The 111177-nt window shown below is 67.4% G+C and carries 113 protein-coding genes and 1 tRNA gene (3 of these 114 cut by a window edge); 61 read left to right on the top strand and 53 right to left on the bottom strand.

From position 1 onward, the window contains the following. On the top strand, positions 1–6 hold the final stretch of the coding sequence (locus tag ABD768_RS08635) for a DUF1932 domain-containing protein (protein WP_344839207.1). Its footprint begins 759 nt before the window's first position; 6 of the gene's 765 nt are visible here — the last part of the coding sequence; the start codon falls outside the window, past its left edge; it ends in the stop codon at positions 4–6. Then, on the top strand, positions 1–760 hold the 3' portion of the coding sequence (locus tag ABD768_RS08630; protein WP_344839205.1) for a class I SAM-dependent methyltransferase. 2 nt of this gene lie to the left of the window's left edge; 760 of the gene's 762 nt are visible here — the last part of the coding sequence; the start codon is cut by the window's left edge — 1 of its three bases falls inside, at position 1; it ends in the stop codon at positions 758–760. Before ABD768_RS08635 ends, ABD768_RS08630 begins: the two co-directional genes overlap by 8 nt. Here ABD768_RS08630 and ABD768_RS08625 read toward each other — a convergent pair. Genes ABD768_RS08625 through ABD768_RS08585 form a run of 9 tightly spaced genes read right to left on the bottom strand, consistent with a single transcriptional unit; the run spans position 750 to position 10133 of the window. Next, positions 750–1412: a PhzF family phenazine biosynthesis protein gene (locus tag ABD768_RS08625; protein ID WP_344839203.1), complete on the bottom strand. Its 663-nt coding sequence runs from the start codon at positions 1410–1412 to the stop codon at positions 750–752. The genes ABD768_RS08630 and ABD768_RS08625 overlap by 11 nt on opposite strands. Positions 1413–1422: 10 nt before the next feature. Next, the gene (locus ABD768_RS08620) at positions 1423–2286 is read right to left on the bottom strand and encodes a cobalamin-binding protein (RefSeq protein WP_344839201.1); all 864 of its coding nucleotides are present in this window, start codon (positions 2284–2286) and stop codon (positions 1423–1425) included. Between the two features lie 54 nt (positions 2287–2340). Continuing rightward, on the bottom strand, positions 2341–2979 hold the full coding sequence (locus ABD768_RS08615; protein WP_343973414.1) for a choice-of-anchor M domain-containing protein: 639 nt from the start codon (positions 2977–2979) through the stop codon (positions 2341–2343). After that, the gene (locus tag ABD768_RS08610) at positions 2976–3617 is read right to left on the bottom strand and encodes a choice-of-anchor M domain-containing protein (RefSeq protein ID WP_344839199.1); all 642 of its coding nucleotides are present in this window, start codon (positions 3615–3617) and stop codon (positions 2976–2978) included. The genes ABD768_RS08615 and ABD768_RS08610 overlap by 4 nt, the downstream gene beginning before the upstream one ends. Further along, positions 3604–4464 carry an anchored repeat-type ABC transporter permease subunit gene (locus ABD768_RS08605; protein WP_344839196.1) on the bottom strand — a complete coding sequence of 287 codons (861 nt, stop codon included), beginning with the start codon at positions 4462–4464 and terminating at the stop codon, positions 3604–3606. Before ABD768_RS08605 ends, ABD768_RS08610 begins: the two co-directional genes overlap by 14 nt. After that, the gene (locus ABD768_RS08600; protein ID WP_344839194.1) at positions 4461–5264 is read right to left on the bottom strand and encodes an anchored repeat-type ABC transporter ATP-binding subunit; all 804 of its coding nucleotides are present in this window, start codon (positions 5262–5264) and stop codon (positions 4461–4463) included. The genes ABD768_RS08605 and ABD768_RS08600 overlap by 4 nt, the downstream gene beginning before the upstream one ends. Continuing rightward, positions 5261–6067, bottom strand: a complete 807-nt coding sequence (locus ABD768_RS08595; RefSeq protein WP_344839192.1) for a TIGR03773 family transporter-associated surface protein — start codon at positions 6065–6067, stop codon at positions 5261–5263. Before ABD768_RS08595 ends, ABD768_RS08600 begins: the two co-directional genes overlap by 4 nt. Continuing rightward, positions 6064–7596, bottom strand: a complete 1533-nt coding sequence (locus tag ABD768_RS08590; protein WP_425558412.1) for an anchored repeat ABC transporter, substrate-binding protein — start codon at positions 7594–7596, stop codon at positions 6064–6066. The genes ABD768_RS08595 and ABD768_RS08590 overlap by 4 nt, the downstream gene beginning before the upstream one ends. After that, complete coding sequence (locus ABD768_RS08585; RefSeq protein ID WP_344839190.1) at positions 7593–10133, bottom strand: choice-of-anchor M domain-containing protein; 2541 nt, start codon at positions 10131–10133, stop codon at positions 7593–7595. Before ABD768_RS08585 ends, ABD768_RS08590 begins: the two co-directional genes overlap by 4 nt. Before the next feature lie 343 nt (positions 10134–10476). Here ABD768_RS08585 and ABD768_RS08580 point away from each other — a divergent pair, with 343 nt between their 5' ends. The 11 genes from ABD768_RS08580 to ABD768_RS08530 all read left to right on the top strand — a co-directional run bounded on the left by ABD768_RS08580 (position 10477) and on the right by ABD768_RS08530 (position 22615). Beyond that, the gene (locus ABD768_RS08580) at positions 10477–11100 is read left to right on the top strand and encodes a 50S ribosomal protein L25/general stress protein Ctc (RefSeq protein ID WP_343973397.1); all 624 of its coding nucleotides are present in this window, start codon (positions 10477–10479) and stop codon (positions 11098–11100) included. Between the two features lie 43 nt (positions 11101–11143). Then, positions 11144–11719: an aminoacyl-tRNA hydrolase gene (gene pth / locus ABD768_RS08575; RefSeq protein ID WP_343973394.1), complete on the top strand. Its 576-nt coding sequence runs from the start codon at positions 11144–11146 to the stop codon at positions 11717–11719. 13 nt (positions 11720–11732) lie between these two features. Further along, the gene (gene mfd, locus ABD768_RS08570; RefSeq protein ID WP_344839187.1) at positions 11733–15356 is read left to right on the top strand and encodes a transcription-repair coupling factor; all 3624 of its coding nucleotides are present in this window, start codon (positions 11733–11735) and stop codon (positions 15354–15356) included. Positions 15357–15385: 29 nt separating this feature from the next. Continuing rightward, on the top strand, positions 15386–16027 hold the full coding sequence (locus tag ABD768_RS08565) for a hypothetical protein (protein ID WP_343973388.1): 642 nt from the start codon (positions 15386–15388) through the stop codon (positions 16025–16027). Between the two features lie 4 nt (positions 16028–16031). Beyond that, positions 16032–17024, top strand: a complete 993-nt coding sequence (locus tag ABD768_RS08560) for a nucleoside triphosphate pyrophosphohydrolase (protein ID WP_344839185.1) — start codon at positions 16032–16034, stop codon at positions 17022–17024. A gap of 707 nt (positions 17025–17731) precedes the next feature. Next, positions 17732–18604: a LysR family transcriptional regulator gene (locus ABD768_RS08555; RefSeq protein WP_344839183.1), complete on the top strand. Its 873-nt coding sequence runs from the start codon at positions 17732–17734 to the stop codon at positions 18602–18604. Positions 18605–18611: 7 nt separating this feature from the next. Continuing rightward, positions 18612–19172: an RNA 2'-phosphotransferase gene (locus tag ABD768_RS08550; protein WP_343973377.1), complete on the top strand. Its 561-nt coding sequence runs from the start codon at positions 18612–18614 to the stop codon at positions 19170–19172. 38 nt (positions 19173–19210) lie between these two features. Then, positions 19211–20491, top strand: a complete 1281-nt coding sequence (gene eno / locus ABD768_RS08545) for a phosphopyruvate hydratase (RefSeq protein ID WP_328328397.1) — start codon at positions 19211–19213, stop codon at positions 20489–20491. Between the two features lie 195 nt (positions 20492–20686). Continuing rightward, positions 20687–21121: an FtsB family cell division protein gene (locus ABD768_RS08540; RefSeq protein ID WP_343973374.1), complete on the top strand. Its 435-nt coding sequence runs from the start codon at positions 20687–20689 to the stop codon at positions 21119–21121. Next, positions 21118–21618 carry a DUF501 domain-containing protein gene (locus ABD768_RS08535; RefSeq protein WP_344839178.1) on the top strand — a complete coding sequence of 167 codons (501 nt, stop codon included), beginning with the start codon at positions 21118–21120 and terminating at the stop codon, positions 21616–21618. Before ABD768_RS08540 ends, ABD768_RS08535 begins: the two co-directional genes overlap by 4 nt. 22 nt (positions 21619–21640) lie before the next feature. Then, entirely contained in the window at positions 21641–22615 is a 975-nt protein-coding gene (locus ABD768_RS08530) for a Ppx/GppA phosphatase family protein (protein ID WP_344840715.1), read from the top strand. Here the strand turns inward: ABD768_RS08530 and ABD768_RS08525 are convergent. Further along, complete coding sequence (locus tag ABD768_RS08525; protein WP_343973368.1) at positions 22592–23170, bottom strand: TetR/AcrR family transcriptional regulator; 579 nt, start codon at positions 23168–23170, stop codon at positions 22592–22594. The genes ABD768_RS08530 and ABD768_RS08525 overlap by 24 nt on opposite strands. Before the next feature lie 108 nt (positions 23171–23278). On the opposite strand from ABD768_RS08525, the gene ABD768_RS08520 reads away from it, so the two are divergent. The 3 genes from ABD768_RS08520 to ABD768_RS08510 all read left to right on the top strand — a co-directional run bounded on the left by ABD768_RS08520 (position 23279) and on the right by ABD768_RS08510 (position 27050). Further along, complete coding sequence (locus ABD768_RS08520; RefSeq protein WP_344839175.1) at positions 23279–24697, top strand: MFS transporter; 1419 nt, start codon at positions 23279–23281, stop codon at positions 24695–24697. A 19-nt stretch (positions 24698–24716) separates the two neighbouring features. Further along, positions 24717–25547, top strand: coding sequence for a uracil-DNA glycosylase (locus tag ABD768_RS08515; protein WP_343973364.1), 831 nt, complete (start codon positions 24717–24719; stop codon positions 25545–25547). 195 nt (positions 25548–25742) lie between these two features. Continuing rightward, positions 25743–27050 carry an NAD(P)/FAD-dependent oxidoreductase gene (locus tag ABD768_RS08510; RefSeq protein ID WP_343973362.1) on the top strand — a complete coding sequence of 436 codons (1308 nt, stop codon included), beginning with the start codon at positions 25743–25745 and terminating at the stop codon, positions 27048–27050. A gap of 27 nt (positions 27051–27077) precedes the next feature. On the opposite strand, the gene ABD768_RS08505 is transcribed toward ABD768_RS08510, so the two are convergent. The 3 genes from ABD768_RS08505 to ABD768_RS08495 all read right to left on the bottom strand — a co-directional run bounded on the left by ABD768_RS08505 (position 27078) and on the right by ABD768_RS08495 (position 31306). After that, positions 27078–29432: a GH92 family glycosyl hydrolase gene (locus tag ABD768_RS08505; protein ID WP_344839172.1), complete on the bottom strand. Its 2355-nt coding sequence runs from the start codon at positions 29430–29432 to the stop codon at positions 27078–27080. A gap of 87 nt (positions 29433–29519) precedes the next feature. Then, complete coding sequence (locus ABD768_RS08500; protein ID WP_343973357.1) at positions 29520–30185, bottom strand: response regulator transcription factor; 666 nt, start codon at positions 30183–30185, stop codon at positions 29520–29522. Continuing rightward, on the bottom strand, positions 30182–31306 hold the full coding sequence (locus ABD768_RS08495; protein WP_344839169.1) for a sensor histidine kinase: 1125 nt from the start codon (positions 31304–31306) through the stop codon (positions 30182–30184). The genes ABD768_RS08500 and ABD768_RS08495 overlap by 4 nt, the downstream gene beginning before the upstream one ends. Before the next feature lie 103 nt (positions 31307–31409). Here ABD768_RS08495 and ABD768_RS08490 point away from each other — a divergent pair, with 103 nt between their 5' ends. From ABD768_RS08490 to ABD768_RS08480, 3 genes are all read left to right on the top strand, one after another. Continuing rightward, the gene (locus tag ABD768_RS08490) at positions 31410–31916 is read left to right on the top strand and encodes a glycine cleavage system transcriptional repressor (protein WP_343973353.1); all 507 of its coding nucleotides are present in this window, start codon (positions 31410–31412) and stop codon (positions 31914–31916) included. Between the two features lie 8 nt (positions 31917–31924). Beyond that, on the top strand, positions 31925–32488 hold the full coding sequence (locus tag ABD768_RS08485; protein ID WP_344839166.1) for a peptide deformylase: 564 nt from the start codon (positions 31925–31927) through the stop codon (positions 32486–32488). A 177-nt stretch (positions 32489–32665) separates the two neighbouring features. Continuing rightward, positions 32666–32746: transfer RNA gene (locus ABD768_RS08480), tRNA-Leu, on the top strand. Between the two features lie 51 nt (positions 32747–32797). Here the strand turns inward: ABD768_RS08480 and ABD768_RS08475 are convergent. From ABD768_RS08475 to ABD768_RS08440, 8 genes are all read right to left on the bottom strand, one after another. Then, complete coding sequence (locus ABD768_RS08475; protein ID WP_343973347.1) at positions 32798–33244, bottom strand: Imm1 family immunity protein; 447 nt, start codon at positions 33242–33244, stop codon at positions 32798–32800. Between the two features lie 4 nt (positions 33245–33248). After that, entirely contained in the window at positions 33249–34025 is a 777-nt protein-coding gene (locus ABD768_RS08470) for a DddA-like double-stranded DNA deaminase toxin (protein ID WP_344839163.1), read from the bottom strand. 17 nt (positions 34026–34042) lie between these two features. Continuing rightward, a complete protein-coding gene (locus ABD768_RS08465) occupies positions 34043–34303 on the bottom strand; it encodes a hypothetical protein (protein WP_343973344.1) in 261 nt (86 codons plus the stop codon). Between the two features lie 85 nt (positions 34304–34388). Further along, positions 34389–34730, bottom strand: coding sequence for a hypothetical protein (locus tag ABD768_RS08460; RefSeq protein ID WP_344839159.1), 342 nt, complete (start codon positions 34728–34730; stop codon positions 34389–34391). A gap of 105 nt (positions 34731–34835) precedes the next feature. Further along, positions 34836–35579 carry a GntR family transcriptional regulator gene (locus tag ABD768_RS08455; RefSeq protein ID WP_344839156.1) on the bottom strand — a complete coding sequence of 248 codons (744 nt, stop codon included), beginning with the start codon at positions 35577–35579 and terminating at the stop codon, positions 34836–34838. Positions 35580–35843: 264 nt separating this feature from the next. Next, positions 35844–36686 carry a phosphoribosylaminoimidazolesuccinocarboxamide synthase gene (locus ABD768_RS08450; RefSeq protein WP_344839154.1) on the bottom strand — a complete coding sequence of 281 codons (843 nt, stop codon included), beginning with the start codon at positions 36684–36686 and terminating at the stop codon, positions 35844–35846. A 49-nt stretch (positions 36687–36735) separates the two neighbouring features. Continuing rightward, on the bottom strand, positions 36736–37809 hold the full coding sequence (locus tag ABD768_RS08445) for a hypothetical protein (protein ID WP_344839152.1): 1074 nt from the start codon (positions 37807–37809) through the stop codon (positions 36736–36738). Between the two features lie 576 nt (positions 37810–38385). Further along, positions 38386–39786 carry an ATP synthase subunit B family protein gene (locus ABD768_RS08440; protein WP_344839149.1) on the bottom strand — a complete coding sequence of 467 codons (1401 nt, stop codon included), beginning with the start codon at positions 39784–39786 and terminating at the stop codon, positions 38386–38388. 428 nt (positions 39787–40214) lie between these two features. On the opposite strand from ABD768_RS08440, the gene ABD768_RS08435 reads away from it, so the two are divergent. From ABD768_RS08435 to ABD768_RS08425, 3 genes are all read left to right on the top strand, one after another. Then, positions 40215–40397: a hypothetical protein gene (locus ABD768_RS08435; protein ID WP_344839147.1), complete on the top strand. Its 183-nt coding sequence runs from the start codon at positions 40215–40217 to the stop codon at positions 40395–40397. Positions 40398–40992: 595 nt separating this feature from the next. Next, on the top strand, positions 40993–41730 hold the full coding sequence (locus ABD768_RS08430) for a VOC family protein (RefSeq protein ID WP_344839144.1): 738 nt from the start codon (positions 40993–40995) through the stop codon (positions 41728–41730). Positions 41731–41839: 109 nt separating this feature from the next. Continuing rightward, positions 41840–42163 carry a hypothetical protein gene (locus ABD768_RS08425; protein ID WP_344839141.1) on the top strand — a complete coding sequence of 108 codons (324 nt, stop codon included), beginning with the start codon at positions 41840–41842 and terminating at the stop codon, positions 42161–42163. On the opposite strand, the gene ABD768_RS08420 is transcribed toward ABD768_RS08425, so the two are convergent. Then, the gene (locus ABD768_RS08420; protein WP_344839139.1) at positions 42160–42603 is read right to left on the bottom strand and encodes a GNAT family N-acetyltransferase; all 444 of its coding nucleotides are present in this window, start codon (positions 42601–42603) and stop codon (positions 42160–42162) included. The two genes, ABD768_RS08425 and ABD768_RS08420, sit on opposite strands and share 4 nt — an antisense overlap. Before the next feature lie 62 nt (positions 42604–42665). Between ABD768_RS08420 and ABD768_RS08415 the strand changes: the two genes are divergently transcribed. Further along, complete coding sequence (locus ABD768_RS08415) at positions 42666–42959, top strand: putative quinol monooxygenase (protein WP_344839137.1); 294 nt, start codon at positions 42666–42668, stop codon at positions 42957–42959. Here the strand turns inward: ABD768_RS08415 and ABD768_RS08410 are convergent. The 3 genes from ABD768_RS08410 to ABD768_RS08400 all read right to left on the bottom strand — a co-directional run bounded on the left by ABD768_RS08410 (position 42956) and on the right by ABD768_RS08400 (position 44392). Then, complete coding sequence (locus ABD768_RS08410; RefSeq protein ID WP_344839134.1) at positions 42956–43390, bottom strand: DUF4440 domain-containing protein; 435 nt, start codon at positions 43388–43390, stop codon at positions 42956–42958. The genes ABD768_RS08415 and ABD768_RS08410 overlap by 4 nt on opposite strands. A 20-nt stretch (positions 43391–43410) precedes the next feature. Further along, positions 43411–43698: a hypothetical protein gene (locus tag ABD768_RS08405; protein WP_344839131.1), complete on the bottom strand. Its 288-nt coding sequence runs from the start codon at positions 43696–43698 to the stop codon at positions 43411–43413. Positions 43699–43873: 175 nt separating this feature from the next. Further along, positions 43874–44392: a DinB family protein gene (locus tag ABD768_RS08400; protein WP_344839129.1), complete on the bottom strand. Its 519-nt coding sequence runs from the start codon at positions 44390–44392 to the stop codon at positions 43874–43876. Between the two features lie 78 nt (positions 44393–44470). On the opposite strand from ABD768_RS08400, the gene ABD768_RS08395 reads away from it, so the two are divergent. From ABD768_RS08395 to ABD768_RS08380, 4 genes are all read left to right on the top strand, one after another. Continuing rightward, a complete protein-coding gene (locus tag ABD768_RS08395) occupies positions 44471–45220 on the top strand; it encodes a DUF4118 domain-containing protein (protein ID WP_343973291.1) in 750 nt (249 codons plus the stop codon). A 41-nt stretch (positions 45221–45261) separates the two neighbouring features. Then, positions 45262–45393, top strand: coding sequence for a hypothetical protein (locus ABD768_RS08390; RefSeq protein WP_344839127.1), 132 nt, complete (start codon positions 45262–45264; stop codon positions 45391–45393). Continuing rightward, positions 45390–45998, top strand: coding sequence for a hypothetical protein (locus ABD768_RS08385; protein ID WP_344839125.1), 609 nt, complete (start codon positions 45390–45392; stop codon positions 45996–45998). The genes ABD768_RS08390 and ABD768_RS08385 overlap by 4 nt, the downstream gene beginning before the upstream one ends. 96 nt (positions 45999–46094) lie before the next feature. Next, positions 46095–46931 carry a Bax inhibitor-1/YccA family protein gene (locus ABD768_RS08380; protein ID WP_343973284.1) on the top strand — a complete coding sequence of 279 codons (837 nt, stop codon included), beginning with the start codon at positions 46095–46097 and terminating at the stop codon, positions 46929–46931. Between the two features lie 70 nt (positions 46932–47001). On the opposite strand, the gene ABD768_RS08375 is transcribed toward ABD768_RS08380, so the two are convergent. The 3 genes from ABD768_RS08375 to ABD768_RS08365 form a co-directional block, all read right to left on the bottom strand. Next, a complete protein-coding gene (locus ABD768_RS08375; RefSeq protein WP_344839122.1) occupies positions 47002–47454 on the bottom strand; it encodes a hypothetical protein in 453 nt (150 codons plus the stop codon). A 144-nt stretch (positions 47455–47598) separates the two neighbouring features. Continuing rightward, positions 47599–47847 carry a DUF4287 domain-containing protein gene (locus tag ABD768_RS08370; RefSeq protein WP_328328336.1) on the bottom strand — a complete coding sequence of 83 codons (249 nt, stop codon included), beginning with the start codon at positions 47845–47847 and terminating at the stop codon, positions 47599–47601. A gap of 88 nt (positions 47848–47935) precedes the next feature. Next, complete coding sequence (locus tag ABD768_RS08365; RefSeq protein ID WP_343973270.1) at positions 47936–48964, bottom strand: SGNH/GDSL hydrolase family protein; 1029 nt, start codon at positions 48962–48964, stop codon at positions 47936–47938. 76 nt (positions 48965–49040) lie between these two features. Between ABD768_RS08365 and ABD768_RS08360 the strand changes: the two genes are divergently transcribed. Next, the gene (locus ABD768_RS08360) at positions 49041–50414 is read left to right on the top strand and encodes a cystathionine beta-synthase (protein ID WP_343973267.1); all 1374 of its coding nucleotides are present in this window, start codon (positions 49041–49043) and stop codon (positions 50412–50414) included. Positions 50415–51472: 1058 nt separating this feature from the next. On the opposite strand, the gene ABD768_RS08355 is transcribed toward ABD768_RS08360, so the two are convergent. Together ABD768_RS08355 and ABD768_RS08350 are read right to left on the bottom strand one after the other, a co-directional pair. Further along, the gene (locus ABD768_RS08355; RefSeq protein WP_344839118.1) at positions 51473–52930 is read right to left on the bottom strand and encodes a flavin-containing monooxygenase; all 1458 of its coding nucleotides are present in this window, start codon (positions 52928–52930) and stop codon (positions 51473–51475) included. Positions 52931–52963: 33 nt separating this feature from the next. Then, positions 52964–54205, bottom strand: coding sequence for a lactate racemase domain-containing protein (locus ABD768_RS08350; protein ID WP_343973261.1), 1242 nt, complete (start codon positions 54203–54205; stop codon positions 52964–52966). A gap of 276 nt (positions 54206–54481) precedes the next feature. Here ABD768_RS08350 and ABD768_RS08345 point away from each other — a divergent pair, with 276 nt between their 5' ends. Further along, positions 54482–55870: an FAD-binding oxidoreductase gene (locus ABD768_RS08345; RefSeq protein WP_343973258.1), complete on the top strand. Its 1389-nt coding sequence runs from the start codon at positions 54482–54484 to the stop codon at positions 55868–55870. A 4-nt stretch (positions 55871–55874) separates the two neighbouring features. Here the strand turns inward: ABD768_RS08345 and ABD768_RS08340 are convergent, their stop codons facing one another. Then, the gene (locus tag ABD768_RS08340) at positions 55875–56879 is read right to left on the bottom strand and encodes a glycoside hydrolase family protein (protein ID WP_344839114.1); all 1005 of its coding nucleotides are present in this window, start codon (positions 56877–56879) and stop codon (positions 55875–55877) included. 102 nt (positions 56880–56981) lie between these two features. Between ABD768_RS08340 and ABD768_RS08335 the strand changes: the two genes are divergently transcribed. From ABD768_RS08335 to ABD768_RS08320, 4 genes are all read left to right on the top strand, one after another. Continuing rightward, on the top strand, positions 56982–58025 hold the full coding sequence (locus tag ABD768_RS08335; RefSeq protein WP_344839111.1) for a LacI family DNA-binding transcriptional regulator: 1044 nt from the start codon (positions 56982–56984) through the stop codon (positions 58023–58025). An 85-nt stretch (positions 58026–58110) separates the two neighbouring features. Continuing rightward, a complete protein-coding gene (locus tag ABD768_RS08330) occupies positions 58111–58881 on the top strand; it encodes a hypothetical protein (RefSeq protein WP_344839110.1) in 771 nt (256 codons plus the stop codon). Then, on the top strand, positions 58874–60385 hold the full coding sequence (locus ABD768_RS08325; RefSeq protein ID WP_344839107.1) for a phospholipase D family protein: 1512 nt from the start codon (positions 58874–58876) through the stop codon (positions 60383–60385). The genes ABD768_RS08330 and ABD768_RS08325 overlap by 8 nt, the downstream gene beginning before the upstream one ends. Positions 60386–60415: 30 nt before the next feature. Continuing rightward, positions 60416–61393 carry an aminoglycoside phosphotransferase family protein gene (locus ABD768_RS08320; protein ID WP_344839104.1) on the top strand — a complete coding sequence of 326 codons (978 nt, stop codon included), beginning with the start codon at positions 60416–60418 and terminating at the stop codon, positions 61391–61393. A 19-nt stretch (positions 61394–61412) separates the two neighbouring features. Here ABD768_RS08320 and ABD768_RS08315 read toward each other — a convergent pair whose 3' ends face one another. Further along, complete coding sequence (locus tag ABD768_RS08315; RefSeq protein ID WP_344839102.1) at positions 61413–62126, bottom strand: nucleotidyltransferase domain-containing protein; 714 nt, start codon at positions 62124–62126, stop codon at positions 61413–61415. Positions 62127–62264: 138 nt separating this feature from the next. Here ABD768_RS08315 and ABD768_RS08310 point away from each other — a divergent pair, with 138 nt between their 5' ends. Next, complete coding sequence (locus tag ABD768_RS08310; protein WP_344839100.1) at positions 62265–64385, top strand: copper-translocating P-type ATPase; 2121 nt, start codon at positions 62265–62267, stop codon at positions 64383–64385. Here the strand turns inward: ABD768_RS08310 and ABD768_RS08305 are convergent. After that, positions 64380–64871: a DinB family protein gene (locus tag ABD768_RS08305; protein WP_344839098.1), complete on the bottom strand. Its 492-nt coding sequence runs from the start codon at positions 64869–64871 to the stop codon at positions 64380–64382. The two genes, ABD768_RS08310 and ABD768_RS08305, sit on opposite strands and share 6 nt — an antisense overlap. A 39-nt stretch (positions 64872–64910) precedes the next feature. Continuing rightward, the gene (locus ABD768_RS08300) at positions 64911–65621 is read right to left on the bottom strand and encodes a DinB family protein (RefSeq protein ID WP_344839096.1); all 711 of its coding nucleotides are present in this window, start codon (positions 65619–65621) and stop codon (positions 64911–64913) included. Positions 65622–65761: 140 nt separating this feature from the next. On the opposite strand from ABD768_RS08300, the gene ABD768_RS08295 reads away from it, so the two are divergent. After that, on the top strand, positions 65762–66136 hold the full coding sequence (locus ABD768_RS08295; RefSeq protein ID WP_343973228.1) for a PH domain-containing protein: 375 nt from the start codon (positions 65762–65764) through the stop codon (positions 66134–66136). Positions 66137–66182: 46 nt separating this feature from the next. Here the strand turns inward: ABD768_RS08295 and ABD768_RS08290 are convergent, their stop codons facing one another. Continuing rightward, complete coding sequence (locus tag ABD768_RS08290) at positions 66183–67247, bottom strand: zinc-dependent alcohol dehydrogenase family protein (protein ID WP_344839092.1); 1065 nt, start codon at positions 67245–67247, stop codon at positions 66183–66185. Positions 67248–67328: 81 nt separating this feature from the next. Between ABD768_RS08290 and ABD768_RS08285 the strand changes: the two genes are divergently transcribed. After that, positions 67329–67631, top strand: a complete 303-nt coding sequence (locus ABD768_RS08285) for an ArsR/SmtB family transcription factor (RefSeq protein WP_343973222.1) — start codon at positions 67329–67331, stop codon at positions 67629–67631. Here ABD768_RS08285 and ABD768_RS08280 read toward each other — a convergent pair. Both ABD768_RS08280 and ABD768_RS08275 read right to left on the bottom strand, forming a co-directional pair. Then, entirely contained in the window at positions 67628–68602 is a 975-nt protein-coding gene (locus ABD768_RS08280) for an alpha/beta fold hydrolase (protein WP_344839089.1), read from the bottom strand. The genes ABD768_RS08285 and ABD768_RS08280 overlap by 4 nt on opposite strands. Before the next feature lie 89 nt (positions 68603–68691). Continuing rightward, on the bottom strand, positions 68692–68850 hold the full coding sequence (locus ABD768_RS08275) for a hypothetical protein (protein WP_344839086.1): 159 nt from the start codon (positions 68848–68850) through the stop codon (positions 68692–68694). A 91-nt stretch (positions 68851–68941) separates the two neighbouring features. Here ABD768_RS08275 and ABD768_RS08270 point away from each other — a divergent pair, with 91 nt between their 5' ends. The 3 genes from ABD768_RS08270 (at position 68942) to ABD768_RS08260 (ending at position 70561) form a co-directional block, all read left to right on the top strand. Next, positions 68942–69565 (top strand): histidine phosphatase family protein, encoded by a 624-nt coding sequence (locus ABD768_RS08270; protein WP_344839084.1) that lies wholly within the window; start codon positions 68942–68944, stop codon positions 69563–69565. Further along, the gene (locus ABD768_RS08265) at positions 69562–69876 is read left to right on the top strand and encodes a nucleoside triphosphate pyrophosphohydrolase (protein WP_344839082.1); all 315 of its coding nucleotides are present in this window, start codon (positions 69562–69564) and stop codon (positions 69874–69876) included. Before ABD768_RS08270 ends, ABD768_RS08265 begins: the two co-directional genes overlap by 4 nt. A 154-nt stretch (positions 69877–70030) precedes the next feature. Beyond that, on the top strand, positions 70031–70561 hold the full coding sequence (locus tag ABD768_RS08260) for a DinB family protein (protein ID WP_344839080.1): 531 nt from the start codon (positions 70031–70033) through the stop codon (positions 70559–70561). 4 nt (positions 70562–70565) lie between these two features. Here the strand turns inward: ABD768_RS08260 and ABD768_RS08255 are convergent, their stop codons facing one another. The 3 genes from ABD768_RS08255 to ABD768_RS08245 all read right to left on the bottom strand — a co-directional run bounded on the left by ABD768_RS08255 (position 70566) and on the right by ABD768_RS08245 (position 72178). Beyond that, positions 70566–70871, bottom strand: coding sequence for a hypothetical protein (locus ABD768_RS08255; RefSeq protein ID WP_344839078.1), 306 nt, complete (start codon positions 70869–70871; stop codon positions 70566–70568). Further along, positions 70849–71577 carry a hypothetical protein gene (locus ABD768_RS08250; protein WP_344839075.1) on the bottom strand — a complete coding sequence of 243 codons (729 nt, stop codon included), beginning with the start codon at positions 71575–71577 and terminating at the stop codon, positions 70849–70851. Before ABD768_RS08250 ends, ABD768_RS08255 begins: the two co-directional genes overlap by 23 nt. Before the next feature lie 223 nt (positions 71578–71800). After that, the gene (locus ABD768_RS08245) at positions 71801–72178 is read right to left on the bottom strand and encodes a YciI family protein (protein ID WP_343973203.1); all 378 of its coding nucleotides are present in this window, start codon (positions 72176–72178) and stop codon (positions 71801–71803) included. A gap of 578 nt (positions 72179–72756) precedes the next feature. Between ABD768_RS08245 and ABD768_RS08240 the strand changes: the two genes are divergently transcribed. Beyond that, positions 72757–73572, top strand: coding sequence for a hypothetical protein (locus ABD768_RS08240; RefSeq protein ID WP_344839071.1), 816 nt, complete (start codon positions 72757–72759; stop codon positions 73570–73572). 427 nt (positions 73573–73999) lie between these two features. On the opposite strand, the gene msrA is transcribed toward ABD768_RS08240, so the two are convergent. Together msrA and yczR are read right to left on the bottom strand one after the other, a co-directional pair. After that, complete coding sequence (msrA, locus tag ABD768_RS08235) at positions 74000–74644, bottom strand: peptide-methionine (S)-S-oxide reductase MsrA (RefSeq protein WP_344839069.1); 645 nt, start codon at positions 74642–74644, stop codon at positions 74000–74002. An 87-nt stretch (positions 74645–74731) separates the two neighbouring features. After that, entirely contained in the window at positions 74732–76171 is a 1440-nt protein-coding gene (yczR, locus tag ABD768_RS08230; protein ID WP_344839067.1) for a MocR-like transcription factor YczR, read from the bottom strand. A 62-nt stretch (positions 76172–76233) separates the two neighbouring features. Here yczR and yczE point away from each other — a divergent pair, with 62 nt between their 5' ends. After that, positions 76234–76923, top strand: coding sequence for a membrane protein YczE (gene yczE / locus ABD768_RS08225; RefSeq protein WP_343973194.1), 690 nt, complete (start codon positions 76234–76236; stop codon positions 76921–76923). A 75-nt stretch (positions 76924–76998) separates the two neighbouring features. On the opposite strand, the gene ABD768_RS08220 is transcribed toward yczE, so the two are convergent. After that, on the bottom strand, positions 76999–79161 hold the full coding sequence (locus ABD768_RS08220; protein ID WP_344839065.1) for an MMPL family transporter: 2163 nt from the start codon (positions 79159–79161) through the stop codon (positions 76999–77001). 90 nt (positions 79162–79251) lie between these two features. On the opposite strand from ABD768_RS08220, the gene ABD768_RS08215 reads away from it, so the two are divergent. Further along, positions 79252–79836: a TetR/AcrR family transcriptional regulator gene (locus ABD768_RS08215; RefSeq protein WP_344839063.1), complete on the top strand. Its 585-nt coding sequence runs from the start codon at positions 79252–79254 to the stop codon at positions 79834–79836. 11 nt (positions 79837–79847) lie between these two features. Here ABD768_RS08215 and ABD768_RS08210 read toward each other — a convergent pair whose 3' ends face one another. Together ABD768_RS08210 and ABD768_RS08205 are read right to left on the bottom strand one after the other, a co-directional pair. Continuing rightward, on the bottom strand, positions 79848–80888 hold the full coding sequence (locus ABD768_RS08210; RefSeq protein ID WP_344839061.1) for a hypothetical protein: 1041 nt from the start codon (positions 80886–80888) through the stop codon (positions 79848–79850). Positions 80889–80896: 8 nt separating this feature from the next. Continuing rightward, complete coding sequence (locus ABD768_RS08205) at positions 80897–81478, bottom strand: hypothetical protein (RefSeq protein WP_344839057.1); 582 nt, start codon at positions 81476–81478, stop codon at positions 80897–80899. A 141-nt stretch (positions 81479–81619) separates the two neighbouring features. Here ABD768_RS08205 and ABD768_RS08200 point away from each other — a divergent pair, with 141 nt between their 5' ends. From ABD768_RS08200 to ABD768_RS08190, 3 genes are read left to right on the top strand one after another with little or no spacing between them, the layout of a single operon-like run. Beyond that, entirely contained in the window at positions 81620–82774 is a 1155-nt protein-coding gene (locus ABD768_RS08200) for a cystathionine gamma-synthase (RefSeq protein ID WP_343973180.1), read from the top strand. Then, on the top strand, positions 82771–84141 hold the full coding sequence (locus ABD768_RS08195; protein WP_344839054.1) for a glutamate mutase L: 1371 nt from the start codon (positions 82771–82773) through the stop codon (positions 84139–84141). The genes ABD768_RS08200 and ABD768_RS08195 overlap by 4 nt, the downstream gene beginning before the upstream one ends. A gap of 30 nt (positions 84142–84171) precedes the next feature. Beyond that, positions 84172–85500 (top strand): AI-2E family transporter, encoded by a 1329-nt coding sequence (locus tag ABD768_RS08190; RefSeq protein WP_344839052.1) that lies wholly within the window; start codon positions 84172–84174, stop codon positions 85498–85500. Positions 85501–85870: 370 nt separating this feature from the next. Here ABD768_RS08190 and ABD768_RS08185 read toward each other — a convergent pair whose 3' ends face one another. From ABD768_RS08185 to ABD768_RS08175, 3 genes are all read right to left on the bottom strand, one after another. Beyond that, positions 85871–86338, bottom strand: coding sequence for a hemerythrin domain-containing protein (locus ABD768_RS08185; protein ID WP_344839049.1), 468 nt, complete (start codon positions 86336–86338; stop codon positions 85871–85873). A gap of 139 nt (positions 86339–86477) precedes the next feature. Further along, the gene (locus ABD768_RS08180) at positions 86478–88076 is read right to left on the bottom strand and encodes an MDR family MFS transporter (RefSeq protein ID WP_344839047.1); all 1599 of its coding nucleotides are present in this window, start codon (positions 88074–88076) and stop codon (positions 86478–86480) included. Beyond that, positions 88073–88612 carry a MarR family winged helix-turn-helix transcriptional regulator gene (locus ABD768_RS08175; RefSeq protein WP_344839045.1) on the bottom strand — a complete coding sequence of 180 codons (540 nt, stop codon included), beginning with the start codon at positions 88610–88612 and terminating at the stop codon, positions 88073–88075. Before ABD768_RS08175 ends, ABD768_RS08180 begins: the two co-directional genes overlap by 4 nt. Positions 88613–88760: 148 nt before the next feature. Here ABD768_RS08175 and ABD768_RS08170 point away from each other — a divergent pair, with 148 nt between their 5' ends. Next, positions 88761–89513 carry an SDR family oxidoreductase gene (locus ABD768_RS08170; protein ID WP_344839043.1) on the top strand — a complete coding sequence of 251 codons (753 nt, stop codon included), beginning with the start codon at positions 88761–88763 and terminating at the stop codon, positions 89511–89513. A gap of 6 nt (positions 89514–89519) precedes the next feature. On the opposite strand, the gene ABD768_RS08165 is transcribed toward ABD768_RS08170, so the two are convergent. Further along, complete coding sequence (locus tag ABD768_RS08165) at positions 89520–91433, bottom strand: alpha/beta fold hydrolase (protein ID WP_344839041.1); 1914 nt, start codon at positions 91431–91433, stop codon at positions 89520–89522. Between the two features lie 130 nt (positions 91434–91563). Between ABD768_RS08165 and ABD768_RS08160 the strand changes: the two genes are divergently transcribed. The 6 genes from ABD768_RS08160 to ABD768_RS08135 are packed head-to-tail and all read left to right on the top strand — an operon-like array spanning position 91564 to position 96870. Further along, positions 91564–91926: a response regulator gene (locus ABD768_RS08160; protein WP_343973116.1), complete on the top strand. Its 363-nt coding sequence runs from the start codon at positions 91564–91566 to the stop codon at positions 91924–91926. After that, entirely contained in the window at positions 91923–93635 is a 1713-nt protein-coding gene (locus tag ABD768_RS08155; RefSeq protein ID WP_344839038.1) for a sensor histidine kinase, read from the top strand. Before ABD768_RS08160 ends, ABD768_RS08155 begins: the two co-directional genes overlap by 4 nt. Continuing rightward, a complete protein-coding gene (locus tag ABD768_RS08150; RefSeq protein WP_344839035.1) occupies positions 93626–94282 on the top strand; it encodes a response regulator transcription factor in 657 nt (218 codons plus the stop codon). Before ABD768_RS08155 ends, ABD768_RS08150 begins: the two co-directional genes overlap by 10 nt. 50 nt (positions 94283–94332) lie before the next feature. Continuing rightward, positions 94333–95280, top strand: a complete 948-nt coding sequence (locus ABD768_RS08145; RefSeq protein ID WP_344839033.1) for an ABC transporter ATP-binding protein — start codon at positions 94333–94335, stop codon at positions 95278–95280. A gap of 1 nt (position 95281) precedes the next feature. Continuing rightward, positions 95282–96067: an ABC transporter permease gene (locus ABD768_RS08140; RefSeq protein ID WP_343973128.1), complete on the top strand. Its 786-nt coding sequence runs from the start codon at positions 95282–95284 to the stop codon at positions 96065–96067. Next, the gene (locus ABD768_RS08135) at positions 96067–96870 is read left to right on the top strand and encodes an ABC transporter permease (protein ID WP_344839031.1); all 804 of its coding nucleotides are present in this window, start codon (positions 96067–96069) and stop codon (positions 96868–96870) included. The genes ABD768_RS08140 and ABD768_RS08135 overlap by 1 nt, the downstream gene beginning before the upstream one ends. Here the strand turns inward: ABD768_RS08135 and dhaL (ABD768_RS08130) are convergent. Both dhaL (ABD768_RS08130) and ABD768_RS08125 read right to left on the bottom strand, forming a co-directional pair. Beyond that, positions 96863–97495, bottom strand: coding sequence for a dihydroxyacetone kinase subunit DhaL (gene dhaL, locus ABD768_RS08130; protein WP_344839029.1), 633 nt, complete (start codon positions 97493–97495; stop codon positions 96863–96865). The two genes, ABD768_RS08135 and dhaL (ABD768_RS08130), sit on opposite strands and share 8 nt — an antisense overlap. Further along, on the bottom strand, positions 97492–98226 hold the full coding sequence (locus ABD768_RS08125) for an MIP/aquaporin family protein (protein WP_344839026.1): 735 nt from the start codon (positions 98224–98226) through the stop codon (positions 97492–97494). Before ABD768_RS08125 ends, dhaL (ABD768_RS08130) begins: the two co-directional genes overlap by 4 nt. Positions 98227–98361: 135 nt before the next feature. Here ABD768_RS08125 and ABD768_RS08120 point away from each other — a divergent pair, with 135 nt between their 5' ends. Both ABD768_RS08120 and dhaL (ABD768_RS08115) read left to right on the top strand, forming a co-directional pair. Then, a complete protein-coding gene (locus ABD768_RS08120) occupies positions 98362–99114 on the top strand; it encodes an IclR family transcriptional regulator (RefSeq protein ID WP_343973139.1) in 753 nt (250 codons plus the stop codon). A gap of 96 nt (positions 99115–99210) precedes the next feature. After that, positions 99211–100875, top strand: coding sequence for a dihydroxyacetone kinase subunit DhaL (gene dhaL / locus ABD768_RS08115; protein WP_344839023.1), 1665 nt, complete (start codon positions 99211–99213; stop codon positions 100873–100875). Here dhaL (ABD768_RS08115) and ABD768_RS08110 read toward each other — a convergent pair. Then, the gene (locus ABD768_RS08110; RefSeq protein WP_344839020.1) at positions 100868–102145 is read right to left on the bottom strand and encodes a phosphotransferase; all 1278 of its coding nucleotides are present in this window, start codon (positions 102143–102145) and stop codon (positions 100868–100870) included. The two genes, dhaL (ABD768_RS08115) and ABD768_RS08110, sit on opposite strands and share 8 nt — an antisense overlap. 149 nt (positions 102146–102294) lie before the next feature. On the opposite strand from ABD768_RS08110, the gene ABD768_RS08105 reads away from it, so the two are divergent. The 5 genes from ABD768_RS08105 to ABD768_RS08085 all read left to right on the top strand — a co-directional run bounded on the left by ABD768_RS08105 (position 102295) and on the right by ABD768_RS08085 (position 107500). Next, positions 102295–103065: a hypothetical protein gene (locus ABD768_RS08105; protein ID WP_344839018.1), complete on the top strand. Its 771-nt coding sequence runs from the start codon at positions 102295–102297 to the stop codon at positions 103063–103065. Positions 103066–103266: 201 nt separating this feature from the next. Then, positions 103267–104472, top strand: a complete 1206-nt coding sequence (ilvA, locus tag ABD768_RS08100) for a threonine ammonia-lyase (protein ID WP_343973151.1) — start codon at positions 103267–103269, stop codon at positions 104470–104472. A gap of 12 nt (positions 104473–104484) precedes the next feature. Further along, positions 104485–105822, top strand: a complete 1338-nt coding sequence (locus ABD768_RS08095) for an extracellular solute-binding protein (protein WP_344839015.1) — start codon at positions 104485–104487, stop codon at positions 105820–105822. After that, positions 105819–106697: a carbohydrate ABC transporter permease gene (locus tag ABD768_RS08090; RefSeq protein WP_344839012.1), complete on the top strand. Its 879-nt coding sequence runs from the start codon at positions 105819–105821 to the stop codon at positions 106695–106697. The genes ABD768_RS08095 and ABD768_RS08090 overlap by 4 nt, the downstream gene beginning before the upstream one ends. After that, positions 106694–107500, top strand: coding sequence for a carbohydrate ABC transporter permease (locus tag ABD768_RS08085; RefSeq protein ID WP_343973160.1), 807 nt, complete (start codon positions 106694–106696; stop codon positions 107498–107500). The genes ABD768_RS08090 and ABD768_RS08085 overlap by 4 nt, the downstream gene beginning before the upstream one ends. Here ABD768_RS08085 and ABD768_RS08080 read toward each other — a convergent pair whose 3' ends face one another. Next, positions 107501–107926, bottom strand: a complete 426-nt coding sequence (locus ABD768_RS08080; protein WP_343973163.1) for a MarR family winged helix-turn-helix transcriptional regulator — start codon at positions 107924–107926, stop codon at positions 107501–107503. It abuts the gene before it with no gap. Positions 107927–108014: 88 nt separating this feature from the next. Here ABD768_RS08080 and ABD768_RS08075 point away from each other — a divergent pair, with 88 nt between their 5' ends. Continuing rightward, positions 108015–109517, top strand: coding sequence for an MFS transporter (locus tag ABD768_RS08075; protein ID WP_343973166.1), 1503 nt, complete (start codon positions 108015–108017; stop codon positions 109515–109517). A gap of 111 nt (positions 109518–109628) precedes the next feature. Beyond that, positions 109629–111177: the 5' portion of a serine/threonine-protein kinase gene (locus ABD768_RS08070; RefSeq protein WP_344839007.1), read on the top strand. 521 nt of this gene lie beyond the right edge of the window; only the first 1549 of its 2070 coding nucleotides appear in the window; it begins with the start codon at positions 109629–109631; its stop codon lies off the right edge, out of view.

The following is a 111177-nucleotide window of genomic DNA, read 5'->3' as shown; positions in this document are numbered from 1 at the left end:
GAGTGATGAGTTCTACTCGCACGCGAGGCTGTACGACCTGATGTTCCCGGGCGGCGGGCCGGCCGTCGACTTCTACCGGGCCGAGGCCGACCGGCAAGGCGGGAGCGTACTGGAACTCGGCTGCGGTACCGGACAGAAGCTGATCCCGATCGCAGCCGATGGGCATCCGTGCGTCGGCCTGGACTTCTCCTCGGACATGCTGGCCGAGGCTCAGCGGAAGGCGGACGGGCGCGGTGTAGCGGTCGAATGGATCCAGGGCGACATGCGGTCCTTCGACCTGGGCCGCACCTTCGACTTCGTCTACATCACCGCCAATTCCCTGCTGCACCTGCAGGAGGCCGACGATCTGGTGAGCTGCTTCCAGTCGGTACGCCGACACTTGGCGCCCGGAGCACGGCTGGTCTTCGATGTCTTCAACCCGAGCGTGCAATTGCTGGCCGAGGCCGACGGCGTACGGCGTACCCGGGAGTCGTTGTCGTTCGAGGATCCGGACCGCGGCAAGGTGACCGTCGATGTCGCGGAGATCTACGACGCGCCCGCGCAGGTCACCCGCGGAACGTGGTACCTCTCAACCGGCTCCGAACCCGACTTCGTCGTCGCACCGCTCGAGATCAGAAGCATCTTCCCGCAAGAGCTACCGCTGCTGGTCTCCCTCGGCGGCCTCCGCCTCACCGAACGCTTCGGCGACTGGTCCGGCCGGCCGTTCGCCACCGATGCGCAGCTTCAACTCTGCATCTGCGAGCCCGCGGTCAGTCCGTGACTACGCGACCGCCGACTTCCGCGTACGACGGCGGACCGGGCTGAGCGAGGACGAGCGAGCCGTTGCCGTGGTGGATGGTGAGGCGGCGGCCGAGGGCGGCGGCGAGGCGCATCGAGGCTGAACCGCAGGCCTCGTCTTCGGGGATGCCGAAGCGGCGGCCGAAGACGCGGACCCGGACGGTGCCCGCCTGCTCGTCCTCCCAGGCCCAGAGCTGAGTCGCGTCCTGCTCCGGGGCGAGTGGGCCGGTGAGCTGGTCGACGGCCTCGGGGGAGTCGAGGCGCTCGTGCCACCACGGCGGTGCTGAGGCGAGAGGGCCGCGGACCCAGACGTCGTCGCCTTCCTGCCAGGTGGGTACTTCGCCGGCCGGAGGCCGCAGTACGGCGGGCGCCTTGCCCAGCTCGCGAGTGAGCACCCACGCCGCGCCAACCGACGGATGACCGGCGAACGGCAGTTCGACCGCCGGGGTGTAGATCTTGAAGTCGGCCCGCTCGAGATCGTCGAAGAAGATCGTCTCGGGGTAGCCCAGCTCAGCCGCAAGCTTCTGCCGGTCGCCTGGGTCAGCGATCGAGGCGCCGTCGAGCACCACCCCGAGCTTGTTCCCGAAATTGCCGGCCGGATCCGCGAACACCCGCACCACCTGCACATCAGTCATACAGCTGACGTTATCTGAGGCGGCGTGCGACGGTCGGGTCTACTGGGCCGTTGTGGAGGAGGGTGGCCAGGGCTTCTACGCCGTCGACCAGGCGGGGGCCGGGGCGGGCGAAGCAGCCGTTGGCGTCTACGGCCCAGACTGGTACTCCGGTCGGCAGGTGGCCTTGGTCGAGTAGCTCTTGGGTGAGGGCGCTTGCGGCGTCGAGGTCGAAGCCGCAGGGGGCCGAGACGATCACCTCCGGGTGAGCCGCCTCGATGGCGGGCCAGGTGGTGCGTACGGAGCGGAGGCCGGCCGTGCCGAGGACGCTGACGCCACCGGCGTACTCGATCATCTCGGGGACCCAGTGGCCGGGCGCGAACGGTGGGTCGGTCCACTCGAGCAGCATCACCCGCGTGCTGCCCTGGATGCGGACCTTCGCCAGGCGCTTGCGCAGGTCCTCGACGAAGCGGCCGGCCGGGCGGCCGATGGCGTTGCCGATCAGCTCGATCGAGTCGAACACCTCGTCGAGGTCGTGTGGGTCGGTGGTCACCACCTCGGCCTGGCAGCCGAGGTAGGACAGTGCCTCCTCGACGTCGTCGACGTCGATCGCGCAGACCTGGCAGAGATCCTGGGTGATGACGAGATCGGGGTCGAGGGCGCGCAGCGCGTCGCGGTCGAGCTTGTAGAGGTCCTCGCCGGCGGCGACGCGTTCGCGGACGGCGGTGTCGATCTGGAGCGGGGTGAGACCTTCGGGGAGATCGGTGGTGGAGACGATCCGCCGGGTGCGTGCCTCGGCCGGGTAGTCGCATTCGAAGGTCACGCCGAGAACGTCGTCGCCGCCCCCGAGAGCGAAACAGATCTCGGTGGCCGAAGGCAGCAAAGAGACAATCCTCATTTTCACAACCCTAGGTCGTGGAGGTGCGGCGCCGCACCTCCACGACGGATCGGGTTAGGGCTGGACGGTGAAGGTGTAGGTCTTCTGGCCGGTGGTGACCGCGGCGCCGGCCGCCGTGGTACCGGTGGCTTCGAAGACGACGGTGTAGGTGCCGGCCGCCTCGAACGCCCAGTTGGCGTGGGCGTGCGTGTTGATGGCGATCGCCCGGGTGTCCGGGAGACCGTTGCCGCTGTCGAACCAGATGGTCGGGCTGCCGAGTGAGCTGGTGGTGTAGACGCTCACGTCCGCCGGTCCGCTGACCGAGATCAGCTTCACGTTGAGCGTGTTGCCCTGCAGCGCGCCACTGGGCACGCCCTCGGTGTTGAAGCCCGGCCAGACGATGTTGCTCACCTGGGTCTGCGGCAGGATCCAGACGGCGCTCCCCGGCGTACCGAGGAAGCTGTACGCCGATCCGGACGGCACTGTCGTCTTACTGGCCGACACTGCATTCAGTACTACGTCAGCCGGGTTGCGGTCGACGTTGGGGGTGACTGTGCCGTCGCGCAGGTCGAGCGTGAGGGCAGAGCCGGTCCAGTCGACGTCTACTGCGTCCACGTGCCCGGCGGAGATGGTGGTGAGGGCATGTGCGGGCAGTACCTGGAGCATGGCGACCAGCGCGGCGGTACCGGCGCCTGCGAGCACCCGGGCCTTCACTGGTTCACCTTGAAGATGTAGGTCGCGACAGCGGAGACGGTCTTGCCGGTGGCGGCGAGCGTGCCACAGACCTTGACCTTCACCTTGTACGTGCCAGCCGCCTCGAACGCCCAGTTGGCGTGCAGGTGGCCGCCGGCGGCCGTGTTGATCCGGTCCGGGAGTCCGTTGCCGCTGTCGACCAGTACGGTCGGCGAACCGAAGGCGTCGGTGGTGAAGACGCTCAGGTCGGCCGGGCCGGTGACGTCGATGACGTCGACCTTCAGCGCATCGTCCTTGAAGACACCGGGCTCGATCTCCTCGGCGCCGATGCCGGGCCAGAGCAGGTCGGGGTCCTGTACTTGCGGCAGGACCCAGGCGCGGCTGCCCGGCGTACCGAGGAATCCGTACTGCGGGTTGTCGGGGACTGCGATCTCCGAGCCGGGCTTGGCGACCAGGTCGACCTCGGAGGGCGCGTACTCGACGCCGTGCTCCTCGTCGTGGATGTGCAGGTTGAAGGCGCCGTCCTCGAAGGCGATGCCGATCACGTCGACGTGACCCTGGTCGAGGGTGACATTCGGGCTGGCATCGGCCGGCAGGGACAGGCCGGTCAGCGCGAGCACCGCCACAGCGGGCAGCGCAACGCGGTTAATTGTGCGCATGACTTTCCTTTCTTACTTGGGCAAATTTGAGGAGGCCGTGCCGGGGCGCGAACACCCAGCAGGCGATGAAGACGGCGGTGGCCGTCAGCACGATCAACCCGCCGGCGGCGAGGTTGAACGCGTAGGAGAGGTAGAGCCCGACCAGGCCTGAGAACGCGCCGATCAGTGGCGCGATCAGCATCATGCGGCCGATCCGGTCGGTCAGGAGCCGGGCGCAGGCAGCCGGGGTGATCAGTAGGGCGAGGACCAGAATGTTGCCGACCGCCTGGATGGAGATGACGATCGCGATCGTCACCATGGCGTAGAGGGCCATGTCGAGCCAGAAGATGGGCAGGCCGACCGAGTGAGCCGTCTCGCGGTCGAGGCCCACGGTGACGAATTCCTTGTGGAGTGCGCCGGTGATCAGGAGCAGGACGGCGCCGGCGATCGCGACCGTGACGACATCGCCGTTGCCGATTCCCAGGACCGAGCCGAAGAGGAACGACTCGAGCGATCCGCCGTACCCGGGCGCGGTGCTCATCACCACGATGCCGAGCCCGAACGCGGCGGCGAAGAAGACGCCGATCACCGTGTCTTCCTTGAGCCGCCGATTCTGGGAGAAGACAGCGACGGAGAGTGCGGTGATCAGGCCGGCGACGATGCCGCCGACGACCAGGCTGGTGTGCAGGACGAAGGCGATCGCGATGCCGGGGAAGACCGCGTGCGCGACCGCGTCACCGATGAAGGCCATTCCGCGGAGTGCGACGTGGCTGCCGATGACGCCGCAGACGACGCCTGACATCAGTACGACGAGAAACGCGCGCTGCATGAACACGTGGTCCCACGGCTCGGTGAAGAACTCGATCATCGGGCCACCCCGAGCGTGTGCAGCAACTGCTCGGAACGCGCGACTCCGAAGGCTCTTAGCCACACGGCTGGGTCGCGCAGCTCTTCTGGCGAACCGTCGGCGATCACTGTCTCGTTGAGCAGGCACAGCCGGCTGCAGGTATCTGCTGCTGCCGGCAGATCGTGTGTCGTCATCAGAATGGCGGTGCCTTCACTGGTCAACGTCCGGAACAACCGGGTGAGAATCTCCTGCGTCGGTACGTCGAGCCCGGTGAACGGCTCGTCCAGCAACAGCAGCTTCGGCCGGAGAGCGAGTGCCCTGGCAACCAGCACCCGCTGCCGCTGCCCACCGGACAGCTCCCCGATAGGCCTGCGTCGCAGATCGACCAGGTCAACCCGCTCCAGCGCCTCGTCCACAGCTGCTTTGTCTGCTCGGCCGGGTCGTCTCAGCCAGCCGATGCGGTGGGTACGGCCGGTCATCGCGGCGGTACGGACGTCGACGGGGTAGTCCCAGACGAACTCGTGCCGCTGCGGGACGTACCCGATGCTGCCCCGCGCTTCCCGCGGCGTACGACCATCGATCGCGATGCTGCCCCGCGTGGTCGGCACCAGCCCAAGCAGCGCCCGCAGCAACGTCGTCTTCCCGGCCCCGTTGGGCCCGATCAGCCCAACTTGCTCGCCCCGCCCAACCAGTAGATCCACGTCATGCAGCACCTGCCGCCCTGCAAGCTCAACAGCAACCCCACCAAGGCGCAGCACGCCCTGGCTCGCCTGCTGGTCGGCGTCGGCCTTCGGTCGCGCTGGGTCACGCCGGCTGTTCATGCGGCCGCTCGCTTCCGGCGTACAAGCAGACGTACGGCGAAGGCGGCGCCGACCGCCAGCAGCACGGCAAGCCCAGCCACAGCAACGTCTAGCGTGCGTCCTCCGCCGGCTGAACTCGATGGGGCTGGGTCGACGATTGCTTGCTGTGTTGTTGTCTTGAAGGCGTCGCGCGGATTGCCGGGGCCGGCGTGCAGGCGGAGAGGTCGGCGGTCGGTGACTGTGGTGCCGTCGGTGAGGTTGGCTGTCATGGTGATGTCGAGGAGGTAGGTGCCGGGGGCGGAGAAGGTCCAGTTGCCGTGGACGTGGGTGTTGACGTCGATACCGGTCTCCTGCGGGAACGGCTTGCGGCTGTCGAAGACCGGGTCGGGCTTGCCGAAGTCCGAGTTGAGGAAGAGCGTGAACGTGCCCGGACCGTCGACACCGTTGAGCTTCCAGGTGACCTCACGGTCGACGCGCTTGGCGACCTCGGGATCCTGCGTGTTCCAGCCCGGCCAGACGACGCCCGGCTGCTGCACCTGCGGGATCACCCAGATCTTCTGACCTGTCTTGCCCAGAAACGCATAGGCCGGATCTGCGGGCACCGACAGCTCAGCCTTGCCGGTCGCCTGGACGACGACGTTCTCCAGCGGCCGCCAGACGACCGGATCCGCGGTGTCGTCGCGCAACTGGATCGTCCACTTGCCGTCCACGAACCGCGGTCCGAGATCGACGTGCCCGTCCGCGATCACCACCTGCGCGTCAGGGGGCGCCGGCGCGGCCGCCATCGAGGTGATTGCTAGCGGCAACAAAAACAACGGTGTCATCGAGATTCCCCCAGGCAGAGCAGCAGCTCGTCGGCGTTGTGCCGCATCATCGCGACGTAGGACCGGGCGTGTTCGTCGAACGAATCCCCGTAGATCGAGCACACCCGGACGCCGTTGTCGCGGGCGACCTGGGTCAGCACGGACGCGCGCTGCGCCAGGTTCGGCTCGGTGAAGACGGCCGGCACCTTCAGGTTGCGGATCGTCTCGGACAGCCTGCGCACCTGATCGACGCTCGGCTCCTGCGCCGGATTCGGTACGACGAACCCGGCGACCTTCAGCTGGTACGCCGAAGCCAGGTACCCGAACGCGTCATGCGTGGTGATCAGCTGCCGCCGGTCGGCCGGAATCTTCGCCAGCTGCGACCGGACGTACTCGTCCAATTCGTCGAGCTCACGCAGGTACGCGTCGGTGTCGGTCTTGTAGGCGGGTGCCGATTGCGGATCGACCTCGATCAACGTGTCGCGAATCAACTGCACGTAGGCCTTCGCGTTGGCCACGTCCTCCCACAGATGCGGGTCGATCTCGCCGTGCACGTGCTTGCCGAGCACCGCCTGCGGGAGCTGATGGATCTGCGCCCCCGCCTTGCCGAGGAACGCGAACCGCGGATCGTCCGGCACGGTCTCGAGCGCCTTGCCCGGCACATCGATGACGACCCGGCCGGCCGGTACTACGGATTGCGCCGCGCCGACGCGCTGCGCATCGGAGTACGCGTAGACCTGGCCGCTGTCGAGGTCGACGGTGAGGTCGGTGTGCCCGTCGTCGAGCACTGTCGCTTTGCCGCCGTCGGCCGGTTCGACCTGGTGCGGTTCGACGCCGACCGCGAAGGTGAAGGTGCCCTTGCCGAGTGGTCGGCCGTTGTCGAGCTTGCCTTCGAGGGTGAGGTGGTAGACGCCGGGTTTGGTGAACGCCCAGTTGAGATGGGTATGGGCGGCGGGCGGGAGCGTCGTACTGTCGGCTGGGTTGCTCGAATCGAAGTACAGGTCAGGCTGGCCGAGGGACTCGGTGAGGTAGGCGACGAGCTTGCCCGGTCCGTCGATCTTGGTGGCGGTGAGCTGGATCGATGAGGTGCGGGTGGCGCCGCGCGCTTTGCCGGTACCGCGTACGCGCAGGCCGAGCCAGAGCACGTCGAGCCCGATGTCCTCGACGAGCGGGATCACGTGCGCGCCGTACGACTCAGCTGCCTCCGCGAGCGAGACGTTGGGTGCGTCCTTCGGGGCGTTCGCGTCGATCGTCTTGATGAGCGACTGCGGTTCCAGCAACAGGTGATTGGTGAAGGTGACGTCGGCTCTGGCGACCCGCTTGGCATCCGCGGGCGTCGGCTCGTACGAATGCGGATCCCCACCGGCCGGCACCAGTGAGGTGGCGGACACCCGATCCCCACCAACCCGCTGCACCAGATCAGCCAAAATCTCAGTCGTCGTCACCACGTCGACCTTGCCGCCGGCCCCAGGCGCGCTTCCCGCGCACCCAGCAGCCGCCAGTACTACGAACGCAACCACCGCGGCGCTGACCTGCCTGCCGCGCCTCACGCGTCACCCCGACGGCGACGAGTAGCAACCAGAGTCACAACCCCGATCACCAACAAGGTCACGCCCCCACCAATCCACGCAGGCCCAACCTCAGCCCCCGTAGAAGCCAACCGGCACCCCTCCACAACACCCCGAGAAGGCGAAACCCCAGCAACCCCGGTGCGACTCCCCGCCGGCCCCGCCGCATCAAGCCCCGCCCGATCCGGCGACGTCGCCTCAGTCAGCACGCTCGCTCGTAGCTGCGACCCCGCAGCAAGCACCGCCCGATCCGGCGACGTCGCACCAACCAGCACGTTCGCCCGCGCCGGCGATGCTGGATCAACCAGCCCGCCCGCTCGCACGGGCACCGCGCTCGCAGCCTGCACCGAACCCTGGCTACCTGGCTCCGCCGCATCAAATGCGGTATGGGGGCTGCTCATGCCGGCCGCGAAGTTTCCGCCGCCTACGCGGTGCGTTGCATCCGCTGCAGCTACGCCGCCCGCGGACGCGGCGGTGCTTGTCGTACTCGCGCCATCCGTGCCGCCGACGGTAGCTGCGCCGCTCGCGCTGGTGGTGTGGGCGACTGCGGGGTGGGCGCCGTTGGAGGCGTTGGAGGGGACGGCGGGGACTACGAAGGTGAGGGTGGAGGTGGCAGTGGAGTGGGTGCCGGTGGTGAGGGTGGCTGAGTGGGTGAAGGTTGCTTGGTAGGTGCCTGGTTTGGTGAAGGACCAGTTGCCGTGGGCGTGGGTGCCGAGGGGGATTTTGTAGATGTCGGGGAGGCCGTCCCGGCTGTTGAAGATGATTTTGGGTTGGCCGAAGGAGTCGAACTCGAAGACGGCGATGGTGCCGGGGCCGGTGACCTTGGTCAGGCGCCAGTCGACTGGGGTGGAGAGCTGGGAGCTGGTGAGCTCTTCGGTGTTCCAGCCGAGCCAGATGACGCCGTCCTTCTGGGTTTGGGGGATCTGCCAGAGGGGCGAGCCGGCCGGGCCGAGGAAGTTGAAGGCGCCGCCGGGGGCGTGGGTGGCTGAGGCTGGGGTGAGCTTGATGGTGACGGATGAGGGGTCGCGCCAGATGGGGGTGCCGGGTTTGGTGCCGTCCTTTATGCGGGAGTTCAGATGGCCGTTTTCGAGGCGTACTGCGTAGTCGGCGTGGCCGTTGTCGAGGGTGGTTCTGGTGGGGTTGGCAGGGTTTGTCGGGCCGGTGGTTGAGGGGTTTGTGGGGCTGGGTGAGTTGGTTGTGCCGGGTGGGTTGGTTTGTGCGGTTGTCGGGTTGCTCTGGGTGGTCGGGTTGGTTGGTGGGGTGCTGGTGGTTGGGCAGGGCGGGAGGGAGCCGGGTGGCGGGTTGCTGTTGTTGAGGTTCGGCGGGGAATCGCTTGTCGCGTGCTCCTCATCGCCGCCGGAAGAAGCAGAAGAGCGCGGAGGCTGCGAGAGGGGAGTGGTTGGGGTCGAGGTCGAGGTCGGGGGCGTGCTGGGCGGGCGCGTGCTGGCCGGGGCCGACGGGGGTGTGGTGGGCGCCGGAGTGGGTGTGGCGGTGCGGGCCGAGGTGGTCGCCGGAGTCGGTGTGGTGGTGCGGGTTGAGGTGGGCGTCGGAGCGGTCGGTCCAGTCGGTCCCGTCGGTCCGGTCGGGGTGGTTCGGCCGGGGGCGGTTGGGGTGGGGTGTTCTGGTCCGGTGGGGGTCGGGTGGCCTGGGCCGGTTGGTGTGGCGGTGGGGGTGTTGGAAGGGGTCGAGGTGGTCGGCGGGGTGCCCGGTGGGGTGGTGGGCGTGCTGGGAGTGCCGGGTGGGGTGTAGGGGCCTATTACGAAGGTGTAGGTGGTGGGGGTGGAGGCGATTGGGGTGCCGGTTGTGGTGGTGGCGGTGGCTTGGAAAGCTAGGTGGTAGGTGCCTAGGGCGGTGAAGGACCAGTTGGCGTGGACGTGGCGGCCTACTGGTTGGTGGAGGGTTCGGAGGGTGGGGTCGGCGGCGGAGAAGAGGCGTTGGGCGGTGCCGGTGAAGTCGTCGTAGTTGAAGAAGATCTCTACGTTTCCTGGGCCGGATGCCGACAGGAGGGTTAGGTCCACGGCATCGCCGGCGAGGGTGCCGGGGGTGATGGTTTCGGTGTCCCAGCCGGGCCAGATCAGGTCGGGGTCCTGGGATTCGGGGGCGATCCAGACCGGGTCGCCGGGTTTGCCGAGGAAGGCGAAGGCGGGGAGGTCGGGGAGTTCGACCCGGGCGGATGCCTTGTCCTCGAGGTTGAAGATCAGATTCGCGGGATCCGCCTCGCGGTACTCGCCCAGGCCGATCCGGGTGCTCAGCCGCAGTACCGATCCGTCGTACGTCGTGTGCAGAGCATCCGTATGGACCGCCCGCAACACCTCCGGCGCCCCGCCCGCATAGGAACGCAACGGCTGCAGCGCCATGCCCAGCGCGAGAGCGAGGACCAGGAGCGCCGCGCCAGTTGCCAGCAAGCCTGCGCGGAGACCGGCTGAGAGCGGGCCGGGGCGACGGCAGGCGCGCAGGAGGGTGCTGAGTTGGGCTCGGAGGCGGGTGGGCAGGGGGGAGCGAGGGTGAGTGGCGGTCACGGGAGGAACTTAACTGATCTGACAATCATTTTCAGTAAGCGATGCCGAAACTGCCCCGGACGGCGCCCGAAAGTCGTCACGATCCAGAGGGAACAAAGTCACCCCCAGAACGGATTTCCTGTCTGGGCTGAGTCGTGGGTAAACTGTTTTGGTTGCCTCGGCGAGGGACGCCCCCCGGACACAGTCGCGCTCACCCGCGAACTGTCGGGAGCGGCTCCGTGATCGACGCGGTGGTTCGTTGCCTGACGCCTGTACGGGAGTCAAGACGTGCCCGCTGAGGCTCTAGCAACTTTGTAACACCACCGACGATTAATCACCGCAACGCACTTGAGGAGTTCATCTCGTGGCCGAGGTCAAGATCCAAGCCGAGTCGCGCACGGAGTTCGGCAAGGGTGCTGCCCGCCGTATCCGCCGGGACCACAAGGTGCCCGCCGTTCTGTACGGCCACGGCACGGACCCGGTGCACATCACGCTGCCCGGTCACGACACCATGCTGGCGCTGAAGACCGCGAACGCCCTGCTGCTGATCGAGGTCGAGGGCTCGGAGAGCCTGCTCGCGCTGCCGAAGCAGGTCCAGCGCGACCCGATCAAGAACACCATCGAGCACGTCGACCTGGTCATCGTGAAGCGCGGTGAGAAGGTCCAGGTCGAGATCTCGGTCCACCTCGAGGGTGACGCCGTCAGCGAGACCCTGGTCGTGCTCGAGAACGCGACCGTTCTGGTCGAGGCCGAGGCCACCCACATCCCCGATGGCGTCACCGTCTCCATCGAGGGCCTGGACGCCGGCGCCCAGATCCACGCGTCCGACCTGAAGCTCCCGGCCGGGACCACGCTGGCCGTCGAGCCGGAGACCCTGATCGTCAACATCACCGCCGCGCAGACCGCGGCCCAGGCCGACGCCGAGATGGCCGAGGCCGAGGCCGAGGCCGGCATCGAGCGCGACGAGCCGGTCGCCGCCGAGGCGTAAGCAGTACGCAGTACAACAGCTTCAACAGGAAGGGCCGGGATTCGTGGCGGACGACGTGTGGTTGGTCGTCGGGCTGGGGAATCCCGGCCCTTCCTATGCCAAGACCCGGCACAACGTCGGCCAGATGGTCGCCGACGAGCTGGTCTCCCGGGTCGGCGGCAACTGGAAACAGCACAAGCAGGCCAAGGCCGAGGTGGTGGAGGCCAGGATCAGCGGCATCCGGACGATCCTGGCCAAGCCCCGGTCCTACATGAACGAGTCCGGCGGACCGGTCTCCGGCCTGCTGAAGTTCTTCAAGGTCGAGCCGAAGTCCATGATCGTGCTGCATGACGAGCTGGACATCGACTTCGGCGTCCTCCGGGCCAAGTTCGGCGGCGGCGACAACGGGCACAACGGGCTCAAGTCGATCCGCAAGTCGGTTGGCACCGGCGACTACTATCGAGTCCGGTTCGGCGTCGGGCGCCCGCCCGGCCGGCAGAACCCCGCAGACTTCGTCCTCAACGAGTTCTCCTCAGCCGAACGCAAGGACCTCCCGTTCGCTGTCGACCGGACAGCCGACGCGGTCGAGTCCCTGATGACGGATGGCCTGGAAGTAACCCAAGGACGGTTCAACTCTTAGTGAGGGACAACTCGTGAAACTGGCCGGCCTGGTCGACACCCTGATCACCGATCCGGTGGTAGCCGAGGCCGTTCGTGACGCCAAGAACGACGGCATCACGACCCTCGACCTGAGCGCACCCGGGCCGATCCGCCCGGTGCTGATGGCTGCCCTCGCGGCCGCCCAGGGCGCGGATCGTCCCGTCCTGGCAGTCACCGCCACCTTCCGCGAGGCCGAGGAGCTCTCCGAGGCGCTGCAGTGCCTGGTCGAGCCCGGCACCGTCGCCTATTACCCCGCCTGGGAGACGCTCCCGCACGAGCGCCTGTCACCGCGTTCCGACACGGTCGGCCGCCGTCTCGCCGTACTCCGCAGGCTCGCGCACCCGGACCCGTCGGACGAGACCACCGGCCCGATCAAGATCCTCGTCGCGCCCGTACGGTCCGTATTGCAGCCCCAGGTCGCCGGGCTCGCCGATCTCCGCCCGGTCCAGCTGCACGTCGGCGACTCGGTCGAGCTCGAGGACGTCACCGAGCGGCTGGCGGCAGCAGCGTACAACCGTGTCGACCTGGTCGAGCGCCGGGGCGAGTTCGCCGTCCGCGGCGGCATCATCGACGTCTTCCCGCCGACCGAGGAGCACCCGCTGCGGGTCGACTTCTTCGGCGACGACGTCGAAGAGATCCGGTACTTCGCAGTCGCCGACCAGCGGTCCCTGGAGATCGCCCAGCACGGCCTGTGGGCGCCCCCGTGCCGTGAGTTGCTACTGACCGACGAGGTGCGCGCGCGGGCCGCAGTACTGGCCAAGGAGCACCCGGAGCTGTCCGAGCTGTTCGAGAAGCTCGCCGAAGGACACGCGGTCGAGGGGATGGAGTCGCTCGCGCCCGTCCTCGTCGACGACATGGAGCTGCTCGTCGACCTGATGCCGGCCGGCACGCACGTCGTCGTCAGCGACCCTGAGCGGGTCCGGGCGCGGGCGCACGACCTGGTCGCGACCAGTCAGGAGTTCCTGGAGGCATCCTGGGCCGCGGCCGTCGGTGGTGGCGACGCTCCGATCGACCTTGGCGCAGCGGCGTACATGTCGCTGGCCGATGTCCGGTCCCACGCGCTGGCCAAAGGCCTGGCCTGGTGGAGCATGTCGCCGTTCGCGATCGCGCCGACCGATGCGCCGGAGCTGCGTGACTCGATGGGTGAGCGCGTCTCCTTCGACATCGACCCGGACGCCGGCGCGGTCCGCAGCCGGATCGTCGCGGCCCATGAGGTCGACCCGTATCGCGGCGAAACCGCTGCTGCCGTTGAGGATGTGCGCGGCTGGCTGCGGGACGGCTGGCGCGTCGTCTGCGTCACCGAAGGACACGGTCCGGCCCAGCGGCTGGCCGAGGTGTTCTCCGAGGCGGAGCTGCCCGCGCGGACCGTCGACAGCATCGACGGCATCCCGCCGACGGGTGTCGTGCAGATCTCGCAGGGCGCCCTCGATCGCGGGTTCATTGCCGAGGGCATCAAGTTCGCGGTGCTCACCGAGAACGACCTGGCCGGCCAGCGCTCGGCGGCCGAACGGCGTTCCCAGCAACGGATGCCGAGCCGCCGCAAGAAGACGGTCGACCCGCTGGAGCTGGCGCCGGGCGACTACGTGGTGCACGAACAGCACGGCGTCGGCCGGTACGCCGAAATGCTCCAGCGCACCGTTGGTACCGGCGCACAGAAGGCCACCCGCGAGTACATCGTCATCGAGTTCGCGCCGAGCAAGCGCGGCCAGCCCGGCGACCGGCTGTACGTGCCGACCGACCAGCTCGACCAGGTCACCCGGTACGTCGGCGGCGAGCAGCCCACGCTCGACAAGATGGGCGGCGGCGACTGGGCCAAGCGCAAGGGCCGGGCACGCAAGGCGGTCCGCCAGATCGCCGGCGAGCTGATCAAGCTGTACGCCGCGCGCCAGGCGACCAAGGGGCACGCGTTCGCCAAGGACACTCCGTGGCAGCGCGAACTGGAGGACGCGTTCCCGTTCGTGGAGACGCCGGACCAGCTGGCCACCATCGACGACGTCAAGCACGACATGGAACGCGTCACGCCGATGGACCGGATCGTCTGTGGCGACGTCGGTTACGGCAAGACCGAGATCGCAGTACGGGCTGCCTTCAAGGCGGTGCAGGACGGTAAGCAGGTCGCGGTACTGGTGCCGACCACGCTGCTCGTCCAGCAGCACTACGCGACCTTCGCCGAGCGGTATGCGGCCTTCCCGGTCAACGTGGCGCCGCTGTCGCGGTTCCAGACCGACAAGGAGTCCAAGGCGACCCTGGACGGGCTGGCCGACGGCTCGGTCGACGTGGTGATCGGTACGCACCGGCTGCTCGGCGGCGAGGTCGCGTTCAAGGATCTCGGGCTGGTCGTGGTCGACGAGGAGCAGCGCTTCGGGGTCGAGCACAAGGAGCAGCTGAAGCAGTTGCGGACGGCTGTCGACGTACTGACCATGTCGGCGACGCCGATCCCGCGGACGCTGGAGATGTCGATCACCGGCATCCGCGAGATGTCGACGATCGCCACCCCGCCGGAGGAGCGGCACCCGGTGCTGACGTTTGTCGGCGCGTACGAAGAGGGCCAGGTGACAGCCGCGATCCGGCGCGAACTGCTCCGAGAGGGCCAGGTCTTCTTCGTCCACAACCGGGTCAACACGATCGAGAAGGCGGCCGCCCGGATCCGCCAGCTGGTCCCCGAGGCTCGCGTCACGGTCGCCCATGGCCAGATGCCCGAGCACCAGCTCGAGCAGGTCATCCAGGGGTTCTGGGAGAAGGAGTCCGACGTGATCGTCTGTACGACGATCGTCGAGTCGGGCATCGACATCTCCAACGCGAACACGCTGATCGTCGAGCGCTCCGACCTGCTCGGGCTGTCCCAGCTGCACCAGCTGCGCGGCCGGGTCGGGCGTGGCCGCGAGCGGGCGTACGCGTACTTCTTCTTCCCGCCGGAGAAGCCGCTCACCGAGACGGCTCACGACCGGCTGGCGACGATCGCGCAGCACGCCGACCTCGGCGCCGGCATGCAGGTCGCGATGAAGGACCTCGAGATCCGCGGCGCCGGCAACCTGCTCGGCGGCGAACAGTCGGGGCACATCGCCGATGTCGGGTTCGACCTGTACGTCCGGCTGGTGGGCGAGGCGGTCGCGGAGTACCGGGGTGACACCCAGGCCGACGAGCCCGAGGTCAAGATCGAGCTGCCGATCGACGCGCACCTGCCGCACGACTACGTGCCGTCGCAGCGGCTGCGGCTGGAGATGTACCAGCGGCTGGCCGCCGTACGGGACGAGGACGGCATCGCGGAGCTGGTCGAGGAGCTGCACGACCGGTACGGCGACATCCCGCAGCCGGTGCTGAACCTGATCGAGGTGGCGAAGTTCCGCAACCACGCCCGCCGGGCGGGGCTGCACGACGTCACCCTGCAGGGCAATCTGATCCGGTTCGGACCGGTCGAGCTGCCCGATTCGAAGGTGCTCCGGCTGAACAGGCTGTACCCGAAGAGTCTGGTCAAGCCGCAACTGCGTACGATCCTGGTGCCGAGACCTGCCACCCGGCCGGTCGCCGGTCAGCCGCTTCGCGACCAGGAGCTGCTGCAATGGTGCGCGAGACTGATCGACGACGTGATCGCCGAACCGGTCGGCGCGACAGTATGACCACGAACTGGAAGATTCGAGGAGATTCGGTGAGCACTTCGCGACGGCTTCGGGCGACGCAGGTAGTCGGCGCGGGCCTGGCCTCGGTCCTGCTGCTCGGCGGTTGCGCCGCGGGCACCCACCCGGGCGCGGCGGCGACGATCGGCGACAACGAGATCAGCGTCTCCGATCTGGACAAGAGCACCGCCGCGATCCAGAGCGCGGTCGGCGGGCAGCAGCAGATCGCCCCGGCCGCCGTGCTGAAGATCCTGGTGAACAACGAGGTCGCCGCGCAGGTCCTCGACCAGCGCTCGATCAAGGTCAGCGACGCCGAGATCGAACCGGCCATGAAGGTCGTCGTCGACCAGTCGCTGTACCCGAAGTTCGCGGCGAACCCGGTCACCAACGACTTCCTGCGGGCCGCGGCGCGCGCGGTGGTCGGTCAGATCAAGCTGGCCGGCGGCACCGGATCGGTCACCGAGCCGAACGCGCAGCAGCAGAGCACCGAGGGCGCCAAGCTGATCGAGGAGGCGTCGAAGAACATCACCGTCGACATCGCCCCCCGCTACGGCACCTGGGACGGCACCCAGCTCAAGGAAGGCTCGGGATCGCTGTCGAAGCTCTCCCCGCAGAGCTCGCCGACGCCGACCGCGCCCCAGGGCGAGCAGCCGCCGGCCGAGCCGCAGGGCTGAGCCTTTGACGGGTTCGATCAAGGTCGTCCTGACCAGTCCACGGGTCGCGCCCGGGTTGCTCACCCGGGCCGCCTGGCAGGTCTTCACCGACGCTTCTGCGATCGGCGCCTCCGCCGGACCCTCACGGCCTGACGTCCAGGCGCTGATCGGGTCCGGACTCGTCGTCCAGCACATCGATGGCGACGTCGCCGAGCAGTGGGCCTGGCTGACGACTGCTGCCCAGTCGGGGGCCCGCGTCGCCTGGCTGGTCGGCGAGGACGGCGAGCCCGCGCTGCTGCGGATCATCGCGGATTCGTTGAGTCGCGAGCCGCGCCCGGAGTACGAGGTCGAGATCGTCCACGGCTCGTACGACGTACCGGGCGCCCGCCTGATCGACCTCGTCCGCGTGATGGACCGCCTGCGCCGCAACTGCCCCTGGGACCAGGAGCAGACGCACGAAAGCCTCGCCCGCTACCTCCTCGAGGAAACCTACGAAACCCTCGAAGCGATCGACTCCGGCGACTACATCCACCTCCGCGAAGAACTGGGCGACCTCCTGCTCCAGGTAGCCTTCCACGCCCGCATCGCCGAAGAGGTCGCCGAGGAAGACGACGGCTTCTCCATCGACGACGTAGCCGGCGGCCTGGTGGAAAAACTCGTCCGCCGCCACCCCCACGTCTTCGCCGACGTCACCGCGGCCGACTCCGCCGCCGTCGAAGCCAACTGGGAATCCATCAAGGCGGCCGAAAAACAACGCACCTCGGTCCTGGAAGGCATCCCCCTGGCCCTCCCCGCCCTGGCCCTGGCCGACAAAGTCCTAGGCCGAGCCGCAAAGGTCCTCCCCGCTGACGCCCCACTCGCGGCCGCCCCCTCGACGGCACCCGACGACGCCCGCATCGGAGCCGAGCTCCTGAACCTGGTCCGCCAGGCCCGGTCCCTAGGCGTAGACCCAGAACAAGCCCTCCGCACAGCAACCCACCACCTAGCCAACCAGGTACGAACCGCCGAAGCCGGCTAATTCCTCCGACGCAGGCCCGACGGCCGTCTTGTGGAGCGTTGGGTTGACCGGCAACCCGCGGCCGCTGGCGGGTTATTCGGCCGCTGGTGCTGCACAGGGCGCTAGCGGTCGAATAACCTGCCAGTCGCCCCTGAGCGGCCCGCCCGATCGCCGAGCTGGGGGCGAGGTCAGTGCGGATTGCGGCCTCGGCTGTGGGCCAGGTGGGGGTGTGGGTGAGGTCGGCTGGGACGGACCTTTGGGGGCCGAAGAGGTAGCGGTGGGGGACTAAGCCGCGGAGGGCTGCGTGGACGTCGGCCTTGTCGTCGATGAAGTGGGTGATGCCTAGGTCGGCGCAGTGGATGGCTTTGTCGGGGCGGCGTAGGCAGAAGCGGATGTTTTCGGCGGGGATGCCGGTGTGGGGGAAGAAGTCGTGGTGGCGGAGCCAGGCTAGGGAGCGTTGCTGGATTCGGGGGCCGCACTTGGAGATGAGCCAGGCTTGGCCGTTGAAGAGGTCTACCAAGCGGGGGATGGTGTCGAAGGCGCCGGGGACGGCGGGGGTGTGGAGGGCGGCTTCGGGGGTGCCGCCGAAGAAGGCGGTGTCCTGGCCGGGAGGGCTGTTGATGATGACGCGGCCGATGTCGATTCCCAATCTGTTCATGGGGTGATCGTGCGCTGGGGCACTATGTCGACAGAACTATTAACAGACGCCGGAGCTATAGTTTGAGGTGATGATTCTGGATCGGTTGGTGGCTGAGGACCTGGAAGCCTTCGCTGTTTTCGCCAAGCATCGGAACTTCACGCACGCGGCCGGCGAGTTGCATGTGAGCCAGCCCGCGCTGCATGCGAGGGTCCGCAAACTCGAGCAGACGTTGGGGAAACAGCTGTACGAGCGCCAAGGGCGCAAGCTGTTGCTGACGGCGACGGGTGATCAGCTGGCCGCCTTCGCCAACGACAGCCGTGCTCGGGCCGCAGCGTTCCTCGACGAGCTCGACGTCTTGCCGCCGCGACCGCTTGTCCTCGCGGCCGGTTCGGGGGCATACCTGTATGTCATCGGCGAGGTCCTCCGCCGCTACCTCGCCCGTGAGCCCGGTCTTCGGCTGATGACGACGGACTCCGACGCCACCGTCACCGCCATCCGCGACGGCAGCGCCGACTTCGGGGTCACGGCGCTGACCATCCCGCCGGACGACCTCGACTGCGAGCCGCTCGCGCAGTACCCGCAAGTGCTCGCGGTTCGACCCGGCCACCGCCTGGCGGACCGGCGTACGGTCCGGCTGAAGGATCTCCATGGCGAGGCGCTCGTCGTACCGCCGAAGACCCGCCCCCATCGGCAGCAGCTCGAACGCAGCCTGCTCGACGCCGGTGTTGACTGGACCGTCGCGGTGGAGGCCGAAGGCTGGAATCTCCTGGTCCACTTCGTCCGGCTCGGCGTCGGCCCGGCCGTCGTCAACGGCTTCGTCCGTACGCCGGCCGCCGTGCGAACCATCCCTGTCAAGGACCTCCCACCGATTCGCTACTACCTCGTCACCCGCCGCAACCGCCCGGCTGACCAGCGCCTCGACCTGCTGCGCGAGCTACTCCAGCGCCACGTCCTGAAATGATGAGTCGGTGAGCAAGGACAGCCGGGCGATTTCGAGGTTGCTCAGGCATACAGGCGGTGAGCGGGGGCTCGCGATGAGTGCTGACGGCTGGGCGCTGATCGAAGACGTCTGCAAACTCCTCGAGATGGACCGTACTGCGCTCGCAGCGGCCGTCGAGCAGAACGACAAGGCGCGCCTGCAGGTCGATGGAGAGCGAATTCGGGCGTGTCAGGGGCACTCCGCGGCGGGAATGCCGGTCACCCGTGAAGCTTTGGAGAACAGTTGGCGACGGGTTCGGCCTGTCGAAGAGCTCTGGCATGGGACGAATCAAGCAGTCCTCGAGGCGATTCTGCGCGAAGGGTTACAGCCCGGGCGGCGTACCCACGTCCACCTCGCGCCGAGCCGGAACAGCCATGTGGGCAGGCGATCCAGGGTCGACGTGCTGCTCGGGATCGATCCGGCGAAGCTCGATCAGCCGGTTTTCCAAGCTCCCAACGGGGTTCTGCTGGTCCGGTCGGTGCCTCCTGGAGCGATCTCCCAAGTGCTGAAGACCGACGCGGTCCACGGGGCCGACTGGTCTGGCCGCTAGGCTCGGGGCTGACATCAGGTGTGAACAAGGGAGTAGATGTGGCCACCATCGAGGCCGTCGGCGCCCGCGAGATTCTTGACTCGCGCGGTAACCCCACTGTCGAGGTCGAGGTTCTCCTCGACGACGACACCGTCTCCCGGGCGGCAGTGCCGTCGGGAGCTTCCACCGGCCAGTTCGAGGCCGTCGAGCTGCGTGACGGGGACAAGTCCCGTTACGGCGGCAAGGGTGTCCAGAAGGCCATCACGGCCATCCTGGAGGACATCGACAAGGAGATCGTCGGCTACGACGTCCACGAGCAGCGGCTGATCGACCAGGCCCTGATCGACCTGGACGGTACGCCGAACAAGTCCAAGCTGGGCGCGAACGCCATCCTCGGCGTCAGCCTCGCCGTCGCCAAGGCGGCCGCGGAGAGCGCCGGCCTGGACCTCTACCGCTACGTCGGCGGCCCGAACGCGCACGTGCTCCCGGTGCCGATGATGAACATCCTCAACGGCGGCTCGCACGCGGACAGCAATGTCGACGTGCAGGAGTTCATGATCGCCCCGATCGGCGCGTCGACGTACTCCGACGCCCTGATGCAGGGTGCGACCGTCTACCACGCGCTGAAGGCCGTGCTGAAGGAGAAGGGCCTGTCCACCGGCCTCGGCGACGAGGGCGGCTTCGCCCCGAACCTGCCGAGCAACCGGGACGCGCTGGACCTGATCCTGGTCGCGATCGAGCGAGCCGGCTTCAAGCCGGGCGAGGACATCGCGCTGGCCATGGACGTGGCCGCGAGCGAGTTCTACACCGACGGTGTGTACGCGTTCGAGGGCGGCAAGAAGTCGGCCGACGAGATGATCGCGTACTACGCGGACCTGGTGGCGGCGTACCCGATCGTGTCGATCGAGGACCCGCTGAACGAGGAGGACTGGGACGGCTGGAAGAACCTCAGCGCCCAGCTCGGCGACAAGATCCAGGTGGTCGGCGACGACCTGTTCGTCACCCAGGTCGAGCGGCTGCAGCGCGGCATCGACGAGAAGGCCGCCAACGCCCTGCTGGTCAAGGTGAACCAGATCGGCTCGCTGACCGAGACGCTGGACGCCGTCGACCTGGCCCACCGCAACGGGTTCGCCTGCATGATGAGCCACCGGTCCGGCGAGACCGAGGACACCACGATCGCCGACCTCGCGGTGGCGACCAACTGCGGCCAGATCAAGTCCGGCGCGCCGGCCCGGTCCGACCGTACGGCGAAGTACAACCAGCTGCTCCGGATCGAGGAAGAGCTCGACGACGCGGCCCGGTACGCCGGTCGCTCGGCCTTCCCGCGATTCAAGGGCTGACCGACGTAGGCTTTGGAGATGTCCTCCCGCCGGGATCCAGGTGCGCGCCCAGGCTCGCGACCGACGAGTCGTAGCCAGTCGCGCCCGCCTGCCCGCAGGGACGGCAACCAGCCCAAACGTCGTACGACGGGAACCCCTGGTCCGGGCACGCCCCGGACCAGGGGTTCGCGCAACCTCACCGGCCGGGCAGCCGTCGTGCTGCTCGTGCTCGGGGCGCTGATCGTTTCGTACGCGCAGAGCCTGCGGGTCTGGTTCGACCAGCATCAGCAGATCAGCGCGTTGCAGCAGGAGATCCGCGATCGCGAGACGCGGGTCGACCAGTTGGGCGAAGAGGTCGAGCGCTGGAACGATGACGCCTACGTCAAGGCGCAGGCCCGGCAGCGGCTCGGCTGGGTGATGCCGGGCGAGGTCGGGTACCGGGTGATCGGCGCGGACGGCAAGCCTGTCGGGGCGCCGCCCGAGCCCGCGGGGCCGGCTGATCCGCATGCCGATCCGCAGAAGCCGACCTGGTACACGAAGCTGTGGGGGAGCGTCGAGGGCGCCGGCAATCCGCCCGCGCCGGCCAAACCGGCCACCCCGAAGCCGACCCCCAAACCGGTACTGACCGCACCACCGAAGGGCAGCAGGTGAGCGTTACACCCGAGACGGGGTCATCTAAAGACGCCACGGCCGTCAGCGAGCAACTCGGCCGCCCCGCCCGCGGGATCCGTTCGATCGCTCATCGCTGTGTGTGCGGGCTGCCCGATGTGGTCGAGACCGAGCCGCGGCTTCCCGACGGCACGCCGTTCCCGACCACGTACTACGTGACCTGTCCCCGGCTGGCGTCGGCGATCGGCACACTGGAGGCGGACGGCGTGATGAAGGAGATGACGGACCGGCTGGCGGAGGACGAGGAGCTGGCTGCTCGGTATCGGTCGGCGCATGAGGACTACCTGCGTCGGCGCGAGGCGCTCGGTGACGACGTGCCCGAGATCAAGGGGATCAGCGCGGGTGGGATGCCTACCCGGGTGAAGTGCTTGCATGTGCTGGTCGGGCACTCGCTGGCGGCCGGGCCTGGGGTGAATCCGCTGGGCGATGAGGCCCTGGCGATGCTCCCCGACTGGGGCCGACGGGGGCCTTGTGTCTGACGCCGCGCCGGGCGAGGGGTATGTGCTTGGCGGCTCGGCCGATTCGGACGCCGCTCGTGAGGCGGAGTCGGTACGGGTCGCTGCGATCGACTGTGGGACGAACTCGATCCGGTTGCTGATCGCGGACTATGCCGATGGCGAGTTGACCGAGGTCGATCGGCAGATGCGGGTGGTTCGGCTGGGGCAGGGCGTCGATGCTTCGGGCGCCTTTGCAGCCGATGCGTTGGTACGGACCTTCGCCGCTTGCGCGGAGTACGCCGAAATCGTGCGTGCTGCCGGTGTGGACCGACTGCGGTTCGTCGCGACGTCGGCGGCGCGGGATGTGAGCAACCGGGACGAGTTCTTCGCCGGGGTGTCCGAGCGGCTCGGAGTCATGCCGGACATCATCTCGGGCGCCGAAGAGGCCGCGCTCAGCTTCCAGGGAGCGACGAGCGGGCTGGCCGCGCTGGAGGTACCGGGTCCGTATCTGGTGGCCGACATCGGCGGCGGCTCGACCGAACTGGTCCTGGGCGACGCCGACGGCGTCATCGCGTCGGAGTCCCTCGACATGGGCTCGGTCCGAATGACCGAACGGCATCTCCACTCCGACCCCGCAACGGTCGAGGAGATGGCCGCCGCGACCAAGGACGTCGACGCACTACTCGACTCGACCGTGGTGCCGTTGTCGAAGGCGCGCTGCCTGATCGGCGTCGCGGGCACGGTCACCACGGTGGCCGCCGTCGCGCTCAAGCTCACCGAGTACGACCCCGGCGTGATCCACCACGCCAAGATCCCCGCCGACCTGCTCCTCGACACCACCTCCTGGCTGATGGGCTCGACGAGAATGGCGCGCGCCGAAGTACCGGCCATCCATCCCGGCCGCGTCGACGTCATCGGCGCCGGCGCCCTGATCCTCCAACGCCTGCACGACCGCCTCGACTACGACGGCGTCCTGGTCTCCGAACACGACATCCTCGACGGCGTGGCCCTGGCGCTAGCGCGGGTGGAGACCGTCTAGCGCGAGGTTGAGGACGCGGGTGCGCTGGGCGTCGTCGACGAAGCCGGCGGCGGTCAGGCCGCTGACCATGCGGAGGACGTCGTCGAAGTTGGTGTCGGGGCGGATCGCGCCGGACTGCTGGGCGTGGTCGAAGAGGGGCTGGCCGGCGTCGTACATCGCCTCGCGGGCGGTACGGAACAGGTCCGAGTCGCGGTTCAGTTCCTCGTAGATGGCTCGTTTCGTGGCGGCGTACCCGACGAAGCGCTGCAGCCAGGTCTCGAAGGCCTCCCACGGTGGCAGATCGGCGACCTCGTCCGCGGCCTGGCAGAGCTCCTCGATCTCGCCGAAGTAGACGGCGTCGAACAGGTCCTGCCGGGTCGGGAAGTTCCGGTAGAGCGTCCCGATGCCGACCCCGGCGCGGCGCGCGATGTCTTCCAGCGACGCCCCGGAGCCGTGCTCGGCGAAGGCGTCCCGGGCGGCGGCCAGCAGGGCGTCGAAGTTGCGGCGGGCGTCCGCGCGGTGCGGGCGCTTGATCGCGACGCCCAGACTTCCGCGGGCACTTGTGGTCTCGGTCACCCCAGCAACCCTATCTACTAGAACCGGAGGCATTCCTCCGCTATAGTGGAGGCATACCTCGACTTTAGCAGATCGGGGTACACCCACACTCTCCTGAAGGACTTCTGCATGCCCAGAATCAGGCATAACTCACCACGTACGACGCTGGCTGTGCTCGCGTCCGTCGTGGCTGCTTTCTCCATGCTGCAGTCGCTGGTAACCCCAGCCCTGCCGCTGATCCAGCACGACCTCCACACCACCCCGGCGCTGGTCACCTGGGTATTCACCGCACTGCTCCTGTCGGTCTCGGTGTCGACCCCGCTGCTCGGCCGGGTCGGCGACATGGTCGGCAAGGAGCGCACGCTGCTCATTGCTCTGGTCGCCCTCGCGGTCGGTTGTCTGCTCGCGGCGATCGCGCCGAACATCGGCGTACTGATCGCAGCTCGTGTTGTCCAAGGCCTTGGCGGCGCGGTCTTCCCGCTGTCGTTCGGCATCATCCGCGACGAGTTCCCGACCGAGCGAGTCCCGTCCGTGGTCGGCCTGGTGTCGGCCGTGATCGCGGCCGGCGGTGGGCTCGGCATCGTACTGGCCGGCCCGATCGTCCAGGCGCTCGGCTGGCGCTGGCTGTTCTGGATCCCGCTCGTCGTCGTCACGACCGCCGCAGTGCTGGTACGCCGGTACGTCCCCGAGTCGCCGAATCGCGTCCCCGGCCGGATCGACTGGCTCGCCGCCCTGTTGCTGTCCGGCTGGCTGATTGCCCTGCTGCTCCCGCTGAGCACCGGCCGCTCGTGGGGCTGGGGATCGGCCCGTACGGTCGGCCTCTTCGCCGCGGCCGCGGTGCTGCTGATCGGCTGGATCACCGTCGAACTCCGCTCGAAGAACCCGCTGATCGACATGCGGATGATGCGGTTGCCGGCCGTCTGGACGACCAACCTGGTGGCGTTGCTCTTCGGCGCCGCGATGTTCGCCGTCTACGCGTTCGTGCCGCAGTTCGTGCAGATCCCCAAGGCCGCGGGCTTCGGATTCGGCTCGAGCGTGACGCAGGCCGGACTCCTGATGCTGCCGATGCTGGTCACCATGGCCGTCGCCGGTTCGCTCAGTGGACCGTTGGCGCCGCGCTTCGGGCCGAAGGCTCAGGTGGTCACGGGATCGTCGCTGAGTCTGGTCGCGGCGCTGCTGTTCGCGCGGCTCCACGACTCACCCTGGCAGCTCGCGCTCTCGACGGCGCTCTTCGGGATCGGGCTAGGCCTGGCGTACGCATCCATGACCAGCCTGATCGTGCAGAACGTGCCGCGGGAGCAGACCGGCGCGGCCACCGGGATGAACGCCAACATCCGCACCATCGGCGGATCCATCGGTACTGCGGTCGCCAGCTCCGTCATCACCGGCCACCTCCAGCCGTCGGGTCTGCCCGCCGAATCCGGCTTCACCGACACCTTCTACCTGCTCGCAGCCTTCTCGGCGGCCGCGGTCCTGCTGGCGCTGGCCATCCCGACCGCTCGCCGGATCGCTGCGCCGGCTCCGGTCCTCGAAGAGTTGGTCAGCTGATCGGCTCTACGCTGAGGGCATGAAGCTGCCGCACCCGTTGACCGGGGAGCTGTTCGACAGTCCGGTACCACCGGGAACCGGCTGGCCCGAAGATCCAGCGGCAGTTGGTACTCCGGCCGCACGCGACGCGGCCGAGGTCCTCAAACTCGCGCAGACGGACGACCTGGCAGAACTCGACGCCAGGGTGTCCGTCTGCCGTGCGTGTACCCGGCTGGTCGAGTGGCGCGAAGATGTTGCTCTCGGCAAGCGAAAGTCCTTCGCCGACCAGCCGTACTGGGGTCGGCCCATCGCTGGCTGGGGAGACCCATCGCCGCGAGTGCTGATAGCCGGCCTGGCTCCCGCGGCTCATGGCGGCAACCGCACAGGCCGGGTCTTCACCGGCGATCGCTCGGGCGACTGGCTGTTCGCGTCGCTCTACCGCGTTGGTCTCGCCAATCAGCCGACGAGCGAGCACGCCGGCGACGGGCTGCGGCTCATCGGCGCGCGGATGATGGCGGCCGTCCGGTGCGCGCCACCGGCCAACAAGCCGACGCCGGAGGAGCGCGACAACTGCGCGCCTTGGTTCCACGCGGAGTTGGAGCTGGTGCTGCCGTCGACTCGGGCGATCGTCTGCCTCGGGAAGTTCGGGTTCGACGTGCTGCTCAACGCGCTGCAAGCCGTCGGCGGGGTGGTGCCCAGCCCTCGTCCGAAATTCGGGCACGCGGTGGAGTACGTAGTACCGGGCCCGTACGGCGAAGTCACCGTCCTCGGCTGCTTCCACCCCAGCCAGCAAAACACCTTCACCGGCAAACTCACCGAACCCATGACCGACGCGGTCCTCACCCGAGCCAAAACGATCGCCGGACTGTGACTTGCGGTTGTGTTACCGGTGGGGTCAGCGCTAGGTGTGGGCGGGGGCAGGACGCAGGATAGGGGACGAAGGTCCCCCTGATGGGGGACTTCCGGTGGTTGAGATCACCCGGAAGATGGTTTGTGAAAGTTTTCACGAGCCGGGTATCCTGAAGTGGACATGAAGTTCGAACAGCACTCAGGGAGAGTGAAGGCAATGGCAGCCCAGGTACCGCACATCCTCGTCGTCGGAGGCGGTTACGTCGGGATGTACACGGCGTACGGCCTGCGCAAGGCCGCCCGCCGGGGCAAGATCCGGGTCACCGTGGTCGACCCCCGTTCGGTGATGACGTACCAGCCGTTCCTGCCCGAGGCCGCGGCCGGCTCGGTGGAGCCGCGGCACGTGGTGGTGCCGCTGCGCAAGACGCTGAAGGGCTGCCGGGTGGTCACCGGCCGCGTGGTCGGCGTCGACCACGAGCGCAAGGTCGCCCAGGTGATGCCCGAGGAGGGCCCCGACTACGAGCTCGCCTACGACCAGATCGTGATCGCGATCGGCTCGATCGCGCGCACGCTGCCGATCCCGGGGCTGGCCGAGGAGGCCACCGGGTTCAAGAACGTCGAAGAGGCGATCGCGCTCCGCAACAAGGTGCTCGACCGGCTCGACGTCGCGTCCTCGCAGCCCGACCCCGCGCTGCGCAAGTCCGCGCTCACCTTTGTCTTCGTCGGCGGCGGGTACGCCGGGATCGAGGCGTTCGCCGAGCTCGAGGACATGGCCCGCTACGCCACCCGGTACTACGACAACATCACGCCCGACGACATGCGCTGGGTGCTCGTCGAGGCCACCAACCGGATCCTGCCCGAGGTCGGCCCCGAGCTGGGGCAGTACACCGTCGAGCAGCTGCGCAAGCGGAACATGGACATCAAGCTCGAGACCCGGCTGGAGTCCTGCGAGAAGGGCCATGTCGTACTGAGCGACGGCGAGGAGTTCGACTCCGACACCATCGTCTGGACGGCCGGCGTGAAGGCCAACCCGGCGCTCGCCCAGACCGGCTTCCCGCTGGACGAGCGCGGCCGGGTCAAGTGCCTGGCCAACCTGCGGATCGAAGGGGTCAGCGACGCCTGGTCCGCCGGCGACAACGCCGCAGTACCGGACCTGACGTCCGAGACCGGCGCGTACTGCGCACCTAACGCGCAGCACGCCGTACGGCAGGCCAACCGTCTCGCGGCGAACATCCTCCGCGTGGTCGACGGTCAGCCGCCGCAGGACTACAAGCACAAGTACGTCGGCTCGGTGGCGAGCCTCGGCCTGCACAAGGGCGTTGCCCAGCTGTACGGCGTGAAGGTGAAGGGCTGGCCGGCCTGGTTCCTGCACCGGACGTACCACGTGTCCCGCGTGCCCACCTTCAACCGCAAGGCCCGGGTCATCCTGGACTGGACCCTCGCCCTGTTCTTCCGGCGTGAGGTCACCAGCCTCGGTAGCCTGCAGACTCCCCGCGAGGAGTTCCGCAGGGCTACCGACAGCTGATTCCCCCGCCCTCCTTGCTTTTGCTTTTCAGTGGTCGATGGGAGCGGTGCCCCAGCTCGTGGGTGCCGCTCCCATCTGTACGTTGATCCGGCCGCCGCTGGTGATGAACGACTCCGGCAGCCAGGACTCGGTGCGCGGCTTGCCGTTGAGGGCGAGCGATTCGACGTACTGGTTGGCGTCTGACGTCTGCGGCGCCTCAATGGTCAGCCGTACGCCGTTGCTGCGCTTCAACTCGACCTTCGGGAAGAGCGGACTGCCGACCAGCAACTCGGCCCTCCCAGACGTCTGCGGGAAGAGGCCGATCGCCGCGAACACGTACCAGGCCGAGAGCGTCCCCAGATCGTCGTTGCCCGGCAGGCCTGACGGCCCGGTGCCGTAGACGGTGTCGACGATCTCGCGCGTCGTCGCTTGCGTCTTCCAGGCGACGCCGAGCCCGTTGTAGAGCCACGGCGTGTGCAGACCCGGCTCATTGGTTGGGTCATAGCGGAGCGCGCTGCCACCCTTGACCGCCCAGTTGCCGGCTGCATCGTGGAAGAAGCTGTCGAGCCTGGTGACCGCATCGCCGCCCATCACCGCGCCGAGGCCGGAGACATCCTGCGGCACCATCCACGTGTACGTCGCACTGGAACCCTGCGCGAATCCCACGTCGGTGGACGGCGTGAACCCAGGCTGCCACGTCCCATCCGCCTTGCGAGCACGCTGGTAGCCGACTGCCGGGTCGTACGTGTTCTTCCACCACGTGCCGCGATCGGCGAGGTCCTGGGTGTCTTTGCCGAGCCGGGATCCCCACTGGGCAAGGGAGAAGTCCGCGAGCGAGTTCTCCAGCGTCTCCGCCGCTCCACCCCAGCAGTGGCAGGCGTCCTGCGGCGCATAGTGCTTTGCCAAGTAGGTGTTGAGCGCCGGCCGCTGCCCGGTGCACTGTCCTGGGCAGCCGCCATCGTTCTCGGCATCGGCGTTCTGCATCGTCGCCTGGTGGACGAGCGAGTCGTAAGCGCCCTCGGCATCGAAGTTCGTGACCCCCATCGCCGCGAAGGTCGCCAGGGTCGGCGCGGCCGGGTCGCCCGTCATCACGTGCGTCGGGCCGTTGTTGTGCAGCCAGCGATCCCAGATCCCCTTGTTCTGCTGGGCGAACTGGTACATCGACTGCGCGAAGTCACCCGCGATCTCCGGCTTCAGCAACGCGAGCAGCTGGATGTGCGCCCGATACTGATCCCACCCCGAGAACGTCCCGTACTGCGCCCGCTGGCCCGGCGCCAGCTCGTGGATCTGCTGGTCGCTGCCGAGGTACTTGCCGTCGACGTCGTTGAACACGTTCGGCTGCAGGAGTACGTGGTACAGGGCGGTGTAGAAGGTGTTGCGCTGGGCGTCGCTGCCGCCGGTGATCCGGACGTTCTGCAGCTCGTTCTTCCAGTCCTTGTAGCCGTCGTTGGCGATCCGGTTGACGGTCGCGTCCGGGCGGATCTCGGCGGCGAGGTTGTCCTCAGCGCCTTGCGCGCTCACGTACGAGATGCCGATCCGCATCTTGACCTTGGCGCCGGGGGTGAAGCTGACGTAACCCCCTGAACCCTTGCCCGCACGGTCGGCGCCGGTCGCGTAGCCCTCGCCACCCGTGGTCTGGGTGCCGCCCGGGGTGATCGTGCCGTCCTTCCAGGTGCCGGTGGCAACGACCGGCTGGTCGAAAGAGGCGGTGAAGTAGAGGCGGTAGTAGGTCTTCCGGTTGTTCGTACCACCGTTGGCGCGACGTCCGCAGAAGGCGCCGGTCAGGACCGAGCCGGTCACCTTGCGGTTTGCCGCGTCGATGGTGATCTCGGCGTCCTCGCTGCCGTTGAGCGAGTTCGACGTACGGAACAGCAGGTTCGGCTGGCCGTCGGTCGGGAAGGCGAAGTCGCCGACACCTGCTCGGGTGGTGACGGCGAGGTCGGACTTGACGCCGTTGGCCAGCTTCACGGTGTACCGGCCGGGCTTGGCGATCTCGTCGGCGTGGCTGAAGTCGCTGGCGTACTTGGCGTCTTTGGTGTCGGCGGTGGGGGAGGTGTCGACGGTACCGACGTACGGCATGATCGGGATGTCGCCGGCCGCGCCCGGGTTGCAGCCGGCGCCGCTGACGTGGGTGAGGGCGAAGCCGCGCACCCGCGTCACGTCGTACTGGTATCCGTTGGCGGCACCCGTGCTGGTCTGATCGCCGCGGGTGCTCGTGGGGCTCCACGAGATCATGCCGAACGGGCGGACGGCTCCTGGCCAGGTCGTTCCGTCGCGGGCGGAGCCGACCAGTGGGTCGACGTACGCGGCCGGGTCTGTGACGACTATGGCCTGATCTACGGCTTGGGCTGGCAGGGCGGGGAGGAGCAGGGCTAGAGCTAGACCTCCGACGAGCAGGCGCATTTGAAACCTTCCAAGGGCGGACGAAACTCCTAGAGGCTAATGCGAATCAGCCTCTGGGAGTTGCCCGAGCAGGTGAAAGGTCGGTGATCAGCGGGTGTCGTCGAGGAGGCCGGCGTCGTGGACGAGGAGGGCGATCTGGACGCGGTTGTTCAGGTCGAGTTTGGTGAGGATGCGGGAGACGTGCGTCTTCACGGTCGGGATGCTGAGATAGAGGGTGGCGCTGATCTCGGCGTTCGACTTGCCCTCGCCGACGGCTACGGCGATGTCGCGTTCGCGGTCGTTGAGGTCCTTGAGGCGTTCGGCTGCCTTGCTCTTGCGCTGGTCCTGGCCGGAGGCGGCGACGCGGGTGATCAGGCGCTTCGTGACGCCTGGCGAGAGGACCGGCTGGCCGCCGGCGATCCGGCGTACGGACTCGACGATCTCGGCCGGCGGGGTGTCCTTGAGGATGAAGCCGGCGGCGCCCGCGCGGAGCGCGCGGAGTACGTGCTCGTCGGCGTCGAACGTGGTCAGGATGACGACCTCGGGGGCGCCCGGCCGCCTGCGGATGGATTCGGTCGCGGTCAGGCCGTCGGTGTTCGGCATCCGGATGTCCATCAGCACGACGTCGGGGGAGAGCTTGTCGATCAGGCTCTGTACGCCGCTGCCGTCGCCGGCCTCGCCGACCACGCGGATGTCCGGCGCGCCGCCGAGCATCAGCTGCAGGCCGGCCCGCAGCAGCGGGTCGTCGTCCACGATCAGCACCCGAATGGTCATGCGGGCCACGGTAGCCAAGCGGCGAGACGGAATTCGCCCTCGGGGGTACGGCCGTGTTCGAGCCGGCCGTCGACCAGCTGGGCGCGCTCGGTCAGGCCGATCAGGCCTTGGCCGTCGCCGCGTCGTGCTTGGCCGGCTGGGTTGTTCAGCTCGACTGTGAGGCCGTTGCCTGGGGAGCCGATGACCTTTACTTTCACCGGCTCGCCGGGGGCGTGTTTGAGGGCGTTGGTGAGGCCCTCCTGGACGATCCGGTACGCCGTTCGGCCGACGTGCTCGGGGAGGTTGCCGGGGGCATCGAGTTCCAGGGCTACGGGGAGGCCGGCTTTTCTTGAGTCGTCGACCAGGGCGGGGAGGTCGGCGAAGCTTGGCTGGGGGAGTTCGCCGACGGGGGCTCGTAGTACGCCGATCACTTCTCTCAGGTCTTGGAGGGCCTGGTGGGCGCTGGCGCGGATGACCTCGGCCGCGCTGGCCACCTCTTGGGTGCTGGCGTCTGGGCGGTAGGCGAGGGCGCCGGCGTGGACGCTGAGCAGGGAGAGCCGGTGGCCCAGTACGTCGTGCATCTCGCGGGCGATCTCCTCACGGGCTCTCAGTTGGCCGCGCTCGGCCTGGAGGAGAGCCATCGCCTCGGCGCGGTCGGCTCGGTCGCGGAGGGTCTGGAGGAGTTGGCGGCGGGAACGGAGGTACAGGCCCCAGCCGGCCAGGGCGCAGTAGATCAGGATCGCCCAGCCGGCGGTCACCTGGATGGACTCGGGCTTGTCCCGGACAGCGATGTAGATGGCCAGGCTGACCGTGTTGACGCCGAAGATCAGCACCGTGGTCCGGAACGGCCGGTAGATCGCCACCGTGAGGATGATCATCAGGGTCGGGCCGGCGGCGGCGTCGGAGAAGGCCGAGATCGCGGCCGCGACGAGCGCCAGCTGGACCGGCCAGCGCCGCCGGAACCACAGCGTCAGGCACAAGGCCAGGCCGAGGACGAAGTCGACATCGTGCAACCACTCGGGGATCGGGTCTTTGCGGCCGCTGTCGTAGGCGACCAGGCTGATCAGGATCGCGAGGACGAAGCTCAGGCTGTCGACCACCCAGTCCCGGGCGCTGCGCCTCGGACCTTCTGAACCTGCCATGGGTCGAATCTAACTAGCTTTTGGGCGGGATTGTGGCCGGGTGGGCCGTCCGGATACCGAAGTTTGACCGGGTAAAGACTTTGGTCCGGGTAAGTTTCCGCCCATGAGTCAGCTCGCAGTCACCGTCATCGGTCCGGACCGCCCGGGCATCATCGCCGACGTCACCGAGGCCCTCGCCCAGACCGGCGTCAACCTCGAGGACTCGACGATGACGCTCCTGCGCGGCCATTTCGCGATGATGATCGTCTGCTCCGGATCGTTCCCCGAGGTACGCGAGGCCCTGGAGCCGCTGCGGGGCGAACTCGTCATCACCGTCCGTGAGATGGGCCCGGAACACGCCCACGCCCCGATCGGCGCCCCTTTCATCCTGAGCGTGCACGGCGCCGACCGCCCCGGGATCGTCTCCGCCGTGACCCGGATGATCGCCAGCGTCGGCGGCACGATCACCGACCAGACAACGCGGCTGAGCGGTTCCCTGTACGTCCTGACCGCCGAGGTTGAGCTGCCCGCCGCGGCTGAGCTCGGCATGCTCCAGCGCGCCCTGGAGATCACCGCCGAGGAACTAGGCGTCGGAGTAACCCTGCGCCCGGCCGAAAGCGACGATCTGTGAGCTCCCCGGTGACCGCCCACCTGAACCAGACCGTCGCCAGCTGGAGCCCCGCCCAACTAGGCCTCACCGGCGACGTCCTCGAGGTCGTCCGAGCCCCCCACCCCGTCCTGGCCACCGAGGGCGCCCTGGTCGACCCCCTGGACCCAGTGATGCTGGCCCTGGCCGCCGACCTGGTAGCCACCATGCGAGTCTCCCCAGGCTGCGTAGGCCTAGCCGCCCCTCAAGTCGGCGTCGCCGCCCAGATGTTCGCCCTGGACGTCACCGGCCACCCCAAAACCCGCACCTGCCACGGCGTCTTCGTCCTCTGCAACGCCGTCATCGTGGAAGCCACCCGCCAGGAAAAGGCCCGCGAGGGTTGCATGTCCGTCCCCGACCTGACCGGCGACGTCAAACGAGCCACCCGCCTAACCCTCACCGGCACCCTCCCCGGCACCACCGACCAACTCACCATCACCACAGACGCCTTCGAGGCCAGAGCCCTACAACACGAAATAGACCACTGCTCCGGAGCCCTCTTCCTAGACCGAGTAGCCGGCGCCCACGCCATCTACCCCCGCAAGGTCTACCTGTAAACCACCCGTACGCCGAACCGCCCGCCACGGAGGCCTGGCGTGCGGGGTGAGCAGCTGTGGCTTCCCCGTCCACCCGGCATGCGCTCAAAGGGATGTCCGCACATACCAACGCAACCTCACCCGCTTACCCTGTGTTCGTGACCAGGATCTACTTGTAGGGTGCTCCTCTGGTCGCAGGCCCGGGTGGCGGAACGGCAGACGCAGCGAGCTTAAACCTCGCAGCCGAAAGGCATACGGGTTCGAATCCCGTCCCGGGCACAACGCTCATACCGACGCCTCCGCGGAGAACCACCCGCGGAATGTCGTCCATCAGGCAATATCCGTCGGCCACTCGGACCACTCGAATGCGGTCGGTCGGTCGCCACCGCTCTCGAGGAATTCGGCGACTGCGCGGCGGACGTCCTCGACAGAGACCTCGGAGTCCTGCGGCCAACCCTCGTCGTGGCCTTGGTAGTAATAGAACGCCTCGTCGCGTTGACTCGGATTCCCCGGTACGTACCAAACGCCGCGCCCGGTTCCGTCGTTGCCGGCGTAGCGAATGCCACCCACCTTGGCTTCGGCATCGATACCGATCCGCAGTTCGTGATCGCGTACTCCGGACTCCAGCAGCGGGCGTGCCTCGCTGTACAACGCGACAACTGAATTCTCGAACGGCTCAGCCAGGACCGCGTCGACCAGGGCATCGACATCGGCGGCCGAAGTCAGCAGCGTAGGACCCGCGCCGTTCTTGTAGAAGGCCCGAACAGTCGCTGTCATGTCGTCATCCATCCTGTTCCGTACTGCGGTAGGTCCGCTTGAACCCAGCTGGTCCGTAGACGGTTAAACTACCGCCCGCCGGGAGAAACCTGCTCAGCATCTGATCGCATCCGAGGTCACCGTCGCACGGCCTCTTGTTGACCACGATCGTCTCGTCCGTGAGTCCGCGCTCACGCATCATCAACGCGAACTTGATCTCGACGTGCGAGGTGATCGCCAAGGTATGTGGTGGGTCACCCAGCGTCTTGTCCAATGCCAGACGGTCAGCCATCTCTCGATGCCTGTCGATGCCGCTGAGTAAAGGCTGCTCATTGCCGTCAGGGTCTCGCCAGAGGCCGCTGGTCTTCTCTCTGTGGCCTCGACGCTCAACGCGTACTGGCAGCTTCCGAAACAGATCCCTGGCCTCTTCATCGCTGATCGTGGGCTGCGATCGACTTCGTTCCGGGCTCGGGTCCTCGCCTGCCGTCGTGACAGCTCGCGGCTTCGGCCCTTCCGCGGCCCGGTCATGGCCCTGCCGCCCGCTCCTGACCATCTGTTCGGTCCAGTCGCGTGCCTTTGGTCGTACCTGGGCCAAGTACTGAGCTGCGTCCTCGCAGCGGCGGGCCGCCTCGTCCAGCTGTACTGCGGCCAGCCGGGCTGCCGGGTGGTTGGACATGTGACCGACGTAGCCGGCGTTCTCCCGGCACCTCTGAGCCATTCGCCTTAGGTAGTCGGCGACGCGAGGAGTCTCGTCGAGAGCGGCCAACAACGCCTGGGCTACGCGCTGGAGTTCGGAGGGCATCCGCGTGACTGTGGCGGCTAGATCTGGTCGGCATAGCTTCGGCAGCCGTGGGCGGCGATCTGGAGAGATTCCACGGCTTGTTCGAGGGAGCGTCCGGCGGCGTCGAGGAGTTGAGCGATGTCGCGATCGGCGCCGGTGGCTGAGCCGGCGATCAGGGCTTGAACCTGTGCGCCCGTCTGGCCGAACTTCTGCCGGAAGCCGCCGAGGCTTCCGGCACCCTGCTGGGCTTCGGTTGTGAGTTGGTAGAGCTGGGCTTTGAGTCTTTGGATGTCGGACATAGCGCCTCATCTGATTCGGTTGCTACGGGCAACTGGAGCGGCAGGTGGGCGCAGGGTGCAGGGCCCGGTACGTCCACCTGCCGGCCTATGGAGTCGCGTCGACGGGGCAGGCGACCAACACCTGGGCGCCGGTCGCCTGCTCGAAGGTGAGCTTGACGGCGAGCGGAGCACCGAGCACGGCGAAATGCAGCATGCTCGGAAGTACGACGGCTCTTGCCTGGTACTGGCCGATGGCTTGAACGAGTGCTTCGAAGGCGGCTGGCGTCGACTCCCGTTGCTCCACGAAGACCGGTCCCATCGTGAAGCCCTCAGTGGTGGCGTAGGTGGCGAGCCGATCTTTGACGCCGGCGAGTTCCTCTTGGGTCATCAGCAGGTGCTGCCGGACGTAGCCGAGCAGAAGGGGTTTTGTGCGATCCGGATCGTTCATCGCGTGCTCCAAAATTCGAGTGTTCTAGTTCAGAGACTAGAACACACGAATCAAACCTACAACCCCAACGAGGTCGGCTGTTCGGTAGTACGGAGGGCCGGGCGATCAGTCGCTGAGGCGGCCGCGGTAGGTGACGCGGCCGTAGGTGATGCTTTCGCCGTACTCGAGGACGTCCCCTGTGTCGTCGTAGATCCAGTTACGTCCGACGAGGATGAGATCGCCTTCGTCGAGGCCGAGTTCGGCTGCCTGCTCAGAGGTTGCCGCTGCCGGCTCGAACTGGTCCTGCCAGGCGTCGATGGTTCGCTTGAGTGCGCCGGCGACGTACGCGAAAGTTCCCTCGCGAATCCGCTCGGCGCTCAGCAATAGCGGAGCGAGCTCGGCCAGATCGCCTTTGAAATAAGAGGTTGAGGCAGAGATCGGCTTGTCGTCGGCGCGATAAGTGACTCGCACGCGCCGAATCACTGGGTCGCCGGCCTTGAGTCCGAGCGCGTCAGCGACCTGTTCGCCCGCCTTGTCGAGCGCCGCATGGGTGATCTTGGCGTATTGGCCGGTCGGGTAGACCTTGCCCGTGCGCCGGGACTTGTCGACTCGGTCATTGGCTGCCCGGCCGCGCTCGTCCTCGGTCGTGACGATGCTCCCGACACCACGCTCTGGCCGGATGTATCCCTCCGCTCGCAGGCTGGTCAATGCCCGCTGCGCAGTCGCGATCGCCACCCCATAGTCGCGCATCAGCGCTCGTACGGACGGCACGCGGTCGCCGGCCTGCAGTTCACCGTTGGAGATCCGGGTACGGATCGCGTCGGCAATCTGCAGGTACGGCGGCGCGGGACGCACCAGCTTCGGGGGCATGACAAAACCTCGAACTCTTCAATCGGTGTTCTAGAACACCGCCAGCATAGGCAGAACCGCGCGCGAAGGTCTAGTAATCGTCCCGCGCGTTGACTCGGTCGATGCCGCCAAGGCCGGTGGCCTTGACCGAGCGAGCTACCTCGAGGTCGTAGGGATCAGGGTCGATCCCTCGTTCTCTCGCGGCAAGGAGTCGATGATGCACAGCTTGCAGCACTAGAACCTCTTGCAAGCGAGCTTCTTGGATCTCTTCCCATGTAGCCACAGTCAGTCCCACTTCAATCCTGTAATCCGCTCGTACATCGCAACGTAGCGAGCGCGCGTCTCATCGACGACCTCTGCCGGAATCTCAGGCCCTGGGGGAGTCTTGTCCCACGTGCCCAGATCGCGTGCCCAGTCCCTCACAAACTGCTTGTCGTAAGAGATCTGCCGCTGTCCAGGCTTCCAGTCCTCATCGCGCCAGTAGCGAGACGAGTCCGAGGTCAGGACCTCGTCGGCCAGAACTAGCGTCCCGTCCTTCGCTAGGCCAAATTCGAACTTGGTGTCAGCCAAATGCACCCCGCGACCAGCCGTGATCTCGGTAGCCCGCGTGAACAGCTCCAGCGTCTTGGCCTCAAGCGTCTTGGCCAACTCTGGCCCAACAGCGTCCGAGACCTCCTCAAAGGTCATCGGCTCGTCGTGACCATCCTCAGGCGCAGTCTTCGTAGTTGGCGTGAAGACCGGCTGGGGGAGCTTGTCGCCCTCCCTGAGGCCCGGAGGAATAGCCACTCCAGAGATCTTGCCGCTCTCCTGGTACGCATCCCAGCCAAGGCCAGCGAGGTAGCCGCGGGCGATGCACTCGACCTGGATGATGTCCACCTGCTGACAGCGCACAGCGCGTCCAGCGAACTCGGCCGGCACATCGGTGCTTGAGATGACGTGGTTCGGCATCACGTCATTGAGCTGCTCAAACCACCACAACGAGAGACTCGTCAGCAGCTTGCCCTTATCGGGGATCGGCGTAGGCAACACCACGTCATAGACCGACACTCGATCAGTCGCAACGAGGATCACCTCCCCCGGCCGATCGCTGTACACATCGCGAACTTTGCCTTGATGAAGAAGCTCCACGCCACTGTTCTAGCACACCTCAGGCCAGGGCAAGCACTCCAGCGGTCTGCTACTGCTTTCCGCTGATCAGCTTCGCCCACAATCCCTGCGTGGTCACATCGTCTGCAGACTCCACGTCCCGGGCCTTCGACTCGCTGCCATAAACAAGCATGCCGAACTTATGCAGGGTGTCAGTGGCCTCCTGCTCGGGTAGCCGCATCGTGAAGGCATCGATCGAGCGTGCGCGCAGAAATGTCATCTCTGACCATTCAGCGATTTGTCGATTGTATCCCGCTTGCCGCGCAGCGTAGCCTGTCAATATCAAAAGAGGTGCAATAATCGCCCATCTAGAGATTTCGTCTGCAATTAGACGAGGCGGGAACTCCTTAAGTGTGTACGCGCCAACGGCCAGCGTTGCAAGAAGGCTTAGACTGAGGCCGCCGGACCATAGTCTATAGGCGAGCCGCCTGCTTCGGGCGTATTCTTGAAAGAATCGCGCCACTTCCAGGTCTGCGACCTTGCCAACGGCTTTCTCCGCACTCTCTTCAGCTTCCGCGATTCGCCTTGCTGCAGCTTTCGCATCCTGTTCAGATTTTCGGATTGCAGCCTCAGACTGTCTTATTCTGTCAAGCCTCGACTCCTCATCGCGAATGATGGGCATTACCCTTGCGAGTGCCTCGCGGGCATTGTCTATGCGATGTTGCAGGTCAAGCAATCTGGCCCCCTGCTCCTCGGGGGCGGCAGAGCGAAGCATCGGAACGAATCGAGACAGTTGATCCGTGAATTCCGAAAGTGATCGCCCGAGAAGGGTCCATTCGATGGATCCAGCAATAGCAGAGAATGAAGCGGCGGACATAGCGAGCCTTGTCGTGTCTATTGATTTCCAGACAAGGGGACTAGGTGCTAGGTCGATATCGTACCAAGACGCCGTCAAGGGGAAGCGTTCAGGTTGTAGGCGAATAGGGATGCAGGCGGCCAGACTCTTAAATAGCTGCTGGCCAGTTTTGAGTAGTCTTTGCCTGGGGGATTCGCCATCCCCCGCCTCGGCGTACTCCTTAGCGACGTCTTCGGCCGCTTGTGTTATTTCTTTGAAATCGGAAATGAGCTGCTTGTCTCGGCTGCTCAGCTCAGTTGCGTTAGCCATAACTCCCCCTTGTGCGTACATCGCGACACGAACCTGGTCCCCACCTATGTCGCAGATGTCGCGACATCATCCACCATCGAGTGCCGCGTTGACTACCGCCCGACCTGACAAGTTTCTCTACGTCTTCAAGACGGGCCCTCCAGGGCCCGAAAGCGCGCCGCCACCACAGGACCGGGGAGCGCGGCAGCCTCCGGCTCCTCGCCTAAGGGCTCGTCGGCCCCGTCCCCCGTTGGCTTGGCGCGCACGTGCCAAAGGGTGCCGGTCTCAGACAGCAGAACTCGCCATCCAACGGTCCGACACCCTGTCCGTGGTTCCTGACGAAAAGGCCGGCCAGTCGGCCGCGTGGTCCAGGCGGCCCGCCGTCTCACCTTGGCTGCCGCATCGTCTCGCTAGCAATCATGGGAGGGGCGGTCCGGCCCGGCCCGCCTCAAGAGCGCCTCCGGCGTCGCTCCGCGATCGAGCAAGCTCGACCCTTGACCCGCACCGAACCTAAGGTCGGCAGCTATCGGGACGATGCGGCAGGTCTGCCCGTGCGGTTGACACGTAGGTGTCAGTAGTCGCCGGGCGGCTGATTCGTCATGCTTCCTGGTCAGACTTGGACTCTTGGATGATTGCTCGCCAATCTTCACACCCCGTAACGACGCCAGCGGTTTCGAGTAGCTTCTCACGCCAGTAGTTAGCCTGACTCGGATCTTTTGTGACCTGGTCACGTATGACAAATAGCTGCAAACCGGTTACAAGACAGTGGTTACGGCTAACGCAATAAGGAATCATCTGATCCGGAAAATCCACCCCGGCGCGCTCACTTAATGGAACTTCCCGCCAAGTATTTACGACGAGAATGCCTTTCGGTGATGCGCCTGTCTCCTCCAGTGCACCGGCAACCCACTTCTCCAGTTGCGCAGCATGCTTCTCAGCGGCACTCTTACCCACGCCCTTAACCTCAACGACCGCCTGGCCCTCAGGGAATGCCACCTTCCAATCATCTCGCCCAGGTTCCGGTTCTGTAACGTCTCCCCCTAAGATTTCGAGAACTGCCTTAACCTCAAGCTCCAGCGCTCGTCCAGTGCCCAGGAAAAGTTGATCCTTGACCTCAGCTGCCTCTTTTTCCTGCTGGAGCTTTGCGAGTTTTGCGCGCGCCGTTTCGACTCTCTTCTGCTGCTTCACTACCTCGGACTGGAGATGCAACTGCTCAGCGGTCGCGTATCTAGTGGCCCACTCGGGCCTCTCCAGCACTTTGCTGCCTGATAGCTTTTGCAAAGCCGCGAGTAGATCCGCCTGGAACGTTGGGGCTTCATCCACCCACTGTGAAGTCCCGGCATCCTCCGGTTCCTCCGACTCCTCGTCGTAGTCAGCTTTTAGATCGATTGCTGGTAACAGAACAAGGTTGCCGGCCGTCTTGCTTCGCTGCATCGAGGCAAGCACAAGGTCCGTGTTCGCCACGTGCGCCAATGTGACGCCAGGACAGTTTGATATCACTGCTTCATATACAAGAAAGCTTCTATATTTTCTAAGTAAGGCGACAATTGAATTGTCTCCGGTGAAAGATATGCGATTGCCTCTTGCTGTCCTGAACTGTGGGGCCTGCATAGGCAAGGCTGACATCAAGTTAAACTTTTCGACATGAGTCGTTGTCACACGGTTTCGCCCTGTGCCGGAATACGTTCGTTTTCCGGTATCGATCTGACATTCCTGCGGAGGACGCACGATAACGACGAGCGTTCGACCGGAATTAATGAATTCCACAAACTCCAGGCGTCGTCGCTTCACATCAGCTTGAATCCGGACGGAGTTGGCATCCGACAGCGTTGGAAGTCCTTGATAATCCTGTTCGTACCCGTGAATGTACGCATCCATACTGCGAGCAGGATCCCAGATCACCACATCGTAATCGAAGACGCTGATACCACTGGCAAAACGCGATCGAGTCGTGTCCTCTCCATAAACAGGATCAAAATCGAGTGAAAGCAAACGCATCTCAAGCGTCCCCCTCAGTGCAGCCCGATTCCAGGCGTCGGGTTGTTGAACTTCCCCGACTACGGTATAGCAGGATGCGCCTCCGACTGCGTGGGCGATGCCTGCCCTGGTTCCCACCAACCGGCTGGCCGCCGACCGGGGGCGCGTCATATCGCCGCCTGGTTGTACTTCTGGTTGCAGTTCAATGCCGTACGGCCCAGTTGGGAGACAGCCTCGAAGCACGACGATGAGCGTTGGATGGACGAGGGCGAACATCATCGAACGACGCCAGATCGAACTTAGACCTCGCGGCAGGTGGTGTAACGTTGTGGCATCGGTTATCGCTAGACAACTCGACGCAAAGTGTCGTTCTCCGTTGAGCCGAAGGGCAATCCGAGCCCACCGACACGTTCAGCGGACGGCACGAAAGCCCCTGGAGGGGATGCTTCGTGTTGTCCGCAACCGGTTCATGGTTTCCCGCGTTCTGGCAGCTCGCTGTTGGCGTTGGCTTTTCGGCCGTGATGCTTGGCCTCGTCCAGCTACTGCTTGGGCTGGCAATCATCAAGCGCGCCCATCGGCGTGACCTGCCCGCGATCGCTCGGGCGCTGTTCGAGCGTCGCCCGAAGAAGTAGGAGTGATGCAATGGTGCCGGGGTCTCCGTGGCCCCGGTGCCGGCGACTGGAGACTGCCCTCTGTCTTGCCGAACCTCCGCTGTAACTGCAGCAGCAAACCGCAGCAACCGGAGTACCCGGCATCGGCCTGAGCCCGCCGAGTGCGACCTTTGCGCAGCCTTGGGCGACGCCTGCCGACCATGCTGCCCCGAGTTCGCAACGAGGCGCAACGCGGCACGTGTGCTTGACACGTAAGTGTCAGCTCTAGCGGCGCGAGATCTTGTTGCCCTAATCTGGCTGTCGTACCCCTCGGCGACTTTCATATCCAGACGCAGTCCCCAAAATCCGCCTGCACCGCAAGGTGACAGTGCTACGAGGCTGGAGGCAGGGTCGACCGCCGAGGGGTTACCTATGCCCCCAAACGGTTGCAGTTGCGGTTGCAGTTCGTTCCCGTTCACCCGTGATCGGAGGGGTACCGGCCGAGGTGTCCACGACTCAGATGAACGACCACGGACGGTCGGGGATGGGTCGGGTCGAACTTAAACCTCGCAGCCGAAAGGCATACGGGTTCGAATCCCGTCCCGGGCACCTAGTGCTCGCCGTTAGCATCGTCGGCATGGCGATGCGGCTGGTGCAGATCAATATGAAGGCTCGGGATGACTCGGCGTTGGGGAGGTTCTGGGCGGAGGCGCTTGGGTGGGGGATCTCCAGTGAAGCGCCTGGGGTGACCAATCTTGAGCCGGAGGGGTTTGTTTATCCCGATCCTGTCGCCGTTTGCATCGACCTCGTCGTCTCCTCGGAGCCGAAGACGGTGAAGAACCGCGTGCATGTCGATCTCGCTACCACCTCCGTAGAGCATCAGGAGGAGTTGGTCGCGCGTCTTGAGGGGCTCGGCGCAACGCTCGCCGACGTGGGGCAGGGCGACGTGCCCTGGACGGTCATGGCTGATCCGGAAGGCAACGAGTTTTGTGTGCTGGAGCCGCGGGCGATTTACCGGGACACCGGGCCGATTGCGGCTGTGGTGGTGGACTGTGTGGATCCGCGAGCCATGGCTCGGTTCTGGGGTGAGGCGATGGACTGGACCCTGCACGAGGTGACCGACCACAGCGCGGTACTGCGCTCCGCCAAGGGCGTAGGTCCATACCTGGAGTTCATCCGCACCCCCGACGAGAAGACCGTCTGGAACCGAGTCCACCTGGACCTCCGCCCCTACCCGAGCGACGACATGGAGGCTGAGACGGCCAGACTGCTGTCCTTGGGCGCCACCCCCGCCGACCTGGGCCAGACCGACATCCCGTGGACAGTCCTGATCGACCCAGAAGGCAACGAGTTCTGCCTCCTCACCCCAGCCTGACCACTCCAGGCTTCGTAGCTCCACGGGGATCGACCACGACCCCGTCCTCCGTTCGCATCCCGCAGCTGTATTTCTGCTCTGGTTCACACCAGCCGGGCATGATGTCCGGGTGGGTATTCGTGCGGAGCTTGTGGGTGCCGGCGGCGCAGTGGTTCGACTGCCGGATCCTGCTGGTGGCACGTTTGATGCTGCTGGGGACTTCGATGAGTTGGTCCCGGTCGATGCTGCCGAGTACCCCGTACTCAGCCAGGTCGAGCCGTTCGACGACAAGAGCTTTTCGCCGGCTGAGATGGACAGACTGATCGTGGAAATCGATCGGCTGGTTGTTTCTGCCACTAGCGACCTTCAGCGCAAAGGGCTTCTGCGTCTCCGTGCGCTCGCCCTGACGTGCCGAGACAGCCCAGGGAGCACGCTCCGGTTCGTGGGCGACTAGCCGGACCTCGAGGTTAGGCGTGGGTTTGTGGTTCGGCGCATCAGGTGGGAGTTGCCGACTTCGGTGGTGAAGCCCCAGCGGTTGTAGAAGGGGACGAGGTCGGGTTGGCAGACGAGTTCGATGCTCTGTACGCCGGTGAGCCGAGGGTGCTGGATGACGGCGTCCATGAGGGCGGCGCCGAGGCCGGAGCCGCGGAAAGCGTCGGCGACGACTACGTCCAGAAGCATTGCCAGGTAGGTGTAGTCGGTGAGGACTCGGGTGAAGGCCACGAGGCGATCCGTCGGCTGATGGATCAGGGCCAGCACGAGGTCTGATTCCCGGAGCATCTGGCTGAGGTCGTCGGGAGTGCGGTCTGCTGTCCACCAGGCCGAGCCGAAGAGGTCCATCAGTTGTGGGATGCGTTCCGGCTCGACCGACCACTGAGGTACGAAGGAAGTCATTGGCTGAGGTTGTCCGTTTCGGCTGCGCCTGTACGTCGTACTGGTGACGGAAGGAGTGGAGTGTGAGGGTGATCGTGGCGGGCAAGGTGTACGTCGATCCGGAGGTGCGGGAGCGGGCCGTTGCGGCGCATCGGGTGATTGTCGAGCGGGCGCGGGAGTATCCGGGGTGTTTGGATGTGTCGATCTCGGCGGATTCGGTGGAGCCGGGGCGGGTCAATCTCTTTGAGTACTGGGAATCGCATGAGGCGCTGGATGCCTGGCGGGCGATCGCGCCGGCGGCGACGGAGCACTTCGAGCTGAAGGACGTACAGGTGCTCAAGCACGAGGTGAGTGGGACGCGTGGGCCGTTCGACTAGTCGATGGTGAGGCCGGGGCGTTCGTCGTCCCAGGCGGCGGCGGAGATTCGCCAGCCTTCGGTGGTACGGATGAATTGGATGGTCTTCCTGCCGCGACCCGTGAAGGCGACGCCGTCCTGCACACCTTCCTTGGCATAACTGCCCCACCAGTGGGCGATGTCCCCGAAGACTTCTGTACTTCCACCAAGAGCCCATTCATGGAAGCCGGTCAGCGTGCCGCCTTCGAGCAGCGCCTGCCGTGGGGCGATGAAGTCTTCGACGCCGTAGACGGCCGGCTCGCCGCCGCAGGTCCGGACGATCACGGCTTGGGGGATGAGGAGTTGCCGCAGCACATCAAGGCGTGCCCCAACGCCCTCACCAGAGGTGAAGGCCGAGAAGAACGCATCCACCATCCGCTCGAGCTCGACGTGTTCGGCAGCAGAATCGGTCACGGGACCGATCGTATGCCGGGCTACTCGTCTGCATCCCAAGTTTTCTGCCGTGAGGCGTCGAGAGGGATGTGCTCAGTCGCGCTGAGATAGCCGTGAGCGAATCTCACCAGTGCCGCCGGAGAGATGTCCGGCAGTTGGTGGAAGGTACGGATGGGCAGGTCGAGGGAGTAGAACCCCGCGAGCTCTCCGGCGAGTTCGCTGACCACCACACAGCGGTAGTGCACGTCTTGGGGGTCCGAAGACCACGACGTAGTGGTCGCCGAGTCCGCTTCGGTGTTCGTCCAGCCACTCCGGACGACCGTTGGCATGGAGACCTGGTGTTCCTTCCACCCGAGCCATCAGCTTCTCAAGGTTTCGGTGGAGATCACCTTGATGGCGGTCGACATCTGGTAGCTACCCCACGGCCACGGTCCGCTGCCGGCGTACTTCGGCCAGCGTCTGATCCGTTGACCCCAACCCACTAGAAGGCTTACGGGCCCGAGCTTATTGGCCGGTGGAGCCGTCGATGGACTCTCGGAGGAGGTCTAGGTGGCCTAGGTGGCGGGCGGTTTCTTCGATCATGTGGTTGAGGGCGTAGCGGAGGTTGAAGGTCATGCCTTGGCCTTGGGCTGGGTCGTCCAGGGAGGGGGCGGCGGCTACTACGGCGCGGGAGCGGGTGCATTCGGCTTGGTAGGCGGCGACCAGGGACGCGAGGGTGTCGTCGGGGGAGAGGGTGAAGGCGCCGTGGGGGTTGTCGTCGGGCCAGGGCCATTCGATGTCCTGGGCGGCGAAGTCGATGGCGAACCAGAAGCGTTCGGTGCCGGTCAGGTGTTTCACCAGGCCGGCGGGGTTCAGGGCCGAGGCGGGGACGGAGCGGGTGGACGCCTGCTCGTCGGTGAGGCCGGCGACCTTGTTCACCACCGTGGCCCGGAGGAAGTCGAGCAAGCTGTTCAGAGTCGCGCGCTCGTCCGCCTCCTGCAGCGGGCGGGTGCGTTCGACGGGTTGCACCTGGTCGGACGTCATCCGGTCAGGTTAGGGGAGTTTGTCAGAGTCTGGTGAGAAGCGTTGGATTGTTGGGCCGTGGGGCGTATCAATGAGGGTGTGGAGAGTTACCGGAATCCGGTGCTGACGGGCGCGGTGTTCGCCCCATTGATCATTTGTGCGGCGGTTTCGCCGTTCAGGCACAGTTTTGACAATGCCAATGCGGCGTTGCTGCTGGTGCTGGTGATCGTGGCGGTGGCGTCGTTCGGGGTGCGGCCGGCTGGGGTGGTGGCGGCGGTTTCCAGTGCGGTCTGGTTCGACTTCTTTCTGACGGTGCCTTACAACCGGCTGACGATCGAGAACCAGGACGACATCGAGACGACGATCCTGCTGGTGGTGATCGGCGCGGCGGTGACCGAGATCGCGATCTGGGGCCGGCGGCAACAAGCTCGCGCCAGCCGGCAGACCGGGTATCTGGCCGGCGTCATGACCACCTCGCAGGCGATCGCGGCTGGTGGGTCGACGGCTGAGGTGATCGATCAGGTGCGGACGGAGCTCACCGCCGTACTGCGTATCGACGGTTGCCGGTTCCTTGCCGGTGGCAAGCGTGAGCATTCGCCGCAGCTGAACCCGGACGGCTCGGTCTCCCGGCGGGACCGGCTGATCAAGGTCGAGCGCGACGGGTTGCCGACCGATGCCGAGATCGAGCTGGTCGTCCAGCACGCGGGTGTCGTCCAGGGCCGGTTCCTGCTGACGGCGGCGAGCCGGATCTCGCGCCCCGACCTCGAGCAGCGGCTGGTCGCTGTCGCTCTCGCCGACCAGGTCGGCGCGGCCCTCGCATCGCAGGAGAGCACTCTGCGTAACCCATGAGATAACCCCAGAACTGGCCTGCGGGAAGAACCACATCCTGGGTGGCCACCGGTCCCGGCGTCGTACTTGCCCATACAGGTACGACGCCGCACCGCGCCCACACCCGGTACGCCGGTACGCCCGGCCAACCCACTAGCCGCGACCGGCCGCCGTACGTCACCATGCGCAGGTGAATGAGCAAGAGATGTTCCTCCGCGTCGGGGAGTGGGCCGGCCGCATCGGCTACCCGATGCCGACGATCAACTGGGTCGAAGGCGTGATCGGGGAGGACTGCATCCGGCTGCAGGAGAACAGCCATGGGGTAGCCACGCTCACAGTGCATGACCATGTGAACGAGTTCTCCACGGAGGAAGAGCAGGAGCTGGTCATCGTCCAGGGCCTCGTACAGGCGCGGCTCGGCCCGGCGCGAGGACGCAGGCGACTCAAGGTGGCTATGACGGTTCTCGGCGGCGTCGTGGGCATTGTCGCCATCCTGCTCGCCGGCCGGTTCGTCGAGAACTACTGGTTGTCGCTGCTGCTGGCATTGGCTTGCGCCTATGTGGTCATGGTGCCTGTCCAGATGCTGATGAATTTCTTCTGGTGCCGCTGGATGAGCCGGCGGGCGGACACGGCGTTTGTCGAGGCGGTCGGGCGGGAGCGGGTGGTGGCGTGGTTGACGCTGCACGCGGCCCACCGGCCGGCGCGGTTCCGGGCCCGGATCCGGTGGGTGCTGCTCGGAGCGCCGCCGCTGGCGGCCGAGCGGTTGCGGATGCTCGGGGAGAAGGACGTTACCGGGTGATATCGCTTGGGGAACACCTGGTTGATCCTCAGGCGTTGTTAAGGGTGGGCCCGTAGTATCCAGGTACGACCCACAGTGGGTTATCAGGAGGATGACATGCAGAGCAGTAACCCGGTCCTGAACCGGTCGAGTGCGTTTGCGCCTGGCCAAGGCCAGGCCTATCCCGGGGCAGCTCCGTACGGTCAGCCGGGTCCTTACGGTCAGCCCGGCCAGTACGGCGGACCCGGAATGCCGGGCCAGCAGTACCAAGGTGCCCCCGCCAACAGCCGTCCGATGACCTTGGACGACGTCATCGTCAAGACCAGCATCACGCTCGGCGTGGTCGTCGTCGCGGCGGCCCTGTCGTGGTGGCGCACCCCGGAGAACCTGGTCACGCCGGTGTTCGTCGCCGGTGCCCTGGTCGCCTTCGTGCTCGCGATGGTGCTGTCCTTCTCGCGCAGGATCAACCCGGTCCTGGTGATGGCGTACGCCGCCGCCGAGGGCGTGTTCCTGGGGATCTTCAGCAAGTTCATCGCCGGGTACGTCGGTAGTTCCGATGTGATCGTCCAGGCCGTCCTGGCGACCATGGTGACGTTCGCGCTGACCCTGGCGACGTACAAGTACTTCGCGATCAAGGTGACGCCGCGCTTCACCAAGATGGTCATCATCGCCACGATGGCCTTCGCCGGCGTGCTGCTGATCAACTTCGTCGCCAGCCTGCTCGGCTACCACAGCGGCATCGGCGGGTTCGGCGCGATGGGCCTGCTGTTCGCCGCGCTCGGCGCCGGCCTCGCGGTGTTCAACCTGATCCTCGACTTCGACCTGGTCGAGCGGGGCGTCGCCGCCGGAGCGCCGCAGAACGAGGCCTGGCGGGCCGCGTTCGGCCTGACCGTCACGCTGGTCTGGCTGTACATCAACCTGCTGCGGATCCTCGCCATCCTTCGCGGGAACTGACACAGCTAGCTGACCAAAACGAGGCCCGGCTCCTTCAGGTGGAGGAGCCGGGCCTTCGTCATGCCCCGCGCTAGTGCGACCAGACCTTGACCTTGGCGCCCCAGGTCTCCGAGCTCCACCAGTTGTCGGTGTACTCCGTGATGTAGATGTTCTGCAGGTTGGCCGTCGCCTGCGCCGTGTCGAACGACTTCAGCCGATCCGGGCCGCACCTGCCGTCGGTGTTGTTCACGAAGTACTTCGTCTTGTCGGTCCCCACGAGCGGATAGTCGAAGGTGACCTTGACCGCGGCGTTGCGGCGGTCGCACTTGTCGTCCCTGATCCAGCCCTGCACCCGGGCCTTGTCGCCGGAGGGCACGGTGACCTCGCCCCAGGCCGAGACGCCCTCGGCGCCATAGGTTTCGAAATGAGTGGTCGCCGAGACCGTCGCCGGCGCCTGCGCAGTGGCAACAGCTGAGCCGCCGACGAACGCTGACGCGGTACACAGACCGGCAACCGCCAGGAGAATTCCCCGTCGAATGTTCATCTCCGCAGCCTAACTGACGCTCAGTAGTCAGTCGAGTGCGGAAAGTGAGCATCCCTCAGGAGGGGTTCCGAGGAAACAGCGAAGACCTGCCCCTCCACCTGAAAGGGCAGGTCTCCGGCGAAATTCGGTCTCCTGTTCGGCTCGTCAGCCCATTCGCCTGTGCGCTTTGGCGAGGTCGTACTCATGGACGATGGCTGTGGCGTGCCCGTGTGCGAGGGCGTACTCGCTGGAAAGCCATCTCACTCTGTCGTCGAAGCGCAGGAACGACGGTCCGTCGTTCATCAACCTGAACCACTCGGCCATCTCACGTCCAGTGCACCTGGGCACCTTCTCCACCAGACGTTGGTGCGTCTCCTCGGAGTGGTTCAAGCCCATCTTCGCCTCCCGTTTCATCCGGGGTATCGCGTAGTCATTCGACTGTGCATCAGGAAGACGTTGCGTGCAAGCCCTTCTTCATGAAAGTCAACGCTCAGCGGACGCGCTATTTCCCAACGGGTACTGCGTTCGCGGTACCGCCGGCGGCCTCTTCGACCCGCTCGACCTCGACCTTGGGATGGCGCCGGCGATGCCGCAGCTCGGCCCAGCGACCACGCGGACCGCGCTCGTGCCCGGCCACCTCAGTCGCCGCGACCTCGGTGCCGGCGGTCCGGGCAGCCTGTACTGCGGCTTCCGCGATCGGCAGCACCGCTTCGCCCCGAAACGGCTCCGGATAGACGTACGACTCCGGCCCGATCCCCATCGCGGCGGCCACCGATGGCAGCAAGGCGGCCGACGCGGCGGCGTACCCGGTGACCGACGGGTGGAAGTTGTCCGGGCCCCACATCGACGGGTTGGTGCGGAAAGCCTCGCTCAGCAAGGAGCCCATTGACACCGTGCGGCCACCAGCCTCGACGACGCTGATCGTCTGCGCGGCAGCCAGACGCTGGCTCCACGAGCGGGCGACCTGGCGCAGCGGGGGCATGATCGGCCGGACGACGCCGAGGTCCGGGCAGGTGCCCACGACGACCTCGCAGTTCGCGGCGCGCAGCCGGCGTACGGCGGAATCGAGCAGCCGGACCGATGTGGACGGAGGCACCTGCGCCTTCACGTCGTTGACCCCGATCAGGATCGCGGCCACATGTGGGCCGGCGAGCAGGGCGTTGTCGACCTGGCCGGCCAGGTCGACGGACTTGGCCCCCGTTCGCGACACGTCGACGAGCCGGACCGGGCGCTTCGCCAGCTCGGCGAGACCGCAGGCGAGCAGTACGCCGGGGGTCTCGTCGGGCGAGGAGGTGCCGTATCCGGCTGCACTGGAGTCGCCGATCATCGCGAGCGTGATCGGTCGACCTGGGTACCGACCGTACAGGCCGTCGCCCTTGGCCGGGTGAGCCTTCATCGGACCGATGACGTGCTTGGCGTACCGCGCTTCCGCGGTCAGTACGCCGTACAGCGTCGCCCCAATCAGTCCGAGTCCCCCGCCACCGAAGGCTGCGGCCTGGGCCAGTTTCTTGGCGGCCCGGGCTTTTGTCATAGGACCAGGATTACACGCTGTGACGCCGAAGCAAGTGAAATAGGGGAACGCCGCGCACGTCTCGTACAGTGAGATCGTGCGCTACTCAGAATCTCTCCTGGACCTGGTCGGCAACACGCCGCTCGTGCGGCTTTCGAAGACCACCGACGGCGCCAAGCCGCTGGTGCTCGCGAAGGTCGAGTACTTCAACCCGGGCGGGTCCGTGAAGGACCGGATCGCCAAGCGGATGATCGAGGCGGCCGAGGCCTCCGGCGAGCTCAAGCCGGGTGGAACGATCGTCGAGCCGACGTCGGGCAACACGGGCGTCGGGCTCGCGATGGTTGCCCAGGCCAAGGGCTACAAGTGCGTCTTCGTCTGCCCGGACAAGGTCAGCGAGGACAAGCGCAACGTGCTCAAGGCGTACGGCGCCGAGGTGGTGGTCTGCCCGACCGCGGTCGCGCCGGAGCACCCGGACTCGTACTACAACGTCTCCGACCGGCTGGTCCGCGAGATCGAGGGCGCCTGGAAGCCGAACCAGTACGCCAACGTGAACAACCCGATCTCACACTACGAGTCGACCGGGCCGGAGCTCTGGGAGCAGACGGACGGCAAGATCACGCACTTCGTGGCGGGCGTCGGTACCGGCGGCACGATCAGCGGCACCGGGAAGTACCTCAAGGAGGTCTCCGGCGGGCGCGTGCAGATCATCGGGGCGGACCCGGAGGGTTCTGTGTACTCCGGCGGGTCCGGCCGGCCGTACCTGGTCGAGGGTGTGGGTGAGGACTTCTGGCCGGAGACTTATGACCGCGACATCTGTGACCGGATCATCGAGGTGTCGGACGCCGACTCGTTCGCGGTGACGCGGCGGCTGGCTCGCGAAGAGGCGATGCTGGTCGGTGGGTCCGCGGGGATGGCGGCTGCGGCGGCTATCCGGTTGGCCAAGGAGCTGGATGACCCGGAGGCGGTCATCGTCGTGCTGCTGCCGGATGGTGGGCGTGGGTATCTGACGAAGGTGTTCAACGACGAGTGGCTGGCGCAGTACGGGTTCCTGGCGCACGAGCGGCAGGGGGCGACGCTGGGCGAGGTGCTCGCGCGCAAGGACGGGAGTCTGCCGCCGCTGGTGCACACGCACCCGCACGAGACGATCGCCGAGGCGGTCGAGATCCTGCGCGAGTACGGCGTATCGCAGATGCCGGTGGTACGGGCCGAGCCGCCGATCATGGCGGCTGAGGTGGCTGGTTCGGTGTCGGAGCGGACGCTGATGGACGCCCTGTACTCCGGGAAGGCGCGGCTCGCGGACATCGTCGAACTGCACATGGACCCGGCGCTGCCGTCGCTCGGTGCGGGCGAATCGGTCACCCGGGCGGTCGAGCTGCTCGAAGGCCGGGACGCGTTGATGGTGCTCGACGATGGCAAGCCCGTCGGCGTGCTGACCCGCCAGGACCTGCTCGGTCACCTGTCCGTCAGCTGACCTCCTACCTGTCCACAACCGTGGGAACGATGGCGATCAGAACCGTGAGCAAGATACCGACCACGATCGCTGCTGACCCGAGAATCTGAAGAATTTCCATACCTCAACAGTCCTCCGGAAACCCCTTCCGGCCATCGGTCCCCGGACCGGTCTTGCAGTCCACCTGAGGTATCAGAACCCTTTGTTCTGCTCATACTTCTGTTGCCCCAAGCAATAAACAGAACCGCCGACGCCGGTCATCCCCGTACGGACGGCTGGCGTCGGCGGTTCTGGAGGTGCGTTCAAATGTCGTCGCACCCGCTAGGCGAGCTAGCTGGTGGCGCTGCGTGCCACCAGCTGCTCGTAGGCGCTGGCAGGCGAGGTGCTCGCAGCGCCGGCGTACTGCTTCTGCTTGCTCCACAGCCGACGAGCCCCCCGAGGGCTCTTCGGGTGTGGGGCGGCCGCACTCGAGCGCTCGGTGGTGGGGGCGCCTGGCCGGCCACCGGGGCGTTGGGGGTGGGGTGGAAGCACGCCCGGGCTCGAGTGCGGGGCTTTGATCAGCGGTCTACGACCGTGGGGATGATGGCGATCAGGGCGGTGATCACGACACCGCCGACGATGACGACTGTGCTGAGGATCTGGAGGAGGTTCATGCTCCAAGAGTCCTCCGGAAACGACCGGAAAACGTCGGTCCAAAGACCTGTCTTCGTCTCCACCTATAGTCGTACGCCGCCCCCGGCCGTCTCCTACTCCAGTACTCCGGGACGCCCCCGAAACTCCCCTGACCACCGCTCCGCCGGCCATTCGTAGCGACCTTGAACACCAAACGGCGACCTTGAACAAGCAATAACGTGTTCAAGCCCACCGCCAGCTGTTCAAGCCCACCGCCAGCTGTTCAAGCCCACCGCCAGCTGTTCAAGCCCACCGCCAGCTGTCCGAACCCGCCAGTGGCGTGCTAACCCGCCAGTGGCGTGCTAACCCGCCAGTGGCGTGCTAACCCACCAGTGGCGTGCAAGCCCGCCAGTGGTGGGCGAGCCCGCGAGTGGCGGGCTTGGACAGTAAATGGTGGGGGTGCCGGGTTAGTGGGTGATTACGTAGTCGGTGGGGTTGAGGCGGCGGGTGCGGCGCCAGTAGGTGAGGGTGAAGTCGGGCCAGATGGTGGAGTTGCGGCCCTGGGCGTCGAGGTACCAGCTGGTGCAGCCGCCTTGCCAGACGCTGCCGTCCAGGTCCTGCTGGACCTCGGAGACGAAGCGTTCCTGGACGTCTTCGCGAACCTCGACGGAGGTGGCGTTGCGGCGGCGCAGGAGGTCTAGCGCCTGCATGACGTAGCGGACCTGGGCCTCGATCATGAAGACCATGGAGGAGTGGCCGAGGGCGGTGTTGGGGCCGACCAGGAGGAAGAGGTTCGGGTAGCCGGCGACCGTGATGCCGAGGTGGGCGCCGATGCCGTTCTGCTTCCAGGCGTCGGCGAGGTCGACGCCGTCGCGGCCGAGGATGCTGATCCGGGTCAGGTTGCCGGACACCTCGAAGCCGGTGCCGAACACGATCGTGTCGCACTCCCGCTCGACGCCGTCCGCGGTGACCACGCCGGTCGGCGTCACCCGGGCGATCCCGTCAGTGACGACGTCGACGTTGTCCCGAGTCAGCGCCGGGTAGTAGTCGTTCGAAATGAGGACCCGCTTGCAGCCGATCTGGTAGTCGGGCGTCAGCTTCTCCCGCAGTACCGGATCGCTGATCTGCTTGCGCAGTTGCCGCTTGGCCTGCAGCTCGAGCCCCTTCATCAGCCGAGGATTGCCCGCGAAGCCGAGCCCGCGCGCCTCCAGCCCCCAGAAGATGATGTCGCGGATCGCCCGCTGCCCAGCCGGGAACCGGGCGTGCAGCGACCGCTCCAGCGACCCGATCGCGCGGTCGGGTTTCGACGTGATCCACGGCGGCGTCCGCTGGTACAGATCCACCTGCGCCGCCTTCTCCGCAACGCGCGGCACGAACTGGATCGCCGAGGCGCCGGTGCCGATCACGGCCACCCGCTTCCCCGTCAGGTCATCCGAGTGATCCCACTGCGACGAGTGAAACGCCTTACCGGCAAAGGAATCGAGCCCGGCGATCTCCGGGAACTTCGGCTTGTGCAGGTTGCCCACGCCACTCACCAACGCCTGCGCCTGCACGGTCTCGGTGCCGTTGACCGTGACGGTCCAGTGCCCGGTGGCTTCGTCGTACGCCGCTTCGGTGACGTCCGAGCCGTACCGGATCTTGTCCGCGATCCCGTACTTGTCCGCGCAGTGCTCCAGATAGGCGAGGATCTCGTCCCATGGCGCGAACATGCGAGTCCAGCGCGGATTCTGCTCGAACGAGAAGGAGTACAGGTACGACGGTACGTCGCAAGCGCAGCCCGGATAGGTGTTGTCGCGCCAGGTCCCACCGAGGCGATCCGCCTGCTCCAGGATCACGAAGTTCTCACATCCGGCCTGGCGAAGCTTGATGCCCATGCAAATCCCGGCGAAGCCGGACCCGATGATGGCGACCTCAACTGGTTCCATAGGAGCGTAGGTTACCCGTCAGTCAGGTCCGTGTCAGCGGAGCCGATGAAGGATCTCACCGGCGTTCGGGATGACCAACGTGTCCGGGTCGTTCTCGTACTGCGCAAGCTCGAACCCCGCCGGATCCAGGTACCCGAGATTGGCCCTCCGGACGACTTCCTCCGGTATGCCCGTCGCCAGCGTGACGTCCACCCGGCACCGCTCCCCGTCCACCGGATCCCAGGTCCCCGCACCCCGCAGATGAGTCGAGTGCGCGAGCACTCCCCAATGCATCGAGCGAAACGAATCCCACTGGCCCAGGAAGTAGTCGCGACAGTGGTACCCGATCTGCTCGATCTCCGGGTGCATCGCCGCCAACTGCGTCACGTGTGGGGCATGAAGAATCACCTCACCGCCGTCCGCCACGATCGGCTCGACCTTGTAGAAGCCCTTCGCGGCCGTCCAGATGTCCTGATAGCGCGACGGCATCAGCGAGACGACCCGGCGTACCGGCTTGTCGAGATAACGGACGTGGGTCTGCGCTGACACCGCAGCGGCTGCTTGCCAGGAGGATGCGGTGTCGCCGAAGGCCACAGCGTGCAGACCGTTCGTCCCCGACTGCGCGACGACGCTGATCGCGAGCTTGCCGGCGGGGATGAGCGCGGCAGCCTCGTCGATCAACGCGCGCACGGGCGTGATCCCCGGCGTACCGATGATGCCGGCGCTGGTGATCAGCGCGCCGAGCCAGTGCGACAGGTCGATGACCTCCTGGCCGGCGACGCCCGGGAAGAAGTACTTGTTGCCGCCGGAGAAGCCGACCACTTCGTGCGGGAAGACCGGGCCGACGACGAGCGCGACGTCGTGCTCGACGACCGCGCGGTTGAGCCGGACCCGAACCTCCTCCTGCAGCAGGCCGCCGGAGATCTCGCCGATCCGGTCCGCGCTGATGGTGCCGAGGTCGGCGAAGGTCTCCTCCTTCCACCACTCGTGGTTCAGCACGTCGTACTCGCCGCCGAGATGGGCGCGCAACTCATCGGACGACATCTCGGCATGGGTGCCGAGGGCAACGAGCACGGTCAGCCGGGAGACCTTGCCGGTCAGGGCGCTGTGGACAGCCCCGAGCAGGAGCGGCAACGGGCAGCTGCGGGTGGCGTCCGGAACGATGACGCAGACGCTCCGGCCGTCGAGCCCGGCGCCGGCCAGTTGCTCGTGGATGAAGGCGGTGACGTCGGCGTCGGACAGGACCTGCCCGGGTCCACCCAGCACTGCTGCGGTCTGCGCGTCGGTGACGGTCATGCCTCGAGCGTATCGGCAAGCGGTTACCCCTGTCCCGAGCGACAGGACATAGTGCTCATTCGGCGGCCTCTCGCCGTTTCCGTGAGCGTGGGAACCGATCCAACCGCGGACTATGTCCTGTCGTCCGGGACAGAGCCGCCCGTAGTCGGATGGAAACCGTTGGTAGACAGGGGATTCACGTCACCCTTTGGTAAGCGGCGAAGCGTTGACCGGGTGTGGGAGCGGGCGCAGCATCGGGGTGTCAACTGGGGAACAGCGACGCAAGGGGGAGTTCCCATGTCCGACACGATGGCGCGTTCGCCGGGTTCTCATCGGGGGCGGCCGGACGGTTTCGGGGGAGAGGTGATCCGGCCGGGTGATCCGTCGTACGACGAGGCCCGGTCGGTGTTCAACGCGATGATCGACAAGCGGCCGGGGGTGATCGCGCAGTGCGAGTCGGCGGCCGATGTCGCCGCGGCGGTGCGGTACGGGGTCTCGGAAGGCTTGGAGATCGCAGTACGAGGGGGTGGTCACAGCGTTGCGGGTGCGGGGGTGACGGAGGGCGGCCTGGTGGTCGACCTGCGCAAGATGCGGTCCGTACAGGTCGATCCGGAAGCGAAGCTGGCACGGGTGGCCGGCGGTGCGACCTGGGCGGATCTCGATGGCGCCTGCCAGCAGTACTGGCTGGCGACGACGGGTGGCAGGGTGTCGACGACGGGGGTGGCCGGGCTGACGCTTGGTGGCGGGTCCGGCTGGCTCGAGCGCAAGTTCGGGTTGGCGTGCGACAGCCTGGTATCGGTCGAGCTGATCACGGCGGACGGGCAGTTGGTGATCGCGGACGAGACGCGGAACACCGAGCTGTTCTGGGCGCTGCACGGTGGTGGCGGCAACTTCGGGGTGGCGACGTCGCTGACGTTCAAGCTGCGGCCGCTGACGTCGATGACGCTGGCGATGCTGTTCTGGCCGGCCGACGCGGGGCCGGAGGTGATCCGCCGGTACCGCGATCTGATCGAGGCGGGAGTACCGGACGAACTGGGTGGTGGTGTCATCTACCTCACCGGCCCGCCGGAGGACTTCGTGCCGCTGCACCTGCAAGGCGAGCGGCTGGTCGGCGCGGCCGCGTTCTACGCCGGGACCGAGGAGGAGACGCGGGCGATCTTCCAGCCGATGATGGACCTGTCGCCCGAGGGCGTGATGATCGCGGAGATGCCCTACTCAGCCATTCAGTCGGCTCTGGATGACCCGCCCGGCTTCCGGAACTACTGGTCGGCGGAGCATCTGAGTGAGCTGCCCGACGAGGCGATCGCCGCTTTCGTCGGTGGGGCGGCCGGCATGCTTCATCCGTCGCCTTCGCAGCAGATACTGGTGCCGTGGGGCGGTGCGGTGGGGCGTGATGCCGACAAGTGGCCGTTGCCGCATCGGAACGCGGCGTGGGTGATCCACCCGTTCGGGCTCTGGGCGGATGCTGCCGACGATCAGCGCGGGATCGAGTGGGCGCGGAACCTCTGTACCGACATGAAGCCGTGGGCGACCGGTGCGGTCTACCTGAACTTCATCGGGGACGAGGGTCAGGATCGGGTGGTCGCCGGTTATGGGAAGGACAACTACGAGCGGCTTGCCCGGGTCAAGGGTGAGTTCGACCCGGGCAACGTGTTCCAGCTGAATCAGAACATCAAGCCTGGTTAGTGGCTCAGACGGCTCGGGCGATGGCGATGGAGCCGGCCAGGCGTTCGCCGGCCTCGTAGATCATGTACTCCACGCCGTTGTCCGAGCCGAACGCCGGTGCCGCGCAGCGACCGTTGTCCGGCGCGCCGCTGAGTGGGGAGTGGAAGACGCCGAGGTGGTTGCGCTTGTCGAAGTTGTTGCCCACCTCGGTGATCCGCATCGACCCGCCGGCCTCGATGTTCGTGTGGTAGATGACGTACGTCGAACCGTTGCGCTCGGCAACCGCCGGGGCGCCGATGTTGAGCGCGCCGACGTCCTGCGGGTTGATCAGCGGGGTCTGCGAGAAGGTCCAGGTGCGGGCGTCGCCCGACCAGCCCCAGCCGATCGAGCGACGGTTCGCGGTGGTGTTGATCATGAAGACCATCACGTACCGGGCGTTCTTCGACGGGAGGTCGTGACGGAAGACGCGGGCGTAGGACGTCTCCGTCGTGCCGGCCGGGAGCATCGAGGTGTTGAGGACGACCTTGTCGTAGGTGAAGTGGATGCCGTCGGTCGAGCGGGCCAGGCGGGTGGTGGTGTTCTCGCCGTGGAAGTACATCCACATCTCGTTGACGTCGTCGTTCCACAGCGCGTGCGGCGAGGAGACGTGGGAGACGTTGTAGTTGGGCGACCAGGTGCGGCTGATGATCGGGTTGGCGTTGTACTCCGTGTACGGTCCGCCGAGCGAGTTGGAGTAGGCGAGGCAGAGGCCGCCGGGGGCGTCGTGCGGGGCGTAGTACAGGTAGAAACGGCCGAGGGCGTTGCTGATCCGGCCGACGGTGCCGCGGACGCTGGGGAAGATCAGTTCGCCGGTGGGGTTGTAGCGCAGGTTGGCCTTGTCGAATGCGACCCGGACGTAGCTGTAGTTGGGGAATCCGCCGGGCGCGGCCTGTGCGGTGCCGGTCATCGGTACGCCGGCCGCGAGGCCGAGCCCGAGGCCGGCGGTGCCGCGGAGTAGGGTCCGGCGGCTGACGGGAGGTAGGTTCGTCATCCTTGATTCCTCACACATGTCGGGGGCGGGGTTGCTGCCGAGTGTGGGATTCGTCCGTTGGGTCAGTCAATAAGCTAATCCGTATTAGCTAAGGTGAGGTGTATGGCAAGGGCGCCGCGTCAGGCGGATATCGCCGCCGCTGCCGGGGTTTCGCAGACGACGGTCTCGCTGATCCTGTCCGGGAACACCGACGGCATGCGGCTGGCGGAGTCGACCCGGCTCCGGGTGCTGAAGGCGGCGGAGACGCTCGGCTATGTGCCGGATCCGGTCGCTACCCGGCTGGCGTCGTCGCGCAACCACATGATCGGCGTGTACACCTTCGCGTCGGCGTTCCCGACCGCGGTCGATGGCTTCTACTACCCGATCCTGGCCGGCATCGAGGAGGAGGCGGCCGCCCTCGGCCAAGACCTCATCCTCTTCACCGGAACCGGCGGTCTCGGGGCGAGGGCGGACGACAAGACGGCGATTCGGCGGACCCGGGTTGCCGATGGGTGCCTGTTCTTCGGGCGGCATGTGCCGGAGGAGCCGATCGACTGGTTGCTTGGTGGTGGGTTTCCGCTCGTCTACATCGGCCGGCGCGACGAGTTGGCGGGCCGGATCCCGTACGTCGGAGTGGACTACGTCGCGGCCTCCGCCGCCGTCGTCAACCGCCTGGTCGAGGCCGGCCACCGCGAGATCCGCTACCTCCGCTCGCTCGACGACGCCCTCTCCTCGACCGACCGCGAGCGAGGCGTCCTCACCGCAGCTGCCTCGGCCGGGTTGCCGGTACGCCGAATCGTCGTGCGCGCCGCCGACGCCGAGGTCGGCGCCTTGGGGTCCGAGGTCCGCGAGTTGGTCGAGCGCTGGCGTGGCGAGGGGGTGACGGCCGTCGTCGTCGAGGAGACCGACACCGGGTTGCTCTCGGCCGCCTTGCTGGACGCGGTGCACGACATCCGGGTGCCAGCTGAGTTGTCGCTCGCGGTGCTCGGCCAACCAGCGGGCCACCCGGAGCTGAGCGGGTTCGAGGTCCCGCGACGCGAACTCGGGCGCCAAGCGGTGCGTCTACTGGTCGACCAGATCACGTCGTCAAGTACTGGAGACCCCGAGCAGATGCTCCTCGACTGCATCCCGATCACCGGCTCGACCATCGGCCAGGCGCCGTGCTGACGCGGCAAGCGGGCGTCGTGCCGACGCGCCCGTTGTGCGTGCTGACGCGCCGGCGGTGTGCGTGCTGACGGGCACAGCGGGGAGCGTGCTGACGCGCCGGGCGGGGAGCGTGCTGGCGCTGGGGCTGGTGGCGATGCTTGGGTGGAGTCTGGCGGTGTCGGCGTCGATGCCGAGCTGGTACGACCCGGATCGCGACTGCCAGCAGGCCTTTCCCCTGGCCGAGGGCAACGGCCTGCGCATCACCAGCTCATGGCTGCCCCCACACGCCACCTGCGACTTCGGCGACGGCGAGCTTCACCAGTTCATCTCGCCGACCCGCTCGACTGTCCTGACGATCGTCTTCGCCCTGACCGCGGCGCTCACCCTCGCAGGCCTGTACTTCGTACTCCGCCGCCTCACCGCCCCCGCCGGCATCCTCCGCTCCGCCGAAGCCGTCGACCTCCGCGGCCGCCAGCTCCGTCACCTGGGAGCCGGAGCCTTCCTGACCCTCCTGGTCGTCGGCCTCTTCGCCGGCGCCAACGTCTTCGCTGCCTTCCTGGGCGGCCCACCCGGCATGCTGATCGTCGCGCTCACCGCCATCGCCGCTCTCTCCGCGGTTGCCGCAGCTCTGGACCGCCAGCTGGGCCCCCTGCCCAGCACAGCCCGCGACTCCCAGCGCCGGGGCGCGGTCGTCGGCTGCGTCACCATCGCCACCGTCTTCTTCATCACCGCAGCCAGCGGCAACTTCCCCTTCTACCGAATCTGGGTGGCGCCCGTTGGTGCCATCACCTACTTACTCGTTGTCACCGTCCAGTGGTCTCGAGCAACCCGTGGAGTTCGGACTGGGTTGGCCGGGGTACTGGGAGCGGATGAGTGACTGGTTTCTGACGGCTGAGGAGCGGGGCAACCCTGCCACTGACCTCGAGGGTGCGTGGACGGAGGGAAACTCGGTCCGGCTGCTCGTGCACGGCGCCGTCTACTTCCAGCGGCTGTACGACGAACTGTGCGCGCTGGGTGCCGGCGATCGGGTGTACTTCACCGACTGGCGTGGGGATGCGGACGAGATCCTCTATAAGGGTGGGCCGTCTGTCGGCGAGGTGCTGTGTGACCTCGCCAAGTCCGGGGTCGAGGTGCGGGGGTTGTTGTGGCGGTCGCATTCGGATCATGTGCAGTTCAACGCGCAGGAGAATCAGCGGCTGGGGGCCGAGCTGAATGAGGCCGGGGCAGAGGTACTGCTCGATCAGCGGGTGCGGCGGCTGGCTTCGCATCATCAGAAGTTGTTCGTGATCCGGCACCGGGGTGAAGCGGCCAAGGACGTCGCGTACGTGGGTGGGATCGATCTGAGTCACCAGCGGCGCGACGACGCTCGGCATCTGGGTGATCCGCAGCAGGCGCCGATGGATCCTCGGTACGGGAATCGGACGCCGTGGCATGACGCGGCTCTCGAGCTGCGCGGGCCGGTCGTCGGGGATGTGCTCCGCACCTTCGTCGAGCGGTGGGACGATCCGCATCCGCTCGACCGGCGTACGCCGTACCGGATGTTCGTGCAGCGGAAGGCGGACATGCCGCGGCATCCGTCGAAGCTGCCGGAGAGGTTTCCGGATCCGCCGGCGGCCGGGGAGCACTCGGTGCAGGTGTTGCGGACGTTCGGGCACAAGCATCCGCCGTTCCGCTTCGCGCCGAAGGGGGAGTACAGCATCGCGCGGGCGTACCGGAAGGCGTTCGGGCGGGCGCGGCGGTTGATCTATGTCGAGGACCAGTACTTGTGGTCGTCGGTGGTGGCCGAGGGGTTGTGTGAGGCGCTGGAGCGGTCGCCGGAGTTGCGGGTGATCGCGGTGGTGCCGCGGTACCCGGATGCGGACGGGCGGATCAGCGGACCGCCGGCGCGGTACGGGCAACTGCAGGCGCTCGACATGTTGCATTCCGTGGCGCCGGATCGGTTCGCGGTGTACGACCTGGAGAACGCGGCCGGTACACCGATCTACGTGCACGCGAAGGTCTGCGTGGTCGATGACGAGTGGTTCACGTGTGGGTCGGACAACTTCAACCGGCGCTCGTGGACCAACGACAGCGAGCTGACGTGTGCGGTGGTGGGGGAAGGGTTGGCGCGGTCGGTGCGGGCGGAGCTCTGGTCAGAGCATCTGGGGGTCGAGCCCGAACTTGACCCGGTTAAGGGTTTTGAGCAGTTTCGGGCTGCGGCTCAGGCGCTGGACTCTTGGCATGCGGAGGGTGAGGTCGGGGTGCGGCCGGCGGGGCAGCTGCGGCGGCATGAGCCGGTGCCGGTCGGGCGGGTGGCAAGGGTCTGGGCACGGCCGCTCTACGACCATGTCTATGACCCGGACGGTCGGCCGCGGCGGATGCGGCGGCGAAATTCGTTCTGAGATTCGGGCTGGCTGGGTTTGGATGACGGTATGGGCCGGATGCATGCGAACGAGGCGTTGATCGACGACGAGCTGGTACTGCGCTTGGTGGCGGGGCAGTTTCCGCGATGGAGCGGGCTGGCGGTGGCCGAGATTCCGTCGAGTGGGACGGTCAATGCGATGTACCGGCTGGGGGATTCGCTGACCGTGCGGTTGCCGCGGATCGCGGGTGGGGTGCCGGACATCGAGAAGGAGTTCGAGTGGTTGCCACGACTCGCGCCGCTGCTGCCGGTACGGATCCCGACGCCGGTGGCGCTGGGGGAGCCGGCCGACGGGTATCCGTGGCCGTGGCTGGTGCAGGAGTGGATCCCGGGGTCGATCGCGGTTGCTGGTGAGGTGCGCGAGCCGGTCGGCCTGGCGGAAGATCTCGCCGGATTCGTCCGAGCAATGCGCTCGATCGACGCGCCGGCCAGGGCAGGGGGCGAGGGGACCGCCGGGCCGAGCAGGGCATCGGCCGCGGGGACCGACGTGCCGGACGGCCTGGGCGGCGAGGGGATCGAGGCGCCGGCGGCGTACCGGGGTGGGCCGTTGTCTTCGCAGGATGAGGAGACGCGGAAGGCGCTGGTGCAGTTGGAGGGGTGGATTGATACGGGGACCGCGTTGGCGGCTTGGGAGTCGGCGCTGGCGGCGCCGGCGAGTTCGCCGTGCTGGGTGCATGCCGATCTGATGCCGTCGAATCTGTTGGTGACCGACGGCGGACGGCTTGCGGCGGTGATCGACTTCGCTACCGCAGGGGTCGGGGATCCGGCTTGCGATCTGATTCCTGCCTGGAATCTGCTGCCTGCGGCTGGGCGCGAGGTCTACCGCGAGGCGTTGGGGGTTGACGCCGATGCTTGGGTCCGCGGTCGTGGGCGGGCGTTGTCGATGGCGCTCATTCAACTCCCGTACTACCGCGACACCAACCCCGGCATCGCCGCCAACGCCCAGCACGTGATCAACGAGGTACTCGCCGACTTCACCGCGCGATGAGCGCTGGCGACTGCCCGGATCAGTCGCCGGACAACTGGAATCCGTCGAAGAGGCGGCCGCCGTAGGGCTCGAGGATGGTGTCGACGGTGGCGATCAGCGCTGTCGGGTCGCCGGTGGAGGCGGCGCGGACGGCGGCGGGTAGGGCGGTTGCGTAGTCGGTGGTGTGCGTTGCGTCGTAGGCGGCCAGTTCGCGGAGGAGGCCTTTGCCGGTGCCGGTCCAGTGGTTGGCGCCGGTCAGGAGGAGGGCGCTGGCGTCCAGCCAGAGGAGGGTGGCGATGGCGGTCCGTACGTCGTTGCTGTCGGCGCCGATCAGGTCTTCGAGCAGGTCGCTGATCTTGTACCTGAGCATGGCGATGTCCTGAGCTTCCAGCGGCGGTGGGCCTGCCAGGATCTGAGCCTTGCCGCTCGCTCGGAGGGTCGCGCCGGAGCCGTCGGTATCGAGCAGGACGATCGTCTCGCCGACCAGGCGCATCATCGACGGCTGCCGGCGTCGGCGGTCCTTCTCGCTGTAGTGGGCGAGGGATGCCTCGGTGTGGACGAAGAGTTCGACCGGCCAACCGGCGTACCGGAGTGATTCGCGCAGTGGGGCGGGCGGGCCGGGGAGGAGGACGGTGATGTCGAGGTCCGAGGTCGAGGTGGCGGTGCCCTGGGCAACGCTGCCGCCGAGCCAGGCGGCGCGTGCCTGTGGATAACGCTCCTGGACGAGCCTTCGGGCGATCTCTACTGCTTCCATCCGGTCAGTCTCGCCGGGGGTGGGGGCGAATCTCCAGCAAATTTGTCCCGGACGGGAATAGGCCCGAGGGGCGGTGGGTTGCGGCGGTCATACCCCATGGGGGTATAGTCGAAGCGCTGGGAACCGACGGAGGTCACGATGAGCGACGAACACGGCTCGGGCGCTGCGCCCGCCACCCACGACCACCACGCCAGGTCGGCGGACGAACACGCTGACCACGGCTCCCATGGTGAGCACGAGCACGGTGGGCACGAGCATGGCGGGCACGGTGGGCATTCGGGGCATGGGGATCACGCGGCGCAGTTCAAGGACCGGTTCTGGATCAGCCTCGGGCTGGCGGTGCCGGTGGTGTTCTTCAGTGAGATGTTCTCGGATCTGCTCGGCTACAGCCGGCCGGACTTCGCCGGGGCGGACCTGATCGCGCCGATCATCGGGACGATCATCTTCGTCTACGGCGGGCAGCCGTTCCTGCGCGGCGGGTGGAGTGAGATCAGGGCTCGCCAGCCGGGGATGATGCTGCTGATCTCGATGGCGATCTCGGTCGCGTTCGTGGCGTCCTGGGTGACGACGCTCGGGATCGGCGGGTTCGACCTGGACTTCTGGTGGGAGCTCGCGCTGCTGATCGTGATCATGCTGCTCGGGCACTGGCTGGAGATGCGAGCGCTCGGCGCCGCCTCCGGTGCGCTCGACGCACTGGCCGCGCTGCTGCCGGACACCGCCGAGAAGGTCACCGACGACGGCGTCGTCGAAGTTGCCCTGAGCAACCTCTCCGAAGGTGATGTCGTGCTGGTCCGTTCCGGCGGCCGGGTACCCGCCGACGGCCAGGTGGTCGACGGCCAGGCCGAGGTCGACGAATCGATGATCACCGGCGAATCCCGTCCGGTACTCCGCGCCGTCGGCGACCAGGTCGTCGCCGGTACGGTCGCCACCGACAGCGCCCTCCGGGTCGAGATCACCGCCGTGGGCGAAAACACCGCCCTGGCAGGCATCCAGCGCCTGGTCGCCGAGGCGCAGGCGTCGTCATCCCGAGCCCAGGCGCTCGCCGATCGCGCGGCCGCGTTCCTGTTCTACTTCGCCTCCACCGCAGGCGTCATCACCTTCCTGGTCTGGAGCCTGCTCGGCAAGCTGGACGAAGCGGTCACGCGAACCGTCACCGTGCTCGTGATCGCCTGCCCGCACGCCCTCGGGCTGGCCATCCCGCTGGTGATCGCGATCTCGACCGAGCGTGCGGCGAAGGCCGGCGTCCTGGTCAAGAACCGGTTGGCCCTGGAGCGGATGCGGACGATCGACGTGGTGCTGTTCGACAAGACCGGGACGCTGACGAAGGGCGAGCCGGCGGTCACCGGCGTGGCGACGGTTTCCGTTGCTGACAACGAGTTGCTGGCGATCGCCGCGGCGGTGGAGTCGGACAGTGAGCACCCGTTGGCGAAGGCGATCGTGCGGGCGGCAGCGGAGGCTGGTGCGGCGCGCTTGAAGGCGTCCGACTTCAGGTCGCTGACCGGGCGTGGGGTCGAGGCTGTGGTTGACGGCGCTCATGTGTCGGTAGGCGGACCTGCGTTGCTGCGCGAGTCCGGAGTACAGGTTCCTGCGTCGTTGGACGCGGCGATCGGTGAGTGGAAGGCGCGTGGGGCGGCGGTTCTGCAGGTGGTTCGGGATGGTCAGGTGCTCGGCGCGGTGGCGTTGGAGGACGAGGTCCGGCATGAGTCGCGGCAGGCTGTCGATGCGCTGCACAAGCGTGGGGTGAAGATCGCGATGATCACTGGCGACGCGCATCAGGTGGCCGAGGCGGTGGCGGCTGAGTTGGGGATCGACGAGGTGTTCTCGGAGGTACTGCCGCACGACAAGGACGCCAAGGTGGCCGAGTTGCAGGCGCGTGGATTGAAGGTGGCGATGGTCGGTGATGGCGTGAACGACGCGCCGGCGCTGGCTCGGGCCGAGGTCGGGATCGCGATCGGCGCCGGTACGGATGTCGCGATCGAATCGGCAGGCGTCGTACTGGCCGCTGACGATCCGCGCGCGGTGCTGTCGGTGATCGATCTGTCGAAGGCGAGCTACCGCAAGATGTGGCAGAACCTGGTCTGGGCGACGGGGTACAACATCATCGCCGTACCGCTGGCGGCCGGCGTCCTGGCCTTCGCCGGGATCGTCCTGTCGCCCGCGGCCGGCGCGGTGCTGATGTCGCTGTCGACGATCGTGGTCGCGCTCAACGCCCAGCTGCTGCGCCGGCTCAACCTCTCGCCGGAGCGACTGGCGTCATAGCGAGTCCTGGCCCAGCTCGGTCCTCCCGTCGATCAGTTCGCGGGCGGCGTCGAGGTGGCCGAGATGGCGGGCGGTCTCCTCGATCAGGTGCAGCACGATGAAACGCAGGTCGGTGATCTGGCTGGTGTCGCCGTGGCCGTGATCACCGACCGGCGGCGTGTCCCAGGGGACCGTCGCCAGTACTTCGTTGGCGCGGGCGATCTGGTCGCGATAGAACCCGAAGACGGTCTCCGCCGAGAGTCCCGAAGTGAAGGGGTTCTCGTCGGCTTCCGTCGGGTCGTCCGGCCAAGGGAGTGGGGTGGCGGAGCCCAGGGCGACCTGCTGGAACCAGTGGCGCTCGGCATGTCCGAGATGCTCGACCATGCCGAGGACCGTCCAGCCTGAGGGCAGTACGGGCTTCGTGAGTTGCTCCGGGGTGAGTCCTTCGATGACTCCGAAGACCCGGGTTCGTTGCGCTTCCAGGAACGTGAGCAGTTGTTGGTCCATGGCCATAGGTCGAGGCGTCGCCGGCTCGCTCGACATTTCTCAGTTTTCGGCCAGGACGGCGAGGTCGCGTTCGGCGTACAGGCGGTGCATGTACTCCTCGTTGAGGACGATGTGGAGGCACTCGCGGACCGGGTAGCTGATCGGGCGGGGCCAGCCGGCGGCTCCGGTGAGCGGGGTGGTGTCGGCGGCGAGTTGCTCGTCGGTGAGCTGGTCGACGTACTGGCGGACGGTGGCCATCCGGTCCGTGCGCAGGGCGAGGGCTTCGTCGAGGGAGGGGCGGGCGGCGCGGTCGCGTGGTATGCCGGGGGTGTCGTCCATCTCGTCCCACGGGAGGTCGAGGGGATGCCACGGGGTGGGGTCGCCGAGGATCGCCCGGCGGATCCAGGCGTCGGTGGCGAAGGCGAGGTGGCGCAGCGTCTCGATGAAGGACCACTCGCCGTCGACGCTCTCGTGCAGGAGGTCTGGCGGCAGGGCGCGCGCCTTGGTGACGGTCTCGTCCCATCGTTGCTCGAGGAGATCCCAGGCGGCGCGGAAGCCGTCGGGGTCGGACGGGCGGACCTTGACGCGGTCAGGGTCGCGGCGATCCAGTTCGGCCTCGATCAAGGGGCCGATGTCGACTCCGTTGATCGACACGTTCTGGATGTCGCCGGTGATCTCGACGTTGTGGAGCTCAGCGCCGATCAGCCGCACGTCGCGCAGGAAGGCACCGCGCAGCCGAACGTCCTCCAACACCAGAGCGTCTTCAGTCATACCTCGCACGCTAGAACATCACCCGGACAATTCGCGTCCGCGATCAGCGGGGGACGGTGACGACCAGTTTGCCGAAGTAGGTGCTGGATTCCGCCGCGAGGTGAGCGAGGTACAAGGCCTGCTTGTGATTGCCTGGCGGGATGATCGACTTCTCGAACGGTTCTGTTTTCAAGCTCAGTCCGGCCGCGGTCGGCGACCTCGGTCCGATGGTGGCTCCACTGCTGATCCCAGGCGAACAGCTCGTGTCGTGCTTCAAGGCGGTCCGGGACTTCGTCGTCTTCACCGACAAGCGTCTGATCGCCGTGAACGTCCAGGGGATGACCGGCCGGAAGCGGGACTTCACCTCGCTGCCCTACAAGAAGATCCAGGCGTTCTCGGTCGAGACCGCCGGCACCTTCGACCTCGATGCCGAGCTGGACCTGTGGTTCAGCGGATTGGGCAAGGTCCGCCTCGAGTTCAAGGGGACCTCGGACATCCGGCAGCTCGGCCAGATGATCGCGAGCTATGTGCTCTGAATGCCTTGCGTCCACAAGGCATTCGCGGGCAGCGTAGCTGACCGGATCAGCGGGGGACGGTGACGACCAGTTTGCCGAAGTGGGTGTTGGATTCGAGGTGCTTGTGGGCTTCGATGATGTTGTCGAGGGTGAAGAGGCGGTCGACGGTGGGTTTGAAGGCGCCGCTTTGCAGGCCGCTGGAGACGAAGGCTGTTGCTCTGCGCAACCGTTCTGGGTGCCGGGTGATCTCGTGGACGGTGTACGTGCGGAGGTTGAGGGCGGGCATGCCGAGGTCGAAGCCTGGGTACGGCGTCGGCTGGCCGCTGGATGCTCCCCAGAGGAAGAGGGTGCCGTCGGGGGCGACCGCTCGCGCGAGCTCGGCGACTCCTGGGCCGGCCACGGCATCGAAGATGTACTCGGCACCTCGCCCGCCGGTCAGCTCGAGGATGCTGCTCGCGAGCCCGCCGCCTTGGCGTTCCTGCCCGTCGCCTTGGCCCAGCCCATCCCGGCGCCCTTGCCCCAGCCCGTTCTCCTCTCCGGAGACGATGACCTCGGCCGCGCCCTCCTCAAGGAGCCGCTGGCGTTTGGCGGTTGTGCGGGTGATGGCGATCGGGGTTGCGCCTAGGCGGTTGGCGGTGTGGATGGCGGCCAGGCCGACGCTGCTGGAGGCGGCGTTGATGACTACGACGTCGCCGGGGCGGATGTGGGCGATCTCGACCATCGCGCCGTACGCGGTCAGGTACGGCATCCAGACGGCCGCGCCGGAGACGGCGTCGACGGAGTCGGGGCGGGGGATGAGGGCGGTGACGGGGGCCAGCGCGCGTTCGGCGTACAGGGGGTAGTCGTTCTGGGAGAAGTTGGGGATGACGCTGACCGGCTGGCCGATCGTGAAGCCGGTGACGCCGGGGCCGAGCGCCTCGATCACGCCGGCGGCTTCGCTGCCGAGGCCGGCGGGGAACTGCCGCACCGACTCGATGTAGTTGCCGCTGCGGAACAGGATGTCCGCGCGGTTGAGGCCGATCGCGTCGATCCGCAGCAGCACCTCGCCGGGGCCGGGCTCGCCTGGATCGAGGTCGTGCAGGCGGAGTACGTCGGGGCCGCCGGTGGCGTGGAAGCGCACGGTCGTCGTCATGCGCCCAGTCAAGGCGGAAGTTTGAGAACTGTCAAACTTTGAAATCCATCAAACTATGATGGATGTCGTATTATCGGGGTCATGGCACGTGCGCCGCAGCATCCCGAGGTCTCCGAGTTCGAGCTCCAGCAGGTGCTGGAGGCGATCGTCGACCCGGTCCGCCGGAGCATCGTCCAGCAGCTCGACGCCGCGGACCACGACATCAAGTGCGGCGACTTCGACATCGCGGTGCACAAGTCGACCGCAACGCATCACTTCAAGGTGCTGCGTGAGGCGGGACTGATCCGGCAGTACTACGTCGGCACATCCCGCCTCAACGCACTCCGTCGCGACGATCTCGACAAGGCCTTCCCGGGGCTGTTGGACGCCCTCGCTGTCGGCTAGCCGAGGAAGGTGGTCAGCTCGCTGATCACTGCCTGTGGGTTCTCCTCGGCGAGGAAGTGGCCGGTCCCGGGGACCTTGTGGACCCGTACGTCGGTGCCCTGGCCGGACCAGACAGCCAGGTTGGACTCGTAGCTGTACTCCGACGTCAGACCGAGGAACGGCGCGGTGATCTTGCCGTAGCCGGCGAAGTCGACGACGTCCTGGTGGAAGCCCTGGTACCACGCGTTGCCGGCGCGGATCGCGTCCGGACCGGCGTACGCGTGGGCGTAGACGCGCCTCGAGAGCTCGTCGATCGCCGACGGATCCGGTGGGAAGGCGTCCATGAAATAGTCGACGATGTGCCGCGACCGGCCGGTGATCAGCTTCTCGGGCAGGCCCTGGACCTGGTTGAACGCGAACCACCACAGGCTGAAGCCTTGCCCGGGGCGGACAAGTAGCGGCAGGTCGTACAGCGACGGGTCGGGGTGGCCGACGTCCATCAGTACGAGCTTGCGGGTCGCGGCGCGGTGGTTGACCGCGAAGCTGTGCGCGACCATCGCACCGATGTCGTGACCGGCGATGTTGACCGAGTCGTAGCCGAGGTGGCGGACCAGGTTGTAGACATCGGCGGCCATGGTCTTCTTGTCGTAGCCGTCGGCCGGCTTGGCTGATCCGCCCATGCCGCGCAGGTCGACGGCGATCACCGTGTAGCGCTTGGCCAGCGCGGGCAGGATCTTGTTGAAGGACCACCAGGTTTGTGGCCAGCCTGGCAGCAGTACCAGCGGCTCACCGTGACCGCCGATGACGTAGTGCTGACCTTTCGCGTACTTGCTCCGCAGCCCCAGCCTCCGCGCCAGCGCGGCATCGGACGGTACGCCGCTTGTGCCCGTGGTCGTGCCCGTCGCCTGTGCTGTCGGCGCTGCTCCGGTGACCCCAGCAGCCACGGCTGCCCCCGCTCCGAGCGCGAGCAACCGCCTCCGGTCCATGTCCATTCGCCCACCCCTCGCCAGGCAGCACCGCGGATCGACGCCGCCGTCCAGGCACACTAAATGCCCCGACGGGTCATGCCCCGGCTCGTTGCTCACAGCTCCGCGATGGTGACTGTTTCAGTAGTCGTGCTGTCCGGATTCGTGACGGTTTCGCGGTGGAGGGCGGCGCCTGGGGGCAGCTCGGGATCACCCGGCCAGGTTGGCGGTGGTACCGGTTTTCCGTGCTCATCCTCGCTGTCCCTAGTGCTCACCACTCGAGCGTGACATGCCTGCGCCTGTGAGTGAATGGCTTATCCGAGGACCGTGGTTGTGTGAGGATCGCTGGAGCGTAGGGAGGCCGGAATGTCCGCTACTCGGTACCTGTATATCGCTCGGCATGGGGAGGCGTTGCCGGATCAGAGTGGGTTGACGGGGAAGGGGCGTCGGCAGGCAGAGTTGCTGGGGAAGCGGCTTCGGGACGTGCGGTTCGCGGCGTTTCATCACAGTCCGTTGCCGCGGGCGGTGGAGACGGCTGGGGTGGTTGGTGGGCAGTTGCGGGCGGGTGTTCCGGCGGAGGGCTCGGCGGCGGCCGGTGATTATCTTCCTGCTGCGCCGGCGGCTGGCGAAGTACCGGCTGAGTACGCCGACTTCGTGCGTAACGTGCTGGGGCAGTTCACGCCTGATGAGCTGCAAGAGGGGCCGCCGCTTGCGCGCCAGGCTCTGGAGCTCTTCACCGGTCCAGCCGAGGGGCCCGAGGATCGACACGAGTTGCTGATCACGCACAACTTCCTGGTCGGGTATCTCGTCACCCAGGCTTTGGGCGCACCTGGCTGGCGCTGGCTCGCGCTCAACCACTGCAACGCGGCCCTCACCGTCCTTCGCTACACCCCAGGTCGTCCTGCAACAGCCCTTGTTTACAACGACATGCGACACCTGCCCAAAGACCTCCGCTGGACCGGCTTCCCCAAGCCGGAGCCGGGTTTATGAGCGACGGCAAGCTGGTCAGAGACCGCATCCCAGACTTCATCCGCGCCAATGGCGAAGACCCGATCACCTATGTCGCCGCCCCAGCCGAGTACCGCCAACGGCTCCGCGACAAGCTGCTCGAAGAGGTCGACGAGTTCCTCGCCGCCGACTCCACCGCCGCCATCGAAGAACTGGCAGACGTACTGGAAGTCGTCTACGCCTTGGCCGCCGACCTAGGCACCGACCACCCAACGCTCGAGCAACTCCGCCAATCCAAAGCCGCCGAAAAAGGCGCCTTCACCAACCGCCTGGTCTGGCTCGGCTGCCGCTGAACCGACCGCTCGGTACGCCCCAGTCGATGTGGCCGAGAGGCCGGGCACTGCCCCGAACCCCGGCTAACCCGCTCCGGCAGGATCAGGTGGTCGCGTAAGGAAGTGGTGGGAGTAGAGGTCAGAAGTTGGCCGCTACCGTCTTTAGGGTGGAGGCATGACTACGAAGGAGCGGATCGTGACTGGTGAGCGGGACGACATTCTGGACTTTCTGGGTAAGCACCGGTACTTCCTGCGGCACACCGCTGAGGGGCTGACCGACGAGCAGGCCAACACGCGCAGCACGGTCAGCGAGTTGACGATCGGTGGGCTGATCAAGCACGTGACCGCGGTCGAGCAGAACTGGGCCGAGTTCGCGCAGAACGGTGGGGGCAAGGAGGTTCCGGCGGAGGTCGAGTTCACGCCGGAGATGATCGCCGAGTGGGAGAACCAGTTCCGGCTGGCCGAGGGGGAGACGCTGGCCGGCGTACTGGCCGAGTACGAGAAGGTCGCGGCTGCCACCGACGATCTCGTCCGGACGCTCGACCTCAATGCGAGCTACGAGCTCCCGGCCGCGCCGTGGCAACCGCCGGGTGTCTTCTGGACGGTACGCCGGGTCTTCCTGCACATCACCGCGGAAACCGCCCAGCACGCCGGCCACGCCGACATCATCCGCGAGACGATCGACGGCCAGAAAACGATGGGCTGAGTGGCTATGTGGTGAGGTCCGCCCACCTCACCACGTGGCTCAGCCCGAGTCGCGCGATCTCCTCACCGTCGCCGGTCCGGAGTACCAGTTGGTCGCCGTCCTTCTCGATGGCGGCCGCGTCGAACATCACGGCGACCCCCGGGCCCGACCACAACAAGAAGCCGGTGTCAGGCTTCTCGGCGATGCCCTTGCTCAGTTGAGTTCTGGGGAGGGTGTTCGGCGAGTGGGACGGCCTTTCGCGAGGAACGGGCCTGGGAAGCAGGGCCCGCTTCTCGTGCGGGACGACCTCAAGTCCGGGCGCGGGCTTCATGCCGGGGGTGCTGCGACGATTCCTGGGCATTTCGCGCTTCCTTCCACTCCGTCGATTCACGGCCTTCGAGTTCCGCCGCCCACGCTTGCTGCGATGCGTCCGAGCTGTTGAGGTACGAAATCATGGCCTTCTGCATCGAGGCGGCGGCCTGATCCAGTTGCTGCAGCGCCTCTTCCGGGTCGTTCATGTAGCCGAGCTTGGTCCAGAACGTGGTGACGACCGCTTGCGCCCAGGCGGCGCGTGGTCCCGCGTCCGCCATCCTTCCGGTCGGCCGCAGCAGGAAGGACGCTACGAACGACGTCGCCGACAGGCCGGCGAAGATGCCCGTGGTGGCCACAGCGGCGGTCGAATCCGCGGTAAGCCCCCGGACAATCGCGGCGGCAACCGCCAAGACGCCGATGCCGAACAACAACCACAACATCCACAAGTAGCTGTTGAACGCTTGCCCCAATCGCTTCTGCGTGACCCGCGCCGCGTCCGCAGCATCCTTGATCAGACTCGCGGACGCCTCGGTGGCCGCTTGCGAGACGGGATCGAGGTCCGCAGGCGCGGAGGCCAACAGGACCTCAACGGTCTCGCCTGGCCTGACCCTTCCGCCACCGGACCGTTCCCGGTCACTCCACTCATAAGTCACCCCGTCGTCCCCGGCCACCAGCGTGAGCCGGCTCGGAGTCTCGTCCCGCAAGTCCTCGACCCGCGTCGTCATCCGACCTCCCAAGACGTTCCGTCAGTAAGAGAGTGGATCCGGTGAGTCGGTCCTTGGAGAGTCCTAAGTCATTCGACCGCATGCCTTTCGCCCGTCGGGAAGGGCGGGCGCGGAAGCTGCCAGGAGGCCGGGATGGCTGATCGGACGACGGGCCGCAGCCGGCCGAGATGAGGTGGGCTGCCTGACCGCCGGGCCAGTACGACGTACCGGCCCGGTCAGGGTTTCAGAAGACGTGGATCGGGCGGAGTTCGATGGTTTCGCCGGGGCCGGCGAAGGTTTGGGCTACGGTGTCGGCGCGTTCTGGGGTGGCGACGTCGATGAGGAAGAAGCCGGCCAGGTGTTCCTTCGCCTCCGAGTACGGGCCGTCGGTGATGACCGGGCGGCTACGGGAGTAGCGGTAGAGGCGGGACTTGGCCGGGTCGCCCAGCGCCTCGCCGCCGAGCAGTTCGCCGCTGGCCTGGAGCTCGCCCAACAGCTTCTCGAAGTCCGAGTTCAACCGGTCGCGTTCGGCCTTGGGAAGGGCCTGGTGCTCAGCCACCGTGTCCCCGGTCGGATGGCCCCACGGCTGCGGGTTGGAGTGGATCAGTACGACGTACTTCATCAGAGTTCCCTAACGTCAGAGCAGCCGCCGATCGGCCCTCTCGAAGCTACATCGGCACCGACCAGCGACTCTCGACATTTCAACCTGTCACATGTCCGCGGGTGGTTCGAAAGAGCTAAGCGATCGCTGGGAACTTGGCGCCGGTGTTGCTGTGGCAGCGATAGCCGTTGGCTTTTTTGGCCAGGTGCTGCTGGTGGTAGCGGTACGGACACGGCGACAGAAGCTCGGAGTGGGTACGATGCGATCGCGGTGGACGCTGCCTCCTACTCGATTCCCGACGCGGAAGCTGGTGCTCTCCGGCCGTGCACGCCTCAATCAGATTCTCAGCTTGGTGCTGTCCGCGACGGTAGTTGCGATCCTGGTACTCGAAGCGGTGGAACTGGAAGGGGTGGTGTCTGTGACCTGTTCGCTGATGGTGGAGTTCGCTGTATTCATCGGCGTGACGGCCGGGGGTCGGGTAGGGGGCAGCGCCTGCTCAGAACCCGGGTGCTCCAGCCATCGTGAGTTGGCTCATTAGGGCTGGGACACCCCCGGGCGCAGATCATCGCGGTTAGGTAGTCGGGGAGGCCGAGAAGTCGGTGGACGAGTACGAGCGCTGGGCGCAGCGGCAACTCGAGCCGGTGCTTGGCGAGATGACATTTGCTGACCGTGCAGGAGGCCCACCGGGTCAGCACGATTTCAACGCCACGTTGCCAGATGGCGGCGGCGCTGCCATCGAGGTGACATCAGTTGTGGACGGTGATCGAAGGAATCTCTCAGCGTCGATCGAGAAGAAGGACCTGCGTGGGTTTCGAGTGAGCTGTTCCCAGCGACTGTGGCTCGTCACACTCTTGTCGTCTGCGGAAGTCCGAGCAATGAGCCCCCAGATAATTGAGTCATTGATTGGTGACCTTGAAGCAGAGGAACGAATCCAAGCCAGTCATATCGGCGATTACCGCGATCCGTGGGTGGAACGGCTCGCAGCGCTGGGCATCGAGTCAGCACACGGAGTGGCCGCGAGTCCGGGTAGCGAAGGCCTGGTCTACGTCCAAGCAGGCACCTACAGCGGTCATGGTTGGACTCCGGAGGATGTTGACAACTGGCTCTCGTCCTTCCTGACGAGCCCGCAGGGAGTCAACAAGATTAACAAGCTAGCCAAGGCGACCAGTGTCCAGCAGAGACACTTGGTAGTAGTGCTTGACAGCTTCTCGGAGGCCGGCATGGGCATCTCCCTGGCGTTGACCGCACGGCGAGAAAGGGGTGCAGCGGACTACCGCGTCCCGACGGTTACGCCGCCAGAGCCGGTCACTCACCTCTGGCTGATTCCCGGTGTGGATCAGTGGGACGGGTTGTTGTGGGTGAGAGGGCACGGATGGCGTGTGCTTTCGCCGGTGCCGTTCGCTGAAGGCGAGTAGTCAGCTCACCGGTCTCCGACGTCGACGGAACCTCATCAGACGATGTTGAGGACTGCTTACTACAAGTGTTGAGCACGCGGCCAAGCACGGTTCGCCGGAGCGCGGGTATGCCTGGCGTCAGTTGGGCGTGGTGTGGGTCTGATGGGCGGCGCGTCGGGGCGGGGCTGGTTTGGGTGGGCTCAAGACGCTGGGGCGACATGTGAGTACGGGTGGGGGGAACGCGCTGACCCCACGCGATGCGGGGTTTGGTTCGCATTGCGTGCGGCCGCAGGCGGTTTGGGTGGGCTCAAGACGCTGGGGCGACATGTGAGTACGGGTGGGGGAAATGCACTGACCCCACGGATGCGGTTTGGTTCGCATCGCGTGGGGTCGGTGGGTGATTTTGGCGGGTTCGAGACTTCAGCCCGCTAGATGGGTACGGGTGGGGCTATACGTCTGCTGGGAACTTGGCGCCGGTGTTGCTGTGGCAGCGGTAGCCGTTGGGGTTTTTGGCTAGGTACTGCTGGTGGTAGCCCTCGGCGTAGTAGTGGGAGTTGAGGGGGGCGATCTCGGTGGTGATGTCGCCGTAGCCGAGGGGCTTGATGACGGGGGCGTAGAGGTCGCGGGTGCGCTCTGCCTCTGCCTTCTGGGCCTCGGTGGTGTAGTAGATCGCCGAGCGGTACTGGGAGCCGAGGTCGTTGCCCTGGCGCATGCCCTGTGTCGGGTCGTGGGTCTCCCAGAAGACCTTCAGCAGGTTGGTGAAGGTGGTCTTGGTGGGGTCGTAGACGACGCGGACCGCCTCGGTCTGGCCGGTGCGGCCGGAGCAGACCTCTTCGTACGTCGGGTTGGGGGTGTAACCGCCGGCGTAGCCGACCGCGGTCGTGTAGACCCCGGGCTGCTGCCAGAAGATCTCCTCGGTGCCCCAGAAGCAACCGGTACCGAACCAGACCTCCTCGAAACCCTCGGGAGCGGGTGCGGTCTGCGGCGTACCGAGCACGATGTTGTCCGCCGGTACGGCGAAGGTGGGCTCTGGGCGGCCGGGCAGCGCGCGCTCGGGCTCGACCAGGGCTGTGTTGCGGTTGAAGAACGACATCTCACGCCTCTCGCAAAGTGGCTTTCATAGTCTCTCAACGCGACGCCCGGGGTGAACCTTCCCCCGGCCGATTACGGGGCGTTTACGTCAAGCGATCATCGCGGCGGTACGCCGGAGCGGTGGACCCGCCGTGAGCGACTCGTACGACGCCGCCAACCGCTCCACGGCGTCACGCAGCGTATCCGGATCCAGTGTGTACGGCAGCCGCAAGAACGACTCCAACCCGCCATCAGGTGAGAACCGCGACCCAGCGACCAGCAGTACTCCGTTCCGCTGGGCCACTCCCACCAGGCTCGACCCCACCGGCTCCGGCAGTTCGCACCACATCGACAGCCCACCACCGGGCAACGTGAACCGCCACGACGGCAGCGCGGTACGGAGCGCCGCAGCGAGCGTGTCCCGCCGCAGCGCCAACGCGGCCCGCCGCTCGGGCAGTACCGACCTGTACGACCGCAGCAGCCGAGTAACGACCAGCTGCTCGAGCACCGGCGCCCCCAGGTCGAGCGACGCGCGCGCGTCGAGGATGCGGGCGACCAGTGTCTCCGGCACCCGCAGCCACCCGATCCGCAGCCCGCCCCAGAACGACTTGCTCACCGACCCCAGCGTGATCACGCCCTGCGGATCGAACGACGCGAACGGCGGTGGCATCTCCTGCCCGTCCAGCGGCAACTCATACAGAGTCTCGTCGATGATCACGGTCGTCCGGGCCCGAGCGAACGCCCGAGCCAACCGCTGCCGATCCGCAGCAGACATCAACCGCCCGGTCGGATTCTGGAAGTCCACCACCATCCACGCGGCCCGCGGCGCCGACTGCCGGATCGTTGCCTCCAGCAAAGGAAGGTCCCAGCCGTCAGGACTCATCGGTACGCCGACCACCCGGCACCCGGCCCGCCGGATCGTGTCGACCGAGTTGGGATGCGTCGGGCTCTCGGTCAGCACCCGGTCGCCGATCTGTGTCATCGCCCGGACCGCGATCGCGGTCGCGGCCAGCGCGCCGGCCGTGACGATGATCTGGTCAGCCGTCGTCGGTAGTCCGCGGGCCCGGTACGACGCGGCGATCTCCTCCCGCAACTCGGGCAGTCCCTGAGGGTGGTACCCGGGCGTCGCCAGATGCAGCGGCAGATCCTCGACGGCCTCGGCGACCGCGCTGTTGATCCCCGGTACGGACGGCGACGCCGCGCAAGTGAAGTCGTAGAGCCCGACGGTGTCGATCCACGGCGCGTGATGCCGCCCGAGCTCCGGCTCGACCTTCGACGGCAGCGAGGTGACGCTGCCCGAACCTCGCCGACTGACCAGATAGCCGCGATCGCGCAGTTCCCGGTACGCCGAAGCGACCGTCGTCCGGCTCACCCCGAGCGCGTCGGTCAGCTCCCGCTCGGACGGCACCCGCGCGCCAGGCATGATCCGCCCGTCCGCGATCAGCAGCCGCAGTCGCTCGGCCAAGCTCCGGTACGCCGGTCCAGAGTCGTCCGACCAGGTACCGAGCAGGCCGGCCAGAGTGCTTGCGGGGAGCTGTTGCCCTGTCATGCAGTCCACTATTGCCCAAGTGGCTATCGAACACCAGGCCAATCGGCCGCAAACTGGATCCTGTGACCGCCACTTCGGAAGCCCCTGCCGCCAAACCAGTCCGAGGCCGCCAGCTGGCCGCGCTGAACCCGATCGAGCAACTCAAGGCCGGTCACCTGCCGCGCCGCCTGATCCAGCTGTACATCGGGCTGCTGCTGTACGGCGGTTCGATGGGCCTGATGGTCCAGGGCAACCTCGGCCTCGACCCCTGGGACGTCCTGCACTCCGGCCTGACCAAGCACGTCGACCTCAGCTTCGGCACGATCGCGATCGTGGTCAGCTTCATCGTGCTGCTGGCCTGGATCCCGCTGCGGCAGTGGCCCGGACTCGGCACGATCAGCAACGCCATCGTGATCGGCCTGGCCGTCGACCTGACCATCGCGCTCGTGGACCGGCCGGATCAGCTCTGGCTGCGGATCGTGTTCATGGTGGCCGGCATCGTGGTGAACGCCCTGGCGGGTGCGCTCTACATCGGCGCCCAGCTCGGCCCCGGCCCGCGCGACGGCATGATGACCGGGCTTGTCCGGCGTACCGGAAAGAGCGTGCGACTTGTCCGCACGAGTATCGAGGTCACCGTGCTCGCGGTCGGCTGGTTGCTCGGTGGCGTGGTCGGCATCGGGACTGTCGCCTATGCGCTGGCAATCGGGCCGTTGGTCCACATCCTTCTTCCGCTCTTCACGGTCAAGCTCAAGACCGAGGCAGCGGCCAGGTAAAGCTGCGGCTGCCGGACCAGGGGGCCCGGCAGCCGCACACCCACAGGACCCCTCAGCCTGTGGAATCCATGAGGGTCAGCCGACCGGCTCGAGCCTGCGGTCCTCGGCCTTGGAGACCGGGGCTGTTGTGATTTTGCGTGGCCACCAGGCGCGGTGGCCGAGGAGTGCGGTCACGCTGGGGACGAGCAGGATCGACATCAGGAACGCGGAGATCACGATGCCGGCCGCGACCGAGAAGCCCATCTCGGTCAGGAGTGCCATGCCGGCGAGCATCAAGGAGGAGAACGTTCCGGCGAGGATCAGGCCGGCCGCGGCGACCGACGGGCCGCCGTGTTCGATCGCCAGGTCGGCGGCTTCGCGGGGATCGGTGCCGCGCTCGGCTTCCTCGCGTAGCCGGGCGATCATCAAGATGTTGTAGTCGGTGCCGATGGCAACGACGAAGAGGTAGAGCATGATCGGCAGCGAGAACGTCACGCCCGCATGGCCGGCCGCGCCCTGGAAGACGAAGACGGTCGTGCCGATGGTGGCGAAGAAGCTGAGTACCACCGCCAGCATCAGTACGAGGGGCGCCAGCAGGCTGCGCAACAGGAGGGCCAGGATGAGCGCGATCAGGCCGCCGGCGACGGGGAAGATGACCTTGAGGTCGCGGCTGTTCGCGTCGCGGATGTCGGTGTAGCTGGCGCTGACTCCGCCTAGCAGGGTCGTGGTGTTGGGCGGCTTGTTGGCGTGGGCCGCGTCGCGCAACGGGCCGTCGACGAGGTCGAGGGATGCCTTTGCGTAGGGCGGGTTCTTGAGTACTACGTTGAGCTTGGCGACTGTCTTGTCCTGGTTGAGCAGGACGGGTGAGCCGTCGGGGGTGGCTGGTAGGAGAGCGCCTACGCCGTCGACCTTCGCCAGCTTTTCGGCGTACGACGTGAGGGTGGCGGGGCTCAGCGGCGTACCGTCCGTGCTCTTGACGTAGACCGTGGTGGGGTCGAGGGCGCCGGCCGGGAAGCCGGACTGGAGGTCCTTGATCGCCTTGGACGACTCGGTGTCCTTGGGGAGCTGGCTGAAGGCGTCGTAGTCGACCTTCATGCCCAAGGTGCCGAGGGCGAGGATTGCCATGATGCCGCCGGAGACCAGCGCGACCACGCCCGGCCGGCGGGCGGTGAAGCGGCCGATGCGCTTGAAGGCCGCGCCCTTCGGCGTCTTCTGCCAGGACTTGCTCGGCCAGAAGACCTTGGGCCCGAGCAGCGAGACGACGGCGGGGATCAAGGTGATCGCGGCGAAGGCCATCACGGCGACGGCGATCGCGAGGCCCGGGCCGAGGCTCTTGAAGCCGCCGAACACGGCCAGCAGCAGCGCGCTGAAGGCGACGACGATCGCGCCGGCCGCCGAGACGATCACCTCGGAGACGCGGACGGTCGCGGTGACGAGCGCCTCCTTCGGCTGCTCGCCGGCGCGGAGGCGTTCGCGGAAACGGAACAGCAGGAAGAGGATGTAGTCGGTGCCGACGCCGAACAGTACGACGGTCAGCAGGGTCTGCAGGTCCTGCGTCACCTCCAGGTCGAACGCCTTCGCGGCGAGCGCGATCAGGCCGGGCGCGACCGCGGTGACCAGGCCGACGGTGAGGATCGGCAGGAGGGCTGCGATCGGGCTGCGGTAGATGAACAGCAGCAGGCCGATGATCAGGACGACGGTCGCGATGCCGACCACCACCAAGGCGTTGTCGAACGCGTCCTGGTTGTCGAGGAAGAGGGCGGCGTCGCCGGTTACGCCGTACCGGAGTCCGCTGTCGGCCATCGCGGGCCCGATCAGGTCGCGGACCTGCTGGACGGCGTCGAGGACGGCCTGGTCGTCGGGCAGTCCCTTGAGTCCGACGCTGATCAGCTGGACCTGTTTGTTGGGGGAGAGCGCCTGCGGGCCGGTGACGGCGCCGGTGACGCGGTCAATGTGTTCGGCGGTGATCTTGCCGGCCAGTTCGGCGGCTTCGGCTTGGTCGGCAGCGGTCAGTACGCCGTTGTCGCCGCGCTTGATCACGATGCTCGCGGTGGCGTCGTTGGTCTGGCCGAACGCGTCGGCGGCGAGCTGCTGCGCCTGGACCGACTCGTACGAATCAGGCAGGAAGCTCGCCTGGTCCTTGTTGGTGACGTCCGCCAGGGTCGGAGCGAACGCCAGGACGGCGATCGCGGCGACCACCCAGGCGGCGATCACCTTCCACGGGTTGTGGACGACGAAGCGTCCGAGCTTGCTGAACACGAGGGTCCCTCCCTTGCCTGCCAACTACCTGCCGGTCGGTAGGTAGACTACCTGCCGCACGGTAGGTAGGAGAAGTGAGAGGGTGGTCACGTGCAGCATGAGAGCGGAGCGCGCGACAGGGCTCGCGACACCAAGGCGGAGATCCACCGGGCGGCGCTCGAGTTGTTCTCGAGCCGCGGCTACGAGAAGACCAGCCTGCGGGAGATCGCCGAACAGGTCGGTATCACCAAGGCGTCGCTGTACTACCACTACTCGTCGAAACAGGATCTCCTGCAGGCGATCATCGGTACCTTCTTCGACGACATCAAAAGCGTCTTCGCCCAGGTCGGCGAGCAGCCGTGGTCGCCGGACCGCGAGCGCGAACTACTCGCTGCCTACCTCGACGTCGTCATCAAGCACCGCAGCACCGGCCCGACCGTCCTGCGCGACATCACCGCCGTACTGGCCGCCTTCGACGACCAGCTGGACGACCTCATCGCTCAGAGCCGAGCCTTCCAACTCTGGCTGGCCGGCCCCGACCCAACCCCCACCGACCGGGTACTCGCGGCCGCTGCCGTCGAGGTGGTCGGCGCCGTCCTCTCAACCGGCCTGGACGAATCCGACGTCTCCGACGCCGAGCTGAAAGCCATCCTCCTCGACGCAGCCGGCGCAGTCCTCTCCCGCAAAACCAACTAACAACCCGCGGGTCAGCGTTCCTGGCCTTCGGGTTTGTGGTGTTTGTTGTGGGCGGGGACGGCTTCGCCTTGGCCGGTGGTGGCTTGTTGGGTGGCCGGCTTGGAGGCTACGGCCCCGTCGGCCGGGGCGATGCCGTCGAAGGCGGCGGCTGCTTCGGGGGCGCGGTGGCGGCCGGTGCCGGCTTCGGGAGACTGCGAGGCGGCCTCGGGGGACTGGGAGGTGGCTTCTGGGGTGGGCATCGTGTTGTTCAGGCCGGCGTGGACAGCCTTGGCCTGGGCGGCCTTCTGGGCTGCGAGGTCGGGCTGAGGTGAGGTCGAGGGGGCGGTGGTAGCGGGGGCGTTGCGGCCGATCGGGTTCTGGCGGCGTTCGTTGTAGTCGGTGCGGAACTTCTCGGCCTTGGCGATCGCGCCGTTGGCGCCGTCGCGGACGGCGTTCTTCCAGCGGGAGGCGGTGTTCACCGCGTTGGCTACTCGTTGGCCGGCGGATTGGCGTGGGGGCTGGGTGGCGGCGGTTGCCGCGGCGATTCGGGCCTGGGTGTGGTGGTGTTGGGCCGCCTGGTTGATGCCGGCGCGCAGTGGTGCGTCCAGTTGGGCGACGGAGAGTTGGGCCAGGTCCTGCTTCGTGACGCGGGAGCGGCCGATGCCTTGCCGGACGGCAGGGTCGATGCGCTTCACCTCGCTCTTGGCCTGGGCGTAGGCCATCTGGAGCGTTTGCTTGCCGTGCCGGATGTCCTTGCGGTTCTGGTTCCAGTTCGAGAGCTGTTTGAACGGGTTGCGGGTGCGCTGCGAGGCCGGGGTCGTCGCCTGGACCTGCGCCGCGGCCTGCGCGTTGAGTTGCTGGGCGACGCGCTCCTGGTTTCCGCCTTGCAGCCCGTTGATGTTGGCGTGAGCCAGGTGCTTCAGGTCCTGGCTGTTCATCTTCGAGCGACCGATGGCGGCCAGCACGGCCGGGTCCATCCGCTTCACGTCACGTTGCGCCTGGGCGTACGCCGCCTTCAGGGTCCGGGTGCCTCGCCGGGTCAGCCGGCGCGGGGACGGGTTCGAGAGGCTCATCGGATCTCCTAGTCGATGTAGACGGCGTAGTTGACCCCGACAGCGGTCGTCAGCGGATCGCTACTCGGCCTGGTGCTGTACAGCCGGTACTGCGCTCCCGGCCGCACCCAGACCGCTAGATGCCGACGGCCCGCACCCGCTCCCGGTTCCCACTCGTCGTCGAACCCGTCGGCGCTGTCGTCGTTCACGTAGTCGGGCACACCCCAATGCTGCGTCGCCAGCGCGAGGTGATCGGGCCAGCGCTCGTCCAGCCCGGCCTCCGCGGCCTTCAAATCATCAGGACCGATGTCGTACGCCGACCAGCCGCTGTCCGGACAGTCCGAGAACGCCAGCCCGGCGAAGACGACCATCGTGATGCCGCGGCCGGTGGTGAAGCCCCAGGAGACCATCTCGTCGTCGATCGTCTCGCCCGGCTCGAGCGGCCACGGCTTCCACGGGGTCGACGCCATCACCCGGTGGACGAGCGCGCGGACCACTGCCTCGCCCGACTCGTCGTCGTCGGGCCCGGCGATCGGGGTCCAGTCGGTGATCTCGGCGAGGTCGGCCATCGCCAGGCTGTCCTCGTCGAGCGACCTGTCCTGCGTCTTCATCCGGCGGATTCCTTCCGTCTGTCGTCGGCCAGCGAAACTCTAGGCCCATCCCAGGTGCACCCGCCGACTGTTATCCACAGGCATGTCTCGCGGCTGGGACGGGATTCCAGCCGGAATGGGACCAGGCCGTACGCTGGTCCGGTGAACTCTGAACACTCCTACGGCTTCGAGACGCTTGCGATCCACGCCGGAAACGAGCCCGACCCGACCACCGGCGCGGTGGTGCCGCCGATCTACGCGACCAGCACCTACAAGCAGGACGGTGTCGGCGGGCTGCGCAACGGTTACGAGTACTCCCGGTCGGCCAACCCGACCCGGACGGCTCTGGAGGAGTGTCTGGCGGCGATCGAGGCGGGCACCCGCGGATTCGCGTTCGCGAGCGGGCTGGCGGCCGAGGACACCCTGATCCGGTCGCTGTGCGTGCCGGGCGACCACGTCGTCTTCCCCGACGACGCGTACGGCGGCACCTTCCGGCTGTTCTCCAAGGTGCTCGGCGCCTGGGGCGTCGAGATGACCCCGGCGGCCGTGACCCACCCGGAGGCGATCCGGGCCGCGATCCGCCCCGGCAAGACCAAGGTGGTCTGGCTGGAGACGCCGACGAACCCGCTGCTGAACGTCGCCGACATCGCGATCGTCGCGCAGATCGCGCACGACGCGGGCGCCATCCTGGTCGTCGACAACACCTTCGCTTCGCCGTACCTGCAGCAGCCGCTGGAGCTCGGCGCCGATGTGGTGGTGCACTCGACCACGAAGTACATGGGCGGGCACTCCGACGTGATCGGCGGCGCGCTGATCGTCCGCGATGCCGACCTGGCCGACAAGATCGCCTTCCACCAGAACGCGATCGGCGCCGTCGCGAGCCCGTTCGACTCGTTCCTGGTGCTGCGCGGTATCAAGACGCTGGGCGTCCGGATGGACCGGCACAGCGACAACGCGGAGAAGGTCGTCGACTTCCTGCAGCGGCACAAGGGCGTCACCTCGGTGCTCTACCCGGGCGTCGAGGGTCACCCCGGCCACGAGACCGCCGCCAAGCAGATGAAGCGGTTCGGCGGCATCGTGTCGTTCCGGGTCACCGGTGGTGAGCAGCACGCGCTGGACATCTGCAACAAGGCCGAGGTCTTCACGCTGGGCGAGTCGCTCGGCGGGGTCGAGTCGCTGATCGAGCACCCGGGCAAGATGACGCACGCCTCGGTCGCCGGTACGCCGCTGGAGGTCCCGGCCGACTTGATCCGGCTCAGCGTCGGCATCGAGACGATCGACGACCTGCTCCAGGACCTCGACCGCGCGATGTCATGAGCCTGTGGGTGGCGGTCGACTTCGGGTCGACCTTCACCAAGGCGATCGCGGTGGACGCCGGCTCGGGTGACCTGGTCGCCCGGGCCGAACACCGCACGACCGTCGACAGTGACGTGATGGACGGCTGGTACGCCTGCCGTGCTGCGTTGCTGGCGGCGGACTCGGGTGTCGCCGAGGCGGAGGTACTGGCCTGTTCGAGCGCGGGCGGTGGCTTGCGCATCGGTGTCGTCGGCAACGAAGAGCTCGTCACCGCGGAAGCGGGCCGGCGGGTCGCGTTGTCGAGTGGCGGCCGGGTGGTTGCCGTGGTCAACTGTGGGCTGACGGCAACCTCGCTCAAGGCGCTCAGGGCCGAGCGGCCGGATGTGGTACTGCTGCTCGGTGGTACCGATGGCGGCAACTCGGCGGTGATCACCAACGCGGCCGCGGTGCTGGCGAAGTACAAGTGGCGGCGGCCGGTGGTTGTTGCGGGCAACGTCGAGGCACAGTCCAGGATCCGTGAGTCGTTGTCGGAGGCAAATGTTCCGCACGTGATCGCGGACAACGTCGTGCCGGAGATCGGGTTGTTCGCGCCGGACAGTGCGCGGGCGGCGATCCGGGAGATGTTCCTGGCACATGTGATCGGTGGCAAGAATCTGTCGCGCGATCCGGGTTTCGCGAGGATGGTCCGGGCGGCGACGCCGGATGTCGTACTCCGCGGCGTCGAGGTCCTCGCCACGTTGCACGGCGACGTCGCCGTCGTCGACATCGGTGGGGCGACGACGGACGTGCATTCGGTGATCGAGCTCGATCCGGAGGACGCGAACCTCGGGCGTGAGGTGGTAGCGACCCATCCGGTGACGCGGACGGTCGAAGGCGACCTGGGGATGCGCTGGAGCGCCGTACCGGTCGTTGGCGCTGGTGTGGAGGCTGGGTTGCTCGAGGCCGGTACTGCGCTCGAGGCGGCGGCCGTGCGTCGGCATGAGGACCCGTCGTTCCTGCCGGGTGATGCGACGGAGGCGTCGTACGACGAGACGCTGGCGCGGGTGGCGGCGACCGTGGCGCTCCGGCGGCACGCGGGTCGGCAGCGGGTCGTGTTCGGACCGGGTGGGCGGGTGATCGAGCGGTCCGGGAAAGATCTGCGCGAGGTTGATCTGCTGGTCGGGTCCGGGGGAGTGCTGCGGCACAACGGGCCGGAGGTCGCGGCGCGGATCCTCGGTGGGATCTCGGCCGGAGCGCAGGAGGAAGGCTGGCTGGTACCGACCGCAGCGCGCACGTGTGTCGACTCCGACTATGTGCTGGCCGGGGTCGGGCTGCTGGCTGAACTGGATCCGAAGGCGGCCGAGGGACTGGCCGCGCACATTCATGGAACCGTCCGGAGCGGGCACTAGTCTCAGGAGAACCTGAGACGCGGAGGTGTCATGAGCAAGCCGGACGAGCCGGTGGGGCGCGACGACTCGACCGACGGCCCCGAGGCGGTGCCCGCTGAGAGCGCGACGAGGGTCGATGTGCCCGAGGTCGGGCGGGACGGGGAGAGCCCCGTCGCCGACAACGCGGCAGACGACCACGTCAGCGACACGGTCGTCTCGACGCGCGACGAGGAGCATCTGCTGGTGGCGTCCAGCAAGGGGACGATCGACACCGGCGTCACGCCGGGGATGCAGATCGCCAGTGCGTGGTCCTGGCGGTTCCTGGTGATCGTCGCGGCCGTGCTTGTGATCGCGTACGGGATGCGGTACCTGTCCGAGGTCGTCGTACCGGTGACCGTCGGTATCCTGCTCACCGCGTTGCTCGTGCCGGTGACCAACGCGCTGAGCCGGCTCAAGCTGCCGCGCGGCGCCGCGGCCGGGATCACGGTGATCGGCACGATCGCGCTGGTCGCGGGGTTGCTCACGCTGGTCGGGACGCAGATCGCGGGTCAGTTCGACCAACTGTCGGGCCAGGTCGGCGAGGGCTGGCAGAAGCTGCGCGACCTGCTCCGGCTCAACTTCGGGCTGACCGAGAAGGACATCACCGACTCGCTGAACAAGCTCCGCGACACCGTGATGAACGGTGGCGGCATCGGTCAGCGGGCGGCCGAGGTCGGGACGACCGCCACGCACGTCGTGGCCGGCCTGTTCATCGCGTTGTTCTGCCTGTTCTTCTTCCTGTACCAGGGTCCGCAGATCTGGGCCTGGGTGGTGCGACTGTTCCCGCGGCACGCCCGCGAGAAGGCCGACTCGTCCGGCCGCAAGGCGTGGGTCTCGCTGACCGCGTTCGTCCGGGCGACCATCATCGTGGCGGCGGTCGACGCGATCGGCATCTCGCTCGGCGCCGCGATCCTCGGGCTGCCGCTGGTCAGCGCGATCGGGATCCTGGTCTTCGTCGGCGCGTTCGTACCGGTGGTCGGCGCCCTGGTCAGCGGCATCGTCGCCGTCCTGGTCGCGCTGGTTGCCAAGGGACCGATCTTGGCGATCATCATGCTCGGTGTCGTGATCGCCGTCCAGCAACTGGAAGCGCACGTCCTGCAGCCGTTCCTGCTCGGCCGCGCGGTCAACGTCCACCCGCTGGCGGTCATCCTGTCGATCGCCACCGGCGTCATCATCGCCGGCATCGTCGGCGCCCTACTGGCCGTCCCGACGGCCGCCGTCCTCAGCACCATCGTCAACCACCTGGCCGGCCACGACGTAGACCCAGAACCACCCCGCCCCATCCCACGCCGCCCAATACCCCGTCGGCGCCCCCCAGCCCCCACAACCGACAAGCCCTAACCCCGCCCCCACCTCCGCCACCCACCCCCACCTCGGCCACCCACCCCCGGCACCCCGGCACCCGGCACCCGGCACCCGGCACCCGGCACCCGGCACCCGGCACCCGGCGGCCCGGCGGCCCGGCGGCCCGGCGGCCCGGCAGCCCGGCAGCCCGGCAGCCCGGTGAAGCCACATCTGAGGGGTTAACCCCTGAGATGGTGGGTTGCCCCGTCAGATTCTCGCTGGGCAACCCACCATCTGAGGGGTTAACCCCTCAGACGCGTGCGCGTGCGCGGCGCGGGGCGTGCGCGGGGCGGGGCGTGCGCGGGGCGTGCGCGGGGCGGGGCGTGCGCGGGGCGGGGCGTGCGCGGGGTGGGTGGGGTGGCGGTGGTTAGGTGGTATGCCGGAACGGGAGGGTCAGGCGGTGGTGGTCGGGTGGCGTGAGGCCGCTCAAGCCGTTGAACGCGTCGAGCAGCTTGCGTTCCTCGTAGGTGAAGTGGGTCTCGAGGAGTGCTGCCAGCGTCGCCAGCTCTTGCTCCTGCGCCGCCGGCTCGAGCTGGTCGAGCACCTCGATCCGCCGCAGCGCGCCGGCGACCAGGTGATGATCCCGCGTGAGCTCGGCCAGCACCGGCCGAAGCTCCGGATAGTGCTCGGCAAGCACCGCGAACGCGCCGTCATCCTCGCCGGTGTGATGACTGGTGACGGCCTGGCAGAAGCTCAGGCAGTGCGCCCGCAGATCGAGCCCACCGACGCTGACCGGCTCGCCCGCCTCGACCTGATCACGAAGATCTTCGAGCAACTCACGCAAGTAGATGTGGAACTGGACCAGTTGGTTGCCGAAGGCCTCGAGTCGTGACATCAGGACGAGCCTAGCTCTGAACCGGCGCAGACCCGCCGACGCCGGCCGCCCCTGCGGGGGACGGCCGGCGTCGGCGGTTCTGGAAAGGCGAGGTGAGTCGGCGAGCGTCCGCGCCTCGGCTGTTCCGTCGGGTTGGTGCTCAGTGCATCGCCGCGGCGGTTGAGGCTTCGAGGTTCTCCTCGGGCTTCGGTGCGCCGTCGGTGCGGCCGGCCAGGCGTTGCTCCGGCGTGATGATCGCGATCACCAGGGCGATCGCCAGGAAGGGCAGCGAGACCAGGAACACGTCGTCCATCGCGCTGACCAGGCCGTTCAGGGCCCAGCCCTTCATCGGCTCGTGCAGGGCGTGCAGCACCGGGACGCTGTTGGCTGCCTTGGCCAGCGGCTCGACCATGTTCTGCTGGGCGGCCGGCACGATGTCGTGCAGGTGGTCCTTCAGCCGGCTGGTCAGCACCGCGCCGTAGACGGCCGTACCGATCGCTCCACCCATCGAGCGGAAGAAGGTCATCGTCGAGGTCGCGGTCCCCATGTGCTGCCGGGGAACGCTGTTCTGCGCCGCGGTGACGGTGATCTGCATCGACAGGCCCAGCCCGGCGCCCATCACGAACATGTAGATCGCCAGGTGCCAGTACGGCGTGGTCATGCCGATCGTGGACAGCAGCACCATCGCGCCACCGACCAGGACCGCGGAGATGATCGGGTAGATCTTGTACCGGCCGGTCTTGCTCATCAGCTGGCCGCTCGGGATCGAAGCGGAGAAGATACCGACGATCATCGGCAGCAGCGCCAGACCCGACCGGGTCGGGGACAGGTCCTTGACGGCCTGCAGGTACAGCGGCAGAAAGATCAGCGCGCCGAACATCGCGAAGCCGAGCAGGAAGGCGTAACCGGCGTACCCGGAGAAGATCCGGCCCTTGAACAGGTCCATCGGGATGATCGGCTCGGCCACCCGCAGCTCGACCAGGACGAAGGCGACGGCCAGCACGACCGAACCGATCAGCAGGGCGAGCGTGGTGCCGTTGCCCCAGCCGTTCTGCGGGCCGGACCAGGAGACCGCCAACAGCAGCGTGGTGACCGCGCCGGTGACGATGGCGGCGCCGAGGTAGTCGATCTTGTGGCTGCGCTTCACGTGCGGCAGCTTCAGGACGGCGGCGACGATGCCCAGGGCAACGAGGCCGATCGGCAGGTTGATCCAGAAGATCCAGCGCCAGCCGGGACCGTCGGTGAGCAGACCGCCGAGCAGCGGGCCGGCCACCGAGGAGAGGCCGAAGACGGCACCGAAGTACCCCATGTACTTACCGCGCTCGCGCGGCGGGATCACGTCGCCGATGGTGGCGAAGGCCAGCGACATCAGACCGCCGGCGCCCAGACCCTGGACGGCGCGGAAGCCGATCAGCTGCTCGATGTTCTGCGACAGCGCGGACAGCACCGAGCCGCCGAGGAAGGTGAGGATCGCCGCGATGAACAGCGGGCGGCGGCCGTAGAGGTCGGAGATCTTGCCCCACAGCGGAGTGGAGGCGGTCGAGGTCAGCAGGTAGGCCGTGACCACCCAGGACAGCTTGTCCAGGCTGTTGAACTCGCTGACGATCTGCGGCAGCGCGGTACCGACGATGCTCTGGTCGAGTGCGGCCAGGAACATACCGGCCATCAGGCCGCCGAGGATCACCAGGATGTTGCGGTGCGAAAGGTAAGTAGGTGTATTCGGATCAGGCGCCGCGACCGCGGGCTCGGTGGTGCTCATTTGTTGTTCTCCACGTTCTCTGCATTTTGGTGCGCGGCGGCCGCTGCTAGAGCCCACCCCTTGTCGGCCCATGCTTTGCCGGCATCGCGCTCGTCGACGAGGTTGATCACCCCGTCGGCAAATCTGGTCATCAACTTCTCGAAGGTCTCGATGTCCGACTGCGTCCAGCCGTCCATCGCCTGGGACAGCAACTGCATCCGGCGCTTGGCCGCGGCCTCCCACTCGGCGACGCCCTGCTCGGTCAGCTCGACCCGGAAGGCCCGGCCGTCGTCGGGATCGGCGGAGCGCTGGAGCAGTCCCGCCTGCTCGAGCGCCCGGACGTGGCGGCTGGCGGTGGAGGCGTCGATCTCCATCTTGGCCGCCAGGTCGGACAGCCGCAGTGCCCCGTTGCACCGCAGCACGAACAGCACCAGGTGGGCGCTGTGGTCGATCGTGTCGCCGGCCTGCTTCGACTTCAGCCGGCGGCCGATCCGGGTGAAGGCGTGCAGGACGCCCTCCACCGGCGTCTCCGGCACCCATCCCTCATTTACATGCATGGTGCAAGCATATACATGCTTGCGTGATACACGCAAATGAGTTTCCAACTTCTTCGAGTGAGCGGCCACTCATTAACGTCGAGTCATCGGATGGTCACCGAGAGCGATTGGCGACAATGGTCGGACGCTCGATCGAGGAGGAACTGGCATGCAGCAGGTGGCGGTGGTGACCGGCGGAGGTTCGGGGCTCGGCCGGGAGATGGCGCTGGCGCTCGCGGCGGAAGGTTTCCAGGTGACGGTGACCGGGCGGACCGAGGCGAAGCTCCAGGAGACGGCCTCGGCTGCCGGGACAGCGGTCGGCCCGGCGGGTGTGGGGGAGGTACGGACCGCAGTACTGGACGTCTGCGACGGCGCTGCGGTGACGGCCTTCTTCGGTGGGCTGGAGCGGATCGACCTGCTGGTGAACAACGCGGGGACCGGGGCGCCGGCGGCCGCGGTACAGGATGTGACGGAGGAGGACTGGCGGCGGGTCGTCGACACCAACCTGACCGGGTCGTTCCTGTGTGCGCAGGCTGCCTTCGCGCTGATGTTGCGGCAGGAGCCGTCGGGCGGGCGGATCATCAACAACGGGTCGATCTCGGCGCATGTACCGCGGCCGCAGGCGATCGCGTACACGGCGTCGAAGCACGCGATCAGCGGGTTGACCAAGGCGTTGGAGCTGGAGGGCCGCCCGCACGGGATCACCTGCGGACAGATCGACATCGGCAACGCGGCCACCTCGATGACCGCGCGGATGGGCGCCGGCGTCCTGCAGCCGAACGGCTCGATCGAGGTCGAGCCGACCTTCGACCCCAAGGTCGTCGCCGACTTCGTGGTCAAGATCGCCCAGCTCCCCACCGACGTCGCCGTCCCGACCCTGATGGTGATGGCCGCTGGCATGCCGTACGCCGGTCGCGGCTAGGCCAGCTCAGTGGGAGGGGACTGAGAAGCTCCGCCCCAGCATGGTGATGGTCAGCGCGGCGCCGTAGACCCGGTACGGACCGTGGACCGTGCCGGTCACCGTCGAGCCGTTCGGGAGCTTCACCGTGAACTGGCCATCCACGTCCTTGCCCTCCCACGCGAGCGCCCCGGTGACTGCGAGATCCCGCGTGAACCGGGCCCGGTCGAAGCGGAAGGGCCGGTCCTGTCCATCCTGGTAGGTCACGGCACCGCCGCGGAGCCCGGCCGAGGTGACGCCCTGGATCGATGCCATCTCCTGGAGGCCGTCCATCAGAGTCCACCCGATCACCGTTGCTGCCCGGCGCAGGTCCGCCGGGGCGCTCGGGCCGCGCAGTTGCCGAGCCGGGGGAGCGGCGGCTGTGGTGAGCGGGAAGCTGCCGGGCAGCCAGACCGGCGACTCCGGCACCTGGGCGCAGGACGCATCGCCGAGGTCATGCGTGAGGATGAACCGCTGCATGAGGTCGGCCGCGCACCCGGACCAGAGCCAGGGGATGTGGCCCGAGCCGGCGACGGTGAGCTGCTTGGAGCCGACCAGGGAGTCGGCCGCGATCCGCACGACGGACGGCGGTAGGCCGAAGTCGAGTTCGCCGGCCATCACGAGAGCAGGAACCCCGGTGATCTTGGTGCCGACCGGGAAGTTGGGCCGGTCCTCCCAGGTGGATGCGATACACGGCAGTGGTTGGTATCCGGCGTACCCAGGCGCCGCCCAGGCCCCCTTGCTGACCGGCCCGTACATGGCCGGTTCTGCCTTGTACGCCGCCGAGTACTGCCGTTGCCGCGTCGCAGCGGGCGCGCCCTTGTCCCACTGGACCGGCTGATCCACACAGGTCCTAGCCAGCCAGTGGCCTCGCGACTCCTCGCGCGGAGTACCGCTGTCGTGCGGGCCGTTGGCCGGGTCGACGTTGGCGGCCAGCCTGAGCAGCGGTACCGGATCCCCGTGGCGTAAGGCCGTCGCTGCTTGGATGACCTCGGACGGGCCCACGTAGTCGGCGTAGAACATGATGCCGTTGGCCAGCAGGTTCTCCGTCACGGTCAGCTTGTGCGACACGCCGTGCGAGTCGATGCCGGTGCCCTTCAGCGGCTTGCTCCGTAGCTGCGCCGCCAGCCAGTACAGGGTTCCTGCCGGATCTGGGTTCGCCGCGTCGCAGACAGGCGTGCGGCGGCAGAGACTGGTGAGCATGCCGGCCCAGGCCTTCGGTGGATAGGCATAGAACGGATCGGTACCAACGGTCGCCGCAGGGGAGCCGATCACGATTGACCGGACGTTGCCGGTCCAGCGGGCCGTGTAGGTGAGCATGTCGTTGCCTGCGTACGAAGGGCCGAGCAGGTCGATCTTGCCGTAGCCCAGGGCCCGCCGGACGTCCTCCAGGTCGTCGGCGACATCGGTGGTGCTGTAGAAGTTCGCAGTGTCACCCAGCTGGTCGTGGCACTGGGCAGCGGAGGAGTAGAAAGGCCCGCCGTGCTGCCAGGCGTCGCAGTTGATCGCTGCGGACAGTCCTACTCCGCGCTGGTCGATGAACACGACGTCGCGAGTCTTACTGACCTCTGCCAGGAGAGTAGGGCCTTGGTAGTGCTGCCCTCCGATCGTGATGGAGGCGCCCGGGCCGCCTTCGCTGGTGAAGACAGCGCCGTCGGCGATCGGTCCGGTGTGCGGGAAGACCTCTACATGCAGCGGTATCGTCCGGCCGTCCGGATGCCGCCGGTTCAACGGTACCGGCAGTGTCCCGCACTTGAACGTCGGCTCGTCCGGGCACGGCGACAGGGCCAGCAGCGGCCGCGGCGTACGTTGCACGACTGGTACTGCGGCGGTGGTGACGATCGGGCTCAGCGCCAGCGTCAGGCTGGCGACGACGGCGGCGATGCTCGCGTGCTGCATCCTCATGGCGGGCCCCTTCCCCTCGCCTGTCAGCTCACCAGCTTGTTGCCGCCAAGCGCATCCAGGTCCGCACCGCAATGGGGGTGAGGGCTGGCACCGATTGACGGATCGCCCGGCGGACTCCGACCATTCAGGAGTGCGGGCGCGAATCCTGATCGTGGACGACTATGTGCTCTTCCGCAGTTCGGCACGCCGGATGCTCGAAGCCCAGGGCCTGCAGGTGGTGGGCGAGGCCGGCGACGGGGCTGCGGCGATCGCTGCTGTCCGGGAGCTGCGCCCAGACGTCGTCCTGCTGGATCTGCAACTGCCCGACATGGACGGCTTCGAGGTGGCCCGCCTGCTCGCCGCCGAGCCCGACCCGCCGGCGGTAGTACTGACCTCGATCCGGGCGGCGTCCGACTACGGCGCACGGCTGACCGCTGCGGCGGCCCGGGGCTTCGTCCCGAAGGTCGAGTTGTCCGGGGCAACGATCTCCGCCGTGCTCGGGGAACCGGGATGATCGTCGTCGCCGGAATCGCCGCGACACTGGCGTATGGCTGGCTCGCGCTGACGAGCGATGGGATCGGCTGGCAGTTCAGCGCGATCCCCTGGCTGTACGTGATGGCCGGGCTGATCGCGGTGCATCGGCGGGCCGGGGTGCGGATCGGGCTGTTGCTGGGACTGACCGGGCTCGCCTACACGATGATGCCGTTGCAGTCGTCGCGGATCCCGGTGGTGTGGACGGTCGCAACGGCACTTGACCTGGCGATCGTGCCCGCACTAGCGCTGTTGTTGCTCGCCTTCCCGGACGGTCGGCTGAAGCACGGCTGGGAACGCGCCTTCGTGCTGGCGACTGTGGTCGCGCTGGTCTGCTGGACAGTGATTCCGATGGCCTGGCTCCGGCCGGACGCCTACGGCTGCACCGACTGCCCGGCAGGCCTCAACCTGCTGGAGGTCGACGACCCCCTGCGCGGTCTCCGGAACATCTACGAGGTCTTGCCCAGCCGGGCCTACTTCCTGGCGCCGATGCTCCTCCTGCTGGCCGTGGTCTGCGTAGTCCGCTGGGCCCGAGCGAGTCGCGCCCGCAAGCGGATCACCGGCGTCGTGCTGCTCGCTGCGATTCCGTTGCTGCTGGCAATGACTACGCAGATCATCTACTTCTCCTTCAAGCTCTACGACAGGTACCCCGGCTTCGTCGACCCGCTCTACCAGTTCACCATGTACGCCGGACTGGCCCACCCCGTCGCCTATCTGCTCAGCCTGTGGCGGCTGTGGAGCCGCAAGGCGAAGGTCAGCGGGCTGGTGCTCGAGCTGGCCGGTCAGCCGTCGGCGGAACTGCTCGAGCGCGCCGTCGGGAAGGCGCTCGGCGATCCGACCCTGGTGGTCGGTCGCTGGGACGGCAGGCGCTACGTGACCGCCGATGGGTGCACCCTGGAGCCAACGTCCGAGGGGACCCGGCGGACGACCTACCTGGAGAGCGAAGGCAAGCCATTGGCTGTAGTGGTGCACGACTCGGCTCTGCTCGACGACGGCGCTCTACTGGACTCGGTCGGCGCCGTGACCCGGCTAGCGGTCGACAACGAGCGGCTGCAGGCCGAGTTGACCGCGCAGTTGGAGGAGGTCCGGGCCTCGCGCTCCCGGATCGTCGCGGCCACTGATGGCGAGCGACGGCGGTTGGAGCGGGATCTGCACGACGGTGCTCAGCAGCGGCTCGTCACGCTCACCTTGGACGCTCGACTTGCTGCAGCGAACTCCAGTGACCCAGCCGTGCGGCAGTCGGTGGCGGCGATCGCTGATGGGCTGACGGTGGCGCTGGCCGAGTTGCGGGAGCTTGCCCGGGGCATTCATCCGTCGATGCTCGGGGAGAACGGTTTGGGGTCGTGCCTCCAGACGCTGGCGGAGCGTTCCGCAGTACCGGTGCGGCTGGTCGGGGTGAGTGAGCGGCGGTATCCGGTGGCGGTCGAGACTGCGGCGTACTTCGTGGTGTCCGAGGCACTGGCCAATGCGGCCAAGCATGCGATGGCTAGCGAGGTGGTGGTGTCGCTAGTGGATACCGGTGGCCGGCTGGTGGTCGAGGTGGCTGACGACGGGGTCGGTGGTGCTGACCCGGCGGCCGGATCGGGGCTGGGCGGGCTGGCGGATCGGGTGGCGTCCGTGGACGGCGTACTGCGGGTGGAGAGCAAGCCTGGTGACGGTACGCGCGTAGTGGCGGAGTTCCCATGCGGGTAGTGATCGCGGACGACTCGCTGCTCTTCCGGGAGGGCCTGGCCCGGGTACTGGTCGATGCTGGGTTCGAGGTCGCGGGGCAGGTCGCGGATGCCGACGCGTTGCAGCGGTGTGTGGATCGCGAGTTGCCGGACGTGGTGATCGTCGACATCCGGATGCCACCGGGGTATTCGACCGAGGGGCTCGTGGCTGCGCAGAGCATTCGCGAGCGGCACCCCGGTACCGGCGTACTGGTGTTGTCGCAGTACGTCGAACCGCAGTACGCGATGTCGCTGCTCTCCTCTGGGGCCACTGCGGCGGGATACCTGCTGAAGGACCGGGTGGCCGAGCTGACTGAGTTTGCCGAGGCGGTCCGGCGAGTGGCTCGCGGTGAGCTGCTGATCGACCCAGCGGTGGTCCGGCAACTGCTGGACCGGAGGCGCAAGCACAATCCGATCGACCAGCTGACCGAGTGTGAGCGTGACGTGCTCGCCCTGATGGCCCAAGGCCGTTCCAACCAGTCGATCACCGACACCCTGGTGCTCAGCCCGAAGACGGTCGAGGCGCATGTCCGGGCGATCTTCCGCAAGCTCGAGCTGCAGCAGACGGCCGACGATCACCGCCGCGTGCTCGCCGTCCTGGCCTTCCTCCGGTCCGAGCCCACGGGGTGACTGCCCAAATCCACAAGAGCATTGTCGGCGGCTCGGTCTAGGGTCTTCGTGTGGAGGAAACGCGGAAGTCGCTGGTGCGGGCGCGGGGGTTGCGGAAGTCCTATGCGGACTTCGAGGCCGTCGCGGGGATCGACCTGGACGTGTGGAAAGGGGAGGCCTTCGGCTTCCTCGGACCGAACGGCGCGGGCAAGTCGTCGACGATGCGGATGATCGGTGCGGTCTCGCCGGTCAGCGGCGGTGAGCTGCGCATCCTCGGGATGGATCCGGGCACCCACGGACCGGCGATCCGGGCAAGGCTCGGCGTCTGCCCGCAGGACGACACCCTCGACGTCGAGCTGTCCGTCCACGAGAACCTGACTGTGTACGGCCGGTACTTCGGGCTGAGCCGGGCCGAGTGCCGGGAGCGGGCCGACGAGCTGCTCGAGTTCGTCGCGCTGACCGAGAAGGCCAAGGTCAAGGTCGACGAACTGTCGGGCGGGATGAAGCGGCGGCTGACGATCGCGCGGTCGCTGGTGAGCAAGCCCGACCTCCTCCTGCTCGACGAGCCGACGACCGGGCTCGACCCGCAAGCGCGGCACCTGCTCTGGGACAAGCTGTTCCGGCTCAAGCAGGACGGGGTCACCCTCATCATCACTACGCACTACATGGACGAAGCCGAGCAACTGTGCGACCGGCTGGTCGTGATGGACGCGGGCAAGATCGCGGCCGAGGGGTCGCCGGCCGAGCTGATCCGGGACTACTCGACCCGTGAGGTGACCGAGCTGCGGTTCGGGCCCGAGGTGATGATGTCCGATCACGACGCGCTGGCCGGCAAGGTGGAGGATCTCGCGCAGCGGATCGAGGTACTGCCTGACCGGTTGTTGCTCTACACCGATGACGGGGAGCGCGCGGTCGCGGCCGTGCATGAGCGTGGGCTGCAGCCGGCTGCTGTGCTGGTGCGCCGTTCGACGTTGGAGGACGTGTTCCTGCGGCTCACCGGCCGGACGTTGGTCGACTGAGATGGCCGTGCTCGCGGTGGAGAACGGCCGTCGCCAGTTCGACTACTGGCTGACGGTCTACAAGCGCACCTGGAAGGGCAGTCTGGTCAGCAGCTTCCTGCTGCCACTGCTCTACCTGGCCGCGATGGGGATCGGGCTCGGCTCGTTCGTCGACGACAACGGGACGGGCGCGCTCGGCGGGGTCAGCTACCTGCAGTTCATCGCGCCCGGACTGCTCGCCGCGACCGCGTTGCAGATCGGCGTGGCCGAGTCGACCTATCCGGTGATGGGCGGGATCAGGTGGCACAAGACCTACTTCTCGATGATCGCGACGCCGCTGCGGCCGGCCGACGTGATGTACGGGCAGCTGGCCTTCATCGCCTTCCGGGTGCTCACGACCTGCGCGGTCTTCGTCGCGGTCATCGCCGCCTTCGGTGGGTTGAAGTCGGCGTGGGGCGTGCTCGGCCTGCCGGTCGCTCTGCTCGTCGGACTGGCCGTGTCGGCGCCGGTCTGCGCGTACGCCACGACGCTCGACAACGACTCGGGCTTCGCGATGGTCTTCCGGTTCGGCGTCATCCCGGCGTTCCTGTTCTCCGGTGCCTTCTTCCCGGTCTCCCAACTGCCGAACTGGATCGAGTGGCTCGCGTACCTGAGCCCGCTGTGGCACGGCGTCGAGCTGTCGCGTGACCTCAGCCTCGGCACGGTCGAGCTGCTGCCGGCGCTCGGCAACATCGCCTACCTGTCGGCGTGGTTCGGCATCGGCACCTGGCTCGCGGTGCGCGCCCTGACCCGGAGGTTGATCAGCTGATGGCCACTCTCACCGCCCGGGTCGTCCCGCTGCCGATCAAGCCCGGCAACGGCCGCACGCTGGTCGAGCGCAACTTCCTGGTCTACCGCCGATCCTGGGTCGTCTTCCTCTCCGGCTTCTTCGAGCCGGTCTTCTACCTGCTCTCGATCGGCATCGGCGTCGCCCAGCTGGTCGGCGACTTCACCCTCGCGGACGGCACCAAGATCGGGTACGCCGCCTTCGTCGCGCCGGCCATGCTGGCCAGCTCCGCGATGAACGGCGCCATCTTCGACTCGACGTACAACATCTTCTTCCGGATGAAGTACGCCCGGCTCTACGACTCGATGCTCGCGACACCGCTCAGGCCGTGGGACGTCGCGACCGGCGAAGTCACCTGGGCCTTGCTCCGGGGCGCCTGCTACTCGGCGATGTTCATCCTGGTGATGCTGGTGCTCGGGCTGATCCAGTCGTGGTGGGCGTTGCTCGCGCTGCCGGTGTCGGTGCTGCTCGGTTACGCGTTCGCGGGCGCGGGGATGGCGCTGACCACGTTCATGCGGAGCTGGCAGGACTTCGAGTTCGTCCAGCTCGCGACGATGCCGATGTTCCTGTTCTCGGCGACCTTCTACCCAGTCGAGACCTACCCGGGCTACATCCGCTGGCTCGTCGAGATCACCCCGCTCTACCAAGGCGTCGCGCTGGAGCGTGTCCTCACTACCGGCGCCGTCAGCTGGACCTTGCTCATCAACGCCCTGTACCTCGCGCTGATGGGCACTGCGGGTATGTACGTCGCCTCCCGCCGCCTGGGGAAACTCCTGCTCAAGTGACGCTCAGTGTGGCTGCCGTGAAGAGCAAGCAGGCCGAGGTGGCACCCGGATCCAGGTGACCGACGCTTCGTTCGCCGAGATAGCTGGCACGGCCTTTGCGGGCAAGCATGTCAATGGTCGAATCGCGACCGGCCGAAGCGGCCAGCAGTCCGGCGTGGAAGACATCAGGCAGGTCGTACTGCGCCAAGGCCGCGGCGTCGATCGCGTCGACCGCTGGTGCGAGTACGTCGTACAGGGTCTTGTCGCCGGGCTCGGCGCGGCCGCGGGCGACGACCCCGGCCAGGCCGGCTCGCAAGCCAAGGGCGAACCGGCGTGTGTCCAGAGCAGGGTCGTTGCCGATGGCATCACCGAGGCAGACGAAGAAAGTGCCGAAGAGTGGGCCGGCGGCACCACCGACGTTGCTCACCACGGTCCGCCCGACGTGCCTGATCAGATCGCCAGGCCGTTGCGGCGCAGTCGGTAGGCCGGCCGCGACGACGGTGAAGCCACGGTCGAGATTCGTGCCATGGTCCGCGTCGCCGATCGCCGCGTCGAGCGCGTTGAGCCGGTCGTGATGCACGCTCACCAGCGCGCTGAACTCGTGCACCCAGCGTGAGAGCAGCTCCGCCGTGATGCGGTCGCTCATATCTGTACCTCTTCGCGCCTCGCGGCCCTCGTGCGAGACAGCGCGGCGAAGGTGAGCCCGGCCAGTACTCCGGCGCTCAGCTCGGCGAGCACGTAGACAGGGAGCTGGGCGAAGTGCACCTGGCCACCGGCAAGCTGCTGGATCAGCATCGGCCCGACTGTACGGGCTGGGTTGATCGAGGCGCCGGTGATCGGGGCGACCGGGATGATCGCGCCGAAGACGACCAGCCCGATCGCGAGCCCGGCGAACCCGGGGGCAGCCTTGCGATGCGTCGCGCCGAAGACCGTGAGGACCAGGATGAAGGTCCCGACGAACTCGGCCGTGAACGCCTGGACGCTGCCGACGCCCGTGCCGTAGGTCGCGATGCCGAGCCCGAGGTCGCTCGCCTTCGACCCGAGCACGCCGAGAATCGCGGCCGCGCCGACGACGGCCCCGGCCAGTTGGGCGCCGACGTACGCCGGAACCAGGGACCACGGGAACTTGCCCGTCGCGGCCAGGCCGACCGTGACGGCGGGGTTGATGTGGTTGCCGGAGATCGGGCCGAGCGCGTACACCGTGGCGACCACCGCCGCCGCGAAGGCGAGCGAAATCATCCCGAGGTCGGCCATCGTGAACGGCGCCGAGCCGTTCACGATCAGCGTCGCGGGGACGGCGCCGACCCCGACGAACACCAGGATCGCGGTACCGATCAGTTCGCCGGCCAGGCGCTGGGGCAGGGAGTTCTCGTCCATGGGAAGTCCTTCCGGGAGGTTCCCGAGTAGAGGCTGGGAATCTGAAACCCATTCGGCATCGTCGAATGGTTCTCGGAACATACGCCTGTGGTTCACTGCTGTAAAGATGTGTTCGATCCACTGAGGGGAACTGGGATGATCCAGTCCGTCGACCGGGCGATCCGGATCCTCGGAGTGCTGCAGGGTGCGCGCCGGCTGAGCCTGTCGGAGGTCGCGAGCCGGCTCGAACTGCCGCCGTCGACCGTGCACGGGATCCTCAAGACGCTGCAGGCGCACGGCATGGTGGTGCAGGACCGTGATTCGACCCGGTACCAGCTGGGCCCGGCGGTGCTCAAGCTCGGCAACGTCTACCTGGACACCCTGGAGCTCCGCTCCCGTGCGGTGACCTGGTCGGAGGAGCTCGCCCGGCGCAGCGGGCACGCGGTCCGGACCGGGGTGCTCACCTTCGACGAGGTGGTGATCATCCACCACGAGCCCAGGCCCGACGGCAGTCGCCAGATGCCCGAGGTCGGCATCGTCATCCCTGCTCATGCAAGCGCGCTGGGCAAGGCGCTGCTCGCCTTCCTGCCGGAGCAGGTGGACGAGCTGACCGGCGACAAGCTGCGCAGCATGACATCGGAGACGCTGGTCGATCCCGCCGTACTGCGCGCGCAGCTGGCCGAGGTCGCCAAGGAGGCGCTGGCCACCGAGCGGGAAGAGGCAGTGCTCGGCGAGGCGGGGATCGCGGCGCCGATCTTCGATGCGTCCGGAGTGGCGGTCGGCGCCATCGGCATCGTCCTCCCGGCCGCCGACTGGCCACCGGCGGAGTCGAGCTTCACCGCTGTTCGTGAGGCGGCTCGCAACATCTCGCGCGAGCTGGGTGCTCCGCGCTGGCCGGTTCCTGCCTGACGATCGGCTGGTCTTTACAGCCAGATGAACGCGACCTATGGTGTGAAACTCATTCGACATTATCGAATGCAATTCACAAGCCGAAGGGTTGCCGCCGTGAAGAAGCTCATCAACGCACCGGCCGATGTGGTTCCCGAGATGCTGCGCGGATTCGCGCTCGCCAATCCCGCGCTGATGCTGCTGGGTGACGGCGTGGTGATCCGAACCGATGCCGGGCAGTTGAAGGCTGCCGGGCAGGTCGCGCTGATCTCCGGGGGCGGGGCCGGGCACGAACCTGCGCATGCCGGGTACGTCGGGCGCGGGATGCTGACGGCAGCCGTGGCCGGTGACGTCTTCAGTTCGCCGTCGGCGGACGCCGTACTGACCGCGATCCGCGCTGTCGGCGGTCCGGCGGGTGTGCTGCTGATCGTGAAGAACTACACGGGGGACCGGCTGAACTTCGGGCTCGCCGCGGAGATCGCCCGAGGTGAAGGGATCCCGGCCGAGGTCGTCGTGGTCGCGGATGACGCCGCGCTCGCGGACAGCGACGAGAACGCGGGGCGGCGCGGTCTTGCCGGTACGGTCCTCGTGCACAAGATCGCCGGCGCGGCGGCCGAGGCCGGACAGCCGCTCGACGCCGTCGCGCGGCTCGCCCGGGCGGCTGCCGGGTCCGTGGCGACGATGGGAGTCGCCTTGTCCGGTTGCACGGTGCCCGCGGCCGGCAAGCCCGGCCTCGACCTCGGTCCGGACGAGATCGAGTGGGGCCTGGGCATCCACGGCGAACCAGGGGTCGAACGCGGCCCGATCCCGACCGCCGACGAGATCGTCGACCGCCTGCTCGGCCGGCTCAGCGCGGACCTCGACCTGGCCGGGGGCGACCGAGTCGTCCTGCTGGTCAACAACCTCGGCGGCACACCGGCGATGGAGCTGGGCATCATCGCCCACCGAGCCGTCGACCACCTGGCCGCTCGCGGCATCGTTGTGGAACGCCTCTGGGTAGGCACCTTCCTCACCGCCCTCGAAATGGCCGGCTGCTCCTTGTCCGTGGCCCGGGTGAGCGACCAGGCGCTGGCTCTCCTGGACGCGCCCTCCCAAACCGTGGCGTGGCCGGCCGCGCATCTCGGCCGGGTCTCGTCACACCCTGAAACCCGGCCGGCTCCTTCGAAACCCCGCGAGCTGAAGCCGGCCGTCGACGAATCGCTCTGGCGTTCGGTAGCTGTTGTCTGCAACGCGTTGATCGCCGTCGAGCAGCAGCTCACCGATCTCGACCAACTCGTCGGCGACGGCGACCTCGGGATCAGCCTCGCCCGCGGGGCACAAGCAGTCCTTGCTGCCAAGTCCGACTACGACGGCACCGATCATGCCTCGACCCTCCGTGGGATCGCAGCCACCATTCGCCGTACCGTCGGCGGCACCTCCGGCCCGCTCTACGCGGCGCTGGTACTGCGAACCGCCGCCGCCCTCGCCGCAAGCCACTCCTGGCCGGAGGCCTTCGAGCAGGGCGTTGACGCCGTGGCCGAACTCGGTGGTGCCGAACTCGGCGACCGCACCATGCTCGACGCGTTGATCCCAGCGGCGGCCGCGCTGCGTACCGGCGTACTGGCTGATGCTGTGGTTGCCGCCCGGAAGGGCACCGACGAGACGGCCGGCATCCAGGCGCGACGGGGCCGCTCGAGTTATCTCGGTGACCGTGCCCTCGGTACCGTCGATCCCGGCGCCGAGGCCGTCGTCATCTGGCTGGATGCTCTCGCCACCGAGAAGGCCCCCGAACAGGTCAGCTGATTAGGCTGCGGAGCCACCAGACCGCGCCGCGGACCATGGCGTCGGCGCTCGGGCCGGACAGGTGGTCGGGCAGGTACAGCGAGGTCATGGTCTGGTGGAGCGCGCCCAAGCTCTCAGCCAGTGCCAGCGCCCGGCGGAGAGCTTCCGGTGAGGCATAGGCCTCCCACTCGGCGAGGTAGGCATCCTTCACCCGCTGATCGGTCGACAGCGGCGACCGCTTCTCGACGAACGTCACCAGGTCGAGGAACGGATGCGACACCGCCGCATCGGTCCAGTCGAACGCGAGCACCTTGCCATCCCGTACGGCGAGGTTGCGCGGATGCAGGTCCCCGTGGAGCAACGTCTCCGGTACGCCGACAGCCGACAGCTCAGCAATAGCCGCCCGCAACTCGTCCGCCCGCCGCGGCAGCTTCACACGCTCAGCCGGCTCGAGCCGCTCGGTCGCCGGGTTCGATCCGAAGAGCTGGTCGATAGCGCCGTCGAGCACCGCGAGCCGGCGATCGACACACGTGAAGGACAGCAACCGCTCCGGCTGATCCGCAAAACTGCGCTGCAATCGCGCATGCCCGCGCAACGACTCGATCCACAGCTCCACATCAGGTTCGCGAGCCAGCGCCGGACCGAGATCGGGCAGCAGCATCCACGCCCGCTCCTCGTCGATCGCCAGCGGCGCCGGAACCTCACCCGGCCGGGCCTCGGACAGCTTCTGCAAGAGCACCGGTTCATGCGCGAACAACAGCGGAAACGCGGCGGCACGCACCGGCCGGATCGTGCTCGAATGGGCAAGCGCCTTGAAGTACACATCGCCCTTCGAGGTCGGGCATCGCAGTACGTTCGACAACCCCCAGGACCGCACTTGAGCCGGTACGCCGGTCAGCGGTGTCCCAGCCTTCGACAACTGCTCGTCGATCCAGGGCAGCGCCTCGGCGTACCAGCCGGGCCTCGTCCAGGCGGGAGTGACGGGGGAGTCGGCGGGCAAGGCGAGTTGCGCGCGGGCGGCATCGACCAGCGGGTCGTCGAAAGAAGGCACCCAGGACGCGTCGGAAGGGACCGATCCCACGCTCACCATCAGATAGGAGGTCTCACCCGGCCGGTCGTCGAGGCAGGTCAGCACGCAGGCCTCGATCCCCAGCTCCGAGCGCAGCGCGCGGACCGGAGCATCGACATCGGGGAACCAGAACTCGTCCGCGACCGACACCCGGGGCAGCCCGGAAGGCAGCACCAGAAGCGCTTCGTCGTCCGGACGCACCACCACCGCCGTGACTCTCACAGCACCTCCTATCGCTGCCCGCAGAGTAGAGGAGGAACGTTGGCGGGCCCACCGAATTAGCTCCGGAAATGTAATTGCCGCGTCACCAGCTGCAACCGATCCGGCGGCCGCTGCGTCCGATCAGGATGTTCAGAGCTTTCAGAGCGCGGATGCGCCGGATCAAGGATCAGCTGGCCTTGCTGGAGCAGCTGAGAGTGCCGCTGGAAGAGCTGCCCGGTGGGCAGGATGAGTGGATCGAGGACTCGATGGAGTGGTTCGTCGAGCAGTTCGGATCCGACGTGTTCAACCGCCCGATCGTCCGGCCGTCCGTTTTCATCCCGGCCGGGTACGACGGATCGCGCGCCGCGGCGTACCGGCTGTTCGAGAAGGTCCGGGAGCGGATGGGCGTGCCGGCCGGCCGGCTCGTCGTGCGGTTCGACCTGGACGACATCGATCCGGCGGCGATCCGGACCAGGGCGCAACGGGAGCTGGCCGGTGCGACCAGGCTGCGGTTCGGCCTGTGGGTGCCGGGCCGCAACCGGAACACCATCTTCACCAGCGCGCGGCTGCTCGGTGAGCCGTCCGTGCTGGTCGCGAACTTCGCCCACGAGATCGGTCACGAGCTGCTGATCGGCGAGGGCCGGATCGCCGCCGACCGGCCCGATCAGGAGTCGCTGACCGATCTGCTCGCGGTCTTCCAGGGCTTCGGCATCTTCCTCGCCAACGCCTCCTTCGGCCGGCTGCCCGGCGGCGACCGCAACGCGACGATGGCGATGTTCTACCTGCGCGAACGCGCCCTCACCGACGCCCTCGCGTACTACGCCTTCCGCCGCGGCACCCGTGGCCTCCCGCCCTGGCAGGACGAGCTCGACCGCCCGGTCCGTTCCGGCCTGGTCATCCGCCTCAAGCAACTACAAGACGCGGCCCAACCCGGTAAATAAGCACCCACAACGCCCTGTCGCGCTTAGTGCCCCGTAAGCGCTGCAGCTCGACGCTATCGGCGCCCAGGCACGCACCTCGCGGCACTTGCCCAGCGCCCACGATGCTCCGCATCGAGGCCACTGCTCAAGCACCACGATGCACGCACCTGGACACCGCTATCGTTCGACCTGCAGCGCTTACGGGGCACTAGTGTGGACAGGGTGAGCATCACTGCGGCTGAGATTGCCAGGGCAGCGGATCTGCTGCACGACGTGGTGGCGCCGACCCCGCTGGAGTACTCGCGGTGGTTGAGCGACCTGGTCGGCGGCGACGTGTTCCTCAAGTGCGAGAACCTGCAGCGGACCGGCTCGTTCAAGCTGCGTGGCGCGTATGTCCGGATGGCGCGGCTGTCGAAGAAGGAGCGCGCGCTCGGCGTCGTCGCGGCCAGCGCGGGCAACCACGCGCAGGGCGTCGCGCTCGCGGCCCAGTTGCTCGGCATCAAGGCGACGGTGTTCATGCCGTACGGTGCGCCGATCCCCAAGGAGAAGGCCACCCGGGCGTACGGCGCGGACATCCGGTTCGTCGGCACGTCGATCGACGACTGCCTGATCGCGGCGCGGGCGTTCGAGGCGGAGACGGGCGCGATCCTGATCCACCCGTTCGACCACCGCGACATCGTCGCCGGGCAGGCGACGACCGGGCTGGAGATCGTCGAGCAGTGCCCGCAGGTGCGGACGGTCGTCGTACCGACCGGAGGCGGTGGCCTGATCGCCGGGATCGCGCTTGCGATGCAGCGCGACGGGATGCCGATCGAGGTCGTCGGCGTACAGGCGAAGGGCGCGGCGGCGTACCCGGCCTCGCTCGAAGCCGGTATGCCGGTGCAGCTCGAGAAGATGGCGACCATGGCGGACGGGATCGCCGTCGGGCTGCCGGGTACCGTCCCGTTCGCCGCGATCCAGCAGTACGTGAGCGGCGTACTGACCGTCGATGAGGACTCGTTGTCGAAGGCACTGCTGCTGGTGCTCGAACGCGCCAAGCTGGTCGTCGAGCCGGCCGGGGCTGCTGCCGTGGCCGCAGTCCTGGACGACCCGAAGCGGTTCAAGCCACCGCTCGTGGTGGTGCTGTCCGGCGGCAACATCGACCCGCTGCTGCTGATGCGGGTGATCCGGCACGGCATGGCGGCAGCAGGCCGGTACCTGTCCCTGCGGGTCCGCATCCCCGACACCCCGGGAGGCCTGGCCACGCTGCTCGGCCGGCTCGCCGAGGTGGACGCCAACATCATCGAGGTGCTGCACGAGCGCATCTCGGAAACGCTCAGCCTGGACGAGGTCGAGGTCGCGTTGCAGCTCGAGACCCGGGGTGAGGACCACCGCGCCCGGGTACTGGCGAGCTTGAGCACCAACGGCTACACGTACACGCTCAACTAGAAGGAGCCCCCGGTGAAGGTCGTCGCGCTAGCTACCGCAGCTTTGTTGCTCACAGCAGCCTGTACTCCGGGCTCCGACAACCCGAGTGGCGGTGCGAGCGCGCCGAGTTCGGTGAAGACCGATGCGAGCACGTTGGGGGACGTGACGCTGACCGTCTGGGACCAGGAGGTCCGCGGCGGGCAGGGGGCGCAGATGGCCGAGCTGAACAAGCAGTTCCAGGCGAAGTACCCGAACATCAAGCTCAAGCGGGTCTCGCGGTCCTTCGACGACCTCAAGACCACGTTGCGGCTGGCACTGACCGGCAACGACGCGCCGGACGTAGTACAGGCGAACAACGGACGTTCGGACATGGGTGAGTTCGTCAAGGCCGGGCAGCTCGTGCCGCTGGACAAGTGGGCGGACGCGTACAACTGGAAGAGCCGGTACCCGGCCTCGGTGCTGCAGTATTCGCGGTACTCGGCGGACGGCAAGACCTTCGGCGAGGGCAATCTCTACGGGCTGCCGCAGGTCGGCGAGGTCGTCGGCATCTACTACAACAAGACCAAGCTGGCTGCGCTCGGGATCGAGCTGCCCAAGACCTGGGCCGACTTCGAGAACGCGCTCGGCAAGGCGAAGGCAGCCGGCGAGGTGCCGATGCAGTTCGGCAACCTCGACAAGTGGCCGGCCATCCACGTCTTCGGCACGGTGCAGGACAAGAACGTGCCGGCCGAGCAGATCACCACGCTCGCCTTCGGGCGCGCGGGCGCTTCGTGGAAGACGGCGGAGAACACGAAGGCCGCGGAGACCTTGGTGTCGTGGGTGGACAAGGGCTACTTCAACCAGGGATTCAACGGGCAGGGGTACGACCCGGCCTGGCAGGACTTCGGCAAGGGCAAGGGTGTCTTCCTGATCGCCGGCACCTGGTTGCAGGCCGATCTGCAGAAGGCGCTGGGCGACAAGGTCGGCTTCATGCTCCCGCCAGGCGCGTCGGCCGACGAGAAGCCGGTCGTGACCGGTGGTACCGGGTTGCCGTTCGCGGTGACGAACAAGGCGAAGAACCCGGACGCGGCCGCGGCGTACATCAACTTCATCACCAGCCCGGATGCGATGAAGGTGCTGACCAGCACGGGCAACCTGCCGATCGCCGACACGTCGGCGCAGCAGGCGCCGGCCGGGCTCGCGGCTGACGTCTTCAACGCCTTCGGTACTGCGGTCGGCAAGGAAGGTCTCGTCCCGTATCTCGACTATGCGACGCCGACCATGTATGACACGCTCGGCGCCGCGCTGCAGGACCTGCTGGCCAAGAAGGCGACCCCGGCACAGTTCGTCGACAAGCTCGAAGCCGACTACAGCAAGTTCGCCGGCAAGTGAGCTCACCTCCTGGCGAGCCGCGCAAGATCGGCTATCTCTACATCCTGCCCGCATTCCTTGTCTACGCAGCGTTTCTGCTCTATCCGCTCGGGCGGGCGGTGCATCTGTCGCTGTTCGAGTGGGACGGGATCACGCTCGGGAAGTTCGTTGGCCTGAGCAACTATGCGGACGTGATCGCGGACGGCGGGCTGCGTGCGGCATTCGGGCATGCGTTGGTGCTGGTCGTCTTCTATTCGGTACTTCCGGTGGTGATCGGGCTGGCGCTGGCGTCGGTGTTGCAGCGGGCCCGGGTGCGCGGGCTGGGGTTCTTCCGGACCGTGGTGTTCCTGCCGCAGGTGATCGCGATGGTGGTCGTCGCGGTGTCGTGGCGGCACATCTATGCGCCGGACGGGCCGTTGAACGACGTACTGCGTGCTGTCGGGCTCGACTCCGTCGCTCGGGGGTGGCTGGGGGACTACACGTTCGCCTTGCCGGCCGTCGGGGTGATCGGGACGTGGTTCGAGACCGGGCTGGTGACGGTGTTGTTGCTGGCGGGGATGGCGCGGATTCCGGCTGAGCGGTATGAGGCTGCGCGGCTGGACGGGGCCGGGGCAGTGGCGGAATTCTTCGCGGTGGTGCTGCCGGCGGTGCGGGGTGAGATCGCGGTCGCCGTGACGCTGACGGTGATCGCGGCGTTGCGGACCTTCGACCTGGTCTACGTGACGACCAGTGGGGGTCCGGGGAATTCGACCAGCGTTCCGTCGTACGAGGTGTATCACCGGGCGTTCGAGTTGGGTCAGGTGGGCTCGGCGGCGGCGATCGGGGTGTGCCTGACGGTGCTGATCTTCGCGATCACGCTGGGAGTCAATCGGCTGGCGGATCGGAGTACGTCGTGAGGGCGCCGCTGGCCGAGCGGGTCGGCAACTACCTGCTGCTGACCGTCTTCGGGCTGTTCGCGCTCGGGCCGATCGTGACGATCCTGGTGTCTGCTTTGGGGCCTGATGACGGCGGCGGTGGTTCGAGCGGCTTCGGGAACTTCGGGAAGGCCTGGGAGATCGGGCACTTCGGCAGCTATCTGCGGACGAGTGTCCTGGTGTCATTGTTCGTCGTGGTGCTGAGCGTCTTGCTGTCGATCTTGAGTGGCTATGCATTCGGCACGATGCGGTTCAGGGGTGCCGGGGTGCTGTTCTATCTGTTCCTGCTCGGCATCATGATGCCGACCGAGGCGATCGTGGTTCCGCTGTACTTCGACCTGCGCACGCTCGGGCTGACCGACACGTTCTGGGCCGTCGCGCTGCCGCAGGTCGCGCAATCAGTTGCCTTCGGCACCTTCTGGATGCGGGCCTACTTCCGGTCGTCGAGCCGGTCGCTGGTGGAGGCGGCGCGGCTCGACGGTGCGGGGCATTGGCGGACTCTGTGGGCGGTACTGGTGCCGCCCGCGCGTCCTGCGCTGGTGACGCTGATCGTGCTGGTGTTCATGTGGACGTGGAACGAGTTCCTGATCCCGCTGGTGATGGTGACGAGCGAGTCGCTGCGGACCGCGCCGTTGGGGTTGGCGTTCTTCTCCGGGCAGTACACGTCCGGATTCACGCTACTCGCGGCAGGCGCTGTCATTGTGGGCACGCCGGTCGTACTCGTCTATGCTTTCCTGCAGCGCCACTTCATCGCGGGGATGCTGGAGGGCGCAGTACGTGAGTAGTTAGAGCGGCTCGCACGACTTGAGCAGCGGGGAGTGCAGGCGCTCGGCCAGCACCCGGCGGTGCGTGGGCGCCGCCTCGGTCTGCCGGAGCAGGCCTTCGTCCGTGAGCTTCACGTTGACCGCGCGGCGGTCCTCGTGGCACATCAGCCGCTCGACCAGGCCGGCGGTCTCCAGCCGGCCGATCACGCGGGAGAGCGCGCTCTGGCTCAGGTGGACCGACTTGGCGATGGTCTGGACCTTCGCGGACTGATCGGGGAGCTCGGCGAGCCGCTCGAGCACCTCGTACTCACTCATGCCCAGCCCGTGATGCTGCAGCTCGCGATCGAGCGCACAGCCGATATCGGCGTGTCGAGCCAACAGCTCGCGCCATATGCGGACATCGGCGCTGACTTCACCAGTCTCAGCGCTGACCTTCGTCTCGGTCATGGAGGCGACGTTATCATGCAACTGCATTCAATGCAAGCGCAATTAATGAGTAGACATTAGATGCAAGTGCATGCAATGCTCTCTTCTCGTGACACAAACAACAACGCACACCACCACTCCGGATCGCCTGACCTGGGACGCGCGCCTCTGGGGCGCACTCCTCGTGGTCTGCGGCGTGATCTTCCTCGACGGCCTGGACGTGTCCATGGTCGGTATGTCGCTGCCGTCCATCGGCGCCGACCTCGGCGTCTCGCTCTCCTCCCTGCAGTGGGTCGTCACCGGCTACGTGCTCGGGTACGGCGGGTTCCTGCTGCTCGGTGGCCGCACGGCCGACCTGCTCGGCCGTCGCCGCGTGTTCCTGGTCGCGCTCGCCGTCTTCGCCCTGGTCTCGATGCTGAGCTCACTGGCTACCAACCCCGAACTGCTCATCGCCGCGCGGTTCGTGAAGGGCATCGCCGCCGCGTTCACCGCGCCGGCCGCGCTCTCGATCATCACCACCACCTTCCACGAGGGCCCGGATCGCAACCGCGCCCTCAGTGTCTTCACCACCTGCGCCGCGAGCGGCTTCTCGATGGGCCTGATCCTCGGCGGCCTGCTGACCGAGGTCGGCTGGCGCTGGACCTTCCTGATGCCTGGCCCGGTCGCGCTGATCGTGCTGCTGTTCGCGCTCAAGCTGATCCCGAACAGCCCGCGGGACGAGAGCGCCGGCGGGTACGACGTACCGGGTGCTGTCACTGTCACGGCCGGCATGTTGTCGCTGGTCTTCGCCGTCGTCGGAGCCGAGGGAGCCGGCTGGGTTTCCTTCCGCACCATCGGGCTGTTCGTGCTCTCCGCGGTCCTGCTGGCGTCGTTCGTGCTGATCGAGCTGAAGACCAAGCACCCGCTGGTCCGGCTGGGCATCTTCAAGCAGGCCAACCTGCGGAACGCGAACCTCGCGATCATGACGGTGTTCGGGGCGTACGTCTCCTTCCAGTTCATCGGCACGCTGTACCTGCAGAACCTGCTCGGCTGGTCGTCGCTGGAGACGGCGCTGGGCTTCCTGCCGGCCGGCCTGATCGTCGCCTTCCTGTCGCCGAACGCCGGCAAGGTGGCCGACCGGATCGGTACCGAGCGGATGGTCGCGGCGGGCATGCTGCTCTTCGTCGCCGGCTACGCGCTCTTCCTGCGGATCGGTCCGTCGTCGGACTACATGGCCACCGTGCTGCCGACGATCGTGCTGATCGGTCTGGGCTTCGCGATCACCTTCCCGGCGCTGAACATGCAGGCCACCAACGGGGTCGCCGACAACGAGCAAGGGCTCGCGTCGGGGCTCTTCAACACCTCGGCACAGGTCGGCGGGGCGATCGTGCTCGCCATCACCACCGCGGTGATCGGCAGCCAGTCGCACGGCGTCACGGTGCCGAGCGGGATGCTCTCGGCGTACAAGCCGGCGCTGGTCGTCGTCACGGGGATCACCATCCTCGGCACGCTGATCGGGTTCCTCGGTCTGCGCGGGCTGGGGGCGCGGCGGGCGGCTGAGGCTGCTGAGTTGGCCGAGCTGGACGCAGTACAGAAAGAACTGGCGGACGAGGAGATGACTCCGGCCGCCTGAACCACATATGCGCAGTACCGCAGTGCGGGTCCCGGGCTACTCCGCCGGGGCCCGCACTGCCATGTTCGACGCCTGTTGGTTGTGCTCGGCCGGGCTGGGCACCTGTAGCGGATGCGCACTGAAGAGCCGGAAGGTCGTCTGCTGGCTGGGCGGTACCGGCTGCTCGGCCTCTTGGGGCGAGGCGGTATGGGTGTGGTCTGGCACGCCCGGGACGAGGTGCTCGGCCGCGAGGTGGCGGTCAAGGAGATCTTGCTGCCGCCCGAGCTCCCCGACGAGCAACGCGCCGTTCTCCGTCGCCGGACGCTTCGGGAGGCCCGCTCGGCCGCCAGGCTCAGTGACCCCAACGTCGTCGCCGTCTACGACGTGGTGGAGGAGGAGGGGCGGCCGTGGATCGTGATGGAGTACGTCAAGTCCCGGACGCTGGCCGACGCTGTCCGCTCGGACGGGCCGCTGCCGTACCGGGAGGTGGCGAGGATCGGGCTGCAAGTGCTGGGTGCACTGGAGGCGGCGCATCCGGCGGGAGTACTGCATCGCGACGTGAAGCCGAGCAACGTACTGCTCGCCGATGACGGCCGGGTCGTCCTGACCGACTTCGGCATCGCAACCCTGGAAGGCGAGACGGCTCTCACCCAGTCGGGGACGCTGGTGGGCTCTCCGGCGTACATCGCGCCTGAACGGGTGCAGGCTCGAGGTGCCGGCCCGGAATCGGACCTGTGGTCGCTGGGCGCCACGCTCTACACGGCCGTCGAGGGTCGTCCGCCCCACGACCGCGATACCCCGCTGACCACCCTCACCGCCGCCGTGACCGAGCCCCCGGACCCACCGAAGCTGGCCGGTCCGCTCTGGCCGGCCCTCGAAGGCCTGCTACGCAAGGACCCAGCCGACCGAATAGACGCCCCCGCAGCCCGCCGTCTGCTGTTGCAAGCCGCCACACCACTCCCCAAACCCCCCACCATCACCCCCAAACCAACCCCCGCCCCGGCTGCTCCCGCCCCGGCTGGCCCCGCCCCGGCTGCTCCCGCCCCGGCTGGCCCCGCCCCGGCTGGCCCTGGACCGGCTGGCCCCGCCCCGGCTGCTCACACCCCGGCTGGGCCTGGACCGGCTGGGCTTGGACCGGTTGCTCCTCCAGTTGCAGGGACTCCGGCCTCGGGTCCGCCGCCCGCAGCTCCTGCAAGGGTTGCCCCTGGGCAGCCGGCGGTGTCTGATCACGGGCAGGCGACTCGTGTGCTTTCTGTGCCTGCTGTCTCAGAGTCGGAGGTGTCCGCCGGAGCTTCCGTGGCCGGCCCACCAGTCGGGCAGGCTTCGGACGCGCCTCCTGCCGCGTCGCCGGCCACCCCGGCCACGCCGGCCACCCAGGCCACGCCGGCCACGCCGGCTGTCCCGGACATGCCCTCGGCCACCCCGGCCACGCCCTCGGACGCGTCGGCCGCCCCGGCCGCCTCGGCTGTCCCGGCGGGGTCGGCTGGTCGTCGGAGGGGTGAGGCGCTTGTGGGGTTGGGGGTTTGTTTGGTGATAGCGGCCGGGATCGGTGCGTGGGTTGTGTTCGGGCCGGACGACGATCCTGGGCAGAGTCAGACGCCGGGCGCGGCGCCTACGGTCGTTGCGAGCACGCCGGCGCCACGTAGTACACCGACAGCCTCTACGAAGAGCAGCAGGCCCC

The sequence above is a fragment of the Kribbella ginsengisoli genome (genome assembly GCF_039537185.1).
Classification (GTDB): domain Bacteria; phylum Actinomycetota; class Actinomycetes; order Propionibacteriales; family Kribbellaceae; genus Kribbella; species Kribbella koreensis.
The sequence above is the reverse complement of the archived record's forward strand: the minus strand, read 5'-3'. Positions and strand labels throughout refer to the sequence as shown.

What these genes read in the sequence shown, in the direction of transcription:
- ABD768_RS08625 (WP_344839203.1), bottom strand. Translation starts at nt 1,412, where the DNA reads ATGACTGATGTGCAGGTGGTGCGGGTGTTCGCGGATCCGGCCGGCAAT.
- ABD768_RS08620 (WP_344839201.1), bottom strand. Translation starts at nt 2,286, where the DNA reads ATGAGGATTGTCTCTTTGCTGCCTTCGGCCACCGAGATCTGTTTCGCT.
- ABD768_RS08610 (WP_344839199.1), bottom strand. Translation starts at nt 3,617, where the DNA reads ATGCGCACAATTAACCGCGTTGCGCTGCCCGCTGTGGCGGTGCTCGCG.
- ABD768_RS08605 (WP_344839196.1), bottom strand. Translation starts at nt 4,464, where the DNA reads ATGATCGAGTTCTTCACCGAGCCGTGGGACCACGTGTTCATGCAGCGC.
- ABD768_RS08600 (WP_344839194.1), bottom strand. Translation starts at nt 5,264, where the DNA reads ATGAACAGCCGGCGTGACCCAGCGCGACCGAAGGCCGACGCCGACCAG.
- ABD768_RS08595 (WP_344839192.1), bottom strand. Translation starts at nt 6,067, where the DNA reads ATGACACCGTTGTTTTTGTTGCCGCTAGCAATCACCTCGATGGCGGCC.
- ABD768_RS08555 (WP_344839183.1), top strand. Translation starts at nt 17,732, where the DNA reads ATGATTCTGGATCGGTTGGTGGCTGAGGACCTGGAAGCCTTCGCTGTT.
- ABD768_RS08520 (WP_344839175.1), top strand. Translation starts at nt 23,279, where the DNA reads ATGCCCAGAATCAGGCATAACTCACCACGTACGACGCTGGCTGTGCTC.
- ABD768_RS08515 (WP_343973364.1), top strand. Translation starts at nt 24,717, where the DNA reads ATGAAGCTGCCGCACCCGTTGACCGGGGAGCTGTTCGACAGTCCGGTA.
- ABD768_RS08510 (WP_343973362.1), top strand. Translation starts at nt 25,743, where the DNA reads ATGGCAGCCCAGGTACCGCACATCCTCGTCGTCGGAGGCGGTTACGTC.
- ABD768_RS08505 (WP_344839172.1), bottom strand. Translation starts at nt 29,432, where the DNA reads ATGCGCCTGCTCGTCGGAGGTCTAGCTCTAGCCCTGCTCCTCCCCGCC.
- ABD768_RS08500 (WP_343973357.1), bottom strand. Translation starts at nt 30,185, where the DNA reads ATGACCATTCGGGTGCTGATCGTGGACGACGACCCGCTGCTGCGGGCC.
- ABD768_RS08495 (WP_344839169.1), bottom strand. Translation starts at nt 31,306, where the DNA reads ATGGCAGGTTCAGAAGGTCCGAGGCGCAGCGCCCGGGACTGGGTGGTC.
- ABD768_RS08490 (WP_343973353.1), top strand. Translation starts at nt 31,410, where the DNA reads ATGAGTCAGCTCGCAGTCACCGTCATCGGTCCGGACCGCCCGGGCATC.
- ABD768_RS08475 (WP_343973347.1), bottom strand. Translation starts at nt 33,244, where the DNA reads ATGACAGCGACTGTTCGGGCCTTCTACAAGAACGGCGCGGGTCCTACG.
- ABD768_RS08470 (WP_344839163.1), bottom strand. Translation starts at nt 34,025, where the DNA reads ATGCCCTCCGAACTCCAGCGCGTAGCCCAGGCGTTGTTGGCCGCTCTC.
- ABD768_RS08465 (WP_343973344.1), bottom strand. Translation starts at nt 34,303, where the DNA reads ATGTCCGACATCCAAAGACTCAAAGCCCAGCTCTACCAACTCACAACC.
- ABD768_RS08460 (WP_344839159.1), bottom strand. Translation starts at nt 34,730, where the DNA reads ATGAACGATCCGGATCGCACAAAACCCCTTCTGCTCGGCTACGTCCGG.
- ABD768_RS08455 (WP_344839156.1), bottom strand. Translation starts at nt 35,579, where the DNA reads ATGCCCCCGAAGCTGGTGCGTCCCGCGCCGCCGTACCTGCAGATTGCC.
- ABD768_RS08445 (WP_344839152.1), bottom strand. Translation starts at nt 37,809, where the DNA reads ATGGCTAACGCAACTGAGCTGAGCAGCCGAGACAAGCAGCTCATTTCC.
- ABD768_RS08440 (WP_344839149.1), bottom strand. Translation starts at nt 39,786, where the DNA reads ATGCGTTTGCTTTCACTCGATTTTGATCCTGTTTATGGAGAGGACACG.
- ABD768_RS08430 (WP_344839144.1), top strand. Translation starts at nt 40,993, where the DNA reads ATGGCGATGCGGCTGGTGCAGATCAATATGAAGGCTCGGGATGACTCG.
- ABD768_RS08420 (WP_344839139.1), bottom strand. Translation starts at nt 42,603, where the DNA reads ATGACTTCCTTCGTACCTCAGTGGTCGGTCGAGCCGGAACGCATCCCA.
- ABD768_RS08405 (WP_344839131.1), bottom strand. Translation starts at nt 43,698, where the DNA reads ATGCCAACGGTCGTCCGGAGTGGCTGGACGAACACCGAAGCGGACTCG.
- ABD768_RS08400 (WP_344839129.1), bottom strand. Translation starts at nt 44,392, where the DNA reads ATGACGTCCGACCAGGTGCAACCCGTCGAACGCACCCGCCCGCTGCAG.
- ABD768_RS08380 (WP_343973284.1), top strand. Translation starts at nt 46,095, where the DNA reads ATGCAGAGCAGTAACCCGGTCCTGAACCGGTCGAGTGCGTTTGCGCCT.
- ABD768_RS08375 (WP_344839122.1), bottom strand. Translation starts at nt 47,454, where the DNA reads ATGAACATTCGACGGGGAATTCTCCTGGCGGTTGCCGGTCTGTGTACC.
- ABD768_RS08370 (WP_328328336.1), bottom strand. Translation starts at nt 47,847, where the DNA reads ATGAAACGGGAGGCGAAGATGGGCTTGAACCACTCCGAGGAGACGCAC.
- ABD768_RS08365 (WP_343973270.1), bottom strand. Translation starts at nt 48,964, where the DNA reads ATGACAAAAGCCCGGGCCGCCAAGAAACTGGCCCAGGCCGCAGCCTTC.
- ABD768_RS08355 (WP_344839118.1), bottom strand. Translation starts at nt 52,930, where the DNA reads ATGGAACCAGTTGAGGTCGCCATCATCGGGTCCGGCTTCGCCGGGATT.
- ABD768_RS08350 (WP_343973261.1), bottom strand. Translation starts at nt 54,205, where the DNA reads ATGACCGTCACCGACGCGCAGACCGCAGCAGTGCTGGGTGGACCCGGG.
- ABD768_RS08345 (WP_343973258.1), top strand. Translation starts at nt 54,482, where the DNA reads ATGTCCGACACGATGGCGCGTTCGCCGGGTTCTCATCGGGGGCGGCCG.
- ABD768_RS08340 (WP_344839114.1), bottom strand. Translation starts at nt 56,879, where the DNA reads ATGACGAACCTACCTCCCGTCAGCCGCCGGACCCTACTCCGCGGCACC.
- ABD768_RS08335 (WP_344839111.1), top strand. Translation starts at nt 56,982, where the DNA reads ATGGCAAGGGCGCCGCGTCAGGCGGATATCGCCGCCGCTGCCGGGGTT.
- ABD768_RS08325 (WP_344839107.1), top strand. Translation starts at nt 58,874, where the DNA reads ATGAGTGACTGGTTTCTGACGGCTGAGGAGCGGGGCAACCCTGCCACT.
- ABD768_RS08320 (WP_344839104.1), top strand. Translation starts at nt 60,416, where the DNA reads ATGGGCCGGATGCATGCGAACGAGGCGTTGATCGACGACGAGCTGGTA.
- ABD768_RS08315 (WP_344839102.1), bottom strand. Translation starts at nt 62,126, where the DNA reads ATGGAAGCAGTAGAGATCGCCCGAAGGCTCGTCCAGGAGCGTTATCCA.
- ABD768_RS08310 (WP_344839100.1), top strand. Translation starts at nt 62,265, where the DNA reads ATGAGCGACGAACACGGCTCGGGCGCTGCGCCCGCCACCCACGACCAC.
- ABD768_RS08305 (WP_344839098.1), bottom strand. Translation starts at nt 64,871, where the DNA reads ATGGACCAACAACTGCTCACGTTCCTGGAAGCGCAACGAACCCGGGTC.
- ABD768_RS08300 (WP_344839096.1), bottom strand. Translation starts at nt 65,621, where the DNA reads ATGACTGAAGACGCTCTGGTGTTGGAGGACGTTCGGCTGCGCGGTGCC.
- ABD768_RS08295 (WP_343973228.1), top strand. Translation starts at nt 65,762, where the DNA reads ATGATCGACTTCTCGAACGGTTCTGTTTTCAAGCTCAGTCCGGCCGCG.
- ABD768_RS08290 (WP_344839092.1), bottom strand. Translation starts at nt 67,247, where the DNA reads ATGACGACGACCGTGCGCTTCCACGCCACCGGCGGCCCCGACGTACTC.
- ABD768_RS08285 (WP_343973222.1), top strand. Translation starts at nt 67,329, where the DNA reads ATGGCACGTGCGCCGCAGCATCCCGAGGTCTCCGAGTTCGAGCTCCAG.
- ABD768_RS08280 (WP_344839089.1), bottom strand. Translation starts at nt 68,602, where the DNA reads ATGGACATGGACCGGAGGCGGTTGCTCGCGCTCGGAGCGGGGGCAGCC.
- ABD768_RS08270 (WP_344839084.1), top strand. Translation starts at nt 68,942, where the DNA reads ATGTCCGCTACTCGGTACCTGTATATCGCTCGGCATGGGGAGGCGTTG.
- ABD768_RS08265 (WP_344839082.1), top strand. Translation starts at nt 69,562, where the DNA reads ATGAGCGACGGCAAGCTGGTCAGAGACCGCATCCCAGACTTCATCCGC.
- ABD768_RS08260 (WP_344839080.1), top strand. Translation starts at nt 70,031, where the DNA reads ATGACTACGAAGGAGCGGATCGTGACTGGTGAGCGGGACGACATTCTG.
- ABD768_RS08255 (WP_344839078.1), bottom strand. Translation starts at nt 70,871, where the DNA reads ATGAAGCCCGCGCCCGGACTTGAGGTCGTCCCGCACGAGAAGCGGGCC.
- ABD768_RS08250 (WP_344839075.1), bottom strand. Translation starts at nt 71,577, where the DNA reads ATGACGACGCGGGTCGAGGACTTGCGGGACGAGACTCCGAGCCGGCTC.
- ABD768_RS08245 (WP_343973203.1), bottom strand. Translation starts at nt 72,178, where the DNA reads ATGAAGTACGTCGTACTGATCCACTCCAACCCGCAGCCGTGGGGCCAT.
- msrA (WP_344839069.1), bottom strand. Translation starts at nt 74,644, where the DNA reads ATGTCGTTCTTCAACCGCAACACAGCCCTGGTCGAGCCCGAGCGCGCG.
- yczR (WP_344839067.1), bottom strand. Translation starts at nt 76,171, where the DNA reads ATGACAGGGCAACAGCTCCCCGCAAGCACTCTGGCCGGCCTGCTCGGT.
- ABD768_RS08210 (WP_344839061.1), bottom strand. Translation starts at nt 80,888, where the DNA reads ATGAGCCTCTCGAACCCGTCCCCGCGCCGGCTGACCCGGCGAGGCACC.
- ABD768_RS08205 (WP_344839057.1), bottom strand. Translation starts at nt 81,478, where the DNA reads ATGAAGACGCAGGACAGGTCGCTCGACGAGGACAGCCTGGCGATGGCC.
- ABD768_RS08195 (WP_344839054.1), top strand. Translation starts at nt 82,771, where the DNA reads ATGAGCCTGTGGGTGGCGGTCGACTTCGGGTCGACCTTCACCAAGGCG.
- ABD768_RS08190 (WP_344839052.1), top strand. Translation starts at nt 84,172, where the DNA reads ATGAGCAAGCCGGACGAGCCGGTGGGGCGCGACGACTCGACCGACGGC.
- ABD768_RS08185 (WP_344839049.1), bottom strand. Translation starts at nt 86,338, where the DNA reads ATGTCACGACTCGAGGCCTTCGGCAACCAACTGGTCCAGTTCCACATC.
- ABD768_RS08180 (WP_344839047.1), bottom strand. Translation starts at nt 88,076, where the DNA reads ATGAGCACCACCGAGCCCGCGGTCGCGGCGCCTGATCCGAATACACCT.
- ABD768_RS08175 (WP_344839045.1), bottom strand. Translation starts at nt 88,612, where the DNA reads ATGCATGTAAATGAGGGATGGGTGCCGGAGACGCCGGTGGAGGGCGTC.
- ABD768_RS08170 (WP_344839043.1), top strand. Translation starts at nt 88,761, where the DNA reads ATGCAGCAGGTGGCGGTGGTGACCGGCGGAGGTTCGGGGCTCGGCCGG.
- ABD768_RS08165 (WP_344839041.1), bottom strand. Translation starts at nt 91,433, where the DNA reads ATGAGGATGCAGCACGCGAGCATCGCCGCCGTCGTCGCCAGCCTGACG.
- ABD768_RS08155 (WP_344839038.1), top strand. Translation starts at nt 91,923, where the DNA reads ATGATCGTCGTCGCCGGAATCGCCGCGACACTGGCGTATGGCTGGCTC.
- ABD768_RS08150 (WP_344839035.1), top strand. Translation starts at nt 93,626, where the DNA reads ATGCGGGTAGTGATCGCGGACGACTCGCTGCTCTTCCGGGAGGGCCTG.
- ABD768_RS08140 (WP_343973128.1), top strand. Translation starts at nt 95,282, where the DNA reads ATGGCCGTGCTCGCGGTGGAGAACGGCCGTCGCCAGTTCGACTACTGG.
- ABD768_RS08135 (WP_344839031.1), top strand. Translation starts at nt 96,067, where the DNA reads ATGGCCACTCTCACCGCCCGGGTCGTCCCGCTGCCGATCAAGCCCGGC.
- dhaL (WP_344839029.1), bottom strand. Translation starts at nt 97,495, where the DNA reads ATGAGCGACCGCATCACGGCGGAGCTGCTCTCACGCTGGGTGCACGAG.
- ABD768_RS08125 (WP_344839026.1), bottom strand. Translation starts at nt 98,226, where the DNA reads ATGGACGAGAACTCCCTGCCCCAGCGCCTGGCCGGCGAACTGATCGGT.
- ABD768_RS08120 (WP_343973139.1), top strand. Translation starts at nt 98,362, where the DNA reads ATGATCCAGTCCGTCGACCGGGCGATCCGGATCCTCGGAGTGCTGCAG.
- ABD768_RS08105 (WP_344839018.1), top strand. Translation starts at nt 102,295, where the DNA reads ATGCGCCGGATCAAGGATCAGCTGGCCTTGCTGGAGCAGCTGAGAGTG.
- ABD768_RS08080 (WP_343973163.1), bottom strand. Translation starts at nt 107,926, where the DNA reads ATGACCGAGACGAAGGTCAGCGCTGAGACTGGTGAAGTCAGCGCCGAT.